Origin of the sequence: Chromobacterium sp. LK1, from assembly GCF_001043555.1 — a bacterium.
Taxonomy (GTDB): domain Bacteria; phylum Pseudomonadota; class Gammaproteobacteria; order Burkholderiales; family Chromobacteriaceae; genus Chromobacterium; species Chromobacterium aquaticum.
The window spans coordinates 57,672-167,344 of sequence record NZ_LDUI01000035.1; the positions used below are offsets into that span (position 1 = coordinate 57,672).

Genomic DNA, 109,673 nt, shown 5'->3' on the forward strand with positions numbered 1-109,673 from the left:
AGCAACTGACCCGCGCCCAGTTGGAACACGCCATCGCCGCCGCGCTGGGGCAGACGCCGGCCAGCTTCAGCCTGGCCGCAGCCGACGCCGAACCGCGCCTGCCCAATATCCCCGCCGGCCTGCCCTCGCAACTGCTGGAACGCCGCCCCGACATCGCCGCCGCCGAACGCGCGGTGGCGCAAGCCAATGCCGAAATCGGCATCGCCCAGGCCGCCTTCTTCCCCACCCTCACCCTGTCCGCCAGCGGCGGCTACCGCGGCGCCAGCTTCGCCGACTGGGTCAGCCTGCCCAACCGCGTCTGGTCGCTGGGCCCAGCGCTCGCGCTCAGCCTGTTCGACGGCGGCCTGCGCAGCGCCCAGAAAGAACAAGCCATCGCCAGCTATGACGCCAGCGTCGCCGGCTACCGCCTGGCGGTGTTGTCCGCCTTCCAGGGCGTGGAAGACAACCTGGCCGCGCAAAAGCTGCTGGCGGAAGAAGCCGCCTCGCAACAGGCCGCGGTGGACGCCGCGCTGCGCGCCGAAACCATCACCCTCAACCAATACCGCGCCGGCACCGTCAGCTACCTCAACCTGCTGACCGCGCAAAGCAGCCGCATCAATGCGGAAACCACCCTGTGGAATGTGAAAAACCGGCAATACGCCGGCAGCGTGGCGCTGATCGCCGCGCTGGGCGGCGGCTGGCAGGGACTGGACCCCGCCTCAAGACAAGACCATGCGCTGAACCAAGAAGCCGCACCGCCGCAAACAAAGCCCGGCAACTGACAGCGCAGCGGCAAGATCATGCCAATGGAAACCTGGGGAGGGAACGAACCCAGCCCGACAAGCTGACGCTCGAACCAGGCCAAGACCTACGATCTCGCGAGACAAGGCGTTGCAACTAAGAACCTGTTCAAAGAAACAGGCCGCGCCATAGCACAGGGGCGGCGCCCGCCGCCCCCTTGCTGTCACACTGGCGTCAAGCGTCGCGCAGGCTGCGCGCAGGCTGCGCGCCGCCTCCTCGCGGATCACATCCAGCGCATTGTGGTACTCATCCAGCGCCCAACGCGCCAGCCGGCACAGCCCGGCGGCCTGGGCGCCTTCCTCCACCTCGGCCTGGGTGCCCAATCGCGTTGCCACCTCCAAGGCTGGGCGCAGCAACTCCAAGGCTTCCAGCCCCAATTGGCTGGCCTCCAGCACGTGGCCCAGCAACTGCTGGCGCGTCGTCGTTTCGCACGCGTCAGTCATCGCCAAGCCTCCTGTGACAAGGACTCGAAATGAAAAGAAAGGGAAAGGGGAAAAGAGAAGAATCGCATCGCGGCCTCCAAATCGTTGCCTGAGAGAAGACCTGCCCGTACAGCAGGTACGGGGCAGGCGCGTGACGAGGAAGTGCCAAAGCGGACACATCCTGTCTGCGGTCGAACGATTCTGGGCTTCCAAACCCGGCGCGCTTTATTCGGCGTAGCGCAAACCACAGCCTACTGAGCCGGGCAGCGAGCGTCAAGGCGCGCACGTCGCGTGTAGAAGGCAAGCAAAACGGCGTACTCCCCGCACGGGAACACGCCGTTGTCGACACCATGAGTCATGGCGGGCAGGCCCTTATTGAACCATCCCACCAACCGTCTTCGCCAAGTAGAACCACCCACCCCTCAGGTGGGCATATTCATGATCGCACCCGTCGGCTGAGCGCCATTTCAAGACTGAAAACAGCCCAAAGGTTACAGACGTTACAGTTTGCGCGATTTACAGCCCAAGCCTCTGCCATCAGGATAGCGCCACACTTTTCAACCAGGCAGAAGGACCAAAACCATGTTCAAGCATCTGATTTTATTCGCATCGCTGGCCACGCCGCTGAGCCAGGCCCTGGCCGCCGACCCGCTCGCCGTCGCCGCCGACAAGCTGGCCAAACTGGAGCGGGACTTTGGCGGCAGCATCGGCGTTTACGCCATCGACACCGGTTCCGGCGCCACCGTGGCCAATCGCCCCAACGAGCGCTTTCCCATGTGCAGCTCCTTCAAAGGCTTTCTGGCGGCGGGGGTGCTGGCGCAAAGCCAAGCAAAACCCGGCCTGCTGGACAAACGCATCCGCTACAGCAAAACGACTCTGCCTAATTGGTCCCCGCTCACAACCCAACACCAGGCAAACGGCATGACCGTGGCCGAGCTCAGCGCCGCCACCGTGCAATACAGCGACAACGGCGCGGCCAATCTGCTGCTCAAGGAAATCAACGGCCCCGCCGCGCTGACCGCCTTCATGCGCTCCATCGGCGACACCACCTTCCGCCTGGACCGCCTGGAACCGGAGCTGAACTCCGCCATCCCCGGCGACCCGCGCGACACCTCCACCCCCAAGGCGGTGGCGGAAAGCATGCAAAAGCTGGCGCTGGGCAAGGCGCTGGCCGCGCCGCAGCGCCAGCAACTGGCGGACTGGCTGAAGGGCAACACCACCGGCAAGGCCAGAATCCGCGCCGCGGTGCCGGACGGCTGGGAAGTAGGCGACAAAACCGGCACCTGCGGCGTCTACGGCACCGCCAACGACTACGCGGTGATCTGGCCGCCCAAGCGCGCGCCCATCGTGCTGGCGGTCTACACCAAGCACGCCAAGAAAGAAGCCAAGCACAGCGACGAAGTGATCGCCGCCGCGGCGCGGGCGGCGCTGGAAGCGTTGAACGTCAAGTCATAGGCGACAAGCCATTGAGCCCGGAATGACCGACTGGCGCCGTGGCGCCGGCACACAGCAAATCGTAAACAGGCTCTTACAAACAACAAGCCGCTGTCGGTATCTCCCCGGCAGCGGCTATGGGTTTTTAGAGTCCATCGGATTTACTTTTTCCTATTACGGAAGATGAGATCGGTTTGATCGGCCAGTACCCCTCCTATCAACGCCTTGGGCCGATAAAACTCTCTTGCCCTTTCCGCCACCTCAACCGCGGGAATATCAATTTGTCCGATGCCCGCATTCCGAATAGCTTGAATTGAACTAGCCCAAACCACCCTGCTGATGCCAGTCCATACGATGGCAGCCATGCACATGGCGCAAGGCTCCCCCGTTGAGTAAAGCGTGACATTCGACCATCCGGTATTGCCGTGCTTATCAATGTACGCATTGATTGCATCGATTTCGCCATGCCATGTGGGATTTTTAGAGTCTGTATTCACCCCTTCCGCCAGCACCTCGCCAGTGCTGGTATTCACGATCACGGCGCCAAAGGGATAAGCCGGATTCTTCGCAGAAACCTTGATGGCGCGCCGCATGAAGCGCTCATGGAAACGTTGCACCGCGATGGGCAAAGACCGGCCAGACTGCACGGAAATAGGTGAAGACTCTAATGTGCTTGCCGGCACCCAGTGGGACAAAGACATACCACCAAGCATTAAGGCGAAATTTCTACGGGAGTACGAGAGCATGATCTTTCTCCGGTGGATTTTCACGTTCAGGCGGCTGGCCGCCTCATGCCAGGAAACACCAAGCGCTGCACGGTTAGCATTACCCGGCGCTCAACTCATAAAGTTAAATTATTAATTAAATCAGGCACAGCCTAGCATCCGCTAGCACATCGCCCAAGTCAGCATAGTCTGGCAATGCTGATCTTTTTAACAGCGCGGCTTACCCGCGCAGCCGACCACTGACGCCGCCGGCCGGATTCAAGCTCCACTCGCTGATCAGCACCATGCCGTCGGCGGCGGCCACCAGCAGGCTCAGCGCATTGGACAGGATCAGCGCACCGGGTTGATGGCCGTGCATTTCGCGCCAGGCCTGCGCGCGGTGCACATGCACGATGACACCGTTGACCATGGCCATGCATTCGAAATCGCCGAAGGCCCGCACCCGGCGCATGATGTCGGCCACCGGCTGATTGAAATTCAGCATCCGGTCTTCATCGCGCCACAGCGGCCAGTAGCTGCCGCCCTCGCCTTGCGGCTGCGCCTGCTCCCACAGCGCGGCGAAATCGCCGGCCACCCGCCCCGCCAGCCGATACAGCGCCAATTGCAGCTTCACGTCCAGCGATTCGTGGCTCTCGTCCGGCTGCAACGCGAAGCGCTCCTGCGCCAGCACCTCGCCGGCATCGAACTCCCGGCTCAGCCGGTGGCAGCTGCAACCCCATTGCCAATGCCCGTCCAGCAAGGCGCGCACCTGCGGATAAGGGCCGCGCCCCACCGGCAGCGGCGAGGGATGGAAGTTGACCGCGTAGCTCAGATAAGGCTCCCAATCCGGCACCCGCCAGTTGTAACTGGCCACCAGCAACGCTTCGCAGCCTTGCTCGGCCAGTTCCAACAGATCGCGCTCGCGCATCCGCGACAGTTGCACCGGCACGCCCAGCCGCTCCGCCGTCGCCAGCGATTCCTTGTGGTGATGCATGCGGTGGTCCACCGGCGTGCAGAACAGTTTGAGCGGCTGCCAGCCTGCGTGCAGAAACACATCCAGCACGGGCTTGAAACGGTCGGACAGAGTGATGGCGAAGCGCATGGTGGCATTCCGGCGGCGGTGGGCTGTCTTGTTTATACCAAGGCCATCCCGCCCCAACGGCAGTCCTAATGGAAATTAACAGAATCCCCCCGGCCCGCTGGCACGGCGCTTGCATCTAAGCATTGGCCAAACCCTTGTTTTGACGCAATAACTGGCCAAACTCGCCTCAGTGCGGCAATTCCCTCCGCCAAGGCGGCATGGATTGCCGCCAATACCGGCAAACGTCGAAACCAGGGCAGCGAATGGGAGTTGAGCTGCTCCGTGAAGCTCACGACCGACACTCCATCATGACTTTGCGGGAGATCATCCATGTCAGTCAGCAACACTAGCAGCATCGACGGCGGCAGCAATGCCTGGCAACAGCGCCGTGCCATTCACCAGCAGCGCCGCCAGGATTTCCAGACCATGATCAACGATGTGCAACAGGGCAACCTCAGCGGCGCCCAGCAAGCGTTGTCCAGCCTGCAGTCCAGCTCGCCCAACGCGGCCAGTAGCGCCGCCAGCACGGCGGGCACGGTCAGCGCCACCGGCGCGAGCAGCGGTGGCACCCAGGATTTCGCCAGCCTGATCAACTCCATGCAGACCGACGGCAGCGTCGCCAGCAGCTCCGGCGCCAGTTCAGCCAGCGCCGGCAACAATGTGACCCTGCTGTTCAATCAGATGCTAAGCCAGCTGCAGATGAGCAGCTTCGGCGGCTCCAGCGACAGCGATGCCGACGACGCGCTGAGCGCGCTGACCGGCAATAGCGCGGCCACATCGCCCGCCACGCTGTTCAACAACCTGGGCCAGGACCTGAGCAGCAGCAATCTGAGCCAGGCGCAGCAGGATTACCAGCAACTGCAGCAGGACTTGCAGACCAGCTCGCAACAGAGCCAGCCGGCCCACCACCATCATCACCATCATGGCGGCGGCCAGGTGCAGGCGGCGCTGATGAAGCGCGGCGCGAAAACTGAGCACCATTTTGCGCGATAAGTCGGGTTGAGATCATTTTCCAGCATTCGCAAAAGAATTTCACTTTTGACAGCAAAGGGGCCGCAAGGCCCCTCATCACTTTCTACAACTGATCACCAGTTACGAATGATCAGTTCCCCCTTCTTGTCCTTGCTGCGACCGGCACCACCAACGGAGTAGCTGATGTCCACCCGTTCGATAGTCAGCCCGTCGAACGCCTGGCGCATTTCCGGGATGTCGTTGACCGAGATGATCATGTGGCCCTTGATGGCCCTGGCCAGCTCGGCCATGCGCTGGTACTGGTGCAAGCCGAAGTCCACGCCATAGCCTTCTGTGCCCCAATACGGCGGATCGCAGTAGACCAGCGTGTGCTCACGATCATACTTCTTGATGCAATCCGCCCAGTCCAGGTTTTCGATGTAGGTACGACTGAGGCGAAGGTGGGCAGCGGACAGGTCTTCTTCCAGCCGCAGCAGATTGAGCCTGGGCGGGCTGGTGGTGGCGGTGCCGAAACTCTGGCCATCAACCTTGCCGCCGAAAGCCATTTTCTGCAGGTAGAAGAACCTGGCCGCGCGCTGGATGTCGGTCAGCGTTTCTTCCGGCGTGATTTGCAGCCACTTGAAAATTTGACGTGAGGTCAAAGACCACTTGAATTGCCGGACAAACTCTTCCATGTGGTGGCGCACTACACGGTAAAGGTTGACCAGTTCGCCGTTGACATCGTTGATCACTTCGACCTTGGCTGGCTCTTTCAGGAAGTAAAGCGCCGCCGCGCCGCAGAAGGGTTCGACGTAGCAGGTATGCTCAGGGAACAGCGGGAGAATGTGCTTAGCGAGACGGCGCTTGCCGCCGATCCAGGGAACAATGGGATTAGCTGTGATTTGTAACATCTGCAAGGTTCTTTCCACGGATGCAATTCCCGTTTAGGCTTGTTTCACCGTAGGCCTACGGTAGACAGCCTTGGGATGACTTGCAGGCTATGACTGCGGGTCAGCTGGCCGGGCAGGTGTTTGCAGCACCTTCCCGGCCGCTGTCTTCTACTTCTCTATGCCGGCGCTACCGGCCACTCCACCTTATCCAAATCCGCCACCGACGGCAGGTCACGCAGCATTTTACGGTATTTGGTCCAAGCGGCTTTCTGCTCAGTGGTCAGTGCAGCATCAGGCACTTGCGTCCAGTCGCAGGCGCGCAGCAGCGCATTGCGCTCATTGCGCAGCACTTCCAGCATGACTTCTCTGCGTGCGGCGGTGATGGCTTCATTGCTTGCGCCGAAAATCTCGCGCGCCTCGCGCTCGGGAACATTGACGATGACGCCACGTGGCGTTTCAACCGACTTCAAGATCATGGATATCTCCTAAAGGACTTTGGGCAGGGTGATGGGAGCATCCCATCCCGCATCGGGCACGGCCTTGGGGCTCACTTTGTAGCCGCCACCAGGACGCCCTGGGAGCAATGTGGTATCCGCTACCAGAATAGGTTTCAAGTTTTCAGTTCCATCAAGGTCAGTTTTGCTCAGCGGATAGTCCGCATCGATGTGATATTGCATGCCGCCGCCACGAAGCCACACGATGCGGCCCTCTGCGAACGTCACAAAGCCGCCAACAGATTGGTGGTAGGCAAATTGATAGTCCTCGATCCGCGTTAACGAGAAATCCCACCAGGCCATGCCCCGGACAGAAAACTCCAACAACAACCCGGCCACATGCGTCGCGCCGAGCGATTCAGGGTGCGGCTCTGCCCAATAGCGGCGGACGACCAGCCGCCCCAACTCTGCCGGCGCGCCAAAAATGGGAACTGGATAGAAGGTGTTTGCGTCGCCGTTCACAATAATCGTGTTACGGAACGGCAGCGCCATATCGATCTTCGCAGCCTCTCTCCACGCATCAAGCTCATTGGCTTTCGCTGTGACTTTAGCGTCAATTTCCCCCGCTTTACCGCGCACGGTTGCGGTTAATTCGGTCGATGCGCGGACAAGGTCGGCAATACCGGATTCCAGGCTCATTTCATTACTCCTTTTACTGCATGGGTCTGTAAGTCGAGGATGGCCGCCGCACTGGCGACCTGTATTTCCAGCAAGCGGTCATGCGCAGAGGACTGCTGGTTGGCCAACTGATCAAGGCGCAGCGCCGCTCGACGGTTGGTGTCGGCCAACGCTGTCAACTGGTTGGCGTGCTCAGTGGTTCTGCGCATTGTTCGTGCGGCCAGGTCTTCCAAGCCCGTATGTAGCGCGGCCAGTTGTGCATCCTGCTGCAGGTCGACCAGCTGACTAGCGATCTGGGCGCCGGCCAGGCTGGCAAGCTCTTCAGCAAGATGCAGGTTCAGGCCCGCGCCCGTGGATTGCACGATGACGCTGTCAGGCGGCACGCCGGACAGCGTCAAGTCATAGGCCAACAACAACTCCAGCCCACCTTGCTTGTATGCCAGCGCGCGGTTTGGATCACTCCACACCGCCAGGCACACACCGCTCTCCAGGATGAAGCCGACTTCACGCACCCAGAACTCTGCACTGTCGTCCGCTAGTGCCGTCAGGTGGAGTTGGCGCGGACCAACGATGCGACCGTCCGCGACTGGATAGCGGACAACCTCGTGGTGCAAGCCGCTCTGTCCGGCGTTGGGGGTATAGCCGGCGTCGCCCAAAGCGACATGGGTTATCCGCAACTGGATGCCATCTCCGCTAGCCAGCTGGATGGCGGACAAGCCCGCATCCAACAGTTGCGGGATGAGCGTAGTAGTCATCTCTAGCCCTCCATTGAAAGGCGCAGCACTGCCCTGGCGCGTCCAGCGCTGGCAAGCTGTGCGGGTTGAAAAATCGGCTTTGCAGGGACCGGCAGGCAGTGGCCACCTGTGCGACGTATCGCACGCGCCCGGCCCGCCGAGGCGAGATAAACCCTTTGATCAAAGCGTGCGCCGACATGCAGCGCATAAGAGCAGCGGACCGGCTTCGCTTCATCCACCATGCACTTCAGCCGGTGATATAGCTCAGCGCTCAATAAGGGGTTCTTGTCTTGCCAGTTGTCGTTGGCCCACAGCTTCAAACTGAAGGTGTAGGGGATACCCTCCGGCTGCTGCTGCCACCACTCCAGCAATTCGGCATCGATACCCAGCACGCGGAACACTTCCTGGACCGCCCACAAGGTGCCTTTGTATCGATGCAATTCGATCGCTCTTTTGATCAAGGCGCGCTGCTGGCGCTCATCGCTGGCCAGCAACCAGCCTTCATCGCCCATCACATGGAATTGCTCGGCAAGAACCGGCAACAACTCGGTGTCGACTTGATCCACCAGGTAAACCAGCAGCGGCGACAAGTCTTGCTGGCTGATACGGCCAGTCAGTTGGCCCAACGCGCGGAAGCGCGGGTCACTGGCCAGCACCGGAGGCAAAAGCATGGTCTCAGCCATTTGCCACTCCCGTCGGAGTGATGGAAATCTGGGTGCAGTGCGCCCATTCGCTGTCACTCAATACACGCAAGGCTGGGCTGTTCAGCGTGACCTGGTACACACCAGGCACCTGCAGCGCGGCAATCACCTGGCTTGGCACGATGTCGCGTCCCAAGCTGCCCGCCCGGCCATCGACATAGGCTTTGGCCTGTGCCATCGCCATGGCCTGCACCGAGCGCGAATCCGCCTGGGTATACAGCACCAGTTGAGCCTCAATCGCATAGTCAACGCGGCTGGGTGCCAATGCTCGCACCCGGTCAGTCAATGGCCGCACCTTCTCGGCGGAACAAGTGGCCTCAACCAAGGCCAGCAAATTGGAGTCCGGCAGCCCCGTTGCCGTCAGGGGGTAAAGGTGAACGACGCCAGGGGATGGCGACAGCACCGCAACGTCGACGATGCTTTGATGCGCCTTAAGGGCATGGAAACGGTAGGCCAGGCGGCTGCCGGCGTTGGTGAACGACTCCGGCGCCAGCTTGATGCGCTCGCGCAGGCGCTCGTCGTCCTCTTCGTCATAGCCGGTGCTGGTCACCGAGGTGTTGGCGGCCGCCACCTCCATATCACCCAACTCGTCGACCAGGCTATTGATCTGGCCAGGCTGCCAGCCATTGCCGGCAGTGCCAGCCTCTTCGCAAGTAGCGGCCACATCGACCGACAGTTGGCCAGTTGGCAAGGTGACATCCATATCGGTGGCAAATACCACCACGCCATCGCCACCCTCGACACGGGTGCCGGCCGGGATCAACAGCCCGGTGGCCTGCACGGTCTCCAGGGTAAAACGCAGCACGGTCTTGGCGGGCTGCGCCGGCAAGCGCGTCACGCCGACCAGTTCGCCCAGGTAGTCCAGCATCGGCGCGCGGGCGTAGGCCACCAAGTTCTGCTTGGCCGCCTCCTGAATGCCAATGCGCACCAGGTTTTCGCGGTAGGCGATCACGTCGATCAGCAGCCGCTCCACCTGGGCCGGGTACAAGGTCTTGCCCGATAATTGCTCGTACTGGGCAACGATCTCGGCGGTGATGGCGTCCGGGTTGCGGTCAATGAAGCTCGGCTCGGGCAGGCTCATAGCTGCACCTCGGTCTCGCGCAGCACGCCGTCCGCCAGCTTCCAGCACACGCGCAGGGTGACTTGTGAGCCCAGCACCGCCGGCGTGACCTTCACCAGTACGCAGCGCGGCTCCCACTTGCGAATGGCCTCTACCGCCTCGCGCACCAGGTGCGGAATCGCCTGGTTGATGGGCTTGTCGAGGTGAAGGTGTAGGCTGGAGGCGAAATCCGGGCGATGCGGGTCACAGCCCTTGGGCGAGCATAGGATGATGCGGATGGACTGGTCGATATCCGCCACGGTCTCGACGATGCCGAGGCCGCCGAGGGCGGGTTGCCAGTGAAGGGAGTCAGAAAGTCGATTCATGACGACATGGTGTAGTACCATCCCGTCAGAGAACTATTAAGCTCAATTAAAAAACCGAAATATGCGGGGACTTATGGAATATGTTGCACCAACTTTTAAGATGAATGGTTTTAATTGCCCGTTATGTAATGCCTACGCCCAAATTTCTTGGGTACGTATTAATAGTCAGGTGCATGGAATCAGTGATCCTAGGATATGGCAGGCAGAATGCACTCGTTGCAGAAAATCTTCTATCTGGAAACAGCGGGACACTGGTGAAGCGCTACATGCAGACATGATCTTTCCAGTGGAGAGCAATGCTCCTATACACCACAAGGACTTACCTGATGAATGCAAACCAGATTACATGGAGGCCCGCTCAATCGAAGCACAGTCCCCTCGTGCAGCAGCAGCATTGCTTCGCCTCGTTGTACAAAAGCTTTGTAAGCACTTTGGTCAGCCAGGCAAAGACATCAACAAAGACATTGGCAATCTAGTACAAGAGGGTTTGCCTAGAACACTCCAACAAGCACTTGACACTGTGCGTGTAGTTGGTAATGAGGCTGTTCATCCCGGTGAAATTGATCTCAATGATAACCCTGAGATTGTGTCCCGTCTGTTCCGTTTAGTGAATCGAATCGTCGAAAAAATGATTACGGAACCGAAAGAGGATGCTGACCTTTATGCTTCTCTGCCGGCCAGTAAGCTAGAGGGTATAGATCAAAGGGATAAGCCTAAACAAGACAATTAATGATTATGATGATTCGAATTCCCGCCGGCATCCATCACGGAACCGCTGGCGTGGATGTCTCCTTCCACCTCCACCTTGCCACTGATCACCGCTGCCGCGCCGCCCCCACCCGACACCGCCATCCCGCCTTGCCCCACCAGCCTGCCCTTCACCAGGACGTTGCCGGTGAACTCCGCCTCCGGCGTGCTCACCGTCACCTTGGCCCCAGCCTGCAGCAGAATCTCGGCGTCGGCCTGGACCACCACTTTCTGCACCCCGGTCACAGTCAGTACATGGGTGCCCCGGTCATACTCCAATAGCGCGCCGTCCTTGAAGCGAACGGCGAACTTGTTCGGGTCGGTCACCGGCGGCTTGTCCGCATCGGAATACACCGCCCCCAGGATCACGCCGTCCTCGCCGCGCGCATCCAGCAACACCGCGACATGCTCGCCGTTATCGTAGGTCCAGCAGCATTGATCCTGCAGGGTCTTCGGGTATGCGATCGGCAGCCACATGGTGCGCATATTGTCGAGGTCCGGCAGGCGCACGCGGGCGAAGCCGGGCTTGCTGGCGCTGACCGTGCCGAACTTGAGGCTGGCGCCGAACTCGTCGAAGGTATCGTTCATTTCTTCTTGCTCACTGTTGTTGTGCCGACCACATCCACCTTGCCGTCCTTCATGCCGTAGACCTTCAAGGACTTGCCGGACTTCTTCTTCGCCGCGCCGCCGCCCTTGCCCTTGGCGACCGAGATCGCCGCGCGCTTGACCTCCAGCTCGGTGGTGTAGCCGCCGCTGCGGTCGACGCGGTGGCGCGCCGACTCCACCAGGTAGCGGCCGTCGAGCTTGCCGCACCCGGTCAGGTCGAAGGTCACGCCGGCGACAAGCTTCGGATTGCCAGGCAGGGTCAGGTTGCCGGCGGTTTGTTCCTGGTTGCTCTTGTCCAGCGCCGCCTTCGCCTTGGCCTGCGCCGCCGCCTTGGAGCCAGAGCGTGTGGACAGCTTCAGGGTGTCGCCGCTGGCGGCCTGGCCGGCGCCTCGCTTCTTGGCGGACACGGTGGTTTGGCCCACGGCGCCCACCTGGCCGTCCGCCTTCATCCCGTACACCACCAGCTTCTTGGTCTTCGGGTTGTGGTACTTCACCTTGGCTTGCTGGTAGATGTCCTTGATCTTGTCGCGTAGCCGCAGCGAGATCAGATCGCCGGCCTGCAGCGTGGTCACCGCCTTGCCGCCACGCAGATCGGCCAACTCGGTGAAGACCAGCTTGCTGCCGACGATCTTGAAGGCATAGCCGTACTCGCGTGCCAGGCGGGTCAGGAAGGCCACATCGCGTTCCTGGTACTGGGTAACGCGGTCGATACGGATGTCGCGGATTTTGCCGGTCAGCGTCAGCTGATTGCGCTTGGCGATGCGCCGGGCGATCGCCGCCAGCGTGGTGTTCTCATAGGCGCGGCCGGAGCGGGTACGCACCGACTTCTTGATGCCGGTCGACAGCGCCCGGATCGTCACCGTTGAAGGCGGCGTCGCAATCTCGATCTCGTCGATCTCGAACGAGCCGCACGGCAACAGCGGCGCCGCGTCGTAGCCGATCTTGAGCGACAGCGCGTCGCCCTTGCCGGGGTACCAGGCGCGCAGCCAGCGGCCGTCGGCATCCTCCAGTTGCACCTCCAGTTCATCGGACTGGCCGGATAGGTAGTCGGTATAGGTCACCGACAACACATATGGGGACACGTCGTTGGTGATGTTCTTGTGCCCGTAGGACAGCATGAACACCGGGTGGGGCACGGCGGCCACCGCCGTCGGCTCTGGTACGGCCTGTGTCAACGCAGCCATGACGGCAGCTCCTCATCCTCGGATAGATCATCCTGCTCAATGATGGGGATGGACAGCACCAGGCCGCTCGGCAAGGCGGTGGCCAGCGGCACATGCGGGTTGGCCGCCACGATGCGTTCGTAAGCCAGCGCGTCGCCGTAATAGCGGGCAGCCAGTTGATCCCAGCGTTCGCCCTCGGTGGTGACATGAGTCAGGAACATGATCTAGATCGCCCTGGTGATGACCTTGCCGGCCAACTTGCTGATATTGGGCGCCATCGACTCCAACGCACTGCTGGCGGCCGCAAGCTGACCGGCCATGGAGTCGATGCGGCCGACGACATTGCCGGCGGTGACGGCGGACAACGCGCCCTGGGCATTGCGCACCGCATCGAGCGCAGTGTTGCCGGCGCGCAAGATGCTCGCCGCGTCGGGTAGTTGCCCGCTGAGCTTGCCCAATGCCGGCGACAGCTTCTCCAGCGGGCCGCCGACCTGCTTCAGCGCCCCCTGCAGGCCCGGCACCTGGCCCAGCGCCGCCAGCGGGTTGTCGCGCAGTCTCTGCGCCACCCGCGCGACATCCATCGCGGTCCGCATCGCCGACTGGGCCTGGTTTGCATAGGTCACCACCTGACGCACGCTGTCGCGTACCGATCCGATGGCGCTGCCCACGCCAGCCTGGAGGTCGGCGACCTTGGTGGCCACGCTGGCTGGCAGCGCGGTGGCGGCCGCCGGCGGCAACGTGGCCTGCACAGCCGGCGGCGCCAGCGGGCTTTTCTTGTCGCCGACGAACTCGCGCAAGGTGAGGCTGGCCTCCAGCGCAATCAGCGTGCCGGCCTGGTCGGTCTGCCTGCTGGTCGCCTGCAGCTCGGTCAACACGAACCAGCCCTTGTAATCGCCATTGCCCAGCACCAGCGCCATGGCCTGGTGCGCACGCAAGGCCGTCTGCAACTTGATCAGCTCCTGCTCCGGGTCGCAGAACTGGCTATGGAACGACAGCTGGATGCGGATTTCATCCAGCTTGTCGCCGACCCGCTGCAAGCGCGGCTTGCCGTCGATCAGCGCGTGCTCGGCATAGTCGACGCCAAATTGAGACTCGAAGCCGTCGAAGTAGGTGATCAGGTCGAATTGGACGTCGCCCAGGAGCGCAAACATCAGTAGGCCCTCCGCGCTTGCTGCGCGGTCACGCGCTTGATCAGTTGCTCCAACTCATGCAGCGACAGCTTCAACGCCTCGTTGATCTGGCCTTTTACACCCTCGGCCGTGCCGCCCTGGACCTGGATGGTTGGGCTGAAGTGGATGATGACGCCGCTCATGCCGCCCGCGCCGCCGGCGGCCGCACCGCCGCCCCTGGCGGCCTGAGCCGCGCCCAGGCGCTTTACCGCCGCAGCCGCGGCTGTTTGTGAGGCCATGCCGGCGGCGGCCTTGGAGGCCAGCCCCGACGAGCGCCCAATCCCGATTGCCGCGCCCTGAGCGATGTTGTCGCCAAAGCCCATGAACACGCGCGAAGGCGACTTGATGCCCAGAGTATTGGCGAACCAGCCCTTCACATCCTGACCAAAACCGACGATGGCATCCTTGGCCGCGCCGATCTTGGCCTTGATGCCATTGAGAAGGCCGCCGATCAACATGCCGCCAAAGTCGGTGAAGTTCTTGGGCAGGCTGACGCCGAACCACTTCATCACCCCGGCAAACGCCTTGTAGAACAGCCCCAGCGGCGACCAGTTCAGGATCAGCTTGGCCACGCCGCCGATGCCGCCGGCGAAGGCGGCTTTGACGCCGGCCCACAGCCCTTGAAACCATGGCTTGACCTTGTCCCAATGGCGGTAGATCAGGTAGGCGCCGATGGCGATGCCGGTAATCAGCAGGCCGATCGGGTTCATCAGCAAAGCGCGACCCAGCCACAGCACCGCCTGGCCGGCCAAGCGCAGGCCGCTGAACAACTGGCCGCCCAGTGCGCGGCCCAAGCGGCTGGCCAACCGACTGGCTGAGCCGATGCCTCGGCCCATGGAAGCAACTGCGGCTGCCAGCCGAACCGCATTGCTACGGCCGGCACCAAACAATCGGAACAACAGGGTCAGCCGGGAAGAGCCACCCAGTAGCATGGCGCGCAGCAGCGTCCATTTACTGGACAGGGTCAAGATTGATGTACCCAAGGCATTGAACGGAGACATCGCCAGATTGAGGCCGTACTTGAGTCCGATGAAGGCCATCTTGCCGGCCAATAGACCACCGACCAGGCCAATAATGCCTTTGATCAAGCCGGGGTTTTCCTTGGCCCATTCGCCGAATGCCTTCACTGCCGGCATGACCTCAACAATGATCTCGGAAATCGATGGCAACAGCGCGTCGCCAATGGTGAGCCCTAACTCAGCGGTGCCAATCTTGAATTTGTCGAGCTGCGACTTGGCGGTATCCATCCGCTTTAGCCAGTCCTGATCCAGCAAGCCCTTGTCGGCGGCGTCCATGCTGCCTTGCTGGATATCCTTCATTTCCCCCTGATTAGCGATTGCAGGTCGAATGAACGACATGGCCTGCATGTCCTGAAACAACTCACCCAGTTTGTAGGCTTCCGACAGCCGCTGCAGCGCCGCCTGGCGTTCCTTGTCATCCTTGATCGCCATCGCCTGTTTAAACTGGCCGGCCGCAGCAGGGCCTTTGGACTGCATGTATTGGGTAATGATGGCCAACATGGATTGCACAGGCGTCAGTCCCTGCGCGCGCAAATTCATCATGCTGCCCTTCAAGTCGATACCTGCGTTTGCAAAATCCTTTAGGGTGTCCGGAGCGGTGATCTTTTGCAGGAAATTCTTGAAATTGTTAGCGGCCTCATCGTTAGAACCCGCGCCTTTGCGAGCAATCTGCAGCGCGGCGCCGATCTCGGCGACGGCCTCCTTGCCGGTGACACCGAGCGCCTGGAAGGAAGGCGATAGAGCCGGCAGCCACTTGGCCATGTCGCGGATTTCGAACTGGCCGCGCTTGCCGGCATAGGCCAGCATATTGAGCGCGCTTTCGAAGCCGTCCTCTCCCACCTTGAGGTTATCCTTGAGCGCGATCGCCACGCTGCCCAGATCGTCCATGCTGGCGCGGGTCGCGGTCGCCGCCTTGGCCATCACCGGAGCGTACTTCTCCAAGGCCTTGGCGTCCTGGATGCCGCCTGCGACCAACACCGAGGTGCCGCGTGCGATTTCATCCTGGAACTGGTTCCACTTGAGCGCAGCATTACGGATAGTCGAGCCGAGCTTGGCCTCCTCAACCTTGGAAAACTCGCCCGTAATGGCGATGTCTCGCATCTGGTCCTGAAAGTTGACCGCTGCGCCCACCGATTTAACAACCGGAGCGCCCAGGGCGAGCGCGGTTCCTGCGGTCTCCATCGCCTGGCCGCGCAGATCGGCGCGGCCCGCCTTCAAGGTCTCGCCGCGCGCGATGCTGGCGGCTAGCTTTTCCTGTTTGATGCGCAACTGGTCCAGGGTCTGGCCCAGCCGCTCGTATTGGCGGCGCAGCTCGCCCACATTGCGGGTTGGATGCGCCATTGCCCGCGCCATCGCGTCGCCCAGCCGGTTGTGTTTGACGCGGAGTTCATCGGCCACCTGACCGAGCTTTTGGGTGATGCCTCGCGCCGAGGCGAACGCGGCTTGAAACGAGCCCGCCAACGCCGCGCCAATCTTCACCCCAACCAGCAGTTCATTGGCCATACCGTGCCGCCTTTTGCTATCCTGAAACCATGTTTGAAAAAACCGCCCTCATCGCCGCCAAAGTCCTATACGGACTCATCGTTTGTTGCGGCATCGCCTTCCTGGCCTGGCTGTGCTTTGCGTACCTGCCGTTCTGGGGGGCTTTGTTTGCCTTGCCCATCGCCCTGGTGTTGACGGCGTTGGCCGGCGCGCCATTGGCGGCCGGCGCTTCTCTGTTGGGCGGCTTGCTGATCGCGGTGCTGGTCGTCATCGGCCGTAAAGCGACTGCATCGTCTCGTTCCGCCGCTTGACCTCGCGTTCGGCCTCCTCGATCCAGCCCCAGTAATCCTCCATCTCCAGCCCGTCGATCTCCGACGGCTGCATCCGCAGCACCGTCAGCAAGTAGCCGTCAAGCCTCCGCAGCTCCGTCTCCGCCGCCCACCATGGCGCGAAAGCAATCGGCCAGCACCCGGCTGTCGGCAATGTCGAGTTGATCAATGTCTTCCAGCAGCAGGCCTGTCATGCGCGCGAACAGGAAATCCTCCTGGTCGGCGTCGTCTTTGCTGTGCTGGTGGGCGGCCTTCAGATCGCCGCGCTTCAGGCGCGTGATCGTTAGGGATTCGATGCGCTCGCCGGCGGCGTTGGTAAACGGGAATTGCAGCTTGAGTGCTTTCATGAGGACTCCTCCATGCGGGTGAACGTTGAACAATGTCAGTAGGTGCAGGGAGGATTGTCGGCCGATGCCGGGCGGGGAGCAGTTAAACGACTTTAATAAAAAGGGGCCACCGGAGTGGCCCCAACGGGGGGAACAAGTGATTAGATTCAGCCGCCGATATGGCTGCGGTAAGTGCCCAGCATGTCCTCGCCGCCCACGCGGAAGATGTTGGCCAGGTAGTCCAGCTCCAGCACCTCCTCGCCGTCGATCACCTGCTTGATGTAGGTGGCGGAGAAGGAAGACCCGAACTCGGCGTTGTCATGCTGCTTATAGGTGCCCAGTGGGTTTTTCTTGAACATCACGGTCAGGAAGGTGACCAGGCTGACCTCCTGCAGGCGGCCCTGGGCGCCGTAGGTCTCGATGCTGGAACGGCACTGCAGCTGCGCCGCCTTGAACGGGTTGGCCACGGTCTTGGCCACGTCCCGATACAGCGAATTCCACTTGATCTCGCCCTCCAGCTTGTCGAAGCCGGCCGGCAGCTCGATCTTGCCGATCATGCCCAGCGCCTTGTGCTCCTGCATGATGGCGGACACGTCCGGCAGCTTGACCTCGTCGGCCCGGCCCAGCAGCGAATTGCCGTTCACATAGATGTTGGCGTTGGTGATGCGGTTGATTTCGATTTTGCCGGCCATGATCAATTCCCTCCCTTCAGGGTCAGCAGGTATTCCGAGGTGATCTCGGTCTCAAAGGTCAGACGTTCCAGCGGCGGCGGCACCGTGTACTTGTAGCTGATCAGCAGATGGCCGGCGGCCAGCTCGGTCTCCGGATTGCGCGCCACATCGAACCAGGCCTTGAAGCCCAGCAGCGCGCCGTCGCCGATCAGCTTGCGGCCGTAGCCGTTCACCGATTCCACCAGCGCGTCGATGGTGGCCTGGTTCAGCGGCATGTCGATGAACTGCTGGCTGAAGTAGCGGATCGACTCATTGATCACGTCGCCGGTGCGGCGCACGTTCTCGAAGTTGCGCATATGGCTGACGGTGGGCCAGGCGGCGGTGCGGTTGCCCCACAGGCGGAAGCCGGAGCCAAAGCTGGAGAACACCGTGGTGATGCCTTGCTCGTTCAGCAAGTTCACCTCGGACTGCGGGTCGTCGATCATCGCCGACAACTGGCGTTCGACACCGGTCACCCCGGCGATCTCCTGGTTGGAGCTGGACCACCAGAAACCCTTGTCCAGGTCGACCTTGGCGCGCAGGCCGGCGGCGCGGGCGGACAGCGGCTCCAGGCGCTCGGCGTTCAGCACCGGGTCGTAGACCTTCACATGTGGGTAGCACAAGCGCACGCGGTCGCTGGAGGTGTTGAAGTTGATGCTGCCGGCTGGGCCGCGACCCGCCAACGCCTGGGCGTAGGTGGTGCCGATCGGCGCGTCGAGGTAGGTCACCGCGTCCAACTGGTCGGCCATCGCGATCAGCTCGACCGCCACCGAGTTCTGGGTGCAGAACGCCGGCGCGATCAGAATCTTGGCGAAGAAACCGAACTGGTTATAGGTATCCTTCAGCGCCTTCAGGCCGGTGCGCGCGCCGGCGGCGTTGACGGCGCCGATGATGTCGCCAGCGGTGACCTTGGTCGGGTCGGCATAGTCATAGCTGGCCTTGACGCTGGCGCCGGCGCTGATGGCGCCGCCCTTGATGCGCGCCAGTTCCCCGGTGACCAGGTTGGCGCTGTAGTCGGTGCCGGCCACGTAGGTGGTCGCGCTATCGCCGCTCTTCAACACCAGGCCGGCCACGGCGCCGTGGGCCAGCTTGACGCGGTCGGTCGCGGGGTCGAAGCCCAGGGCTTCGCTGGCCACCGCCGTCTTGTGGATGGCCGGGTCCAATACATTGATGACAATGACCGTGCCGGCGCCGTGATCGTAGATCGCGTCCAGCGCCTGCGGAATGGTGAAGCCGGGCAACTGGGGGCCAAACACGGCGGCGTCTTTTTCGGACAAGGTCAGGGTGACGGTATTGACCGCTCCGATCGGCGCGGTGCCGATCAGGCCGATCACCGCCGACTTGACGGTTCGCACCGGACGCGGGCCGCGCTCGACCTCAATGGTTTCCACGCCATGCAAGTAGTTTGCAGCCATCGCTTAGGCTCCTTTCGTTTGCAAGGTTTCATCGGCGCCGCTGCGCGCCGGTGGCTTGGCCTGCTTGCCCTTGTCGTCGACCGGGGTCAGGTACTGCAGGGCCAGCAAGGTCTTGGTGTATTCGTGCTCGACCGGCAATTCGACCTCGGCGCCGGTGTGCAGCATCACCTCGCGGACGTCTTCGCCCTCTTGCAGCGTCACGCCGCTGGTCGGGCCGCTGTAGCGGTATCTGGCGCTCGTTTTAGCTGACGCAGAAACTTCGCTATCGCTCGTTCTCATGGGGTTTCCTCGTAAGTGACTTGAGCCAGGGGGGACTCGGTATCGACGTCGGCGTCCTCGACCAGCATGCATTGCGACGTCAGCTCGACGGTGTACTGCCAGATGCCGGCCGTCTCGCCGAGGAAGGTCTCGGCCTTGGCCTGGACCTTGCGGCAATCCGGCGGCCGCCAGCCGACGAGCGCGCGGCGCACGTCGTCCACCACGTCGACCGCGCCCCCTTTGCCGTTGAGCTGGCGCAGCAGCACCGCCACCGACAAACGCACCACGCGCGGCTGGGCGACATAGCTGATATCCACGGTGCCGTCGAACTGGCTGCCGGGATAGCTGACCAGCAGCGCCCCCTTGGGGTGATTGAGCCGGTACTCGCTTGGCCGGTCGGGAAAGTACTCGACCGCCAGCTGCGGCAGCTTCGCCTTCAACCGCGCCACCGTCGCGTCGATGATCTGCAAGGTGGTGGCCATGTCAGCGGTACCGATCCAGCAACGCGGTGTCGAAGCGGCGCGACCGCGAGCGCACCTTCATCTCGCCCGGTTCCGGCGCGGCCTCGCCACTGGGCACGCCGATGGTCAGCTTGGCGTCGCGGATCGCCTCCAGCATCTGCAGCGCGGACTTGTAGGTGCGGGTGACCGCGTCGGGCAGTTCGCGGCCCTCCGGCCGCCTGGCGTACAGCCAGTGCCGCGTCAGATTGACCGTCATGTCCTTGACGACGGACGGTACCGGGTCGAGCGGCAGGTTGTAGCGCCCGCGTAGGTGGGCATCGACCAGCTCCTCGGCCTGGCGGACGCCTTCCTCGACCACCGCCGCGTTGATGGCGCCGGCCGACTCGTCGTCGTTGGACAGCCAGATCAGCGTCTGCAGCGGAACCGCCAGCTGCAGATCGGCCAGCGAGCAGTAACGCATCTCAGATGCCCCGCACGATGCGGATCAACTCGCCCGCCGCGCTGGCCGCATCCCAGGCGATGCCGTTGGCCACGCCCGCCGCCTTGGTGATCGCCTTGCCGCTGGCGTCGGACTGCACCTCGGCGCCGGCCGCGATGGCGGCGCCGGCCTCGACCAGGATCACGCCCAGCAGATTGGCCGGCGCCGGGCTATCGGCCACCGTGTCGGTTTCCACCACGCCCAAGGCCTTGGCGCCGGCGGCGCAGACGCCGCCATCGAAGCCGACAAAGCGGCGCGCGGTCAGATCGGAGATGGCCAGCACCGAGGCGACCAGGACTACGTTTTGCGTCTTCATTGCTTGGCTCCTTCACCGTCATTGGCCGCCTGGCCCTTGTCCTTGGCCGCGCCGGTGTCGCCCTCGGCCGGCTTCTTCTCGTCCGTCTTGGCGGCTTGATCGGACTTCGACGAGTCGCTCGTCTCCGGAGCGGACTTGGCAACGGCCACCCGCTCCAGCCAGCGACGTTTCTCCGCCGCGTCTTGATCGCCCAGCTCGATGGTGTCGCCGTCGTGATAACGTTTGCCGTCGTGGTCCAGGTCGATGCCGCGCACGCGGTAGGTTTGCTTGCTCATGGCGGGCCTCACGGATTGGCGTTGGTATCGGAGATCAGGTAGCCGGCGTCGGCGCCCACCACCACGATCTTGTAGGTGTCGGTGTGACGCACGTACTCCACCTTGTTGCCCTCGGCGTCGTACTTATCGGTTTCCGGCATGCCCTTCTTGCGCAGGGTGTAGCCGAACGACGGCACATCGTGGTCATGAGACTGGCCTTCGCCCGGCTTGGCCACGTAGGCCAGCACCAGGTTGTCGCCCCAGATATCGCCCATCGCGCCTTGACCGTTCGCCGCCAGCGCCTCGCCAACGTAGATGTTGTCGAGGTTCCAGATCGCTTTCAGGTGCTCCAGGGTGATCAGCTTGCGCTCTTGGGTACCCAGGGCGGCGGCCATCTTCGGATGGAACTTCAAGGAGGCGTAGGAGGACGCGCCGATGACCGCCGTGTTCGGGCGCATGCCGATACGCTGGCGCACCACTTCCTTGCCGTCCTCCACCGCCTTGATCGGGTCGCCGCCGCCGCCGCTCCATTGACTGGAGCCGGACAGCACAACCTTGGCGCCGGATAGATAAGTGCTCGGGTTTTGCGCCAGGTAGGCGGCGCGCACCTCGCGGCCCAGGTCGATCGCATCCTTGACCCGGCGCGCGGCCTTGGCTTCTTCGTTGAACATCGACTCGGCTTTTTCGCGGTAGTCCACCGGATAGGCCAGGTCGTGTTCGCGCAACACTACGTCCATGGTGTCGGCATCGTCCGCCGTCATCACATTGGACTTGGCGCGGATCGCGCGCTCGGTCTCCCACAGGCGGAAGGCCTCCTTGCCGAACAAGGGGATGATGCCGGCCTCCTTGTCCATGTCGGCCACCGGGAACAGCCCCTCGCCGATGTATTGCGCATTGTGGTAGCCGCGCGCCAGGTTGGTCAGTACCGGGTCGACGACCCGGAGTCTTTTCAAACGGTCAGCCATGAAAGTCTCCTAAGTGATGGCGGCATCTGCCGCCCAAGGGGTTACAACAGTTGGCGCACCGCCAGCTCGTAGGGAATGTTTTTCTCGGCCGCCAGCGCGGTGGCCTGCACATGCAAGCTGAGGCGAGCGGGGTCGGTCGCTTTCTCGGCGAACTCGGCAACCTCGACGGTGCCCAACTCGCCGGCCTTGCCCTTGGTGGCGGTCTCGCCGAACTCGACCACCTTCGGCATATCGCCCAGGAAGCCCTTGATGGCGTTCACCAGAGGCTGCTTGTCGTCGCCATCGCCGAACTCCACAGACTTGCCGTCTGCTGCGGGCGTGGTAGCCAGGTCGAGCACCGCCACCACCGCCTCCTTATGCTTGGGGGCGAGCACGCCCTTGCCCACCAGACTTTCGGCAAATGCCGCGTTGTCCTGGTGGCGCTTGTCCGCCTGGCTTGCCTTGTCGCGGGCCTCGTGCTGGGCAAGCTTCTGCTTGAGCTGGGCGTTCTCGGCCTCCAGCGCGGCTTTTTGTTCAGGGGTCACTGCATCACACTCCTTTTTGGAAACAGCGGTGGAAGCGACCGCAGGCGCATGGGAAACGGGGTCTGCAAAGGCAGGAGCTGGGGAGTCTTTGTCTGGCTCCGGCTGGGCGGCGGACTCCTGAAGGGAATCCACGCTCCAGCTCGGCAGGGCGCGGTCGGCTTCCTCCTGGCCGAACTTGGTCAGAAACCAATCGCGCAGGCTGCGAAACATGCTCGCGATGTTTCGATCATCCCAATCGCCGAACTCGACAGCTTCCTGGAAGGCCACGCAGTCATCATCGGCAGCGGCAAAGGATGGATCGTCCAGCCCCTTCACGCCTGGGGGATGTGCTCCCAGGAAGCCGACGTGGCGGAGATACCAGACGCCCGGCACCGGGTTGCTGGGAGAGTTTGGCGGATAAAATTTGGACGAAATTTTGCCGTAGCGGCGCTGCCCGACTTGCTCAGCAAACGCGGCCTCGACATCGCGTGGGGCAGCGAACAGGCCGCGTTCCGTGGATGAGAGCGACCCAACCCAGCCTTGGGCCGGATCGTCGGTTTTGGGGTGGCCGATCACCAAGGGGGCTTCGTGCAGTTTCGGGTTGTAGGCCCGCGCCGTCGCCGCAACATCTGCCTCGGAGAATTCAATGACATCGCCCGCCATCGTCACATGGCGGCCGGGCTTGAAGATGTGGATGAGTTTGGTCGTGTTCATGCCGTCATGGTGAACGGCGTCAGCGGGTGGGACTTTTAATCGACTTTACAATTTGACGCTCGATTGAAATTTGAGCGGGAGAAGGTAGGCGGCTTGCTGGGTGTAAAGCCTTTATAAAGCTTTACGGTGTGGCGATCGGGTCAGTGGACTACCGTTGCGCATCCCAAGCGCCGCCAAACCGCCTGGCAGGCTAAACGCCCGCTGCGGATTTCAGGTGGCGCAGCACCGTATCGAGCACTTCCTCTCGGGCCTCCGGCTGCAGCTCGCCGTCCGCCGTCATCGGGAAGTAAGGGCGTGCCGGCAACTCGACCGAGCCACCGCGCCCGGCCTCGCCGCCGAAATGCTGGATCGCGGCATAGACCTTGTTGCTGCCAAGCACGGCTTGGGTGCTGTCGTAGTCGGGCGTCACCGAGCTCGCCAACTGGCCGGAGTGCTGCAGGATGCGGAAATTGGACAACTGGCGTTGGGCCGAGGCCTTGAACTCGCCGTTCTTTTTGAAGGCCTTCTTGCCGCCCAGACGCGCCAGCTTGGTGGACTCGGCCAGTGGCGCCCATTTGGGCCGGCCCTCGGCCTCCAGGTTGTCCTCGGTGATCTTGAGCAAGGTCTGACTGATCTTGCGCATCGCCGGCGTCAGGTCGCCGCCGGCACGCTCCAGATTGCGCAACGTCGCCTGCAGCTGGCGGTCGTCGATGGTGATGCTGACGAAGTCGCTCATAACAACTCCTGCCGGGCCAAGCCGGCCAGCTCGCCGGTATAGCGCTTGAGGTCAGGCTGCCAGTCGGCCGCGCCGGGGTTGAAGCTCCAGCCCACATCCGGCGACACCGTGATCTCGCGGCGGGTGACCGGGTCAATCGCGCGGAATGTGGCCACCGGTCGCAGCTCGCCGGTTTTCTCGGAGACCAGCTTCTTGGCGCTGCCCAGCTTGCCTGTCGAGGTATCGGCCTGGATGCCGCTCTTGGCGAGGTCGTCTCCCGCCAAGGCCACCACACGGCAGCGGCAGCCCCAACCGTTGGGCGGGTAGTAGAACTGCCAGAACGGGTCGTCGTAGCGGAACACCTTGCCATTCATCGCGCGATGGCTCGGCCGCGTCTTGCCGTCCAGGATGGCGACGTATTGCCAGTACGGCCGGTCGTCGACGTTGGCCAACTGCTCGGTGTAGCGCCCGGCCATGTAGGCGGTCTGCAGGTTGGTCCGGTAGATGGTCTGCAAGCGCCAGGGGCTGCCCAGCTGCACCTGGCTGACTTCCTCGGTGTTCGGGTCGACCTGTTCCTGCTTGCCCCACCAGCCCTTGGCCTTGAGCACCGGTGTCAGCTCCTTCTTGAACCAGGCCAGCGTCTTGCCTTCCTTGATCGCGGTCTCCACCGCGTCGCGGATGTCCTGCAGGATATCCAGCCGCGTCGCCTTGGCCACGGTGAACGCCTGGGCCTGAGCATCCTGCCACAGCTCTTCCCAATCCCAGGTGACGGCGTAGCCCTTGCTGACCAGGTATTCGATCGCCTTCTTCGGCGGCAGCTTCATGCAGTAGGCGAGATCCACATTAGGCATGGAGGCGTCCCCACAAGTTAGACACAAAGAGTGCGCGAGCCAGCCGCTCCTGCAGCCCGCTGGTGTCCATCTCCGGGTAGAGCTCGGCCAAGGTGCCCAGCAACTCGTCAGGACGCGCGCCGTTTTCCACGCGCTTGAGCAGCGGCGCCAGCAGCGCCTGGGCATCGTCATCCAGATCACCGGCGGTCAGCGCGTCGAGGGCGGCGTCCAGTTCTCCCTGGTCGGCTGCATCGACTGCTTCGGCGAATTCAGCCGCCGGGGCCTCCGAGGTAGCCGTTTCGACCAGGTCGCCATCCTGCAGGCTATACGCCCGCTTGAAATATGCCGGGGTGAAGGTCGCGCCGGCCCGCGTCAGTTTCTCGTCGCGCTCGGCCATTGCCTGGTCCACCTCCTGCTGCTCCCAAAGCGAGAACACCGGCCGCGCGCCGTCGTTGAAGTTCAGTTCGCACACCCAGCGGATCAGCGTGTTGAGCGCTTCCTCGACAATGGCCTTATCGCCGTCGCGGATGTCGCGGGTAACCTCCAGCCCGGCCTGGGCCGAGGCGCGGTTGGCGGTGGCCTCGGTAGTCTGGTTCTGCCCCAGCAGCGCGATCGATACCTCGGAGCGGCAGAAATGCAGCAGCCTCTCGTACACCTCGGCGCTGCCGGTCTTGCCGGCCGCTTCCTTGATCTCGATGCTGGAGTCGTCCGGGATCACCGCCACCGCGTCCTGCACCATGCTTTCCAGCCGGTCCAGCAGCAGGTCGGTCTCCGCATCCGACGCGCTGCGCGGGTGCTTGCCTATCACCCAGGGCGCGCCGTATTTCTCGGTGAACTGCACCCAGAATTTGAGGCCGCCCTTCTTGAAGGTGGTCGGCCAGAAGCACATGGACAAGTCGGCGAAGCCATAGGGGTTTTGATAGCTGGGGTCTTGGCGCGGCACCAGGAACTTGCGCTGCGACAGTTCTTCGCCCTGGATCATGGCTTGGCGCGAGCGGAAGCGCAGCTCGTTGTCCGGGGAGTAGATGAACCAGTCCGCCGGTTTGCCGATCACATCGACCGGCACCAGGTAGCCGCCGACCTTGCCCCACATGACTTCCATCGGCTGATAGCCGTAGAGCACCGCGTCCAGCATCTCGGTGATGATCCTGGACAGGTCGAGATCGGCGAAGATGTCCTCTATCGACTTGGCGACACGGCTCTTCGCCTTGTCACGATCCAGCCCCCATTCCAGCGCCTTCACCGCCGCCTTGCGGCGACGAATGCAGCCGCCGACATGCGGATCGGCGCGCAGCTCGCGATACACCTTGATGTCCTTGCCCAGCGCCTTCAGCACGGTGTCCGGGTTGGGCAGATACATGCCCAGCCCGGCAAAGTCGATGCTGCGGCCGCGCGTGGCGATCTGGTCGGACAGGGACTGGCTCGGCTCGCCGAACTGGACGAAGTCGGTGGGCGTAACCCATAGGCCTTTGGTTTTCATTGGTACCCCTGTGTAATGCGGGCGGCGGCTCGGCGGCGGCGCGACTTCACCGTGACCAAGCCTTTGTTGAGTTCACGGCTGGCGTAGTACGCCAGGGCCACCGCGACGGCGACGTCGCCGTGGCGCTTGCCCTTGTCCTCGCCCGTGGTGCGGGTGTCAGGGATGCGCGGCACGCCCTTGATCACCTGGACGGCGCGCAGGTCGGCCAGCACGTCGGCGTCCTTGGGCAGGTCCACCAGTTCGCCGTCCTCGAGGGCGGCCTTCACCGGCGGCATATGCTCGCGGTACCAGCCTTCGGACAGCATCACCTGCTGGATGCGGCTGGCGCCGTAACGCTGCATGGCCACCTCGGCCAGGAATTGACCGTTGCCGCGCGCATCGAAGGCGCCGCCCATGAAACGCGGCAGGCGGTCCATCAGGTAAAAGGCGATCTGCTCTTGCTGGCGGAACGGCACATTGCGCAGCTCAATGATGAACGGCACCCGCCGCACCAGGTTCCGCGTCTGGATCAGCGGCACATGCACGGACAAGTCACCGCTGCGGCCGAAGTCCTCGCCGTTGAATGAGATGGCGTCCGCCGGCAACGCGGCCAGCAACGGCGCCAGGTTCGCCTCCAGCCAGTCGCGGCACTCGGCGGCGCGGATGTGATCGGGCAACAACTCGAAGCCCGGCTTGCACTCCCAGCGCAGCACCGGCGTGTCGGCCGACATGCGGGATTCGATCAGCGCCCTGGACAGCCAGGCGCCGCCGCTGTTCTTCGGAATGCAGCCATACTCTTCATCGGCGGACTCGGTATTGGGCGCGTTGCGGTACAGGTCGTCGCGCCATTTCTTTTCCGCCTCCGGCGACCAGGTTTGGCCGGTGACGTAGCAGATGCGCTTGTACAGGCCGTCGGCGATGGCGTCGTCCAGGGTGATGCGGTGGATGCTGTAGTCCTTGCGGCCGGTGCGGGCGTCCTCGATGTACTGGTTGAACAGGTTCTCGACGCCGTTGTGAGTGCTGATCAATCGCACCTTGTTGCCCCACATTGTCAGCGCCAGCGCCGCCTTGAGCAGTTCCTCCAGGTTGTCGTGGAAGGCCGCCTCGTCGATCACCACATCGCCCTGCAGGCCGCGCAGATTGGACGGCCGGCTGGACAGCGCCTGGATTTTGAAGCCGCTCTTGGGGAAGCGGATCATGTACGCGAGGATTTCTTCCTGCTTGCCTTCATCCCAGAAGGTTTGTTCGTAGACATCGGCCTGGGCCAGCTCGTTGAAGGCCTTGGCGAACAAAGCGCAGGCGGCGATGTACTCCAGCGCCATTTCCTTCTTGCTGCCGACGTAGAAGGTATTGCAGCCCATTCGCCGACGCGGCCGGGCGGCCTTCACCACGTTGCGGCCGGCTTCCGCCCAGGTGATGCCGGTGCGGCGCGACTTCTCTCCGAACATGATCGGGGACTCGTCTTCGAACCAGCGTTGCTGGTAGGGCAGGAATACCGGCTCCTCCGCCGGGATGGCGTCAGCCACGTCCAGCGGCACCACCACGCCGGCCAGCTCCATCTCCTCGGCCAGGTTGATCTTGCGCGGCGTGCCCAGCGGCTTGAGCGGTGGCGGCGCCATCATTCTTTACCCAACAGAATGCGGCGGATGCGGGCCTCCATCTGCTCGCTGATGCCATCGGCGCCGCGCAGCTCTTCCAGCTTCTCCTCCTGCTCGGCCCGCAGCGCCTCGCGCGCGGCCCGCTCAATGCGGGCTTGTTCGTCCAAGCGGAAGCGTTTCTGGTTGACGCTGGCGCGGGCCAGGGTGGCGATGTTCTTCGCGGCCTTGGAGAGCAGCGCGATGCGCTCCTCCGGCTTGGTGTCTTCCTCGTTGGCTTCCTGCAGGCTGACGATGGACTCGAACAACTCGGTCTGCACCAGGGCGATCACCGCCTCGGAGCGCGCGTCCTGGTCGTCGGCCGCGCCTTCGGTCAGCATGCGGGCGGCCTCGGTCGAAGCCTTGATCGCGGCGAAGCGGCGCTCGATCTTTTGGCCATAGCGGTGGATGGCGCTCTTGCTGATCGCAAAACCCTTGTCGCGCAGCGCTTCCTCCAGCAGCTGGTAACCGCTGAAATTGCCCTCGACCAGGGACTTGTCCAGCCATTCGCGCACCGACTGGGGCAACTGCCCGACACTATTGCGACGCGCCATCACTTGCCCCAGTACTTGTTGGGGCGGGCAATGCCCGGCTCGCAATCGATGGTGTACTCGACGATGTCCACGCCGCAGCGGGTCAGATCGCCCCACCAGCGCCCGGAGGGCTCTTTGCGCAGGCTGACCAGCACGCGGTCCGCCAGGTAGTCCAACTCCTTGCGGGCCTCCAATGCCGTCACGTCTGGGTAGATCGACTGCATCGTCATCAGCACCACGTCTTCGCAAACTTCCTCCGGCCGCGCGTTGTACAACGCCAGCAGCAGATACCAGCGCAGCAATTCACGACGCAATTTCGCTTGATCCAGATTCATCGTTGAGCCCCTTTCAATTGGATGTTTTCGATCTTGAGCGCCACCGCGTCGAGCTTGGCCTCGATCACCGTCTGATTGCGCATGTAATCTTCTCGGCGCACATAAGACAGGGGCAAGTCGCCCTGGAACTTTAGGAAGTCCAGCTCCAGCCTATGCACGCTCTCAGCTTGTTGGGCCAGTTGCTGATTCACGCTGTCGGCTTGCTGCCCCAGCTGTTTCAGCAAGGCCCTGGTTTGTTCTTCTTGCCGGTCGTCGCGCTCGCTCTGGCGGCGATCAATCTGGGCCAGCAACACTTTGCCGGCCCCGATCAATAGCCCCAGAAAGGCGGCCAGCCAAGACACCAACACGCCGAATTCCAGTTGTAGCGTCATGCATACCCCCGCAGCCGTTGTTCGTGGTGTTCCTGGCAATGAATGCAGCGCGTGCACCCCGGCGCCGCCAGGCGCCTGGCCTGCGGGATCTCGCAGCCGCAGTCGTCGCACTCGGCCAAGGACTCAGCGCCGCCACGGTTCAGCGCCGCCGCGATGGCCGTCTCGCGCTGGAAGGCTTCCAGTTCCTGGGCACGGTCAAAGTCGTCCATCAGTGACCTCCCTGCAGTGCGGCGTGGGCATCGAACTTGGCTTCCAGTTCATTGCACCAGCGGCCGTAGTCGACAGCGTGGGCGATCAGGTCGGCCGGTGGTATCCCGGTGCTGGGGGCGGCGGCTTGACCGGCTTTTGCAGCATCTCCGGCGTCGGCTGCGGGCAAACCCGGATCACGCTCGGGGTAGCCAAGCGCGGCGCGGTAGACGCGCAGGCTGTCAGGGCCAAGACCAGTCCAAGCCTGGCCATCATTGCGAGTTGCATCTGCGATCCTTTCGCGGAGTTGGGCCTGGCTCTGCGCCAGTTGGCCCTGGGTTTGCAGCAGCTTCCAGCCCAGCTTGTTGGCCTGCTCGGCGAGTTGCCGCTGGTCGGCCAGCGCGGCGGCCAGTTCGCCCGCCTTGGCCGTGGCGATGCGGGAGCGCTCCTGCTCATGCGCGAGCTGGACGCCTTGCAGTCGGACAGCGGCGGCGGTAGCGGACACCTGCTGGCCGGAGTAGAAGCCGCCGCCCCAGACCAGGACAACAGCGGCAGCGATGGCTAGCGGCTTGATGTAGGGGCGGATGTCAAACATGGCGCGCCCTCCGCCGGTTGCGGGCTTTGATGGCGGCGCGTCGGATGGCCGCGACGCCGGTTTTACCCAGGCGCGGCAGCGGCCAGCTGAGGCATGCGGGTATGACCAGGGGAATGGCGAGGGACGGAAGTGCAGCAGGTGCGGGCGCCAGCAAGCGTCGCCCCCAGCTCACCAGCCGCTGAATGAGCTTAAGCATCGGCACCTCCCTTGGCATCGCGGCGTGTAGCGATCCAGCTGCGGGCCGCAGAGTAGCCGCCCACGACACCGAGGTAGATCAGCCAGACGTCCGGCGTCAACGAACCGGAAACACCTTGGTAGATGAACATGCCGGTTGCGGCCGCGCAGGCGACATTCGCCCACAATTTGCTGTGGCTCAATCTGTTAGTAGCCGGGTTTTTAAACAGGTCGCCAAGGCTCATTACTGATACCCCTTGGCCAAGGCAAAATGAGGGAATTCGCGGAACGGCGCGCCAGGACGGCCATACCAATTCAGACCGAGCTCCATACCGATCTTGCCCATCACCTGCCAGTGAGGATGTTTGGCATCCCACATAGGTTTACCCGACACAAGCGGGACCACGTCGAACGCGCGAGCAGCCGGTCGGCCCTGAATCGTCGCGTTATGTTCGGACTGGCCGGCGCGGGCGTTGGTCACTCGTGGGCCAGGATTGCCATTACGGCCCTGTGCATAAAGCTGGTCCTGCTCGGCGCCGGAGCGCCAGGTGCAAGTGATCAACGGCTCAACTCCAGCCGCTTCACAGCGGCGCACGAACTCGCGGCAGAGGGTCTGCAAGTCGGGATGCAGGTCTTCAATACGACGGCTGGCCATGTTTTCCTCCTGTCAAAATGAAACATGCCACCTATTTTCAGGTGGCATGTTCGGAGGAACTTTTAATCTTCTTTAATGCTGCTCAGGAGGGGAGCGCTTTGGGTCGACTTTGTGGCCTAAAGCTTTATAGCTGCTCACAGTGCTATTGAAGCTATCTTGAGCATCTGCATGGTCTTTTACTCGATCTGCTGGGACCAGAGTAAGAATGACGGTCCATAACTGCCATAAGGTTAAAAATACGAGTAGCGTGTACGAGAGCCCCCTCATCTCTACGCTATAGACATGAAGCACGGCAATGCGCTTCAAGACAGGGGCAGTGACTCCTACGATCAAAACGATCGACAGAATCGCCGTAGAATGAACCGCAGGGGACAAGAGTTGGCCGATGCCACCATTAGCTAAGCTTGGGGTTGGGTCATCACGTCTAAAAGATAACTTCAATCGCTCAGGGTATACAATGGCAAGCCATGCTCCAACTACTGCAAAGATGATCGCTGCTGTAGTTCTAAGGGCCTCGAACAAAGGCCACTGCTCCACAAATGGTATAGCCCTTCCGAACTGATACGCGAGGGCAAGCAGTATCAGAACTAAGATGCTTACCATTAGGCGCATGCACCTTACTTTCATCTCAAAATGCTCAAGATGTGCTCCCTCTTTGCATGTAAAGCAGACAAGAGCGACTCACTGTTTACAACTTCAGGGTGATCCCGTACCACGTCTAGATCAAACTCACCTCTTGCTAGACTATGGCTAAGCCAATAAGTTTTATTAGCCTCACCCTTGAACTCAAAACCATAGTCATCCCACTCTCGCTCATGATGTTCTTCCCACTCAGCAATGATCGCATCCACATCTGAGACCTGCACAGTAGTAGCGACCTCATACTGCACTTTGACGTTTTCATTTCGAGTGGAGGGGGGGCTTATGTGCATCTTATGCAGAAAAGTTTGCCACAATGCAAAATCTGGGGTTCTCTGAAGTCTCAAGACACTCTTACGTATAACTTTTCGAATGCGTTGTGCTCTTTGACGAATGTAGTCTTTGCGCCCAGGCTTTTGTTCTAGTGCTGTTTTGAACCTTGGAAACAGGTTCATAGGAGGATCATTTTCATCATCCCTGTAGCCAATAACTTCAACATCGGCACCACTTGATGTGTTATCAAATACAACATACCGAGAGAACGAACCCAAAAAAGAGTCGAAGTAGTTCTGTAGTGACTTCTGACCTGTCCATAGGTGTTGAAATCGCACACTTGCAAAGATGTTTTGCCGAGGCAAAAACCAGAAATATGTAGCAAACCCAGGGATACTGCCTGGGTCAATTTCATTTATTACTACTTCAGCACTACCAACATTAGACTCTCCTTTTATCGAGGCGACACCTGCCTCATTGGCAGGGGTTTGATTCCAAGTTGTAACGACCCAACTATCACCACTGTTTTTGATATCCAAAAGGTAGGCGGGGTGTATGTCCTGCCCATCTCTGGGTTCAAATACCTTGGTTTGAACCAGGTTCTTGTTTGAACTCCAGCGTTGCAGATCACTCAAGAGTGCATCGATAGACCCGAAGGCAGGGGTACTTTCCCCCCGACGATAAAATCCACACTCTTTAATTTTGTAAAATGAAATTTTTGCTTTTTCAGTCATTTTTAGGCGTGCTTTTCAGGGAATGGGTAGTCATTTTTTACAAGTATAGGCAACTGTGCCCACGCTTCCATCAGGACGTATACCTAATACCTTCAAACATCCTAGCCGTGGAGGTGTCTCACTAGTAGAAGCGATTTGCTCTGTTGCGGGAGCCCCTCCACCAGTCTTGGCTATTTTTAAGCACTCGCCACGCTGCGTCTGGTATTCCTTCCAGGTTCCAGCTACAGATCCAAGCACAGATTCTTTGCCAGCTTGGGCCGTGCCAAGCTTGGCCAGCCACCAGCTTTGAGCATGAACCCCTGCGGCAAAGCAACGACCAAACGGACGGTCAAAAACAGAGGTGCCGAACTTTTTCCCATCCTCTTTGAGCCTACTCATACGCTTGCTCTGCTCATGAATAGCCTTCTGATCTCCTGACTTCAAGATGGGCTCCGCAGCCTTGGTCGCCACATCAAGATCACGAATGTAGTTGCTTGCATCCAGCGGACTGGCCGCAAATGTTTGACCTGCAATGAACAGTGCAGCTAAACCCAAAAATCGCATCTCAGCTTCCTTTTTAAAGGCTACTAGAACAGCTTCTCCATACCATCGGCCGGGGAGGTTTGCTCTAAATTCATCTCGGGAATCGGTTCAGGCTCTACTCGTTGTTGGCGCTTGGGCTTGGCTTGTTTTTTTGGCAAAGCTTTACTTTTGGTCTGTGGGCTCTTGGGAGAAATAGCCTGCCACTGTGGGGCGAAACCATCTTTGCCAGATACACACCGAAGGTCGGTGGCATTCTTATTGTCGATGATGCTGCCAACCGTGAATAGGCTGCCACCATACTCACAGCGCACCAGTTGCTGCTGGGCGAACTGCAATTGCCCAGCCAAAGAGTAACGCTGATATCCAAAGAAGACCGACACAGCAATTGCAACCACAGTGATTGCGATCAGAACAGCAAGGTTCTTCCTAGTCTGTCCAAGTATGTCCGTTGCTGATGCACACTGGGTGCAGTGAGATGGCGTGCGCTGGCTTCTCAGGTAGGCAACGCTGTTCTGTGCCTCGCTTAGCGCTCTCTCTTGTTGAAGAAGCCGCTGCTCAAGCTTGTGCTTGGCTTGCTGTGCAAATTTAAGCTGGTCTGAGAAGGAGGTATGCTTTTCCGTCAGTTGATGCAGCGCACTCGTTGTTTGTTTTAGCTGGTGCGCTAACTCCGCGCGTTCTAGCAGCAGATCAACGATGGCATGCGCGGCATCTCGATGCCCCAAGCACATTGCATCAACGTTTTCGACCCCAATCGTCTTGTGCAGAAACGTCCAAGTCCGCCCGCCATGCTCACCATACTTCTCATGCAGAATCTTGACTTTATTGTTTATCTCTACTCGCTCTTTGCCTGTGAGCGGTCGTCCTTGGTCGTGGTGGATATGGTTATTGATGTTGCCATTTGCCAGCTGCCCGTTGAAGTCGCCGTATATGATTTGTTTTTTGCTCGTCTCCATACAACCTCTTAGCTCTTCTTATGTCGATGCTTTCCACCAAAATTCATTGTGCCTGTATTGATTGCATCTCCTTCCACCATCTGGCCGTTGAAGTCTCCAGCGACCTGCACCGAAGCGCTGCTTTCGGTTGATGGAGCTGACTTCGTCACAAGTTTGACGACAGCCTTAGCCAACTGAACTGCATCCACTTTCTTCTCTAACGACAGCAAATCGACGGCATCAAGTACCGCTTGATGCACCGCAGACTCCCCGAATCCACTTCCCTTACGTTGCCCGGTCAGGACGTATTGAACGTCGACTCCCACTGCAGCCAATGCAGAAAGCTGTACTGCAGTCGGAGAGGAGACACCTTTCTCCCAGTCGACAAGCGTGCGGCGCTTGGCTCCTGCTGCATCAGCAAAGACCTCTTGGGTCAGCCCCAACCGGTCCCGCTCTTCTCTAAGCCTCACATCAATCAAGAGAAAATCTCCGCACATATATATATTTGACTTGTGCAGATTTCTGCACAATAATCAGATCACACCGTCCCACCACGAACGGCAACTTAACCGGCACCAAATTAAGCGCCATCAGCCCCTCTACAGGAGCCAACATGATACTGCGTACCGCTGCTGAAGCTCGTGCCGAGCTCCAGTCCAAAGGCATCTCGATCACCCAGTGGGCGATCGCCAACAAGTTCTCGCCCAACTTGGTATTCGAGGTTTTGGGTGGCCGCAAAAAATGCGTCCGCGGGCAAGCCCATGAGATTGCCATCAAGTTGGGAATGAAGGCCGGAGAAATCTGTACCGACCCTGCCAACGCTTTGTGTCAGACCCGCCGCCGTTCCGCTGCATGACTGGGCGCCTGATTTCCATATAGGTCAAACACCATGTCCGCCCACGCATCCACTTCGCCGGACAGCGCCTCCACCGCTCCGGGTTCTAAGCCGGAGGCCTTCGGTGCCGCCACATACTGCTCAAGCCGGTCGACCAATTGCTGGGCATCCAGCACGCCGGCCTTGATCGTGGCATCCAGCAGCATCTCGATCACTAGGTTCTGCGCGGTGATCTGTGCCTGCAGTCGTTGTTCCAGTGCTGACATCATTGGCTTCCTTGTGCGAATTATCCGCTTTTCATGCTACTTGGCGCAAACGTCTTGCGACAGATGCAAAACCGCACTTTGTTTGGAAGCCGCTTTACCGGAGGTATTCCAATGACCAAGCGCAATTGGAAGCGTGTCCAGCCAAGCTCGTTGCGCAATGCGCTTGAGCTATGCAAGGACTACGCCAAAGAGCGGCATAACCTGTCGGTCGAGCGCATCGCCGACCGCATGGGGCTGAGCGACCACTGGACGGTTTACAAGTGGATTCAGACCGGGCGCATTCCCGCCAACATGATCCGCGCCTACGAAACCGTGTGCGGCATCAACTACGCCACCCGGTGGCTGGCCGCCAGCGGCGGCAGCCTACTGATCGATATTCCATCTGGCCGCATCGCCTCCGCCGAAGACATGCAGACCTTGCAGAGCGTACTGAACGACGCCGCCGGCCGACTGTTGCAGTTCTACGCCGGCAAGGCCCAAGCCACAGATACCTTGGCGGCCATCCAGCAGGCGATGGAAGGCCTGGCCTGGCATCGCGGCAATGTCGAAAAACACATGCAACCCGAACTGGAACTGGGAGGCTATTGATGAGCGCGCCAAGCCAAACCACCAAGAGCGCCGAAAAGGTGCTGGAAGTCCTGACCGTGTTGCTAGGGCACTTCACCCACGGCCTGACGCCGGGCGAGCTGGCCAAAGCCACCGACCTGTCGCCGTCGAACATCACCCGCTACGTGGCCACGCTGGAGGAAAAAGGCTTTGTCGAGCGCATCCCCGAAACCGGACGCATCCGCCCCTCGGTGAAGCTGGCTCAGCACGCGGTGAGCATTTTGCGCGGGCTGGAAGTCTCCCGGCAGCGCCTGGATGAACTGACTTCCCGCATAACGATTGAACGATAAGGACACGATATGGCACGCACCCCAAACACCACTATCCCCGAAGCCTCCCCAGCCATTGAGCTGCGGCCAGATGCCGCTGAGGCGGCCAACGTTCTGGCGGCAGTCACTGCCGAGTATGGCGAAGGACGTGACCTAATGAATCAGCTGCTGGGTCAGGCTCAGATGGCAGAGGCATTTTCCAAGTTTTCCAAGACGGTCTTGGTTTCTAAATTGGCATTCGTCAAGGAAAACAAGCTGTATCAGCAACTTAGTGGCAAACGCACCCAAGACGGTCTTGAGTATTCGGGGACCTGGGCCGAGTTTTGCAATCTACTGGGCTGGACGCCTGAGCATGCGAATGAGGCGATCGCTAATCTACGTAATTTCGGCGAAGAAGCCCTGGAAAGCATGTCCCGCATGGGCATTGGCTACCGCGAGCTGCGTCAATTCCGCAAGCTGCCAGACGACCAGAAGTCCGCCCTGATCGAAGTGGCCAAAACCGGCGACAAGGAGTCCTTTGTCGAGCTGGCCGAGGAGATCATCGCCAAGCACGCCAAGGAGAAGGAGGCATTGGCTCAGCGAGTCGAAGACGCCGAGGCGGACCTGGAGGCACGGTCGCGGGTGTTGCAGGACAAGAGCAGCAAGATCGACCAACTGACTGAGGACGTTGCCAAGTTGGAGAAACGAATCTCGGTAATGCCTCCAATTGAGATCGGTGAACAGATTAGGGCCGAGGCAACCAGCATGGCCTCGAAAGCCGAGGTCAGCATTCTTGCCGTGCGTCATGCGTTGACTGCTTTACGCGAGCACACCGAGCAATACGGCGTCTCACATGAGGATGTGATGGCGGGCCTCCTAAGTCAGATGGAGTTAGGTATTCGTAAGTTGCGCAGCGAGTTCGGCGTCAAGGAACGCCCGGACGGGCAGGAAACTCCGGATTGGCTGCGCGATCCTGAGCCAGTGCTGCCGGCCAATGATGGTCAGCTCGACCTGCTGCGGGCGGAAGGGTAAGCCATGAGCGCCGTCATGAACGAACGTGTTGTGGCTGCGGCCCTGGCCGCCCGCACAGCCGGGCATGGCGACAAGGGTGCCATTTACGATGCGGCCTGCCGCGAGTTGGGCATCTCTCGCGCCACGCTGATGAAGAAGATCAAGGAACTGACGCTAACGTCGCCGCGCAAGCGCCGCTCGGACGCGGGTCAAAGCGCGCTGGAGCGCGACGAGGCGTTGCTGATCTCGGCGCTGTTGATGGAGTCCACCCGGAAGAACGGCAAGCGGTTGTACTCGGTGGCGGATGCCATCGAGACTCTGCGCGCCAATGGCATGATCCGGGCCGAGTTCCTGGACACCGCAACCGGCGAACTGCGGCCACTGTCGGAAAGCACGATCTCTCGCGCCTTGCGTACTTACGGCCTGCACCCGGATCAACTGCTGGCCCCAGCGCCAGTTACCGAGTTGGCCAGCTTGCACCCGAACCATGTATGGCAGATCGACGCCAGCTTGTGCGTGCTCTATTACCTGAAACCCTCGGCCGATACCCGCGCCAACGGCTTGCGGGTGATGGACCACGCTGAGTTCTACAAGAACAAGCCGAAGAACGTGGCGCGCATTGCCAGTGACCGGGTGTGGAGCTACGAAATTACCGACCACGCCAGCGACTGGATTTATGTCGAGTATGTGATGGGCGCGGAGTCCGGCGAGAACCTGTGTTCGGTGCTGATCAATGCGATGCAGGAACGCGGCGGCGCCGATCTGCTGCACGGCGTACCGCGCATGCTGATGTTGGACCCCGGCTCGGCCAACACCGCCGCGATGACCCGCAACCTATGCCGTGCGTTGGGCATCGAGCTGCTTGTCCATAAGGTGGGCAATGCCCGCGCCACCGGCCAGGTGGAGAACGCGCGCAACATCATCGAACGCAAGCTGGAGCCTGGCCTGAAGTTTCAGCCGGTCAACAGCCTGGACGAACTCAACGCGCTGGCCAAGCGGTGGCGCATGCATTTCAACGCCACCGCCATCCATAGCCGTCATGGCAAAGCCCGCAGCCAGGCCTGGATGGCCATCCAGGCCAGCCAGTTGATCAAGGCGCCCGCTGTGGAAGTATGCCGCGAGCTGGCGGTGGCTCAGCCGGAAAGCCGCAAGGTATCGCCCAAGCTGCGCGTGTCCTTCCAAGGACGGGAGTACGACGTGTCGACGGTGCCGGATGTGATGGTGGGCGAGAAGCTGATGGTCACCCGCAACCCGTGGCGCCAGGACGCCGCCCAAGTTGTCCTCGTGGGCGAAGACGGGCGTGAGGTTTTCCATGTCGTGAACGAAGTGCTGAAAAACGAGTTCGGGTTCGCCACGACAGCCGCCACCTTGGGCGAGTCGTACAAACAGCACGCCGAGACGCCGGCCCAGGTCGCGCTCAAGCAGATCGAGCAGATCGTCACTGGCACCGACAGTGCGGCGGCGGCCGAGGCCGCGCGCAAGGCCAAAGAGATTCCCTTTGGCGGGCGCCTTGACCCTTACAAGCATATCGAAGAGGCGGAACTGCCAGCCTACCTGCCGCGCCGTGGCACTGAACACGGGCTGGCCGCGCCCCAGGTCGAGTTCCCGCCGTTGACTCTGATCGAAGCCGCCAAGCAGCTGAAACAGCGCGTCATCGCCGCTGGCGGCGAATGGACTGCGGATCGTTTCCAGTGGCTGGCTCAACGCAACCCGGCCGGTGTTCCCGAAGACCAGCTCGACGCGATTGTGGCCGAGCTATGCAGCCCCACTGCGGGTATGAAGTCGCCGCTTCGCGTGGTGAAGACGGCATAAGGAGAGTGTCATGTTGAAGCTGAAAAGCGTACTGCAGGCGGTGGGCCGCAAGCAGTCCGACCTGGCCGAACACCTCGGCCTATCCCAAGCCTCGGTGGCCCAGATCGTCAATCACGGCGAATGGCCGAAGAGCCTGGATGAAACCGACCTGCAGGAAAGCATCATCCGCTATCTGCAGGCACACGGCGCGGCCGATGGCGACATCGACAGCGCCTTTGAAGAGGTGAGCGAGCCGCGCGCCAACGCGGCCCGCTCGGTCTCCCCGTCGAAAACCGCTACAGAGTCCAACCAGGAGGAATCCATGTTACTGCGTAAACAAGCGCTGTTTCCAGCGACCCGCAAGCATTTCAACTTATTCCGCGACCCGTTTGCCGATGACGCCATCCAGTCGCACGAGGATATGTATGTCAGCCCGGACATCCGCTATGTCCGCGAAGCGATGCTGCAGACGGCCAAACACGGTGGCCTGCTGGCGGTGGTGGCCGAATCCGGCGCCGGCAAAACCACGCTGATGCGCGACCTGGAGGATCGCATCCTGCGCGAGACCCAGCCGATCCTGCTGATCAAGCCCTATGTGCTGGGCATGGAGGATAACGACCAGAAGGGCAAGACTTTGAAAGCCACGCACATCGCCGAGGCAGTCATGGCTGCTGTGGCGCCGCTGGAGAAGCCGAAGAGTAGCCCCGAGGCTCGCTTCGCCCAGTTGCACAAGGCTCTCAAGGAAAGCCATGCCGCAGGTTACCGCCATTGTCTGGTGATCGACGAAGCCCATGCGCTGCCTATCCCCACCATCAAGCACCTGAAGCGTTTCTTCGAACTGGAGCTGGGCTTCAAAAAGCTGCTGTCGATCATCCTGATCGGCCAGCCCGAGTTGAAAACCAAGCTGAGCGAGCGCGACGCGGCCGTGCGCGAGGTGGTGCAGCGCTGCGAGATGGTGGAGCTGGCCCCATTGGAGGGCGGCCGCCTGGACGAATACCTGAAGTTCAAGTTCGAGCGCATGAGCAAGCCGGTCGGCGAAGTGATCGACGCCAGCGGCATCGACGCCTTGCGCGCCAAGCTGACGGTGGCCACACGCCGAGACCGCCCGGAGACGGTGTCGCTGTTGTATCCGCTGGCGGTGGGCAATCTGCTGACGGCGTGCATGAACTTGGCTGCTGACCTGGGGGTGCCGTTGGTCAACGCCGATGTGGTCAAGGGGGTGTGACATGGCGCTGCAAGCGGTTATCTCAAAAACACCCAACAGCAACCAGGTAATGCTGTCGGCCATCCGTGGTGTGGTCGAATCGGTGGAAGCACTGGCCCAAAACGGTTTTGTGGTGGTGGCGGTGGAACTGTCGTCCGTGCTGCGCCCCACGATTCGCATCCAAAGCTGCGGCAAGTGCCAGCGCCTGATCAACCAGGGCGAGGCGGTCTATTACAGCTACGGCCGGCGTGATCACTGCGGCCCGTACCGGGAAGGCCAGTTCATGCTGGGCCGCTGCCGTGTGGTGTGGACCGAGTTTGGAAACTGAGGAGATCAACATGCACAAACTGAATCAGGAAGTAGCGGCGCTGGTGCGCATCGCGGCGTACCAGTCTCCCAGGATCATGCGCGAGGCCTATGCCGGTCAGCAACACTTCGACATTCGCCGCTTCGGCAACCACACCTTGGAACTGGTGGCGGACATGTACTCGCTGCAGTTTGAGGACGAGGAGCGCATCGACCCGGCGATGCAGTTCAGCAGCACGGATTGGGACCAGGAAAAGATGGTGTTGCCATCGGCTTGCAGCCGTGAGGCCTTCTACCTGCTCTACCGCACCGGCCGGCAACTGGTGCGGAGCAAGCGCCGGCTGCTGCAGCTGGCGCCCAGGGCTGCATGAACACGGCGCAACCGGAACTGGACGCTGCCACGCGGCAGCGTCTGGCCGAAGAGGTGGAACGGCTGGTGGCGCAGGGGACTGACCGCCGCGAAGCCCGGCAAATCGTCTGGCTGGACTACCTCGACGAACTGAAGCCGTTCCAGGTTGCGCCGGCGAACTCAGCGCCGGCCCTGGAGGAGGACAAGGCCGAGCCTCCTGTTGAGCCCAAGGCCGAAGTACCGAACACCCGCCCTCGCCAGTTCTGGAGCGCATCGGCCGAACCGCAATTTACCGATGAGTGGCTGCGGAAGAACCGGAAAGAACTGGCGAAAGTGAAGCAAATGATGATGATGAGGATCAGCAAATGACTACCGAACAAAACGTACCGGCCGGCTACTGGCAAGACGCCAAGGGCTGCCTGGTTCCCGAAAGCATGATCAAGCCGATCGACAAGGAGCGCGACCGGCTGGTGAAGGAACTGGTCGACAAGGCCCGTGGCGTCACCAAGGTGTTGGCCGACTTCAAGGCACAAGCGTTTGGCGACATCTCCGCCTTCATCGATATGTCGGTGGAGCAATACGATGCCAAGCTGGGTGGCAAGAAGGGCAATTTGACCCTCTACAGCTTCGACGGCAAGTACCGCATCCAGAGGGCGATCCAGGACCGTATCGCTTTCGACGAGCGCCTACAAGCCGCCCGCGTGTTGATCGACGAATGCCTGGCGGACTGGACGGAAGGCGCGCGGCCAGAGCTGCAGGCCATCGTCAACCAGGCTTTCGACAGCGATAAAGAGGGCCAGATCAACACCGCCCGCGTATTGGCCCTACGCCGCTACGAGATCAAGGACGAACGCTGGCAGCGTGCGATGGTAGCGATCGGCGAAGCTGTCCAGGTGGTGGGCAGCAAGTCCTACATTCGTGTTTACGAACGAATCGGCGAGACGGATCAGTACCAGCCGATTGCTCTTGATATTGCGGGGGTGTGAGATGGCCAAGGGCGCTAATGGAAAGCTTCCTGTGACGCATGTCGACAACCGTCAGCGCCTGATCCGCTTGATCCACGTCGCCAAACGCGATCTTGCCCTGGATGACGATAGCTATCGCGCCATCCTGCTGCGGATTGGAAAGCAAGCGTCATCGTCAAAGCTGACCATTCCACAGCTCAGCCAGGTTTTGGAATACATGAAGCAGGCAGGCTTCAAGGTGCGTTCCAAAGCTGGCGGGCGGCCCCTGGCGAAAGACTGCCAGTCAAAGATGATTCGCGGCATATGGCTGGAACTGGCCGGCATGGAAGTGGTGCGTAACGCATCCGAGGAGGCCCTGGCGACATTCGTGAAGCGCATGGCCAAGGTCGATACTTTGCAGTGGCTGTCGACGGAGCAGGCCAGCCTGGTGATTGAGCATCTAAAAGAATGGCGCCAGCGAGTGATCAAGGCTCGCCGTGCCCAGCTGCACAAGGCCATGGGGTTGCCGGTACCGACAGGGATTGAAGCGCAAGCGGCGCAGGAAGAGAAAATGCGAGAGGCCGCCGGTGCGGTGCTTGGGCGCAAGGCCTGCGTCGCAGAGATGACCGAGACGGACTTCCAAGCGGTGCTGGGCCACTTCACCAAGGAGACCATGCAATGAGAGACCAATTTCGAAGCAAAGGCCCTGAGTTGCTCCTCGACCTGGCCGATCATGTAGCGGTGGCCCTGGTGGAGCTGGCCAGCATGGAGCAAGAGCGCGCCATTCAACTGGGCCGAGAGATCGCCAATCGTATGGCCATCCACTGGGGCGGCCAAAACGTCTACTTCCCAATGGGCCTTTCGATCAGACTATCGGAAAGGGACCGCCGTATCTTTGACGATTTCGATGGCGCCAACCATAGCGAACTCGCGCGCAAGTACGGCGTGTCGATTCAATGGGTCTACAAGATCGTGAAGGCTGTACGCCAAGAAGAAATGGCCCGTAGGCAAGGCGACATGTTTGGCCACTGATTGACCCAAGCAGCCAGCGATCACTGTTTCACTGGCTGCAACACATTTCCAAGTCCCATCCCACGAAGTCCATCATCATCCCGAGTCATCCCGGATTTATCTCGGTAAACTCCTACCAGTTATCTCACTTCCCCTCACGCTGAACGCCTACCAGGCCAATAGCGCCACCGGCAGCAGTGGCAGCAGCAGTAGCCAGACCACCACCGGCTGAACCCCTCCATGCCCCCAGGCCCGGCCTTGCGCCGGGCCTGTTTCATTTACTCTTGCAGGCGCCAACCGATATGAAAATTCACTCCGCCCCCTTCCCGCCGCCCGCGCGCGCGCAAACCGCCACATCGGCCGAAGAGGCGGCCTTCACCCCTGCTGCCGCGCCAGCCGCCCCCGAGCCGGAGCAGCAGCCGGCGCCAACCAGCCGGCCGCGGCTGGACATGGCAACCCTGGTCCGCCTGCTGCTGATGCAGATGCAGCTCAAGCTGAGCCAACCCGGCGACGCCGCCGAGGACACGCTCAAGCTGGCCACCGGGCAGGAGGCGGCGCCGGCCTCGTCCGGTTCGTTGATCGACGATGTCGGCCAGGCCGCCGCCAGCGGCGCGCAGGACGTGGCCCAGCAGGCGGCCACCGCCGAACAGCCGATGACGCCATCCGCCGCCGGCGCGGCGCTGCAGGCCTACGCCGCGCCCGCCTCGCCGTCCAGCAAGCCGCTGGCCAGCGTTTGAGCGCGGCGGCGCGCGCCGCCGGTACCTCTATCTACGCCACTGTGCTAACCTGCCCTATTATTGGCGGCCCGCCACGGGGCCGCCCATTCACGCAGGATCAGGCGCGCTCCGATGAAATTGCACTTCACCAAAATGCACGGCCTCGGCAACGACTTCATGGTTGTCGATGGCGTCCGTCAAACCGTCTCCCTTAGCGCCGAGCGCATCCGTCAGTTGGGCGACCGCCACTTCGGCATCGGCTTCGATCAATTGCTGCTGGTGGAGGCCGCGCAAGCCGCCGGCCATGATTTCCGCTACCGCATCTTCAACAACGACGGCGGCGAGGTGGAGCAATGCGGCAATGGCGCGCGCTGCTTCGCCAAGTTCGTGTCCGACCGCGGCCTGACTTCCAAATCCCGCATCCTGGTGGAAACCGCCAAGGGCGTGATCGCGCCCGAATACCTGGGTGACGGCCAAGCGCGAGTGGACATGGGTCGGCCGCGCTTCGCCCCGGCCGAAATTCCGTTTCAGGCCGAATCCGAGGCGATATGCGACGATTTACAAGTCGGCGACGCCATCTTGTCCATCAGTGTGGTGTCGATGGGGAACCCCCACGCGGTGCAGGTAGTCGCAGATGTAGCCCTGGCGCCGGTGACGCAGTTGGGCGCGGCGATTGAAAACCACCCGCGCTTTCCACAGCGGGTCAACGCCGGCTTCATGCAGGTAGTGGCGCGCGATGAGATTCGCTTGCGCGTGTTCGAGCGCGGCGCCGGCGAAACGCTGGCCTGCGGCACCGGCGCCTGCGCGGCGGTGGTGACCGGCATCCGTCGCGGTCTGCTGGAGCGGCGCGTGCGGGTGCATACCCGCGGCGGCGAGCTGACGGTGGAGTGGCCGGCCGACGACGCCGCCGTCACCATGACCGGACCCGCCGTCACCGTGTTTCAGGGCGAGATCGATATTTGAATGCCGCCGCCGGTTTGCCGCCGGCGCCGCGCGCGACAACAACAGCGTTGTATTAAGGGGTTATGAATCATGCAGACAGACGATGTGCTGGCGTTTTTGGACCAACATCCGGACTTTCTCGCCCACCATGCCGAGCGGCTAGGCCTGAAGCCCGGCGGCGCGCCGCAGGACCGCGTGGTGGTCTCGCTGGCCGAGCGCCAGTTGCTGGATCTGAAGGACCGCAATCGTCAGCTGGAGTCGCGTTTGCAGCAATTGGTGCGCCATAGCGAGGCCAACGACCGCATCATCGCCAATGCCCACCAACTGGCGCTGAGCCTGCAGGCCTGCCGCAGCCTGCAGGATGTGCTGAGCGCGCTGCCGGCCTGCTTTGCCGAGCATTTCAAGCTGGAGCGCATCGCGCTGCGGCTGTGGCACCCGGCGGCGGAGTCCGCCGGCGCGGTTTACGATGCCCGCAACGAGGTGGCCGCGCTGGCGCGCAATCTGTCCGCGCCCTATTGCGGCCCCTACGTCAACGATGATGTGCTGGCCTGGTTCCCCGCCACTCCGGTGCTGCAATCCTTCGCCCAGCTGGCGCTGCGCGACGCCACCGGGCAGACCATCGGCCTGCTGGCGCTGGCGTCCGATGACGCCCAGCGCTTCACTTTCGACATGCACACCCATTACCTGGCCCAAATCGGCGAGCAGGTGTCCGTGGCGCTGATCCGCGTCCTGGAGGCGCAATGACGGCGACGCCTACCGGTTGGTTTCTGCTGGCGCTGATCGCGCTGTTCTATCTGCACATCCTGTGGCGACTGATCGCCAGCCGTGATGGCATCGCCCAGGCCTGTTTCGCGGCGTCCTTCTTCATCCTGGCGCTGGCCTTCCGCAAGGATGTGTTCCTCACCGCGCTGTCGCCGGTGCTGCTGCCCTTCTGTTACGCCTATGCCTGGCTCGGCATCGCCGCCGTGCTGTGGTCGGCCAGCAGCCTGCGGGTCAGCCGGCTTGGCCTGGCCTTTCCCGAACGCCAGCCGCAGCTGGCGGCGCTGATGGCCAGCCAGCTCAGCCTGCACCTGGGCATCGTCGCCTTTTCCCGCGTGCTGGACTGGCGGCCGCTGCTGTCCTATCTGATGGCGCCGCCCTTGATCGTCGTGGTCAGCTATCTGGGCTACCGCACCCTGCTGTACGTGATGCGCCATCAGCCGGAGGCGCGTCTGCCGTGGCCGGTGTTCGCCGGCATGACGCTGATCAGTCCCCTGCTGGTGATGTGGCTGGCCGATTGGTTGGCGCCCATCGTGCTGGGCATGACCTGAGCCGCCGCGCCACGGCAGCGATGAAAAAAACCCGAGTCTTTCGACTCGGGTTTTTTGATGCCGGACAGCGCATCGGCGCGCTATCCATCGAGCTTAGCGCCTGTTCAAAGTCTCGCTGGCTAGAGCGAGACAAGGCGAAAGTCGCTGAGAAAGCGGAATGTACACGTGGTACATGAGCATTTCGAAGCGAGTTTCAACGCCGTATCGCCGACGCTCAGCAGACATTGAACAGGTTCTTAGGACAGCTTCTTACTTCTTGCCTGCCTCAATGGCGATGGTCAGCTGCAGGTCATCGCCCACCGCCGGCACATAGGCGCCCACGCCAAACTCGCTGCGCTTGATGGTGGCGGTGGCATCCGCGCCGCACCACGGCTTCTTGGCCATCGGGTGGGAGTCCACGCACTTGAAGTTGGTCACGGTCAGCGTCACCGGCTTGGTCACGCCATGCAAGCTCAGTTGGCCGTCCACCGCCGCCAGCTTGTCGCCATTGAAGGTGAACTTATCGGATTTGAACGTGATGGTCGGGTATTTTTCAACGTCCAGGAAGTCCGGGCTGGCAATGTGCTTGTCGCGCGCCGCCCAGCCGCTGTCATGGCTGGCGGTCTTGATCACGATGTCCACCGAGCCGGTTTTCTTGGCCTGGTCCAGCACCACGGTGCCCTTGGTGTCGTTGAAACGGCCGCTCAGCGTGGAGAAGCCCAGATGGCTCAGCGAGTAGCCGGCATGGGTATGCGAGCTATCCACTTCGTAAGTAACCGGGGCGGCTTGCGCGCTGCCCAGCACGCCCAACGTCATCACGGCGGCAAACAGGGTCTTGATCTTGGTCGTCACGTCGATTTTCTCCAGGGAAAGAATGGCAAGATCACTTGCCGGTCAGAACGAATTTATATTTGACGGTCACCAGGTCGGCAATCGCCTCGGTATCGTCCCAAGCGCCATCGCCCACCTTGAACTGCAGGCGCTGCACGGGGAAGCTGCCTTGCAGCGTGGTTTCACCGCCGGCGCTGCTGGCGGTGAACTGGGACACCACTTCGCGGCTGATGCCCTTCAGGCTGAGCGTGCCGCGGGTTTCGAATTTGCCGCCGCCCAGCGCCTTCACCGATTTGGCGGTGAAGCTGGCCTTGGGCAAGCTCGCGATATTGAAGAAGGACGCGCCGCGCACCGTGGTATTGCCGTCGGCGCTACCCACGTCCACGCTGCCCAAGTCCACGGTGAACACCGCCTTGGTGGCCTCAGGCTTGGCCGGGTCGAAACTGACGTTGGCGGCGAAGCTCTTGAAGCGGCCCTCGGTCGGCACATTCATTTGCTTGAAGCTGAAGCCCAGCGTGCTCTTGGCGGCGTTCAGCGTTTGCGCGGCCTGGGCCGGCGCCATCGTCAGCGCCACGGCGGCGCTCAATGCGAGTGAAGTCAGAAATTTCATGCTTGAGTATCTCCTTTGCGACAGGATGGCAGCATCCACGCCAGCGTGGCGTCGCGATCGATGAAATGATGCTTCAGAGCCGCCAGTGCGTGCAGACCGACGATGGCGACGATGGCGTAGGCCATCAGCGCATGGCTCCAGCCCAATACATGGCCCAGCGCCTCGTTCTTGTCCACCAGGTCCGGCAGTTGCACCAAGTTGAACCACACCACCGGATAGCCCTTGGCCGAGCTCATCAGCCAGCCCACCAGCGGCATGGCCAGCATCAGCGCGTATAGCAGCAGGTGAATCAGGCCGGCGGCCTTGAGCTGCCAGGCCGGCTGTCCCGGCAGCGGTGCCGGCGCGCCGCGGCGCGCGCGCCAGATCAGGCGCAGCACGGCCAGCGCGAGCACGCTGATGCCCACCCATTTGTGCCAGGCGATCATAGACGCTTTCAGCTTGAAGCTGGCCGGCGAGGTGATCTGCATGCTGTTGAAATACCAGCCCATGATCAGGGCGGCGACGATCAGCACGGCGATCAGCCAGTGCAAGGCGATTTGAGTGGGGCTGTATCGTTGCATCGAGTTCCTTATTCCGTATCGGCGGCAAAGCCGCACCTGTCATACCGTTGAATCATAAAAGAGCGCCCAATGCGCTGATAGCGAAATTATTAGCGCGATAAATTCAAATTTTTTGAACGAGTTTGCTTAGGCGCAACGACAGACGATATTAAGAATCATTATGAATGGAGAAGTCCCGCAAGGTTCCCTGCATGGGATATATAACAAAAAACCGCCAGGGGCAAAGCCCTCTGGCGGTTTTAACCTGACTGAAAAGCCGGTTTATCGTTGGTTTAACGGCTCTTGACGAAGGGAATGCCTATCGCCTTGGGCGCCACCGCGCGGCCGACGAAGCCCGCCAGCAGCAGCACGGTCAGCACATAGGGGATCACCGCGATGGCTTGCGACGGGATCTGACCGATGCCCGGCAGCGCCACGCCTTCCAGGCGGATCTGAATGGCGTCGGCAAACGCGAACACCAGGCAGCCCAGCACCGCCGGCAGCGGCTTCCATTTGCCGAAGATCAGCGCGGCCAGCGCCAGGAAGCCCTTGCCCGCCGTCATTTCCTTGATGAAGCTGCCGGTCTGGTACACCGACAGATAGGTGCCGGCGATGCCGCACAGCACGCCACCCCAGAACAAGGCGGTGTAGCGCACCTTGGCCACCGAGATGCCGGCGGTGTCCGCCGCGTGCGGGTTCTCGCCCACCGCGCGCAGACGCAGACCGAAGCGGCTCTTGTACAGCACCCAGGTCACCAGCGGCACGATCAGGAACAGGGTCAGATACACCAGGATGCTGTGGCCGGACAGCAGCTTGCTGTACAGCTGGCCCAGCAGCGGCACGTCGCGCAGCTCATGGGCGAACGGCAGCACGATCTCGTGGAAACGGCCCTCGTCCGGCAGCTGCGGGGTGTTGCCGCCCTGCTGGAACCAGGCCAGGCCCAGCACCGGGGTGATGCCGGAGGCGACGGTGTTGAGCGCCATGCCGGAAATCAGCTGGTTGCCGTTGTAGGTGACCGACACGAAAGCATGGATCATCGCCATCGCCACCGAGGCGGCGATGCCGCAGGCCATGCCTATCCACGGGTTCTGAGTGGTGAAGGCCGCGGCGGCGGCGGCGAAGGCCGCCACCAGCATCTTGCCTTCCAGGCTGATGTCGACCACGCCGGAGCGCTCGGAGAACATGCCGGCCATCGCGGCCAGGATCAGCGGCGTGGCCACGCGCAGCGTGGAATCGAGCAGGCTGAAGAAGATTTCCATTATTTGTCGTCCTTGCGCTTGAACAGGCCGGCGATGAACGGCTCGAACAGGTTTTCCAGCGCGCCGCAGAACAGGATGATCAGACCCTGGATGAAGATGATCATCTCGCGGGTGATCATCGGCTTCTCGAAGGACAGATCGGAGCCGCCCTGGGTCAGCGCGCCGAACAGCAGCGCGGACAGGATGATGCCCACCGGGTGGTTGCGGCCCATCAGCGCCACGGCGATGCCGACGAAGCCGACGCCGTTGGTGAACATCACGTTCATGCGGTGGGCGGAACCCATCAGTTCGTTGACCGCGGCCAGGCCGGACAGCGCGCCGGACACGCACATGGCGATGATGATGACGCGGCTGACGCTCATGCCGGCGTAGCGGGCGGCTGGTTCGCTGGTGCCCACGGTGCGCAGCTCGAAGCCCCAGCGGCTATGCCACACCACCAGATAGAACAGCGCGGCGGCCAGCAAGGACATCACGAAGGTCAGGTTCAACGGCGAGGTGGGAATTTCCACGCCGAAACGCGCCGCCACTTCGTGGATGGCGGGAATCCACGCCGCTTGGCCGAATTCGCGCGTGGTCGGGTTCTGCGAGCCGGCCTCGATCAAGTGATGGCTGATCAGGTACAACATCAAGGAGTAAGCGATGAAGTTGAACATGATGGTGGTCACCACGATGTGGCTGCCCCGCTTGGCCTGCAGCCAGCCCGGCACAAAGGCCCAGGCCGCGCCGAAGCCCATTGCCGCCAGAATGGCCAGCGGCACCAGCACCGCCGGCGGCAGGCTGTGGTCGAAGCCCAGCACCACCAGGGTGACGCCCAGGCCGGCCAGATAAGTCTGGCCTTCGCCGCCGATATTGAACAGGCCGGCGTGGAAGGCGGTGGCCACCGCCAGGCCGGTGAAGATGAAGCCGGTGGTGTAGAACAGGGTGTAGCCTATGCCCTCGCCGTAGCCGAAGGCGCCGTTGATCAGCAGCTTCAGGCATTCCCAAGGGTCTTCGCCTATCAGCCAAGTGACCAGGCCGGTCACCAGCAGCGCCGCCATCAGATTAAGCGCCGGCAGCACCGTCAGCTGCGCCCAGCGCGGCAAGGTGGAAGGTTGTCCGAATTTCAATGCTTGTGCCCCCCCATCAGCAGGCCCAGCGAAATGGTGTCGGCGTCCTTGGCCGCCACTTCGCCGGTGATCTGTCCGCCGGCCATGACCAGGATGCGGTCGGCCAGCGCCAGGATTTCTTCTAGTTCAACCGAGACCAGCAAAATGGCCTTGCCCTCGTCGCGCAGTTCCACCAGCCGCTTGTGAATGAATTCGATCGCGCCGATGTCGACGCCGCGCGTCGGCTGGCCGATCAGCAGCAGGTCCGGATTGGCGTGGATTTCCCGCGCCAGCACCACTTTCTGCTGGTTGCCGCCGGAAAGCAGGCCCACGCGCAGCAGCGGGTTGCCCGGACGGATGTCGAATTGCTGGATGAAGTCGCGGGTACGCGCCAGCAGCCGCTTGCGCGAATACCACGGGCCGCGGCCCAGGCCGGCTTCGCCGTGATAGCCGAGAATGGCGTTTTCATAGCTGGAGAAGGCCTTGACCAAGCCCTCGCGCGAGCGGTCTTCCGGCACGTGGGCGATGCCCAGCTTGCGGTAGAGCGCGGCGCGCGGCTGGCCGCCGCAACGGCGGCGCAGCAGGTCCTCGCCCTTGTAGACCATCTCGCCGGCATTGGGCTCGCGCATGCCGGCCAAGACTTCCAACAGCTCGGACTGGCCGTTGCCGGACACGCCGGCGATGCCGACGATCTCCCCGGCGCGCACTTCGAAATTCAGCTGGTCCAGCAGCTTGACCGCGCGCGCGTCGGTCAGGCACAGATTCTTGACGCTGAGCACCGCCGCGCCCGGTTCGCGCTCGGCCTTGTCCACTTTCAGGCTGACCTTGCGGCCCACCATCAGGTCGGCCAGCTTTTCCTTGTCCACGTCGCAGGTGGCGACATTGGCCACCACGGTGCCGGCGCGCATCACGCTGACGCCGTCGGTGATGTCCATCACCTCGCGCAGCTTGTGGGTGATCAGGATCACGGTCTTGCCCTGCGCCTTCAGCGAACGCAGGATGTGGAACAGGTGGTCGGCTTCCTGCGGCGTCAGCACCGCGGTGGGCTCGTCCAGGATCAGCACGTCGGCGCCGCGGTACAGCGCCTTGAGGATTTCCACCCTTTGCTGCAGGCCCACGCCCAGATCGCCCACCAGCGCGTCCGGATCCACCTCCAGCGAGTAATTGCGGTTGAGCTCTTTCAGATGCTCGCGGGCCTCGTCCAGCCCCTTCTTCAGCACTAGGCCGCCTTCGGCGCCCAGCACGATGTTTTCCAGCACGGTAAAGGTGTCCACCAGCATGAAATGCTGATGCACCATGCCTATCCCCAGCTCGATCGCTTCCTGGCTGTTGCGGATAGGCGCTTCCTTGCCGTTCACCCGGATGGAGCCGCTGTCGGCCTGGTAATAGCCGTACAGAATGCTCATCAACGTGGATTTACCGGCGCCGTTCTCGCCGATAACACCATGGACGGTGCCCTTGGCGATTTTCATCGTAACGTCACGGTTGGCTTTGACGGCACCAAAACTCTTGTTGATGCCCGCCAGCTCAATGGCAAACTCGGTCATGCTTGTTCTTGTTCCCTGGTTAGGGCCAGCCTGACTCCGTTCCGGCATGAACAAACAGGCACGATGGAATGCATCGTGCCTGCCACCCCGAAACGGATCAGGGAAAACTCCGCTCGGCTTATTGCACCGGGCAGCTGTTGTTGGTGCGGTAATCCACCACCTTGATCTTGCCGCCGATGATGTCAGCCTTGGCCGCGTTGATCTTCTTCTCCATCGCCGGAGTGATCACCTTGCGGTTGTTGGCGTCCAGCGCCCAATCCACACCGGCCTCCTTCAGGCCCAGCACCTTGACTTCCGGCTTCCAGGAGCCGTTCTTGGCGTCCTTGAAGGTGTTGAACACCGCCACGTCCACGCGCTTGACCATGGAGGTCAACACCGAGCCGGGGTACAGGTGGTTCTGGTTGCTGTCCACGCCGATGGAGTACTTGCCGGCGGCCTTGGCGGCTTGCAGCACGCCCAGGCCGGTGCCGCCGGCGGCGGCGAACACCACGTCCACGCCGCGGTCGAACTGGCTCTTGGCCAGCTCAGTGCCGCGCGCCGGGTCGTTAAAGGCCTGCGGGGTGGTGCCGGTCATGTTCTGGATCACGCTGGCGTTCTTGTTGGTGAACTTGACGCCCTGCACATAGCCACAGCCGAAGGCGCGGATCAGCGGCACGTCCATGCCGCCAACAAAGCCCACCTTGCCGCTCTTGGAAGCCATCGCGGCGGCCACGCCGGTCAGGAAGGCGCCTTCTTGTTCCTTGAACACAATGCTCTGCACATTGGAACCTTTGGCCACCGCGTCGATCAGAGTGAACTTGACCTTGGGGAACTCCTTGGCCACGGTTTCCACCGCCTGGGTGAAGGAGAAGCCGATCGCCACCACGATGTCGGCGTCACGGCGCGCCATATTGCGCAGCAGCTGTTCTTTTTGCGCTTCGGACGCGATCTGGCCGTCGCGGTAGTTGATCTTGAATTCCTTCTTGAAACGCTCGGCGCCGTTGTACGCGGACTCGTTGAAGCTCTTGTCAAACTTGCCGGCCATGTCGTAGACCACGGCGGGCGAGAATTCTTTGGCGAAGGCGGAAGTGGACAACACCGCGGCCGCTACGGCAAAGCTCATTCGTTTCAGCTGGATTTTCATCTCTATGACTCTATGGAGTTTGTTGGTCAACCCGCACGCCGATCACCCCCTGTGGTTCCCGTGCCGTGCAGCGAAGCAAGGCGCCTGCCAACCTCGCGTCATGTAGCGTCGCGACTACATATTCAGTTGCGCAGATGCGGTCCCGCCGCGCCCCGGTGCAAACGGGTCGATACCGGCATGGACGCCGCCCTGTCATTCTTGTTTGAGCGCGGCGAATTGTAATGACGCACCCATGGACTGTAAACAACTTCCTCTCTACTTTGAAATATCATGTCGCAACAAATGCCGACAAAGCCGCGAGCCCCGCGGAGAAACGCCAACAGCATGTCAAAATGCTGTGGTTTTTACGTAATCGAAGCGTAAGACATAAAATTACACCCCAAGAGCATTCCCCACTGCCGGGGCAGCCTTCCAAAGCCGGCCGGCAGCGCCTACAATGCCGGCCTTCCCCATCCGTTTCAAGCCGCCCCATGCTGCCGATTCTTTACCGCGACGACCGGCTGATCGCCATCCACAAGCCCTCCGGCCTGCTGGTGCACCGCACCGCGCTGGACCGCAACGAAACCCGCTTTGCCGTGCAGTTGCTGCGCGACCAGATCGGCCAGCGCGTCTACCCGGTGCACCGGCTGGACAAGGGCACTTCCGGCGTGCTGTTGTTCGCGCTGGACAAGGACATGTGCCGCGAAATGAGCTGGCAGTTCGAACGCCAGCAGGTGGACAAGCGCTATATCGCCGTGGTCCGCGGCCACAGCGACGACGCCGGCCGCATCGATTACCCACTGAGCCGCCGCCCGGACGACCTGGAATGGATAGGCGAAACCGTGGACACCACGCCGCAGGCCGCCGTCACCGACTACCGCACGCTGGCGCGCATCGAACTGCCAATCGCGGTCGACCGCTACCCCAGCAGCCGCTACAGCCTGCTGGAGCTGACGCCGCACACCGGCCGTCGCCACCAGCTGCGCCGCCACCTCAAGCACATCGCCCACCCCATCATCGGCGACGCCACCCACGGCAAGGGCCGCCACAATCGCATGTTCACCGAGCATTTCGGCAGCCAACGCCTGCTGCTGGCCTGCGTCGCGATGCGGCTGAGCCTGCCGGACAGCGGCCAGCCGCTCTTGCTGCAAGCGCCGCCGGCCGACGACTTCATGCGGCTGGTGGAACAACTGGGCTGGCGCGCCGCACTGGAGGACGCGCTGCGCGGCCACGCCGAATCCGGTACAATTCGCAGCTGACAAACGCCATACCCCGCAGCCATGCTCAGTTACCGCCATGCCTTCCACGCCGGCAACCACGCCGACGTGCTCAAGCATCTGATCCAGATCGAACTCCTGAACTACCTGGGCCAGAAAGCCAAGCCCTACTGGTATATCGACACCCATGCCGGCGCCGGCGCCTACTCGCTGGTGGAAGGTTACGCCACCAAGAACGCCGAATTCGAATCCGGCATCGCCCGCCTGTGGCGGCGCGACGACCTGCCGGAAGCCGTCGCCAACTACGTCGAGGTAGTGCGCAGCCTGAACGCCGACGGCGAACTCAAGCTCTACCCCGGCTCGCCCTGGTGCGCGGCGGAAGTGATGCCGGCCAGCGACAAGCTGCGCCTGTTCGAGCTGCACCCCACCGACCACCAATTGCTGGCCGACACCTTCGCCGACGCCGGCCGCCGCGTGCAAATCCAGCAGGCCAACGGCTTCGAGGCGATCAAGGCGATTCTGCCGCCACCGCCGCGTCGCGCGCTGGTGCTGATCGACCCGCCCTACGAGGACAAACGCGACTACCAGCACGTGATCACCGCTCTGAAAGAAAGCCTCAAGCGCTTCGCCACCGGGGTCTACGCCGTCTGGTATCCCTGCCTGCAGCGCGCGGAGATGAAGGAACTGCCCAAGGAAATGAAGAAGCTGGGCGCCAAGAACTGGCTGCGCGCCGAATTGCATGTGCAAAAGCCGTCCAGCGACGGCTTCGGCATGCACGGCAGCGGCATGTTCATCCTCAACGCGCCGTGGACGCTGCCGCAGACGCTGCGCGAAGTGCTGCCCTACCTCGCCCAGCATCTGGCGCAAGACGCCGGCGCCAGCTATGTGCTGGAAACCGGCGGCGACCTTTAAGCCCCACCGAGAATCCATCGATGGCAAAACTCTTTTTCCGCTACGCCGCGATGAACAGCGGCAAAAGCACCCAGTTGCTGCAAATCGCCAACAACTACGAATCCATGGGCAAGACCGTGGCGCTGTTCACCAGCGCCATGGACGACCGTTACGGCTTCGGCAAAATCACCTCGCGCCTTAATCTGCAGCGCGACGCCCGCACCTTCTCGCCGGAACTGAACTTCCTGGCCGAGGACTTCGGACAGACCGCCTGCATCTTGATAGACGAAGCCCAGTTCATAACGCCGGAACAAGTGCATCAGCTGCACGAGCTGGCTCACACCCGCAACATTCCGGTGATCTGCTTTGGCCTGCGCACCGACTTCCGCGGCGAACCCTTCCCCGGCTCCGGCATGCTGCTGGCCCTGGCCGACGAAATCGAAGAGATCAAGACCATTTGCGAATGTGGCAAAAAAGCCACCATGCACATCCGCATCGACGCCGACGGCCACCGCGTCAAGGAAGGCCCTCAGGTGGAAATAGGCGGCAACGCCCGCTACCGCGCGGTTTGCGCCCGTTGCTTCTACCGGCTCTGAAGGCGCCGTCCGCTCGCCGAAACCCGCCCGCGTCAGCGGGCTTTTTTTGCGCTCGCCGCCGCCACTCGCAAAAAAAACTTGCCCTGTCGTTTGATAATGTACACAATCAAATCTGCTTGCATTACAGAGGATTAGCCATGAGCCACGGGGGCAAACGCAGCGGCGCCGGCCGCAAGTCCAGTTACGGCGGCGACAAGACCGTAGCCATCCGCGTGCCGGAACCGCTAAAGCCGGTGCTGGAAGACTGGCTGCACGATTACCGCAGCTGGCGCACCGCCCACAACGCCCAAGCCGACGACGTGCGTACGCTGGCGCGTCAGCTCAGCGAGTTGTCGCTGCCGCTGTTCGCCAACAGCGTGCCGGCCGGCTCGCCGGTGGCGGCGGACGACCTCAAGGAAGACGACGTGGACCTCAACGCCAGGCTGGCGCCGCGGCCGGGCAGCACCTTCCTGGTCACGGTCAAGGGCGAATCCATGTTGGGCGCCGGCATCCATGACGGCGACCTGCTGGTGGTGGACCGCGCGGCGGAAGCGCGCAATGGCAAGGTCGTCGTGGCGGCGCTCAATGGCGAGCTGACGGTGAAGCGGCTGGAAAAAACCGCCAAGGGCATCCGCCTGTTGCCGGAAAACCCGGAATTCCAGCCGATTCCGGTGCCGGAAGACGCCGCCTTCCATATCTGGGGCGTCGTCACCAACGTCATCCACAAAGTGGACTGAACCTTCGGGAGAACACCATGGAACACACCCAAGCGCAGTACGACAGCATCAAGATGAAGTTCATGGACTGGCGCCGGCTGCCGCGCGCCTTCCGCGCGGTGATCCAGGGCCAGCCGCAAGTGCTGGTCAGCCGCCCGGGGCGAGACTTCTACGTGCCGGTGCAGTTTGTTTAGCCACCTTTATTAGCCACGGAAACACACGAAAGACACGGAAAAAGACAACTCCTTCGGCCAGGAAACCCACGAAACCTTCTACCGTCTTTGGTCCGTGTTTTTCCGTGTGTTTCCATGGCAAAAGAAACCACAGACCTTGCCTGCTCCCATGGCCTTCCGTGGCAAAAGACGTTTTCCGCTCCCCCCTTAAGAGCGGCTAACATTGTCAGTTTCACGGCTGAGGCAAGGCGCGCCGACGCAGGCAGTACTTTGAGTACGACAAGTCGGCTCAACGCAGCATCAGGGGTTTGTTAGCCGCTCTTAATTGGCCTCACCCACATCCGGCCCGCGCATCGCGTCCGCCGGCATGGTCAAACGCTCCACCTGGGCGCGCGCCGCAGCGAAGGCCGGACCGGCCAGCTCCGCCGCCCAATCCGCCGCCCGGCCGGCCATGCGCTCCAACCTCCGCGCCAGTTCCGGCTGCGCCGGCGGCCGCAGATGGGCCAGGATCAGATCGGTCTGCCGGGGATCATTGCAGACCAGCACCATATCGCAACCGGCGGCCAAGGCCGCGTCGGCGCGCTGTACAAAGCTGCCGGCGCCGGCCGCGCCCTCCATGTCCAAGGCATCGGAGAAGATCACGCCGTCAAAACCCAGCTGGCCGCGCAGCACCTGCTGCAGCCACACCTGCGAGAAGCCGGCCGGCTGTGCGTCCACCGCCGGATACAGCACATGCGCCGGCATCACCGAGCCCATGCCGGCCGCCGCCAGCCGGCCGAAGGGCACCAGATCGTCCGCCTCCAGCTCGGCCAGGCTGCGACCGTCTTCCGGCATCAGATGATGGCTGTCGCCCTCGACGAAGCCATGGCCGGGGAAGTGCTTGCCGCAAGTGGACATGCCTCCGCGCGCCAGGCCGCGCTGCAAAGCCTCGGCCAGTTCCGCCACAATGGCCGGGTCGCGGTGTAAGCTGCGGTTGCCTATCACCGCGCAGCGCCCCCAATCCAAGTCCAGCACCGGGGTGAAGGACAGATCGATGCCGCAGGCGGACAATTCGGCGGCCAGCACATAGCCGACGTTCTCCGCCTGCACCAAGGCCGCCGCGCGATTCTGCTCCCACATCCGGCCCAGCACCTGCATCGGCGGCAGGCGGGTGAAGCCGTCGAGGAAGCGCTGCACCCGGCCGCCCTCGTGATCCACCGCGATCAGCAGATGCGGGCTGCGCAGCGCGCGAATTTCCGCGGTCAGCGCCTTCAGTTGTTCGATGTCCTGGAAATTGCGGCGGAACAAAATCACCCCGCCCACCAGCGGATGCGCCAAGCGCCGCTTCTCTTCATCCGTCAGCCGCAGGCCGGCCACGCCCGCCATCACCGGCCCGCGCGGCAAGGCCGCGCTCTGTTGAGTCTGCTGCATCGGTTTGCTTTCTCTCTAGCCGGGCGCGGAGCGCTCCAGCACTACAAAAGCCAGCGCATGGCCGCGCTCGTCGCTGATGGACAGATGACGCGCGCCCACGCCGCGCTGGCTTAAAAATTCGTCCAATTCCGGGCTTAGCGCCAATAGCGGCTTGCCCCATTCATCATGCTCGACCCAGATCGCGGTCAGCAACACCGGCGCGCGCACACCGGTACCCAGCGCCTTGGCTAGGGCCTCCTTGACCGCGAAGCGCTTGGCCAGGAAACGCGCCGGATCAGCGCTGGCGGCAAAAGCCTGCTGCTCGGCCGGCGCCAGCATATGCCGACCCAACTTGAGGCCCCAGCGCTGGAACATCACCCGCATGCGCTCGATTTCCACCAGATCAGTACCTATGCCGTAAATCATCGTCCGCCCTCCCCGCTCCTGCGCAGCCACGCCGCGCGCACCAGCCACAGCAGCAGACAGGGCAGCCAGACGTACAGCAGCTCCGAGCTCAGCACCCGCAGACCCTTGGCGCCCAGCCAGCGATGCAGCCTCAGCGGCGAGCCCTCGATAGGCCGCCAGTCGAACAAGAAGCGGCCCTGGTGCCAAGGCATCGCCAGCGCCGGCCCATGGGTGGCGTCGGTCCACATATCCAGCAGCGCATGGGAAGCCACCACCAGGCTCAGCACGACAAAGGCGCGCAGCGGCCCCAAACCCAGCCGCGACCACCAGCGGCGCCCGAGCGCGGCCAGCACGCCGCCGGCGATCAAGGCCAGCGTCAGCGAATGGGAAATGCCGCGATGCCCCCAGGGGCTGGCATAGGGAATGCCCAGCTTGAAGGTGATCACGTCCAGATCCGGCAGCATCGCCGCCGCGCCGCACAGCAGCAGCCAGCCGGCCATGCCGGGGGCGCGCAGCGGACGCGGCGCGCACAGACCGGCTAGCGTCGCGCCGGCCAGGGCATGGGTGATGACGGTAGGCACAGCGCTCAGCCGCGCGCGGCCACCATCAGCGCCTTCATTTCCTTGACTGCCTCGGCGAAGCCGACGAACAGCGCCTGGGCGACGATGGCGTGGCCGATATTCAGTTCCGCGATCTGCGGAATCGCGGCGATCGGCTGCACATTGTGGTAGTTGAGGCCGTGACCGGCATTGACCACCATGCCCAGCTCGGCGGCGAAGGCTGCGGCGTCGCGGATGCGCGCCAGCTCGGCTTCGCGCGCCGCGGCGTCATGGGCGTCGGCATAAGCGCCGGTGTGCAGTTCCACCACGCGCGCGCCGGCGTCCCAGGCGCGCTGGATTTGCGCGCGCTCGGGGTCGATGAAGATGGACACGCGGATGCCGGCGTCCAGCAGGCTGCGGGTGTAGCGGCGGACATCATCGAAATGGCCGATGGCGTCCAGGCCGCCCTCGGTGGTGACTTCCTCGCGCTTTTCCGGCACCAGGCACACGTCTTCCGGCTTCACCGCCAGCGCATTGGCCAGCATCTCCTCGGTCATCGCCATTTCCAGGTTGACCCGGGTCTTGACCACCTGGCGCATCGCCACCACGTCGGCGTCCTGGATGTGACGGCGATCCTCGCGCAGATGCAGGGTGATCAGGTCGGCACCAGCGGTTTCCGCCACCAGCGCGGCCTCAACCGGACTGGGATAACGGGTGCCGCGCGCCTGACGCAAGGTGGCGACGTGATCGATGTTTACGCCCAACAGAATCATATTCTCTCCCGATTAGCTTCGCCTCAATCCGACAGGGAATTGACGGCTTGCAATAGTTCGCGCGAAGCCAGCGGCTCCTCGCCCAATAAAGCGCTCAACCATACTCGCATCAACGCCCGCGCTTCAAGCCGGGTGGCCGCCGCAGCGTAATCGTCGGCTTCTATCGCCAGCAGGCTGGCGCCGCTGAGCCGCAGCCCGCGCTCCAAGCTCTGGCCGGCATCCCGCTCCGGCGCGGCATTGCCCTGGCACCAGTAGCTGGCGTCGGCGTCCACTTCCGCGCCATCGCCGTCGTGCAGCAGGCTGGGCGCGTAGCCCAGCACCTGGGTCAGCCTCAATTCGTAGCGGCGCAGCACCGTCGCCAGGCCGCTCTGACGCGCCAGGCCGCGCACCGCCGCGTCGTAGACGGCGAAGGCGCGCGGCTCGGGATCGTCGCGCGCGGTCAGCTTCATCATCAGTTCGTTCAGATAGAAACCGCAGATCAGCGGCAGGCCGGACAGCTGCGGCACGCCGCCGTCCCAGTCCGCGCTGTGCAGGGTGCGCAGCTCGCCCTTGCCGAACCAGGCCAGGGTCAAGGGCTGGAAAGGCAGCAGCAGGCCGCGCAGATCGGCGCGCGGCCGCCGTGCGCCGCGCGCGACCACCGAGAAACGGCCATGATCGCGGCTGAGCACTTCCACCAGCAGGCTGGTTTCCCGGTAGGGCTGCGTATGCAGCACATAGGCCGGCTGACGATCCACCCTGCCCGGCTGGCTCATCCCGCGGCTCCGGCCGGCGACGCCGGCCGCGGACAGGCCGCGGCGGGACTGACGTTGAAGGCGAACACCCGGTACCAGGCCTCCGGCCCGTAGCGCTGCGCGATCAGACGCTCCGCGCATTGGCGCCAGGCGGCGATGGCTTCCACGCTGTCCCAGTAGGACACGGTGTCCCGGCCCGGCTCGCCGCGCTCCAGGCCGAGAAAACCGGTCTGGCAGGACGCCAGCCTGGCGACGCGCTCCAGCAAGTCGCGGCTGCCGGGCAAGTCCTGTCCTTGCTGCAGAGAAAAAATCACCGTCCAGCAGGACGGCGCCAAGTGATAGTGCATCGGGATGTCAGTCCAGGCCGAATTCCCGCAGGAAGCGCACGTCGTCGGCCCAGCCGGACTTGACCTTGACCCAGACTTGCAGGAAAACCTTGCCGTCGAACAGTTTTTCCATGTCCATCCGCGCCTCGGTGGAGATCTTCTTCAGCTTCTCGCCGCCGCGGCCGATGACGATGGGCTTCTGGTTTTCCTTGTCCACCAGCACGCCGATATGGATGCGGCGCAGTTCGCCGTCCATTTCGAACATTTCCACTTCCACATTCATTTCGTACGGCAGTTCTTCGCCCAGGTAACGGAACAGCTTTTCGCGCACGATCTCGGCGGCCAGGAAGCGCTCGCTCTTGTCGGTGACCATGTCTTCCGGATACAGCGGCATCGATTCCGGCAGATGCGGCCGCACCTGCTCCAGCAATTCGCTCAGACGCTGGCCGTGCTTGGCGCTCACCACTTCCACGCCGGCGAAGGCGAATTCCGCCTGCACCTCGGCGATGAAGGCCTGCAGCGCGTCGCGGTCCTTGGCCTTGTCCAGCTTGTTCACCACCAGGATCACCGGGGTGCGCTTGGGCAGCAAGGCCATCACTTCGCGGTCGGCGCCGGTGAAGCGCATCGCTTCCAGCACGAACAGCACGCAATCGACGCTGCCCAGCGAGTCCTTGACGCTCTTGTTCAGGGTTTCGTTGAGCGCGCCCTTGTGGAAGGTCTGAAACCCCGGGGTGTCGACGAAGACGAACTGAGCGTTGTTCTCGGTGTGAATGCCGGTGACGCGGTGGCGCGTGGTTTGCGCCTTCTTGGACGTGATGCTGATCTTCTGGCCGATCAGATGGTTCATCAGCGTGGATTTGCCGACATTGGGACGGCCGACGATGGCGACAAAGCCGCAGTGGTATTGGATATCAGTCATGTGCGTTTCTTGCTCGCAGCGAGTTTTTGTTCCAGCAGGACCAGCGCCGCTTCGGCGGCCTGCTGTTCGGCGGCGCGGCGGCTGCCGCCCTCGCCGGTGGAGCCTATCGCCAACTCGCCCAGGTCGCACTCGACGCGGAACCATTGTTCATGGGCTTCGCCGCTTTGCGACAGGATACGGTATTTGGGCAAGGCCAGCTTGCGCGCCTGCAGCGCTTCCTGCAAACGGGTCTTGGCGTCCTTGGCCTGGCGGGTGGTGTCGATGGACGACACGCGTTCGGCGTAGAGCCGGCGCACCACCTGCTCGGCGCGCAGGAAATCGGAATCGAAGCTGACCGCGGCGAACGTGGCTTCCAGCGCGTCGGCGAGGATGGACGGCCGGTTGAAGCCGCCGCTTTTCAATTCGCCCTCGCCCAGGTAGAGATAATCGCCCAGCTTGAGTTCGTGGGCGATCTCGGCCAGGGTGTTCTGGTTGACCAGATTGGCGCGCAAGCGCGACAGCTCGCCCTCGGTCAGCTTGGGGAATTGATCGAACAGCATGCGGGCGACGGTGTAATTGAGGATGCTGTCGCCGACGAATTCGAAACGTTCATTGTTGCTGGCGCCGTAACTGCGGTGCGTCAAGGCCTGACGCAGCAGTTCCGGCTTCTGAAATGCGTAATCCAGCGCCTGACTCAGGCGCCGGAATCTATTATCGGTTGGTATCACGTGGTTTATTGCGGAGGCTGGCCCGCTTGGGTATCGAATTTGAACAGCAGACTGACGTTGGAGAACAGCGGCACTTCGCGCTGATACACCGCGCGCACGAAAACGAAGTTGCTGCCGGTGACCACGGTCAGGTTCTCCCCCTTGATCGAGGTGATCCCGGCCACACTGGCGCGCTGATTGAAGTCGCGGCGCACCGAAGCCTCGCCGACATTGGACTGGGTGGACAAGGAGGTGATCGCGTGGCGCACCTCGGCGTACTCGGTGTACACCGGCGTCACCTTCATGCCCACCATGATGGCGCCGCCCAGTACTATCATCAGCAGCAGTACGGAAAACAGGGACAAACCTTGTTGACGGCTGAAATGCATCATGCTCTCCGGTTGCAGTCCTGGTGTTGTCAATGGATGGACTTGCCGATGCGCGACAGATCGCCAAAGTTCATCCAGATCATGAAGGCCTTGCCCACCATCAGCTTGTCATCGACAAAGCCCCAGTAGCGGCCGTCCAGGCTATTGTCGCGGTTATCGCCCAGCATGAAGTAATGACCGGCCGGCACCTTGCAGACAAAGCCATTGTCATCATAGCGGCAGTTGTCGCGGTACGGGAAGTCTTGTACCTGACTCAAGGACACCACCGGGGTGCCGGCATTGTTCAGCACCGAGTAAGTGCGCTGACCCATGGTTTCCTTGTAGCGCTGGGCATTGACCATCATCAGGCCCTGCTCCAGGTATTCGTAGCTGCCGTCGTCGGCGTCCGGCAGCGGCTTGCCGTTGACGCTCAGGCGCTTGTCGCGGTATTCGACCACATCACCCGGCAGACCGATGGCGCGCTTGATGTAATTGACCTTGGGGTTGGGCGGGAAGTTGAACACCACCACATCGCCACGCTCCACCTTGTTCACCGGCGCGAACACGGTGTTCAGCACCGGCACGCGCAGGCCATAGGTGAATTTGTTCACCAGGATGAAATCGCCCACCACCAGGCCCGGACGCATCGAGCTGCTGGGGATCTGGAACGGCTCGGCGATGAAGGAGCGCAGCAGGAACACCACCAGGATCACCGGGAAGAAGCCGCGCGAGTAATCGACGAAATGACCCGCCTGAGCACCGGCGGCGCGGCGCTTGGCCAACAGCAGCTTGTCGGCGCACCACACCGCGCCGGTGATCAGCACGAAGACCAGCATCACCGCGGTGAAGCTCATATAGTTGGACAGCAGACCGAAGCCGCCGATCAGCACCGCCAGGTAGCCCCACTGCACCGCCTGCGGCCAATCCTTGGCGCCTTCTTGCTTCTTGCCGCCAAAAGCGATCAGCATGCCGCCGATCGCCACCGCCACGACAAACACCCAGAACAGATTTCCGCCCACTTATTTGTCCCCTACTTGAAGAATTGCCAGGAAGGCTTCCTGCGGAATTTCCACATTGCCCACTTGCTTCATGCGCTTCTTGCCCGCCTTTTGCTTTTCCAGCAGCTTTTTCTTACGAGTGATGTCGCCGCCGTAGCACTTGGCCAACACGTTCTTGCGCAGTGCCTTGACCGTCTCGCGCGCGATGATGTGGCCGCCGATGGCCGCCTGCACCGCGATATCGAACATCTGGCGCGGAATCAGTTCACGCATCTTGGACACCAGTTCACGGCCGCGGTAGACGCTGGAGGCACGGTGCACGATCAGCGACAGCGCGTCGACCTTCTCGCCATTGACCAATACGTCCAGCTTGACCAGATCGGCGCTCTGGAATTCCTTGAACTCGTAATCCAGCGAGGCGTAGCCGCGGCTGGTGGACTTCAGCTTGTCGAAGAAGTCCATCACCACTTCGTTCATCGGCAGATCGTAGGTCAGCATCACCTGGCGGCCCATGTACTGCATATTGCGCTGCACGCCGCGCTTCTGGTTGCACAGCGTCATCACCGCGCCGACATAGTCTTGAGGCACCAGGATGGTGGAGGTGATGATGGGTTCGCGCAACTCGTCGTACTTGCCGGCATCCGGCATCCGCGACGGGTTGGACACCACTTCCACCACGCCGTCTCTCATCACTACTTCGTAGTTCACCGTGGGCGCGGTGGTGATCAGATCCATGTCGAACTCGCGCTCCAGGCGCTCCTGCACGATCTCCAGGTGCAAGAGGCCGAGGAAGCCGCAGCGGAAGCCGAAGCCCAGCGCCTGCGACACTTCCGGCTCGAACTTCAGCGAAGCGTCGTTCAGCTGCAGTTTTTCCAACGCGTCGCGCAGCGCTTCGTAGTCGTGGCTTTCCACCGGATACAGGCCGGCGAATACCTGGGATTGCACTTCCTTGAAGCCCGGCAGCGCCTCGGTGGCCGGCTTGGACACCAAGGTGATGGTGTCGCCGACCTTGGCCGATTTCAATTCCTTGATGCCAGCGATGACGAAACCCACCTCGCCCGCGTTCAGATTCGGACGCTGGACGGACTTGGGCGTGAACACGCCCACTTGTTCGCACAGATGCTCGGCGCCGGTGGCCATGAACTTGATCTTGTCCTTGGGCTTCAGCGAACCATCAATCACGCGCACCAACATCACCACGCCGACGTAGTTGTCGAACCAGGAGTCGATGATCAGCGCCTTGAGCGGGCCGTCGGCCTCGCCCACCGGCGGCGGCACCTTGGTGACAACTTCTTCCAGAATGTCCTCGATGCCGATGCCGGACTTGGCCGAGGCGCGCACCGCGTCCGCCGCCTCGATGCCGATAATATCTTCGATTTCCTGGCTGACGCGCTCCGGCTCGGCGGCCGGCAGGTCGATCTTGTTCAGCACCGGCACCACTTCCACGCCCAGCTCGATGGCGGTGTAGCAGTTGGCCACGGTCTGCGCTTCCACGCCTTGCGAGGCGTCCACCACCAGCAGCGCGCCTTCGCAGGCGGACAGCGAGCGCGACACTTCATAGGAAAAGTCCACGTGTCCGGGGGTGTCGATCAGGTTCAGGTTATAGACCTGGCCGTCGCGCGCCTTATAGCTCAAGGCCGCGGTCTGCGCCTTGATGGTGATGCCGCGCTCTTTCTCGATGTCCATCGAGTCCAGCACCTGGGCGCTCATTTCGCGCATTTCCAGGCCGCCACAGAATTGAATGAAGCGGTCGGCCAGGGTCGATTTGCCATGGTCGATATGGGCAATGATCGAGAAATTTCGAATGTTTTTCATGATATCCAGCAAAAGATAAGGGCACGCTAGCGTGCCCGGAACTGCCGATGGAAGCCGCGGGCCTGATGAAAGCGGCTCATCATCAGGATTGCGACCTCTTAAAGGCTGCTGACAGCCCATCCAGCAAGCGGGGGCACCCAGGTGCCCCCGATATAAACTCACACTGGCGCGGATTTTAGCCGATTTCGCCCAAATGTGCAGCCAATGCGGCTTGGTCCAGGTGCCAATGGCAGATTTCGCGCTCTCCGTCCATCAGGACCGGCACCAGTTCGTTGAAGCGGCGCTCCAGCTCCGGGTCGGCGTCGACATCGACGACGTCCAGCTCGAAGCCGTAGCGCTCGCGCCAGGGCTGCAGCTCGGCCAGCATCTGATGGCACAAGCTGCAGTATTCGCGGAAATACAGCGTCAGTCTCACTTGCCGTCGCCCACCGGCAACGGAATGAACTGAGTGATCCCCTGGCGCAGCACTTGCAAGGCGATGGACGAGCCTTTCTTGGCCGCGGACAAGGCCGACTTCAGCTGCTCGACATTGGCCAGCGGCTCGCTGCCGATGCCGACGATCACGTCGCCCGGTTGGATGCCAGCGCGCATCGCCACATTATTGGCGCCGCGTACCAGCAGGCCGTACTTGATGCCGGCGCGCTGCAGCTGAGCCGGGTTCAATACCTGCAGACGCAAACCGATCTGCGAGAAGCTCTGCTCGTTCGGGCGCTCCTGCTGCGAACCGCGGTATTCACGCTGCGCCAGCCGCGGGTCCTGATCCTGCTGCTCCACCGGCACTACCTTGGCCGAGGTCGCCGCGCGGTTGCGCCACAGGCCCAGCGTCACCGGCTTGCCGGGCGGGATGCTGCCGATCAAGCGCTGCAGATCGGAGCCGGACTCCACCGGCTTGCCGTCCACCTGCTGGATGATGTCGCCGGGCTTGACGCCAGCCTTGGCCGCCGGGCCGTTCGGCTCCACCGCGTTGATCAGCGCGCCGGCCGGCTTGGCCAGGCCGAAGGAGGCGGCCAGATCCTGGCTCAACTCCTGGATCACCACGCCGATCTTGCCGCGGCTGACATGGCCCCTGGCCTTCAACTGAGCCACCACGTCCATCGCCACATCGATCGGAATGGCGAAGGAAATACCCATGAAACCGCCGGAACGGCTGAAGATCTGGGAATTGATACCCACCACTTCGCCCCGGGTGTTGAACAGTGGGCCGCCGGAATTGCCGGGGTTGATCGCCGCGTCGGTCTGGATGAAGGGCACGAAGGTTTCATCCGGCAGCATGCGGTTCTTACCGGAGACGATGCCGGAAGTGGCGGTATTCTCGAAACCAAACGGCGAGCCGATGGCCAATACCCCTTCGCCCACTTTCAAGGCATTGGCGTCGCCGCGGCGCACCACCGGCAGCTTGTCGGCCTCTATCTTCAGCAGCGCCACATCGGTGCGGGCATCGGCGCCTATCACCTTGGCCTTGTACTCGCGCTTGTCGGTCAGCTTGACGGTGATTTCATCGGCGCGGGCCACCACATGAGCATTGGTCAGCACATAACCGTCGGCGGAAATGATGAAGCCAGAGCCCAGCGAGGACTCCTGCCGTTCCTGGGCGCGCGGCGGCGCGAAACGGCGGAAGAATTCAAAGAATGGGTCGCCGCTCATGCCCTCGGGCAAATCGTTGCTGACCTCGCGCACCGTGGACTTGGTGCTGATATTGACCACCGCCTTGCCCTCGTTAGAGACAATCTGGCTGAAGTCCGGCAGTTCCGCGGCCATTGCGGCGGGCACCGCGCCCGCCATAATAGAGGCCGCCAACATGGCGGAAACGATCAGTTTTTTGACCGGCATGAGCGCTCCATCTTGATATGTTGTGTTTAAGACGTGCCGACGAATGCCGGCTGAGGGATTACGGCGCCGGCAAGGCCGAGCGCCAAAAAACAGACGAGCCGGCACACTTGCGCCGGCTCCGATCCCGCCACGGCGCCCATCGGACCCAAACCCCGCCTTGCCGCCAAGGGCAAGAAACGGGGTTTGCGCGCCGAGACGCCAGCGGGACGCGCCATCATGGCTTGAGGCTGACCTTCAGGCCTTTCAGCAGCCCCATCATCGCCGGCTCGGGCATATCGCCCACCGCGGTCAATTGATAGCTGCCTTGCGGACCGGTAGCCATATTGATGGCGCCGTGCAGATTGCTGCTGCGTTCGAGTCGCGCGCCTTCCGGCTGGGTCTCGACAAACAGCGACAGCATCACCAGCCCGTCGGAATACACCATGTGGCGCACCGACTTGCCGGCCTGGCCCGGCAGGCTGCGCTGCACCGAGCGCAGCAAGTGGAAGCCGTTCGGCAATCCGGACACATCGTTATCGACCTGCGCGCTAACCTGCGGCTGCGAAGCCCCGCCCGGACGCAGCAGGAATTTCTGCGAGAACTTGGGCCGATAGGCGCGCTTGTCCTTGGGACCGGTCAAATCGATATCGGTGAAGGTGAATTGCTCCACCGCCTCGCCCTTGGGCGACAGGGTCACCATTTTCAAGGGCAGCGAGGTCAGCGGCTCCACGCACATGCGCAGGGTGTAACGCTGCCTGTCCTTGGGCCGCAATTCCAGCAGGCTGCAGTCACGCTGCGCCACCCGGTCGCTGCCGACATGCTTGAGCGAATACGACTGGTTGATCTCGCTCATGTCTTCCGGCAGCAGCGCGGGAAACAGGCGCATCGCGCTGATCTTGGCCGCGTTCAGCGCCTTCTTGTCCGGCGCGAAACAGGCCAGCTCATTGCCCTTGCGAATGATTTCCCGGGACGGGCCGTCCAGCGACGTCCGCTTTTCCCGCGTAGCGTCGCCCTGCCCCTCCCTGACGATGTGGAAGGTTTCCAGCGTGCCGTTCATTTGGTGCAGATAGGTGCCGTTCAGCGCCTGCTGGCGTCCGGCAGCCGCCACATTGCGCAGCAGCTGCCAGTCATCCTCTGCATGGGCGGCAGGCGCCGCCGCCACAACCATCAAACTAATCAGAGGAATTACACGCATTTAACGGCGAGCTCCGTTTCCGTAGGACACCTTCATATTGCCTTGATCGGAGGTCACTTCCTGGTGCGCCAGCAGATAAGGATCATCACGCTCCGGCTGGCTGGCCTGAGCCGGCTGCGCAACCTGCACCGGCACGCCCTTGTCCGCCACCAGCGAAGCCGGCTCGCCTCGATGCGAGAGCTGCTGCCAGCCCACCACGGCGGCAAAGCTCACGCTGGCGGCCAGCGCCACCGCGCCTGCGGTGCGCGCACGCGCCGGGCGCAGCCAGCGCCGCGGCGCCAGCACGGTCGGTTCCGCCGCCAGTCGGCTCGTCACGCGCTCGCGCACGTCGAAGCCGGCCATGCGGTTGGCCCGCATCGCGTCGCCGATCAAATGGTATGCGCCCCAGGCGTCATCCAGTTGCTTGTCGGATCCAATGGCGGCGATGGTTCTGGCTACGTCGCCGTCGTCCAGTTCGCCATCCATCATCGCGGATATCGTTTCTTTCATACCTACCACCTTCTGTTCTTGGCCGTATCCAGCAAAGGCCTGAGTTCGGCAGCAATCGCCTCGCGCGCTCGGAAAATCCGCGAACGCACGGTGCCTATCGGGCAATCCATCACCTTGGCGATTTCGTCGTAGGATAGACCGTCCATTTCCCTGAGCGAAATTGCGGTTCTTAGTTCCTCCGGCAAAGCCTCCACGGCAGCATTGACCGTTGCCAGGATTTCCTTGTTCATCAGCTCGGTTTCGGGCGTGTTCAGGTCGGGCAGCTGCGACGCCATGTCAAAGCTTTCGCCGTCCTCGTCCTCTATCTCGCTGTTGACCACCGGACGACGTCCGGAGGCGCTAAGGAAATTCTTGGCAGTATTGATGCCGATTCTGTACAGCCATGTGTAAAACGCGCTCTCGCCACGAAACGACGGCAAGGCACGATACGCTTTGACAAACGCTTCTTGCGTTACATCCTCGATGTCAGCGCCGTCGCGGATAAACCGCGACAACAACCTGGCGAGACGTCGCTGATACTTGGCAACAAGCAGATCGAAAGCTCTTTTTTCACCTCGCTGGGCACGCTCCACCAACTGTTGATCGAGATCCCGATCACTCATGTCGTTGTTATGCTCCCTGATTTGCCCACTGGTCGTGTTTGTGGTCGTTTATGTGGACTGTGACTAGACCACAGCGCTTGCAATGAGTTCCCCCACGCGATTCAGCAGCGAAACATAACAGACCTGGACTGAAACTTGAACATTTGTTTTAGCCGTATTGCCAGCGCGCAAAGCAGCCTTTAAACTCCTACCAAGCACTTGCTTGAATGACATTGGCGTTACATGTGTTCGGCAATGCGCCGACGCCGGCCTGAGCCCCGGCGTCCTTGTCTCAGATCACTACTTAGGAATCCATTGCAATGAGCACCCCCGGCCAACGCTTCCGCCAAGCAGTTGCAAGCGAACATCCCCTGCAAGTGGTGGGCGCGGTCAACGCCTATGCCGCCCGCCTGGCCGAACACTCCGGCTTCAAAGCGCTGTATCTGTCCGGCGGCGGCGTCGCCGCCTGCTCCTGCGGCATTCCAGACCTGGGCATCACCACGCTGGAAGACGTGCTGATCGATGTGCGCCGCATCACCGACGCCAGCGCGCTGCCGCTGCTGGTGGACATAGACACCGGCTGGGGCGGCGCTTTCAATATCGCCCGCGCGGTCCGCAGCCTGGAAAAGGCCGGCGCCGCCGCGGTGCACATCGAGGATCAGGTGCAACAGAAGCGCTGCGGCCATCGCCCCAACAAGGCCATCGTCAGCCAGAACGAAATGGTGGACCGCGTCAAGGCGGCGGTGGACGCGCGCCGCGACGACGGCTTCGTGATCATGGCGCGCACCGATGCGCTGGCGGTGGAGGGGCTGGATGCCGCCATCGAACGCGCCGTCGCCTGCGTCGAAGCCGGCGCCGACATGATTTTCCCGGAGGCGATGACCGAGCTGGCGATGTACCGCCGTTTCGCCGAGGCGGTGAAGGTGCCGGTATTGGCCAATATCACCGAGTTCGGCGCCACCCCGTTGTTCAATACCCGCGAGCTGGGCGAACACGGCGTCGGCCTGGTGCTCTATCCCTTGTCCGCCTTCCGCGCGATGAGCCAGGCCGCGCTCGGCGTCTACGGCGCGATCCGTCGCGACGGCGGCCAACAGGCGGTGCTGGACACGATGCAGACGCGCGCCGATCTTTATGCGCACCTGGACTACCACGCCTACGAACAGAAACTGGACGCGCTGTTCCGCCAGGAAGGCCACGGTGCCGAGTAATCTGTTCGGCGACATCCCGGAAGAATTGCCGGAAGAATGGCTGCAAACCTTGTTCAGCGGCGGCAAAGGCTTTCGCGTCGAGCGCATCGTTTCCCGCGGCCATTCTTCGCCGGATGGGTTCTGGTATGAACAGGATGAGGCGGAGTGGGTGCTGCTGCTATCCGGCGCGGCGGAACTGGAATACCAGGACCCGCCGCGGCGCCTCAAATTGGAGCCGGGCGATTGCGTGGCCATAGCTCCGCGCCAACGCCACCGCGTGGCCTGGACCACGCCGGAGCGGGACAGCGTCTGGCTGGCTGTTTTCTACGAAAAATAATTGTTCCACAGGTCTGCGATCAGGAGAAAACCATGAGCGAAACCGTTGTTGGCATCAAACCCAAGAAATCCGTAGCCCTGTCCGGCGTTGCCGCCGGCAATACCGCGCTGTGCACAGTTGGCCGCAGCGGCAATGATCTGCACTACCGCGGCTACGACATCCTCGATCTCGCCGGCCGTTGCGAGTTCGAGGAAGTGGCCTATCTGCTGGTGCACGGCAAGCTGCCGAACAAGGCCGAGCTGGTCGGCTACAAGAAAAAGCTGAAATCGCTGCGCGGCCTGCCGGCGGCGGTGAAGGCCGCGCTGGAAGCGCTGCCGGCCAGCGCCCACCCGATGGATGTGATGCGCAGCGGCGTGTCCGCGCTGGGCTGCGCCTTGCCGGAAAAGGACGATCACAATCTGGCCGGCGCGCGCGACATCGCCGATCGGCTGATGGCCAGTCTGGGTTCGATGCTGCTGTACTGGTACCATTTCAGCCACAACGGCAAGCGCATCGAGGTGGAAACCGACGACGACAGCATAGGCGGCCATTTCCTGCACCTGCTGCACGGCGAGAAGCCGTCGCCGGAATGGGTGCGCGCGATGCACACCTCGCTCAATCTATACGCTGAGCATGAATTCAACGCCTCCACCTTCGCCGCCCGCGTCATCGCCGGCACCGGCTCGGATCTCTATAGCGCCGTCACCGGCGCCATCGGCGCGCTGCGCGGCCCCAAGCACGGCGGCGCCAACGAAGTGGCCTTCGATATCCAGCAGCGCTACGAAACCCCGGCCGAAGCCGAGGCCGACATCCGCGAGCGCGTGGAACGCAAGGAGGTGGTGATCGGCTTCGGCCATCCGGTCTACACCATTTCCGATCCGCGCAACAAGGTGATCAAGGAAGTGGCGCGCGAGCTGTCCAAGTCCGCCGGCGACAGCAAGATGTTCAATATCGCCGAACGGCTGGAAACCGTGATGTGGGACATCAAGAAGATGTTCCCCAACCTGGACTGGTTTTCCGCGGTCAGCTATCACATGATGGGCGTACCCACCGCCATGTTCACCCCGCTGTTCGTCATCGCCCGCACCAGCGGCTGGAGCGCGCACGTGATCGAGCAGCGCCAGGACGGCAAGATCATCCGTCCCAGCGCCAATTACACCGGACCGGAAGACCAAGTGTTCGTGCCGCTGGACAAACGCTGAACCGCCATGGCGGGGCCGTCGGCCCCGCCGCTGAACTTCCTTTGGTTGAAACATGATGAATTCCGCTTACCGCATCCCCCTGCCCGGTACCGGGCTAGACTACTTCGACGCCCGCGCCGCCATCGACGCCATCCGCCCCGGCGCCTGGGAGCAACTGCCCTACACCGGCCGCGTGCACGCCGAAAACCTGGTGCGCCGCTGCGAGCCGGCGCTGCTGGACGAATGCCTGGAGCAGATCGCCTGCCGCAAGCGCGAACGCGACTTCCCCTGGTTCCCGGCGCGCGTGGTCTGCCACGACATCCTGGGCCAGACCGCGCTGGTGGACCTGGCCGGCCTGCGCGACGCCATCGCCGATCAGGGCGGCGATCCGGCCCAGGTCAATCCGGTGGTGCCGGTGCAATTGATCGTCGACCATTCGCTGGCGGTGGAATGCGGCGGCTTCGATCCGCAGGCTTTCGAAAAGAACCGCGCGATCGAAGACCGCCGCAATGAGGACCGCTTCCATTTCATCGAGTGGACCAAGAGCGCCTTCGACAATGTCGACGTGATCCCGGCCGGCAACGGCATCATGCACCAGATCAATCTGGAGAAGATGTCGCCGGTGATCCACGCCGACCACGGCGTGGCCTACCCTGACACCTGCGTCGGCACCGACAGCCACACCCCGCACGTGGACGCGCTGGGCGTGATCGCCGTCGGCGTCGGCGGTCTGGAAGCGGAAAACGTGATGCTGGGCCGCGCCTCCTGGATGCGGCTGCCGGACATCGTCGGCGTGGAGCTGTCCGGCAAGCCCGGCCCAGGCATCACCGCCACCGACGTGGTGCTGGCGCTGACCGAATTCCTGCGCCAGCAGAAAGTGGTTGGCGCTTATCTGGAATTCTACGGCCCGGGCGCGGCGGCGCTGACCCTGGGCGACCGCGCCACCATCTCCAATATGGCGCCGGAGTACGGCGCCACCGCGGCGCTGTTCTTCATCGACGAACAGACCATCGCCTACCTGAAGCTGACCGGCCGCAGCGATGAGCAGGTCCGGCTGGTGGAAAGCTATGCCAAGACCGCCGGCCTGTGGGCGGACACGCTGCAAAACGTAGTGTACGAGCGAGTACTGCGCTTCGACCTGTCCAGCGTCGGCCGCAACCTGGCCGGCCCGTCCAATCCGCACAAGCGGCTGCCGGTGTCGGTGCTGGCCGAGCGCGGCATCGCCGTCAACCTGGAGCAGGCGCGCGCGCAGGAAGCCCAGGGCCTGATGCCGGACGGCGCGGTGATCATCGCCGCCATCACCAGCTGCACCAATACCTCCAACCCGCGCAATGTGATCGCCGCCGGCCTGCTGGCGCGCAAGGCCAACCAGCTGGGCCTCGTCCGCAAACCCTGGGTCAAGTCCTCGCTGGCGCCGGGCTCCAAGGCGGTTGAGCTTTATTTGAAGGAGGCCGGCCTGCTGTCCGAGCTGGAACAACTGGGCTTCGGCATCGTCGCCTTCGCCTGCACCACCTGCAACGGCATGTCCGGCGCGCTGGAACCCAAGATCCAGCGGGAAATCGTGGAACGCGATCTGTACGCGACGGCGGTGCTGTCCGGCAACCGCAACTTCGACGGCCGCATCCACCCCTATGCCAAGCAGGCCTTCCTGGCCTCGCCGCCGTTGGTGATCGCCTACGCCATCGCCGGCACCATGCGCTTCGATATCGAGAAAGACGTGCTCGGCGTCGCCGACGGCAAGGAGATCCGGCTCAAGGACATCTGGCCGGACGACGCGGAAATAGACGCCGTGCTGCGCCAGGCGGTCAAGCCCGAACATTTCCGCCAGGTCTACGAGCCGATGTTCGCCATCCGGCGCGACACCGCCGCCAAGGCCAGCCCGCTGTACGCGTGGCGGCCGCAGTCCACCTATATCCGCCGCCCGCCATACTGGGAGGGCGCGCTGGCAGGCACACGCACGCTGCGCGGCATGCGCCCGCTGGCCATCTTGCCGGACAACATCACCACCGACCACCTGTCCCCGTCCAACGCCATCCTGCTGGATTCGGCGGCCGGCGAATACCTGGCGAAGATGGGCCTGCCGGAGGAGGACTTCAATTCCTACGCCACCCATCGCGGCGACCACCTGACCGCGCAGCGCGCCACCTTCGCCAACCCCAAGCTGTTCAATGAAATGGTGTTGAACGAGGATGGCTCGGTACGCCAGGGCTCGCTGGCGCGCGTGGAGCCGGAAGGCAAGACGATGCGGATGTGGGAGGCGATCGAAACCTATATGCGGCGCAAGCAGCCGCTGATCATCGTCGCCGGCGCCGACTACGGCCAGGGCAGCTCGCGCGACTGGGCGGCCAAGGGCGTGCGCCTGGCCGGCGTCGAGGCTATCGTCGCCGAAGGCTTCGAACGCATCCACCGCACCAATCTGATCGGCATGGGCGTGCTGCCGCTGGAGTTCAAACCCGGCGTCAACCGCAAGACGCTGGCGCTGGACGGCAGCGAGACTTACGATGTGATCGGCCAGCGCCAGCCGCGCACCGAGCTGACGCTGCTGATCCACCGCAAGGACGGCGGCACGGAGCAAGTGGCGGTGACCTGTAGGCTGGACACCGCGGAAGAAGTGTCGATCTACGAGGCCGGCGGCGTGCTGCAGCGCTTCGCGCAGGACTTTTTGGAGGGGGCGAGAGACTGAACCCCTCTCCCCCCGGCCCCTCTCCCGCAAGGGGAGAGGGGTGACTTTCAACTTCATTTTATTTATGGCATGAGCCGGCGACTCCATCGCTTGGCTTGCCAATAAGGCAAGGCACACAGGCTAACTGCCAGCAGCTCAACAAACCTCTTCTCCCTCGCGGGAGGGGAAGACTTTCAGCTTCATTTTATTTCTGGCATGAGCCAGCGATTCCATCGCTTGGTTTGCCAATAAGGTAAGACACGCAGACTAACTGCTAGCAACTCAGCAAGTCCCTCCTCCCTCGCGGGAGGGGAAGACTTTCAACTTCATTTTATTTCTGGCATGAGCCGGTGACTCCATCGCTTGGCTTGCCAACTAAGGTAAGGCACACAGGCTAACTGCTAGCAGCTCAACAAACCTCTCCTCCCTCGCGGGAGGGGAAGACTTTCAGCTTCATTTTATTTCTGGCATGAGCCAGCGATTCCATCGCTTGGTTTGCCAACAAGGTAAGGCACGCAGGTTAACTGTCAGCAGCTCAGCAAGCCCCTCTCCCCCCGCGGGAGAGGGGTTGGGGAGAGGGAGATGCGCCAGCTCGATTTCGCCAAGTCCTTACGGCGCAATATGACCGACGCCGAACAGCGACTCTGGAAGCAGCTCCGCGCCCACCGGCTGAATGGCGAGAAATTCCGCCGCCAACAGCCTATCGGCCCCTACATCGTTGATTTCGTCCACTTCGGCTCGCGGCTAATCATAGAGGCGGACGGCGGCCAGCATCATGAAAGCCACAGCGACGCCGCGCGCGACGCTTGGCTGCGGGCGCAGGGCTTCAGAATCATGCGCTTCTGGAACAACGATATTCTGCACAATCAGGACACGGTCCTAGAAGCGATCTGGCAAGCGCTAAACACCCGGACACAATGAACACAGCGGCGCCCCGACAACGGAACCGCCACAAGCACAGGAAAAACAGCATATGACTCAACCCGCCCAGATCCGCATCCCCGCTACTTATATGCGCGGCGGCACCAGCAAGGGGGTGTTCTTCCGACTGCAGGACCTGCCGGAAGCCGCGCAGCAGCCGGGCGCGGCGCGCGACGCGCTGCTGCTGCGCGTGATCGGCAGCCCGGACCCTTACGGCAAGCAGATCGACGGCATGGGCGGCGCCACGTCCAGCACCAGCAAGACCGTGATCGTGGCCAAGTCCTCGCGGCCGGATCACGACGTCGATTACCTGTTCGGCCAGGTCGGCATAGACAAGGCCTTCGTCGACTGGAGCGGCAACTGCGGCAATCTGTCGGCCGCGGTCGGCCCCTTCGCCATCGCCGGCGGCCTGCTCGATCCGGCGCGCATTCCCGCCGATGGTATCTGCACGGTGCGCATTTGGCAGGCCAATATCGGCAAGACCATCATCGCTCACGTGCCCATCACCGCGGGCCAGGTGCAGGAAACCGGGGATTTCGAGCTGGACGGCGTCACCTTTCCCGCCGCCGAGATCGCGCTGGAGTTCCTGGACCCGGCCGATGAGGGCGATGGCGACGGCGGCGCGATGTTCCCCACCGGCCAACTGGTGGACACGCTGGACGTGCCCGGCGTCGGCGTTTTCCCGGCCACGCTGATCAACGCCGGCATCCCCACCATCTTCGTCAAGGCCTCCGACATCGGCTACAGCGGCGCCGAGCTGCAGGACGCGATCAATGCCGACCCGACGGCGCTGACCCGCCTCGAGACCATACGCGCCCACGGTGCGCTGAAGATGGGCCTGATCAAGACGCTGGACGAAATCGCCAGCCGCCAGCACACGCCCAAGCTCGCCTTCGTCGCGCCGCCGGCCGACTACCTCGCGTCCAGCGGCAAGCCGGTGCGCGCCGCCGACATCGACCTCCTGGCGCGGGCCATGTCCATGGGCAAGCTGCACCACGCGATGATGGGCACCGCGGCGGTGGCCATAGGCACCGCCGCGGCGATTCCCGGCACCCTGGTCAACCAGGCCGCCGGTGGCGGTGAGCGCCAGGCGGTGCGCTTCGGCCATCCGTCCGGCACCTTGCGCGTCGGCGCCGAAGCACGCCAGGAAGGCGGCGCCTGGACCGTGACCAAGGCCGTAATGAGCCGCAGCGCGCGGGTGTTGATGGAAGGCTGGGTGCGGGTGCCGGACGCGGCGCGCTGACACGGCGGCATGGCGACTCGGTACAAGCCGGGAACGGGCGATGGCGGCACACTGTCGCCATTTCCTTGCCTCCTGGAGCCGCGCCATGCAAAACGCCCTCGCCTTTTCCGAACTCAAGACCGACGGCTATGTGTTGACCCGGGCCGATGAGCTATTCGCCCGCGTGCGCGGCGGCAGCCTGTGGTATCTATCCTTCGGCCTCGCCTGTTGCGCGGTGGAGATGATGCAGGCCGCCGCCGCGCGCTACGATATGGACCGTTTCGGCGCGATTCCGCGCGCCAGCCCGCGCCAGGCCGATCTGATGATCATCGCCGGCACTCTGAGCAACAAGATGGCGCCGGCGCTGCGCAAGATCTACGACCAGATGGCGGAACCACGCTATGTGATCTCCATGGGCTCCTGCGCCAACGGCGGCGGCTACTATCACTACAGCTATTCGGTGGTGCGCGGCTGCGACACTATCGTGCCGGTGGACATCTACATTCCCGGCTGCCCGCCCACCGCCGAAGCGCTGCTCTACGGCCTGATGCAGTTGCAGGCCAAGATGAGCCGCCGCGCGGCGCCGGAACTGGAACGCAGCTGACGATACCCACCCATCCCTGCCGGCGAGCCTGCCCCGTCTCAATCCGGCAAGGCGCGCTGCAGGATGGCCGCGATATCCAGCCGGCCCCCGTCCAGCGCGCCGGCCACCCGCCCCCATTGTCCATCATCCAAACGACTGGCGATGAAGCCCTGGGCCACCGCCTCCGGCGCATGGCGCGCCAGCAGGCAGGCCTGCGCCGTCAGCGCCAGCAATTGGGCGAAACGCCGTCCCAAAGGCTCCAGCTCGGCCGGCCTGGCGGCCAGCTGGCGCAATTGCGCCAGCGCCGCGATCAACACCGGCTCGCCGCCGGACAGGGCGGTCAAATCCGCCAGCAGCGCCTGCCAGGCCTCGGGCTCGCGCTGCAGCGCGCGGATCAGATCCAGGCACATCACATTGCCGGAGCCCTCCCAGATCGAATTCAACGGCGCTTCGCGGTATAGCCGCGCCATCGGCCCATCGACATAGCCGTTGCCGCCGAATACTTCCATCGCCTCGCCGCTGAGCTCCACCGCGCGCTTGCACACCCAGAACTTGGCCGCCGGCGTGATGATGCGCTTCCAAGCCAGCTGCGCCGGCTCGTCCTCTCGTTCAAAGGCTTCGGACAGCCGCGCCGCCAGCAGCAAGGCCGCCTCGCTCTCCAGCGCCAAGTCCGCCAACACCGCGCGCATCAGCGGCTGCTCGGCCAGCCGCCTGCCGAAGGCCATGCGCCGCCGCGCGTAGGCCAGCGCCTGCACCACGCCCTGGCGCAGCAGCGCGGCGCTGCCGATCACGCAGTTGAGCCGGGTGTAGCCGGCCATTTCAATGATGGTGGGAATGCCGCGACCCTCCTCGCCGATCAGCACGCCCCAGGCATCCTGGAACTCCACCTCGCAACCGGCGTTGCTGCGATTGCCCACCTTGTCCTTCAAACGCTGGATCCTCACCGCGTTGCGCTCGCCGTCCGGCCGCCAGCGCGGCAGATAAAAGCAGCACGGCGCGCCGTCGGCGGTCTTGGCCACCACCAGGTGGGCGTCGCACATCGGCGCCGACCAGAACCACTTATGGCCGCGCAGCAGGTACTCTCCGCCGCGGCCCCCGGCGCCCAAGGGCGTCGCCTGGGTGGTATTGGCGCGCACGTCGGAGCCGCCTTGCTTCTCGGTCATGCCCATGCCTATCCAGGCCGACGTCTTGCGTTCCAGCGGCAGATCGCGGCTGTCGTGAACGCGGCTGAACAGCTTGTCGCCCAACTGTGCCCACAGCGCCGGCTCGCGCTGCAACAAGGGAATCGCGGCCTGGGTCATCGTCGCCGGGCACAAGCTGCCTGCCTCCACCTGGCCATGCAGATAGAGGCCGGCCATCGCCGCGGTCCAGCGGCCCGGCCGCTGACTGTCGAAAGGCATGCTCACCAGGCCTTGCTCTCGATACAGCGCCAAGAACTGGTGCCAGGCCGGGTGGGAGTCCACCTGATCGATGCGACGGCCGCGGCGGTCGAAGGCCCGCAGCTCCGGCGCATGGCGGTTGGCTTGCTCGGCCAGTTCGAAGCTGTCCGCCCGCCCCAGGCGCTCGCCGTAGGCGCGGAGCCCGGCCTCGGCCCAGCCCGCGTCGGCGCGCCGCAGCGCCTCGCGCAAGGCCGGGTCGCTGTCGTACAGCGAGTAATCCGCCAGTTCTTCGTACTGGTTGCTCACTTCATGGGTTTGCCAGATCATCGTTCCGTCTCCTCGCGCCGCGTTCGCGGCCATGACGAAAGTATAAGGAAAGCGGCGATGCGACATGTTCGGGTTTCCCCCACCGCGGCGCAGCAAGCCGAACAGGCCACGCCGGCCACGCGCCGGCGTCCGCGCCAGTCGCGCTCGCGCGCCAGCCTGATCGCGCTGCAACAGGCCTTTGTTCAGGTTTTGCTCACGCGCGGCTACGCCAAGACCACGGTGCGCGAGGTGGCCGCCGTCGCCGGCGTGGCGGTCGGCACCTTTTATCAGTACGTGCGCAATATGGACGGCCTGGCCGCGCTGTGCATCCATCAGCATGTGCACGCGCTGGCCGGCGCGCTGCGCCAATGCGCCGCCGCCCGCCGCGGCGCGGATCGTCGCGATATCGCCATCGCGCTGCTGACCCTGCAACTGGACACGGTTCGGCGCCAGGCGCCGGCCTGGAGCGCGCTGTTCCAGCTGGAACGACGCGTGTCTTCGCTGGACGCCTACCGCCGCCACTACCAGCAATACGTGGACATCTGGCGTACCGCATTGGCCGCCGCCGCCGAGCCGCCGCCGCGGCTGGACGCCGCCGCGCGCATGGCCCACTGCCTGTGCTACGGAGCGATTTCCCAGGCTTTGCTGGCCCAAGGGCCGAGCGCGGATCTCGCGGCGCTGCGCCCGGAATTGGAGGCGGTGCTCAAGGCCTGCCTGGGCTGAAACCGCGGGAAAGGCTTCGCAATAAGGAGTAGAATCGGCCGCAGCCGCCGCCAAGGCGGCCAAGAAGAACAAAGGAAGCAAAATGACAGAACATTGGGGCAAGGTGCTGACCGCCATGGTCACGCCCTTCGACGAAGCCGGCCGGCTGAATCTGGACGCGGCGCGGCAACTGGCCAGACATCTGGCGGCCCACGGCAGCGACGGCCTGGTGGTGGCGGCCACCACCGGCGAGGCGCCGACGCTGAGCGACGACGAGCGCCGCGATCTGGTGCGCGCGGTCAGCGAGGCGGTGACCATCCCGGTGCTGGCCGGCACCGGCAGCAGCCACACCGAACACGCGATCGCGCTGACGCGCGAGGCCGCCGGCCTGGGCGCCGCCGGCGTCTTCGTGGTCGGCCCCTATTACAACCGCCCGCCGCAAGCCGGCATCGAAGCCCATTTCCGCGCGGTGGCCGCGGCCACCCGGCTGCCGCTGATGGTCTACGACGTGCCGGGCCGCACCGGCCGCCGCATCGCCGCCGACGTGCTGCTGCGGCTGTTCCGCGAGGTGGACAATATCGTCGCCTTCAAGGACGCCACCGGCGACCCGGCCGCGGCGGCCGCGCTGCTGGCCGCCGCCGGCGAGCACTTCTCGCTCTACTCCGGCGACGACGCGCTGACCCTGCCCTTGCTGGCGGTGGGCGCGGTGGGCGTGGTCGGCACCTCCACCCACTGGACCGGGCCGGAGTTCTCCCGCATGATCACCGCCTTCGAACAGGGCGACACGGCGCAGGCGCGGCGCGTCAACGCCGGCTTGCAGGAATCCTTCGCCTTCTCCAACACCGACGCTTCGGTGTTTTCGATGTCGGTGAAAGCCATGCTGCGGGTGCAGGGTCTGCCGGTGGGCCAATGCCGGCTGCCGCTGCCGCCCACCGGCGCCGCCGAGGAGGAACAGGCGCGGCTGGTATGGGAGCGGCTGCAGCTGCGCCGCGCCGCCGCCTATTAAAGCGGAACGGCAATGAAAAAAGGAGCCTATCGGCTCCTTTTTTCATTTCGCGCGTGTTCATATCACGCGGCGGCGTTCAATCGCGGAAGTTGTTGAACTGCAGCGGGAAGCCGTTTTCCTTGTCGTCGGCGATTTCCTTGCGCATCAGCGCAATGCATTCCTGCAGCACGTCGCGCTTGGCGCCGGACACGCGCACCGCTTCGCCCTGGATGCTGGCCTGCACCTTGAGCTTGGCGTCCTTGATCAGCTTGACGATTTTCTTGGCCAGATCGGATTCCAGCCCTTCCTTCACCGTCAGCACTTTCTTCACCTTGTTGCCGCTGACTTTTTCCAGTTTGCCGTACTCCATGCAGCGCACGTCCACGCCGCGCTTGGACAGCTTGTTCACCAGAATGTCGTTGACCTGGTCCAGTTGAAACTCGGCGTCGGCGTACAAGGTCAGTTCCTTGTCTCCGGTTTCGATGCGGGCATCGCTGCCCTTGAAGTCGTAACGGGTGGACACCTCTTTATTGGCTTGCTCCACGGCGTTGCGCACTTCCACCTTGTTCACTTCGGACACGATATCGAAAGACGGCATGAAATATTCCTAATAATGCTTGATGCCGACATTTTAGAGGCTGGCTCCGCCCTTGTCACTCGGCCGCCCGTTCGTTGCCCTCGCCGCCTTCGCCCAAACGCGCCCGCATCGCCTCCACCTCCTTGAGCCGGCCGCTGATGCGGTCCCAGTGCCGCGCGTTCAAGGCGGCGATCACCGCGTCCACCAGCATCATCAGCGGCGTGTTGCTGTCCCAGCCGGCCGGACCGGCGGTGTGCGCCGCCAAGGTGTAGCGCGCCACGCGCGCCACCGGCGACAGCCACTGATCAGTGAACAACAGCACGCTGGCCTTGCGCTGCGCCGCCATTTCCGCGATGCGCAGCGCGTCGTCCCAGTAGCGGCGGATGTCGAAGATCACCAGCACGTCCGGCCTGCCCATGTCCACCAGCGAATCCGCCCAGCTCGCCGGCACCCCGCGCAAATGCGCCACGTCCGGCCGCACCACCTTCAGATGGTGGCCGAGGTAGGCCGCCAGCGGATCGGTCAGCCGCCCGCCCAGCAACCAGATCCGGCTTTTGCGCTCGCCCAGCAGATCCACCACGCCGTCGAATTCGGCGCGCGGCACCTGGGCCACGGTCTGGCGCATCAAATCGGCGATGCGCTCGGCGTGGCTGACCAGGAAATCATGATCGCCCTGCAACTGCCCCGGGTCATGCCGCATCAGCGGCGACTGCAAGCGCAACTCCAGTTCTGCGCGCAAGGCGGACTGGAAGGCGGCGTAACTGTCGAAACCCAACTTGCCGATCAGGCGCAGCACCGTCGGGCCGCTGACGTCGGCGCGCTGCGCCCATTGCGCGATGGTTTCCAGGCCGGCCACCGGATAGTTGGCCAGCAGCGCCCGTCCCACCTTGCGTTCGGTGGGGGTCAGCGCTTCGAACAGCGCGCGGACTTGCTCCGCGATCGAGCGGCTTTGGCTCATTCTGTTGCCCCTTTGGCGATGCACGACTGCCGTCGTGCCGCGCAGCATAACAGCGCCGGTATAAAAACGGCATTGTGTCATTGCGCCCACACTGCCGCCCCTATTCTAATATTTATTACAAATTTGGCTTGATTCATTTTTTTTTAACGAATAATACTACCCCGACAACATAGCGACGACAAAAAGCAGCCCACAAGGCAGCGACAAAACGCCGTCAAAACATATAGTTGCAATCCAGACGATGAACGCTCGGCCGGTAGCGGGGAAGTCAGACCGCGGCAATCAGGGAGAGACAGCGATGGAAGCACGCGACGTAAAGACAATCGCGGATTTGAAGGTTTTGATCGAAGAACGCCGCCTGAGCCAGATCAAGGTCGGCCTGGTGGACATGGACGGGGTGATGTGCGGCAAATACATGTCGCGCGACAAATTCCTGTGCGCGCTGGAAGGCGGCTTCGGCTTCTGCGACGTGGTGTTCGGCTGGGACGTGGGCGACAAGCTGTACGACAACACCCTGCTCACCGGCTGGGGCCGCGGCTACGGCGACGCCGAGGTGCGGCTGATCCCCGAATCCTGCCGCGACCTGCCGCTGGAAGGCGATATGATCTTCGTCCAGGGCGAGGTGGCGGGCCGGCTGGAAAGCCTCTGTCCGCGCGGCCTGCTGCGCCGGGTGCTGGAGCGCGCGCGCGACATGGGCTTCGACGTGCTGGCCGGCTTCGAATACGAGTTTCTGGCGGTCGATGAAGAGCACGAAGCGTTGCGGCAGCGGCTGTACCAGGAACCCAAGCCACTGGGCAGCGGCGCCTTCGGCTACTCCATTCTGCGCAGCTCGGTGAACACCGACTTTTACCGCGCCTTGCTGGACCTGTGCGAGCGGATGCAGATGCCGATCGAGGGCCTGCACGAGGAGACCGGGCCCGGCGCGCTGGAAGCCGCGCTGTGCGTGGACAATGCCTTGCGCGCCGCCGACAACGCCGTCTGTTTCAAGACCTTCTCCAAGGTGCTGGCGGAGAAACAGGGGCGTATGCTCTGCTATATGGCCAAGTGGCACCAGGAGCAATCCGGCCAGGGCGGCCACATCCACATCTCGCTGCGCCGCCGCAACGGCGGCGACAGCGCCTTCCACCAACCGGGCCGCGAACACGCGATCAGCGACGCGATGCGCCACTTCATCGGCGGCATCCAGCGGCTGATGCCGGAATTCATGAGCCTGGCCGCGCCCACGGTCAACAGCTTCCGCCGGCTGGTGCCCGGCTATTGGGCGCCCACCAGCTCGCTATGGGGCGTGGACAACCGCACCGTCGCCATCCGCGCGATTCCCGGCAGCGCCAAGTCGCAACGCGTCGAATACCGGCTGCCCGGCGCCGACAGCAATCCCTATCTGGCGCTGGCCAGCGGCCTGGCCGCCGGCCTCTACGGCATCGAACACCGCATCGAGCCGGAAGAACCGGTCAGCGCCAACGGCTATCTGCTGGACGCGCCGCCCCACTTGAAACTGCACCGCACCTTGTGGGAGGCCGCCCAGGCGCTGCGCGGCTCCGCCGCCGCCCGCGACTGGTTCGGCGACGACTTCGTCGATCACTTCGCCGCCACCCGCGAATGGGAAGAACGCGAGTTCCAGCGCCATGTCACCGACTGGGAATTGAAACGCTACTTCGAGATCATCTAAATGAGCGAAAACTACTCCGTCATCACCCCGCTGGACGGTTCCACCCTGCTGCAACGCGGCTACACCAGCCCGGTCCAGACCCAGGCCGCGCTGGACGCCGCCCGCGTCGCCCAGGCCGGCTGGCGCGCCACGCCGCTGGCCGAACGCAAGGCCTTGATCGGCCGGGCGGTGGACTGGCTGATCGCCCACAAGAGCGACTGCGCCGACGCCATCACCCGCCAGATAGGCCGGCCCATCCGCCAGTCACCCGGCGAGATCGGCGGCCTGGCCGAGCGCGCGCGCCATATGCTGGACATCGCCGAGGAGGCGCTGGCCGACCTCCACCCCGCGCCCAAGCCCGGCTTCGAACGCTGGCTGCGCCGCGAACCGCTGGGCACGGTGCTGGTGCTGGCGCCGTGGAACTACCCCTTCCTCACCGCCATCAACACCATCGCGCCGGCGCTGGCCGCCGGCAACTGCGTGCTGCTCAAGCATTCCTCGCAAACCCCGCTGATCGCCGATCTGTTCCGCCAAGCCTGCGCCGCCGCCGGCCTGCCCATCGGCGTGTTCCAGACTCTGGAGCTGGACCATGCCGCCACCTTGAAACTGACGGCCGCGCCGGAGATCGACTTCGTCGCCTTCACGGGCTCGGTCAGCGGCGGCCGCGCGGTGCAAAGGGCGGCCGCCGAGCGCTTCATCGGCGTCGGCCTGGAACTGGGCGGCAAGGACCCGGCCTATGTGCGCGCCGACGCCGACCTGCCGGCGGCGATAGAAAACCTGGTGGACGGCGCTTTCTTCAATTCCGGCCAGTCCTGCTGCGGCATCGAGCGCATCTATGTGCAGCGCCAGCGCTACCGCGACTTCGTCGACGGCTTCGTCGAGCTGACCCGGACCTATCGCTTCGGCCATCCGCTGGACCCGGACACCAATCTGGGGCCCATGGTGCGCGCCGGCGCCGCCGACTTCGTCCGCGGCCAGATCCAGGCGGCGCTGGCCGTCGGCGCGCGCGCGTTGATTCCGGCCGGCCATTTCGCCGCCGACGCGCCCGGCAGCGCCTATCTGGCGCCGCAAGTGCTGGTGGACGTGAACCACGCCATGAGCGTGATGCGCGAGGAAAGCTTCGGCCCGGTCATCGGCATCATGGCCGTGGACTCCGACGAGGAGGCGCTGCGGCTGATGAACGACAGCGCCTACGGCCTGACCGCCTCGATCTGGACCGCGGACCGCGACGCCGCCGTCCATCTCGGTCAACAACTGGAAACCGGCACCGTGTTCATGAACCGCTGCGACTACCTGGACCCGGCGCTGGCCTGGACCGGGGTCAAAGACACCGGCCGCGGCATTTCCCTGTCCACGCTGGGCTACCAGCAGCTGACCCGGGTCAAATCCTTCCATCTCAAGGGGTAAGGCGATGCAACTGCAAGGCAACTGGAATTATCCGACCAGCATCCGCTTCGGCGCCGGCCGCGCCGTGGAACTGCCGGCGCTGTGCCGCGAACTGGGCATGCGCCGCCCGCTGCTGGTCACCGACCCCGGCCTGGCCCGGCTGCCGATGCTGGCCCGGTTGCGGAGCTTGCTGAGCGACTCCGGCCTGGAGACCGCCTTGTTCAGCGATATGCGCCCCAATCCGGTGGGCCGCGACGTCGACGCCGGGGTCGCCGCCTTCCGCGACGGCCGCCACGACGGGGTGGTCGCCGTCGGCGGCGGCAGCGCGCTGGACGTGGGCAAGGCCATCGCTTTGATGTCCGGACAAAAACGCCCGCTGTGGGACTTCGAGGACGTGGGCGACAACTGGCTGCGCGTCGATCCCGCCGGCGTCGCGCCCACACTGGCGGTGCCCACCACCGCCGGCACCGGCTCCGAGGTGGGACGAGCGTCCCTGATCATCGACGAAGCCGCGCACCGCAAGGTCATCATCTTCCATCCGGCCATGCTGCCCAAGCTGGTGCTGGCGGACCCGGAGCTGACCGTCGGCCTGCCGCCGGCGCTGACCGCCGCCACCGGCGTCGACGCGCTGGTGCACAATCTGGAAGCCTTCTGCTCCCCGTTCTATCACCCCATCGCCCAGGGCGTGGCGCTGGAAGGCATGCGGCTGGCGCACGACTGGCTGCCGGCGGCCCACGCCGACGGCGGCAATCTGGAAGCCCGCGCCCAGATGCTGTCCTGTTCCATCATGGGCGCCACCGCCTTCCAGAAAGGCCTGGGCGGCGTGCACGCGCTGGCGCATCCCATCGGCGCGGTGTTCGACACCCACCACGGCCTGGCCAACGCCGTGCTGCTGCCCTATGTACTGGTGCGCAACCGGCCGGCGATAGCCGAACGGCTGAGCGCCGCCGCCCGCTACCTGGGCCTGGCCGACGCCGGCTTTGACGGTTTCCTGGCCTGGGTGCTGCAATTGCGCGCCTGCCTGGGCATTCCGCACACCCTGGCGGAGATCGGCATCGGCGCGGACGCCGCCGCCGACATCGGCCGCATGGCCAAGGCCGACCCCAGCGACGGCGGCAACCCCTTGCCCCTGTCCGCCGACGACTACCGCGCGATCTTCCTCGCCGCGCAGCAAGGCAGGCTGTGATGAGGCGCCCGCTGATCGGCCTGACCACCTACCCGGCCACGCCCGAGCACGGCTACCACACGCCGCTTGAATACGTGGCGGCGGTGGTGCGCGCCGGCGGCGCGCCGGTGCAATTGCCGGCGCTGGGCCCGGAGATGGTGGACGACTGGCTGGACAAGCTGGACGGCGTGGTGCTGATCGGCGGCGGCGACATCGACCCGGCCCGCTTCGACCGCGACGGCCACCCGACCATTTACAACCTCAGCCCGGAGCGCGACGCCACCGAAATCGCGCTGGCGCGCGCGCTGCTGCAACGCAAGCTGCCGACGCTGGCGATCTGCCGCGGCCTGCAAATCCTCAACACCGTGCTGGGCGGCAGCCTGCACCTGCACCTGCCGGACGTGGTGGGCGAAGCCGTGCCCCATCGCGCGCCGCCACGCGTGCCGACGCCGCACCCGGTGCGCGTCGCCGCCGATTCCTGCCTGGCGGGCCTGATCGGCACCGAAGTCCTCACCCAGTCCTGGCACCACCAGGCGATAGACCGCCCCGGCCACGGCGTGGTGCCGGTGGCCTGGGCGCCGGACGGCGTGATCGAGGCGATAGAAATCGCCGACTTTCCCCAGTTGATCGCGGTGCAATGGCACCCCGAGCTCTCCGCCGAGCGCGACAGCGGCCAGCAAAGGCTGTTCGACGCGCTGGTCACCATGAGCGGAACGCCGCCGCCCGGCTGAGCGCCGCCGCGCCTCGCTTCCTAAATAGACACGAAGCCCGGATCACCGGGCCAGGGCCCGGCCGGCCTCCGCCGCCGTTCGGGCGCCGGCGCGTACGCGCGCCTAGGCGGAAAACCACAGACATGCACAATGAGAGAGGAACATCATGGAACCAGTTCGGCACGAGTCCGCGCCCGTGGGCGAGGACGAGAAACTGTTGCACAGCATGGGTTACGCTCAGGAGTTGTCCCGACGCATGAGCGGCTTTTCCAACTTCGCCATCTCCTTTTCCATCATCTGCGTGCTGGCCGGCGGCATCACCGCCTTCCCGGCCGGACTCAGCGCCGGCGGCGGCGCGGCCATCGGCATAGGCTGGCCGCTGGGCGCGCTGTTCGCCGCCATCGTCGCCGCGGCCATGGCCCAGATCGCCTCCGCCTACCCCACCGCCGGCGGGCTTTACCACTGGGCGTCCATTCTGGGCGGCAAGGGCCTGGGCTGGACCACCGCCTGGATCAATCTGCTGGGACTGATCTTCGTCACCGCCGCGGTCAATTTCGGCGTTTACGATCCCTTCTTCAAAACCCTGGTCGCGCCGCTGCTGGGCCTGAATCCGGAACAGCTGGGCTGGGGCCATCAGACCTTGTTCCTCGCCGTGGTGGCGCTGAGCCAGGCCTGGCTCAACCACCTGGGCATCAAGCTCACCACCCGGCTGACCGATCTGTCCGGCTATCTGATCTTCGTCGTCACCCTGGCCTTGGTGGTGTCGCTGCTGATCTACGCGCCTGGACCGCTGGACTTCTCCCGGCTGTGGACCTTCCACAATTACAGCGGCGCCGACGGCGGCGCCTGGCCGCGGATGGACAACACGGTGATGGTGTTCCTGGCCGGCCTGCTGCTCACCGTCTATACCCTGACCGGCTACGACGCCTCCGCCCACACCTCGGAGGAGACCCGCGAAGCGGCCCGCAATGTGCCCAAGGGCATCTTGCGCTCGGTGCTGTGGTCCGGCGTGTTCGGCTATTTGATGATCTGCGCCTTCGTGCTGGTGCTGCCGGACCTGAGCGCCGGGGTCAAGGCCGGCATGGGCTTTTTCGATCTGCTGCTGAGCGCGCTGCCGCCGGCCTTGAAGGCGGCGCTGGGCATAGGCATCTTTCTGGTCAACTATCTGTGCGGCCTGGCCTGCCTGACCTCCACCTCGCGCATGATGTACGCCTTCGCCCGCGACGGCGGCCTGCCGGCCTCGCGCTGGCTGCGCCAGGTGCATCCGCAACACCGCACCCCAGGCCCGGCGATCTGGGTCAGCGCCGCGCTCGCCATCGCCGCCACCTTGTACGGCGACGCCTTCCTGGTGCTGTCCACCGGCGCCGCGGTGTTCCTGTACATCTCCTACATCCTGCCGTCCGCCGCCGGCCTGTTCGCCGAGGGCCGCAGCTGGACCCACAAGGGGCCGTTCGATCTGGGCCGGGCGTCCAAGCCCATCGCCGCGCTGGCCACGCTGGGCGGCGCGGTGCTGGTCTTCGTCGGCATCCAGCCGCCGAATGAGAAGGTCTTGTACCTGACCATAGCACTGCTGCTGGTGCTGGCCTTGTTCTGGTTCGCGCTGGGCGTGCGCAAGCAATTCAAGGGACCGCCCACCGGCCAGCGCATTCAGGGCCATCAAGCGCATATCCGCGAAATCGAAAGCGCGCTGGACGAGGCCGGCTGAACGCGCAGTCCAAAGGGAGGCCGGCGCGGCCGGACAAAGCGCTTGTCTCCCGGCGGCAAATGCGGAATCATCCGGACACGAACCACCGCCAGAGAAGCCCATGCTCGTCACCCCGGAACAATTGCTCGCCTTCACCGCCGCCGCGATGCTGATCACCCTGTCGCCCGGCCCGGACAATCTGATGGTGCTGAGCCAGGGCATCGCCCGCGGCCGCCGCCAAGGCATGGCCTTCGGCCTGGGCTGCGCCTTGGGCTGCCTGAACCACACGGTGCTGGCCGCGCTCGGCGTCAGCGCGCTGATCGCCGCCTCCCCGCTGGCCTTCACGCTGCTGAAATTCGCCGGCGGCGGCTATCTGATCTATCTGGGCTGGCAGGCGCTACGCAGCCCCGGCGCCAGCTTCCAGGCCGCCGCCGCCGGGCGGGACGCCGCGCCGCTGGCCACCACCTTCCGCAAAGGCCTGATCGCCAATGCGATCAACCCCAAGGTGGTGCTGTTCTTCCTCGCCTTCCTGCCGCAATTCGTCAATCCGGCCCAGGGTCCGGCCGGGCTGCAGATCGCCGTGCTCGGCCTGGTCTTCACGCTGCAAGGCGCGCTGATCTTCGGCTGCCTCGGCTATTTCTCCGGCACCATCGGTCAATGGCTGTCCAAGAGCCACCGCGCCAGCCAGTGGCTGGACCGCATCGCCGGCAGCGTGTTCATCGCACTGGGCTTGAAGCTGATACTGGACCGCGGTCACTAGCGGCTAGCGAGTTTTCCAGGGGCCATAAAAAAGCCGGCAAGCAAGCTTGCCGGCTGTTCGCGCTATCGCGGGTCTTCACTTCTGGATCAGGAACTCCACCAGCACATTCTTGAACAGGAAGCCGGACACGCCGAAGCCCAGCACCAGGAACAGGATGAACATGCCCATCTTGCCGGCCTGAGCCTTCTTGCCTAGGTCCCAGATGATGAAGCCCATGAAAATGATCAGGCCGCCCAGGCACACGATCATGGAAATATTGGTGAATTGTTCTTCCGACACTTGTTGTCCTTTGAGTCCACAGCCAATCACGAGCCGGCGGGGTCTTTGAGCCTCAGCCCCGCCTGGCCGTAATAAGATACTCGCCATCGCCCTCCGGCTCAATGCCTCCTCAGAACTTGTACACGGCGGACAAGACCGCGGAGCGGCCGTCGCCGTACTCGATCAAGGAAGTCTGGGCGCCGCCCCCCGCCTGTTGGCGCACGCGCTCGACATAGGCCTTGTCGCCCAGATTCTCCAGATTGAGCTGGAAACTCAGCCGGCGGTTCAGCTTATATCCCAGCATCGCGCTGTGCACCCAATAAGCATCCAGGCTGCCGCCTCCGGCGGAAGTGACCTTGCGCTCGCCAATATAGCGCGCGCCGTAGGCTAGGCTCCAACCGGAGGGCAGCGCATACGTCGTCCATAGATTGAAGGCATGGCGCGGCGTATTGGCGAGCGCCTCGCCGGCCTGCCCGCTGGCCGCATCGGCCTGCAGCGTCTTGCCGTCCAGGTAGGCGTAGTTGGCGAACAAGCCCCAATTCCCGGTCAGCTTGCCGCTGGCGCCCAGTTCCAGCCCGCGCACCCGCTGCTTGCGCGTCATCGCATAGCTATTGTCGGCCAGCCGCTCGCGCGCATTGTCCTTGTCCACTTGGAACAACGCTCCGGTCAGCGCCAGTCCGCCATCCAGCACCTCCCATTTGCTACCCAGCTCCACCGTCTGGTTTTTTTCCGGCTCGAGATTGGCGGTCGCCCGGTCCAGGCCGCTGCCATTGGCAGCCAGAAACTCAGCCGAAGGATTGAAGGACGTACCGTAAGAGAGATAAACCCGGCCTGCTTCCGCCGGCTTGAACACCAGCCCTGCCCGGCCACTGAGCTTGCGGTCGGAACTGCTCGCCTCGCTCGCCGCGCCGGCGGCCGAAACCGTGTTGACCTTGCCGTCCATCCAGTCATAACGCAAACCCAGGCCGAGATCCCAGCGCGGGCTCAGCTCGATATGATCCAGCGCGTACAAGGCCTTGACCTCCAAACTAGCGTCCAAGCGGTCGGTGGACTCGCGCCGAACCGGGCCGCTCCAATAACCGGGAGGATTGCTCAACGGATAGCCATCGGCCGGGAACAGCGCGCTCAGCGCATAGCCATAGCCTTGGCGATCATATGTCTCGCGGGAGATCTCCACGCCGGACACCAGCGTGTGCCGCCAGCTGCCGCTGGCGAAACGCGTGGTGATATTGGTCTGGTTGATCCACATCCTATTATTGGTTTCTCGACCGTAACCCTGCGGCCCAGCCGGCAGATAGCGGCCTGGCGGCAGCTTGCCGCCCACGCTGACGCGAGCGCCGGAGAACACCGTATCGCGCTCCAAGCGGGCATGACGCATCAGGTTCTGCAGCTCGACCTCGTTGGCGAAACGATGTTCCAGTTTCACGGTCACGGCATCCGCCGTGGCTTGGTCCTTGTCCAGATTGCGCCAGCCGTAATAAGCGTTGCGCGATACCCCGGCCAAGCGCTTGCCGTTGAGCGCGGGCACGCCGTTGTCCGGCAACTTGTCGTCGTATTGGTGCAGATAGCTGAGCGTCAGCTTGGTGGGTCCATCAATGCCCAAGCTCAACGACGGCGCGACGCCCCAACGTTTGGCATCGATGAAGTCCCGGCCCGGCACATCGTTCCGGTGCGCCATCAGGTTCAGACGCAGGGCGGCGGCCTCGCTCAGCCGCTGATTGCTGTCCATGGTGAGCCGACGATACTGATCGGTTCCCAGGCCCGCGCTCAGTTCCGTGAAAGCATCCGGCTTGGGCTGCTTGCTGACCATATTGATGCTGCCGCCGGTGGTGCCGGCGCCGCCGAACACCGAGTTAGGCCCCTTGATCACCTCAACCGCTTCCAGATTGAACAAATCGGAGCGATAGGTTTGCGCGCTGTCGCGCAAACCATCCAGCTGCATATTGGCATTGGCGCTGAAGCCACGGATATTGATGCTATCGCCCGAACCGGCGCCGCCCTCCCCGGCGTTGAAGGTGATGCCGGGCACATTAGACAAAGCCTGGCGCAGGCTTTGCGCGTTCTGCTCCTGCAACAGGCGTTGTGGCAGCACGGTAATGGTCTGCGGCACGTCCAGCAGCGGCACCGGAATCTTGGCGGAACCGGAACGATCGACCTTGGGCCCTGCGTCTGGCGCGGCCGTTACCGTGACCGTGCCCAGCGTGAGCGGCGATGCCGCGGAACGCTCGGCTTCCGCCCAGGCTGGCGCGGCGAAGGATGTCGCCATGGCCAGGGCGGAATACAGGCTGGGCGGACGCAGATGGGCGCGGGAAACAATGCTGAGCTTCATGACGGACTCCATATGAGAATGAGAATTATTATTTTTCACATAGAGTAAGGACCCGTCCGAGTCCCAACAACGCGCCATGGTCCGGCGGCCAAGCCGCCGCGCTAAGCGCGTGGCGGAATTACCACGCCCTGCGCAGCCGCTGCAACACCAGGGCCACGCCCAGCGCGGCCAACAACATGCCGGCCACCGCCAGCAGGCTCAGCTGTTCGTCGAACAGCCACCAGGCCTGCACCGCGGCCAGGCCCGGCGTCAGGTAGAAATAGCTGGCCACCTTGCTGACATCGCCGTCCTTCAGCATGCGCATCAGCAGCAGGATGGCCAGCACCGACAGCGCCAGCACGCTCCAGCCCAGGGCCAGCGCCAGTTGCGCGTTCCAATGGATGGCGTCGCCGCGCTCCAGCCCCAGCGCCAACGCGCCGGTGATCAGGAAGGCCGCCAGGTATTGATGGAAGGCGCCGGTCAGCGGATGCACGCCCTGGCCGAAGCGTTTCTGGTACAAGGTGCCGGCGGTGATCGCGCACAAGGCCAGCGCGGTCAGCCACAGGCCGGGATTGGCGCCTAACTGCAAGCCCTTGCCACCCAGCACCACCAGCAGCGCGCCGCCAAAGCCTATCGCCAGGCCCAGCCATTGCATGCAGCTCAGCCGCTGCTCGCCCATCAGCCAGCTCAATATCGCGGTCAGTATCGGCTGCAGGCCGACGATCAGCGCGGTGATGCCGGCCGGCACCGCCAGCTTGATGCCGGCGAAGCTGGCGCCCAGATAGAGGCCGTGCAGCATCGCGCCGCAAGCCCATTGATGCTTGGCCGCCGCCAGCCCGGGCCAGGCGGGCCGGAAGCAGGCGATCAGCGCGCCGAAGCACAGCAGGGTCAGGCCCATACGTATCGCCAAAAAGGTGAACGGGCCGATGAAAGGCAGACCCAGCTTGGCGCCGATGAAGCCGGTGCTCCACAGCAGCACAAAGGCCCAGGGGATCCAGGCATTGGATCGATGACTATTGATTTCCATATCTTGTTTCATGAAAAAAGCCCCCAGCGGGGGCTTATTGGGCCAAGCGCGGGGCTTTAGCCGCGTTTCAGTTTGGCGTTGCCGGCAATCCGCATCCGCAGCGCGTTCAGGCGGATGAAACCGGCCGCGTCGGCGTGATTGTAGGCGCCGCCGTCTTCGTCGAAGGTGGCGATGGTGGGGTCGAACAGCGAATCGGTCTTGGATTCGCGGCCCACCACGATCACATTGCCCTTGTACAGCTTCAGCCGCACCCAGCCGTTGACCGTGGCCTGGGAGGCGTCGATCATGCCTTGCAACATCAGGCGCTCCGGGCTCCACCAGTAGCCGGTGTAGACCAGTTTGGCGTACTTAGGCATCAACTCGTCCTTCAGATGAGCCACTTCGCGGTCCAGGGTGATGGATTCTATCGCGCGGTGCGCCTTCAGCATGATGGAGCCGCCCGGGGTTTCGTAGCAACCGCGGGATTTCATGCCCACATAACGGTTTTCCACGATGTCCAGCCGGCCGATGCCGTGCTTGCCGCCAAGGCGGTTCAGCTCGGTCAGCACCTGGGCCGGGCTCATCGTCACGCCGTTGATGGCGGTGATGTCGCCCTTCTCATAGCTGAGCTCGATGTATTCGGCCTGGTCCGGCGCGTTCTCCGGGCTCACCGTCCACAGCCACATATCCTCTTCCGGCTCCGCCGCCGGGTCTTCCAGCACCGTGCCTTCGTAGGAGATGTGCAGCAGGTTGGCGTCCATCGAGTACGGGCTGCCGCCGTTCTTCTTCTTGCTGATGTCGATGCCGTGGGTTTCCGCGTAGTTCAGCAGTTTTTCCCGCGACAGCAGATCCCATTCCCGCCACGGCGCGATCACCTTGACGTCCGGCTTCAGCGCGTAATAGCCCAGCTCGAAACGCACCTGGTCGTTGCCCTTGCCGGTGGCGCCGTGCGACACCGCGTCGGCGCCCACCTGATTGGCGATCTCGATCTGACGCTTGGCGATCAGCGGCCGCGCGATCGAGGTGCCCAGCAGGTATTCGCCCTCATAGACGGCGTTGGCGCGGAACATCGGGAACACGAAATCGCGGACGAATTCCTCGCGCAGATCGTCGATGAAGATGTTTTCCGGCTTGATGCCCAGCGACACCGCCTTCTTGCGCGCCGGCTCCACCTCTTCGCCCTGGCCGATGTCGGCGGTGAAGGTCACCACCTCGCACTGATAGGTGTCCTGCAGCCACTTGAGAATCACCGAAGTATCCAGACCGCCGGAGTAAGCCAGTACCACTTTCTTGATGTCAGACATTTTGTATTCTTTCAAATCCATTGATTGCCGGATCCGGCCCGCGCCTGGCGCGGCCTTGCCGAATCGCGTAAACGGCGGGCGCTCGCCCGCGTCGTCAGTTCAGTCGTAACGCTGGCCCAGCAGCAGGAACTCGATCAGCGCCTTCTGCACGTGCATGCGGTTTTCCGCCTCGTCCCAGACCACGCTCTGCGGCCCGTCTATCACCGCGGCGGCCACTTCCTCGCCCCGGTGCGCCGGCAAACAGTGCATGAACAAGGCGTCCGGCTTGGCCAGCTTCATCAGCTCCGGCGTCACTTGGTAGTCGCGGAAGGCTTCCAGCCGCGCTTCCTTCTCCGCCTCGAAACCCATGCTGGTGAACACGTCGGTGGTCACCAGGTCCGCGCCGGCCGCCGCGTGACTGGCGCTGTGGCTGGGCTCGAAGTGCTCGGGGCCGTAATGCTGGCCGTCCAAGGCCTTCAGTTCGAAGCCCACCGGCGTCGCCACCTTGAGCTTGAAGCCCAGGATTTTGGCCGCCTGCAGCCAGGTGCGGCAGACATTGTTGCCATCGCCTATCCAGGCCACGGTCTTGCCCTTGATTGAGCCGCGCTGCTCGATAAAGGTGAAGATGTCCGCCAGGATCTGGCACGGGTGGTATTCATTGGTCAGGCCGTTGATCACCGGCACCTTGGAATGCGCGGCCAGCCGCTGCACCAACGCCTGCTCATAGGTGCGGATCATGATGATGTCGCTCATCCGGGACAGCACGCGCGCGGTGTCCTCGATGGGCTCGCCGCGGCCCATCTGCGAGCTTTGCGTGTCCAGGAACATCGCGTGGCCGCCCAGTTGCGCCATGCCCGCCTCGAAAGAGACGCGGGTGCGGGTGGAATTCTTCTCGAACACCATGGACATCACCTTGCCGACGAGCGGCTGGTACAGCTGGCCGTCGCTACGTCGTCGCTTCAGGACCTTGCTGCGCTCGAAGAGGTGGCGATATTCCTCGTGGGTCAGGTCGCTGAATTGCAGGTAATGCCTAGGGGACGTCATGGTGCTCCATTTCAAAAAAAAGGCCACCGCGCGTTCGACACCGTTTCGGTGTCCTTCATGCGCGATGGCACATTACTACACGCAGGTCTCAAGTCATTCACAGGCGTCGCAAGCATGCCTACGCAAAGCGCATGATTTACATAATTGCGACAAGAGTTATATTTATCGGAAATCAGCCTGTCTGACAAGCATTCATTTGAACAAGGCGCGTCCAGGCAGTTGCGCCAGCTCCCCTTCTTTGAGCACCCGCAGCAAAAACTCGCCGCCATCCTCGGCCAAACCGTGCATTTCTATGGATTTCTGGGTTTTTTGCAGTCGCGCCAAATAAGCGAGGATGGTGTCGTCTATCACCTGGCCGGGCACCAGCACCGGAATGCCGGGCGGATACGGCACGATCTGGTCGCAGCAGACGCGTCCGACCAGCGCCGCGTTGGGGCGGCCGTCGTCGTCCAGCAGCGGCAGCCGCTCGCCGGCCTCGTAAAAAGCGTCGCGCGGCAGACTGGCCAGCCGGGAAAAGCGCGGGATTTCCGGCATCCGCCCCAGCGGACGTGGCGGGCGCTTCTCCTTGGCCAGTCGCAGCATCGCGTCATACAGCCGCGACACCTTGCTGCGGGTGGTGCCCAGGGTCAGCAGCAGGGTGATGGTGCTGAAAGTGGATTTCTCCACCTGAACGTTGTAGCGCTCGAACAGCGCCTGCTGCAGCTCGTCGGCGGTGAAACCGGACTGGGTGATGTCCACGGTCAGCTTGGTCGGATCCAGCTGGATGCCATCTCCCCTCACCTCGTCCGGCAACAGGTCCGCCAGCCCCAGCACCCGGAAGGCGCCGGTGGAGTCGATCTTGTCGCGCAGCTCCTGCGCCAGCTTCAGCGTGCGGTCCAGCAGCCGGTAGCCCTCCATCACCGCCTGCTTGCGCGCCACGTCCAGGCTGGCGATCAGGTTGTATTGCGGGCTGGTCGACGCGTGCATATTGAAGTTCTCGCGGAACAGATGCGCGTCGAAGCCGGGGTCGTTGACGTGGATCATGCTGGCCTGCGAGAACGCCGACAGCACCTTGTGCGTGCTCTGGGTCACATAGTCGGCGCCGGACTCCAGCGCCGTCGGCCGGAACGCTGGGTGGAAACGGGCGAAACCGTACCAGGCCTCGTCGACGATGACCTTGATGCCCTGCTCGTGCGCGGCCTCGATGATGGGCTTCAGATCATAGCGCAGGCCGTCATAGGTGCAGGAAGTCAGGATCAGCACCCGCGCGTCGGGATTGGCGGCGATCGCGGCGAAGATGGTTTCCTTGGGCACCGGCCCGAAAATGCCGAACTGCTTGTTGATCGAGGAATCCAGATACACCGGCAGCGCGCCGGACAGGATCACGCCGTGATGCACCGATTTGTGACAGTTGCGATCCAGCAGCAGCTTGTCGCCGGGCGCCAATAGGGTCTGGAAAATCACCTTGTTGGAAGTGGAAGTGCCATTGGTGGCGAAGTAGGTGCGCTTGGCGCCGAAAGCCTTGGCCGCCAGCATCTGCGCCTCCTCTATCACCCCGGTGGGGTGCAGCAGCGAGTCCAGCATCGGCACCGACACCGACAGATCGGCGCGCAGCATGCTCTCGCCGACGAAGTCGTGAAAATCGCCGACCCAGGGGCTGCCCTTCAAGGAGTCCCCGCCGGAATGGCCGGGCGTGTGCCAGGAATCCTTGGCCATGCGCACATATTGCTTGAGCTTGTCGTAGAACGGCGTCGCCGACTTTTCCGCCAGCTCCGCCGACAGAATGCGGAACCAGCCGTGGAAATCCAGCTCGTCGCGGTAGAAATAGCCGTCCACCGCGTGGCTGGCCAGGTCTTCCACCAAGGCGCGCTCGTCATCGTCGAACAACAGCACGTACAGCGAAATTTCCGGACGGAAGGCGCTGATGCGGTTGGCCAATTGCGCCGCCGCCTGGCTGACGCCTTTCTCCTGCAACTGCTTGTCCACCAGCACCACCTGGACGTCGCCATCGCGGGCGATCAGATCCAGCGCGTCCTGGCTGCGCGCGACGCCGACGAAAGTCAGGCCATAGGGGTTTTCCAGCCGCACAGCGGCGGCGCCCAGTCCGGCCAGCACATCGGCCTGCCATTTGGCGTCGTCGCTGACCACCAGCACTCGGCTAACGGGTGTCATGATCGGGTTTCTCCTGTTGATATTGCTTTGCGCTGTTATCGATGGTTTTGTCTGTCTGATTCGCTCGCGCAATTTCGCTTGTTTTTATATTTGTCTATCCTATCCACATCGGCGCCTCGCCGTCATTTTGCAGTCGCACATCAGGGTTTCCCCATGTTCGGCGCGGCCAGACAATCCTGCCCCCATGCGGTACAATCGCCGCCATGTTGACCGATGCTGAAAAAGACGCGATCCGCGACCATTACCGGACCATAGCCGACAATCTGCCTGGCTTTCGCCCGCGCGCCGCGCAACGCCGCATGCTGGCGGAAATCGCCAATGCGCTGTCGCGCAGCAAAGACAAGGAAGGCGACGACTGGCCGGAGCGCGCCGGCGAAAGCATCGCCGTGATCGAAGGCCCCACCGGCGTCGGCAAAAGCCTGGCCTATCTGCTGGCCGGCGGCTTGATGGCCAAGTCGCGCGCCAAGAAGCTGGTGGTCACCAGCGCCACCATCGCGCTGCAGGAGCAACTGGTCAACCGCGACCTGCCCTTCGTCGTCGAGAACAGCGGCCTGCCGCTGACCTTCGCGCTGGCCAAGGGCCGCGGCCGCTATCTGTGTCCGCAACGCATCTTCGCGCTGACCGCCGAAACCGCCCAGGGCCAGCTGCTGGACCTGGATCCGACGCTGGCGCTATGGGACCGCAAGCCGGAAGCCGGCGAGATCGAGACCCTGCGCCAGTTGGCCGACGCCTTCTACTACCGCAAATGGAACGGCGACCGCGACACCTGGGACAGCGTGATCGACGACGGCCTGTGGTCGCGCGTCACCAACGACCGCCACGGCTGTTTGAAAGCCGCCTGCCCCAACCGGCCGGAATGCCCGTTCTACCTGGCGCGCGACGTGCTGGAAAACGTGGACGTGGTGGTGGCCAACCATGACCTGATGCTGGCCGACGTATCCATGGGTGGCGGCGTGATCCTGCCGGCGCCGGAAGAAAGTTACTACTGTATCGACGAGGCGCACCACCTGGCCAAAAAGGCGGTCAACCAGTTTTCCGCCGAGCATTCGCTGGCCCAGGCCATGTCCTGGCTGGATAAAGTGGCCGCCACCGCCATCCGCGTGGAAGCGCTGACCGACAAGGTGGAAATCGTCAGCCAGGCGATAGAAGCCGCCAGCGCCTGCTCCGAAACGCTGACCGAATGGCTGTGGCTGCTGGAGGGCGAAGACGCGCTGGCCGCTTCCAGCGACAATCTGGAGCCCACCTGGCTGATAGAGGACGGCGTGCTGCCGGAACGCTTCCAGGGCCCCACCGCCAATATGGCCACGTCGGCGCGCTCGCTGTTCAAACAGCTGAGCCTGCTGAGCGACGCGCTGGGCGAGGCGCGCAAGGACAAGGGCGGCGAAGCGGCGCAAGTCGACAAGACCGCCTCCGATCTGGGTTTTCTGACCGCGCGCGCCGAGCAACTGCTGGCGGTGTGGGAGTTGTTTGAAAAAGAAACCGAGCCCGCCAGCCCGCCCATCGCCAAATGGATCACCCGCCGCGCCGAGGGCAAGGGCGATTACCTGTTTTCCGCCTCGCCGGTCAGCGCCGCCGCCAGCCTGGCCGCCACGCTGTGGCGCCGCGCCGCCGGCGCCATCCTGACCTCGGCCACGCTGCGCTCGCTGGGCGAATTCGAGCTGCTGCTATCGCAGACCGGCCTGAAGTGGATGCCGGAAGTCAGCTGCGTGGCGTTGGACTCCCCTTTCAATTTCGACGAGCAGGGCGAGCTGTATCTGCCGCCTATGCTGGCCAGCCCCAAGGACGCCGGCGGCCATACCCGCGAAATCGTGGAATGGCTGCCCAAGCTGATCGATGTGAAAGAAGCGGTCGGCACCCTGGTGCTGTTTTCCTCGCGCAAACAGATGCAGGACGTCGCCGCCGGCCTGCCGTCCACGCTGCGCGAGCGGCTGCTGATCCAGGGCGAAATCCCCAAGAGCCTGCTGATAGAACAGCACCATCAACGGCTGAAACAGGGCGAGCCCAGCGTGATCTTCGGCCTGGACTCCTTCTCCGAAGGACTGGACCTGCCCGGCGAAAGCTGTGTGCACGTGATTATTGCCAAACTGCCGTTCGCGATGCCGGACGATCCGGTGGGCAAAACCCTGTCGCGCTGGATAGAGAAACGCGGCGGCAATCCCTTCATCGAACTGACCGTGCCCGAAGCCTCGATCAAGCTGGTGCAGGCCGTCGGCCGACTGATCCGCACCGAACGCGACTACGGCCGCGTCACCATCCTGGACAACCGGCTGCAAAAGCAAAGCTACGGCAAGCGGCTGCTCGCCTCGCTGCCGCCGTTCAAGCGCATCTGATTTTCGGGTAAAATACTAAATATTCAGCAACAAACAAAACGCCTGAATATAAAACGCCAAGCGCAAATCGCTTAGCAGACGATAAAAAACAGGCTAAACCAAAAGCAAACACTCCGGTCCACCGCCATGATCTGCAATCCATACGAAATAGTCATCCAGGGCGTCACTTCCGAAGGCCGCACTTTCCGTCCCAGCGACTGGGCCGAACGCCTGGCCGGCATCCTCGCCTCCTTCGACGACCAAAAACTGCACTACCACGCCCATGTCCGTCCGATGATGCTGGATGGCGTACGCTGCGTCGCGGTGGACAAGAAGCTGGAAAAAATCAGCCCGCAAGTGTTTTGCTTCCTGATGGACTTCGCCAAGGACAACGACTTGCGCATCGTTGACTGCCGCACCCTGCTGGACGAGGTCTACCCGAATCAATTCTTGGCGTAATTGCAACACCGCACCTGTCCGATTTATCTTTAAGCAACAGATTGGCAACATCCTCGTCATATTTTGTGGCTAAACTAAGACAAGTGTTGTGGCGACACCGCAGTCTGGTTTGTTAACAAACCTTGCGCTGCACGAAGCCGGCACCTGGATTAATTAAAGCAAAACAGACTTGGAGTATTCATGATGCAGAAGAAAAATCTGGCAGCCCTGGTTGCCGCGATGTTCGCCTTGCCCGTTGTCGCCCACGCTGACGTCACCATCTACGGTTTCATGAGCGGCGGCATCGAATCGACCAAAGCCACCGGCTCCGGCGGTTCCGAGTACAGCAGCCGCACCCGCATCGTCGACCACAATTCCCGCATCGGCTTCAAGGGTTTTGAAGACATCGGCGGCGGCACCAAGGCGATCTGGCAGGTGGAAAACAGCCTGCGCAACTTCGAGCAGGGCGGTACCAACGACAAGGGCCAAACCGCCTCCTTCGCCACTCGCAACACCTTCATCGGCATCGACAACAACGACTTCGGCCGCGTAGTGCTGGGCCAACACGACTCCGCCTACAAGATGTTCGCCGGCAGCGGCAACAGCGCGCTGGGCACCGACCTGATGGTCAACACCACCGCCGACAACTTCGGCAGCAGCTCGGTCAACAGCCGCGGCGAAGCGCGTCTACCCAACTCGGTGCACTACTTCTCCCCAAGCTGGGCCGGCTTCAAGCTGGGCGCGTCCTGGGGCGCGGATGAAAACCGCGTGTCCGGCAATGACTCCAAGCGCCTCTCCCTGGGCCTGGGCTACACCTGGCAGGGCCTGAACCTGGCCGCCGCCTGGGATCGTCAGTACGACATGGCGGTTACGCCCAACAGCAACTCCTACAACACCTCCAGCAGCAATAGCCCCGCGGTGCTGTCGCTGAACTCCGGCAAGAACGTCACCTTCTACAGCATTGCCGCCAGCTACAAATTCGACACCGGCACCTTCGTCGGCGGCAACTACGAATGGGGCACTTTCGACCAGGTGGGCGGCGGCCAGCTGAAGCAGGATGACTGGCTGATCGCTCTGGGTCAGGACTTCGGCGCGGCTTCGGTCAAGCTGTCCTACGGTCAACTGGGCACGCTGAAGAACACCTCCGCCGGCGTCAACGGCGACGACTTCAAGGCCAAGCAGTGGATTCTGGGCGGCACTTACAACCTGTCCAAGACCACCCAGTTGTTGGCTTACTACACCAAGATCAGCAACAACGCCAAGGCCAAGGCCAACTTCGCCAACAACCCGGTATACGACAGCATCAATGCTGATCCATCCAAGAACGCTCTGACCGCCGGCAACGACCCGCAAGCCTTCGGCGTCGGCTTCAAGATCGCTTTCTGATCCTGAACGACTGCCGCTCCAATCACGCCGCCGGCCCTGCCGGCGGCGTTTTTACATCCTCGCAGTTCTTCCTGCCTTCGCCCAGACCACGATCGCTGGTCATCCCGCAGCCAAGCTCCCTACATTGATCGACATGCGTCGATAGCCGCCAACGCGGGCATTCGCGCATCGCACCCTTCCCATCCGGCAAGGGCCTGTTCACGATCTGGCGAGTCAGCCGGCCCGGACGCAGACCGCCACGCCTACGCCAACCCATCTCAGCGGCGGACCTGCCCCGACGCCTTCCGCCACAGACCGCCCTCAAAGGAGCATCAAATGCAGAAGACAGGCTTGGCAACGCTGATAGGCTCGCTCTCCATCCTGCCCCTGGACGCGAAGTCCGACACCACTTTCTACGGTTTCATCAGCGGCGGCATCGAATCCAACAAGGCCAGCGGCGGGCAAGCTCCCGGCTACGCCAGCCGGACCCGCGTCGTCGACCATGTGTCGCGCCTGGGTTTCAAAGGCCGCGAAGACCTGGGCAACGGCAATAGCGCGCTATGGCAGTTGGAAAGCGGGCTGCGCCACTTCGAGCAAGGCGGCGTGGACGACCGCGGTCAAAACGCGGCGTTCGCCACCCGCAACAGTTTCATCGGACTGGAGCATGCCGCCATCGGCCGCATCTTGCTGGGCCACCACGATTCCGCTTACAAGATGTTCACCGGCAGCGGCAACCCGACGCTGGGCACCGCCTTGATGCCCAACGCCACGGCAAATCAGTTCGGCCCAAACGCGGTCAACAGCCGCGGCGAAGCCCGGCTCAACAACTCCCTCCATTACTACTCTCCCAATTGGAACGGCTTCAAACTCGGCGCCACCTGGGCCATGGATGAAACGCGCCAAGGCGGCGGCAACGCCAAGCGCTTGTCGCTGGGCCTAGGCTACGTCTGGCGCGGCCTGACGCTGGCGGCGGCCTGGGACCGCCGCTACGATACCGCGATCGCGCCGGCCGGCAACACCCCTCCAAGCGCCGTTGCCGGCAAAAGCCTTAGCTACCACAGCCTTGCCGCCAGCTATCGCTTCGACACTGGCACCTTGATAGGCGGCAATTACGAATGGGGGCGGCTGGACCCGCCTGGCGGTGAGAGACTGCGCCAGGACGATTGGCTGATCGCGCTGAGCCAGCCCTTCGGCGCGGCCGAGCTCAAGCTGTCCTACGGCCAGTTGGGCGCCTTGAAACAACTGGGCGCCGGCGCCGACGGCAAGGACTTCCGCGCCAGCCAATGGCTGCTGGGCGGCGGCTACCGGCTGTCCAAGACCACGCAGGCATTCGCCTACTACACCCGGATCCGCAACCACGCCAAGGCCAGCGCCAACTTTTCCGTCAACCCGCTCTACGACCAAGCCCTCGGCACGCCCAAGGCCTCGCTCAGCGCCGGTTCGGACCCGCAGGCCATGGGCCTGGGGCTCAGCATCGTGTTCTGAGAACCTGTCCCCGATCTGCTGCGCGCCGGCGGGATGGATAGAAATGGGCGTTGAAACCGAGCTCAGTGCTCATGTACCTCCTGTACATTCCGCTTCTTCAACCGTTTTCGCCTTGTCTCGCCTTAGCTCGCGAGATCGTAAACAGGTTCTGAGCCCCCTTGCGTCTTTGCTCGAACAGCGGAAGGCTCATCACTTGCCCAGGCTGGCGCGCAAGGCCTCGATCGCGTAGCGCACTTTCGCCGGCTGGATATCGCGACGCGGCGTCACCGCGTAGATCGCCAGCGGCGGCAAGTGCCATTCCGGCAGCAGCCGCAGCAGGCGGCCATCGGCCAGTTCCTGCCGGATCTCAGGCTCCGGCTGCACCGACACCCCCATGCCGGCCAGCACGAATTGACGCGCGGCGACGATATTATTGCTGATCAAGCGCGCGTCCGGCTCCATCGCGAAACGGCCGCCGTCGACATGCTCGAACTCCAGGCTGCCCAGCTTGCGATCGGACAAAGCCACCCATTGCAGGCCGGGCAACTGCTCCGGTCGCGTGATCCCAGGCTGGCGCGCCAGATAAGCCGGTGACGCGCACAGCACGTTCGGCCAGTCCGCCAAGTGGCGCGCCACCAAGCTGGAATCCTTTAGCACGCCAGCGCGCAGCGCCAGATCAATGCGGTTCTCCACCAGATCTATCATCTCATCGTGGAAGAACAGCCGTAGCTTGAGGCCGGAATGCGCGCTCAGCAGCGGCGCCAGCGCCTCACTCAGCAAGGCGCCGGCAAAACCCGTGGGCGCGGCGATGCGCAGCTCGCCTACCGGCGCGTCGCGCAGTTCCAACAGACGCTGTTCGGCCAATTGCGCCGCCGCCAACATATCGGCGCAGCCCTGGTAGAACAGGCTGCCGGCCTCGGTCAGCGTCAGCTTGCGCGTGGTCCGGTGCAGCAGACTGACGCCGTGCTGCTGCTCCAGCTTGCTGATGTGCTGACTGACCGCCGACGGCGTCATGCCCAGTTCGCGCGCCGCGCCGTTCATCGAGCCTTTGTCCACCACCATGGCGAAAACCGCCATCCGTCTCAATGCGTCCATTTGTTAAGTCCAACTAAACTATCAATCTTATTTTTGCTGGATTATCACCCTATAATCAAGCTGCTATTCTGAACGCCATCAAACTTCATTATGTTTATCGCGGAAAGGAATCCCCATGAAAATCGCTCTGATCGGCGCTAGCGGCTTTGTCGGCTCGGCCATCCTGCAAGAACTGCTGGCTCGCAAGCATCAAGTCAGCGCCATCGTCACCAATCTGTCCAAGCTGCCGCAACACCCGCAGCTGAGCGGCGTGGCCGCCGACGCCTACCAGGCCGGCCAGATCGCCGCGGCCGTCGCCGGCCACGACGCCGTGATCAGCGCCTTCAATCCCGGCTGGGACAAGGCAGACATCCAGGCGCTGGCGGTCAAGGGCCACGACGCCATCGTCGCCGGCGTCAAGCAGGCCGGCGTCAAGCGCTTCCTGGAAGTCGGCGGCGCCGGCAGCCTGGAAGTGGCGCCCGGCGTGCAACTGGTGGACACCCCGGAATTCCCGGCGGAATGGAAGGAAGGCGCGCTGGGCGTGCGCGAAGCGTTGCGCCGCCTGCGCGAAGAAAACGCGCTGGACTGGACCTTCGTTTCGCCGCCGGCCTTCCTCCACCCTGGCGAACGCAGCGGCCAATACCGGCTGGGCGGCGATCAATTGCTGTTCAACGGCGACAAGCCGGCCGACATCAGCGTGGAAGACCTGGCCGTGGCCATCGTCGACGAACTGGAAAAACCGCAACATCTGCGCCGCCGCTTCACCGCCGCCGCGATCTAAACCCCAAGCCCGGCGCGTCCGGGCTTTTTCACGTCCGCCCCCCTCTTCGCCTTGCCCAAAGGGCTTTCCGTCCTTCCGAATCATGCCATCCGGATGCCAGACAGCTTCCGCCCGTCGAATCCCTGACGCAACTTAGTCCTGACTCTATAATTCTAAATTGACAGCGGCCGCCGGCTTGTCTAGATTGCCCGGCTGCCGCAAGATGGCAACACGCAGGCCGGCCTCTAGCTCAGGCCATGCGAAACCATGACAACGGCGATAATAAGGACGGTCCAGGCCGTTCTCACAATAACCCGCCCGCCGGGACACACCCCTTAAGAGAAGCATTATGGCCATCAGTGTTTTTGATTTGTTCAAGATTGGCATCGGCCCGTCCAGCTCCCACACGGTCGGACCGATGCGCGCCGCGCGCCAATTCATCGCCCGGCTGGAAAAAGACGGCTTGCTGACGCAGACCGCCAGCGTGCGCGCCGAAATGTTCGGCTCGCTGGGCGCCACCGGCAAGGGCCACGGCACCGATGTCGCGGTCTTGCTGGGCTTGCAGGGCGAACAGCCCGACCTGGTCGATACCGATGCGGTGGACGGCATGCTGGCCGCCATCCGCGCCGACAAGGCCATCGCGCTGCTGGGCAAGCACACCGTGCCCTTCGTCGAAGGCGAGCACCTGGTGCTGCACAAGAAGAAAACCCTGCCCTACCACCCCAACGGCATGATTTTCGAAGCCTTCGACGCCGCTGGCGCCAGCTTGTCCAAGCGTGCTTATTACTCGGTGGGCGGCGGCTTTGTGGTTGACGAGGCCGCCATCGACGCCGGCTTCGTGCCGCCGGGCGTCACCGAACTCAAGCATCCGTTCAAGAGCGCGGCGGAATTGCTGGCCTTGTGTCAGCGCCACGGCAAATCCATCAGCCAGATCATGCTGGAGAACGAACTGGCCTGGCGTAGCGAAGAACAAGTGCGCTCCGAGCTGCTGAAGATCTGGCAAGTGATGCAGGACTGCGTCAAGCGCGGCTGCGAGCGCGAAGGCATCCTGCCCGGCGGCATGAAGGTGAAGCGCCGCGCCGCCGACATGCACCGCAAGCTGCTGGCCTCGCCCGAGGCGGCGCTGCGCGACCCGCTGACGGTGATGGACTGGGTCAATCTGTACGCCTTGGCGGTGAACGAGGAAAACGCCGGCGGCGGCCGCGTGGTCACCGCGCCCACCAACGGCGCGGCCGGCATCATCCCGGCGGTGATGCACTATTACGCCCGCTTCGTGCCCGGCGCCAGCGACGACGGCATCGTGCGCTTCCTGCTCACCGCCGGCGCCATCGGCGTGCTGTTCAAGCTCAACGCCTCCATCTCCGGCGCGGAAGTGGGCTGCCAGGGCGAAGTGGGCTCGGCCTGCTCGATGGCGGCCGGCGCCTTGGCCGAAGTGCTGGGCGGCACCCCGGAACAAGTTGAAAACGCCGCCGAGATCGGCATGGAGCACAATCTGGGCCTGACCTGCGATCCGGTGGGCGGCCTGGTGCAAGTGCCCTGCATCGAACGCAACGCCATGGCCTCGGTCAAGGCCATCAACGCGGCGCGCATGGCGCTGCGCGGCGACGGCCAGCACTTCGTGTCGCTGGACCGGGTGATCAAGACCATGCGCGACACCGGCATGGACATGAGCACCAAGTACAAGGAAACCGCGCGTGGCGGCCTGGCCATCAACGTCATCGAAGTGCCGGTGAATATTGTTGAGTGCTGAGCCCCCACCCTGTTAGCATCGAAGCCGATGGCGCTTGCGCCGTCGGCTTTTTTTACGACCACATCCCGCGAAATCCGAACCAGCCATGCATCACATCGCCACCGCCAGACTGCAACTGCGCCCGCTGCACGCCAGCGACGCCCCCTTCATGCTCAAGCTGCTGAACGAACCAGCCTTCATCGCCAATATCGGCGACAAGAACGCCCACGACCTGCTCGGCGCGCTGCGCTATATCGAGGAAGGCCCGCAGGCCAGCTACCGCAAGCACGGCCACGGCCTCTTGCTGGTGGAGCGGCTGGACGATGGCGCCCCGGTCGGCATCTGCGGCCTGGTCAAGCGCGATGGCCTGGCCTACCCGGACATAGGCTACGCCTTCCTGGAACAATACTGGGGCTGCGGCTACGCCAGCGAAGCCGCGCTGGCCGCCATTGAACATGGCCGCGAACAACTGGGCCACGCGGTGGTGGTGGGCATCACCGCGCCGCACAATCAGGCGTCCATCCGCGTGCTGGAGAAAATCGGCCTGTTTTATCAGGGCCGAATCGAGTTGCCCGGCATCGACGGCGACAGCTGTTATTTCGTGCCGCCGGCCCTGTTGAAAGATCAGCCCGCCTGAACAGGCGCCGCCGGCCGCAGCCAGCGCCAGCACAGCAACACGCCCAGCGCCGCGGCGGCCGTCGACATCGCGAACGTCGTCGCCATGCCGCCGTGCGGCCATACCAGCCCGCCGATCAGGCCGCCGGCGCTGCCGCCGACGCCAAAGGAGGCGATGATGTACAGACCCTGGGCGCGACCGTGGTGATGTTGGTCGAACATGCGGTGGATCAACCCCACCGAAGCGGCGTGGTGCAGACCAAAAGTCAGCGCGTGCAATAGCTGAGCGCCTATCGCCACCCAGGCCAGCTCGGCCGCGGCGGCAATCAGCGCGAAACGCAGCACCGCCGCCAATAGCGACAACAGCATCAGCGTTTCCAAACGCGCGCGCGCCATGATCTTGGGCATCAGCAGGAATACCGCCACCTCGCTGACCACGCCCAGCCCCCACAACATGCCGATGGCACCCTGCTCATAAGCCGCCTGTTTCAGGCCGATGGAGAAAAAGGTGTAGTAAGGGCCGTGGGCGAAGGCCATCAGGAAGCAGCAGCCGAACAAGGCCATCACCTCCGGCCGCCGCAGCGTGGCCGCTATCGGCGCCGACGGTCCGCCCTTGCGCTCGGCGGCCACTTCCGGCACCCGCCAGGCCGCCACGGCCACCAGGGCCAGCAGCGCGCACAGCGCCCACGGCAGATTGCCTATGCCTATTCCGTCCAGCAGCAGGCCGCCGCTCATCGCCAGACAGACGAAGCCTATCGAGCCCCAGACCCGCACCCGGCTGTAACGCCCCGGCTGAGCGCGCGTCAGGTGGGCGGTGCTGGCCTCCACCAGCGGCAGCGCCGCCGCCCAGAAGAAATGCGACACCGCCAGGCTGACGAACACCCACCAGAAAGCGCGGTCCATCCCCACCAGCAGGAAGGCCGCAGCCGACAGCAGCGAAGTCGTCAGAATGATGGCGCGCCGGCGGCCGCGCCGGTCCGCCAGCCAGCCCCAGAAGCCGGGCGCCACGATGCGCGCCAGCGTGGACAAGGCCATCAGCACCGAGATCTGCCAGGCGGAGAAGGACAGCGACTGCAGATACAGTCCCCAGAACGGGCTGAACAGGCCCTGGAAGGCGAAATAACTGAAATAGAACAGGCTGAACGGCAGCAGGGATACGGCGGGTGACGCGGAAGACGACATGATCTGAAGCTCGGCCCTAGACGGGCTCCTGGTTGAAAACGTGAATAGCGCGCGGGGCGCGGCGGGCTTTGAACCGCCTCTTAAAATTGCCCTTTGAACTTGCTGATCTCGCGGCGCGCCTTCTTGGTGGGGCGGCCATCGCCATGCGGAAAACTGGCGCGCTCCGCCTTCAATAGCAGCACCTGCTCTTCGCGCGCGCGCTGAGAGGCCTCTTCCTCGCGGTAGAGCAGCCGCGCCTCCTGCGCCGGCCGACGCTGGGTGCTCAGCGCCAGCACCTCGACGCGGTACTCCAGCTGATTGATGCGCATCGCCAGCTGGTCGCCCTCCTTGACCACCCGCGACGCCTTGACCCGGTCGCCGTTGACCAGCACCCGCCCCAGCTCCAACGCCTCATGCGCCAGCTGCCGGGTCTTGAAGAAACGGGCGGCCCACAGCCATTTGTCGAGACGGACCTTGCCGTCGTCCTCGGCGCCGACCGCCATCAGAGCACGCTCCATTCCGCGGCGGCCAGGCCCTCCAGCTTCAGGCTGAGCCGGTCGCCGGAACGCACCGCCGCCACGCCCTCCGGCGTGCCGGTATAAATCAAATCGCCAGCCTGCAGGCCATAGGTCCGCGACAGATAGGCGATGATGGCGGCCACCGGGAACAGCATCAAGCCGGTGTCGCCCTGTTGGCGCAGTTCGCCGTTGACGCGCAATTCAAAGCTCAGCCGCTGCGGATCGGCCACTCGTTCCGCAGGAACCAAGCGCGACAGGCTGGCGGCGGTGGGGAAACCCTTGGCCTTGGTCCACGGATGGCCCTTGCTCTTGGCCGCCGATTGCACATCGCGCGCGGTCATGTCCAGGCCGATGCCGTAGCCGGCCACATGGCCTAGTGCTTCCGCTTCCGCGATATCGCGGCCGTCCTTGCCTATCAGCAGCACCAGTTCGCATTCGTGGTGAACATCGCTGGAATAATTGGGCAACCTCAAGGGCTCGCCCTCGCCGACCAGCGCCGACGTCGGTTTCAGGAACACCAGCGGCTCGTCTTCCAGCGGGTTGTTCAACTCCGCCGCGTGCGCGGCGTAATTGCGCCCGATGCAGAAGACATTGCCCACCGCGACTTCCTGATCGCCCAAACGCGCCTTGAATGCCGGCATGACTATCCTTTCCCGTTCTGTTCAACCCCAATCGAATCTTCGCGATTATCCCATAAATTCCACCCCCTCGGCATGCCAGGCCAAAAGGACAGCTAGGCAGATTGTGCACCGCGGCAACAAGATGCGGCTTTCGACGCGCCTTATCGTCCTCCTCCCGGTGAAAATGTCATGCAACCCTGTTACAGTCATGGCGTACCTTGCGACCGCACATTTTGTTACACGGTCCAATGCAGGAAAGCTTCGATAACGCTTCGGCACGTTTCAGGAGACAGCTTTGACCCAAGAAAGTACAAATCCGCTGGATAGTTTCTTCTCCAGCCTATCCGAGGCCAACCAACAATGGATGCAGCAGTTCGTCAACAACCTGCCGCTGCCGCCGCAACCTGGAAATGCTGAACTGCCGCTGGCCAACGCCT

Annotated in this window: 125 protein-coding genes and 1 pseudogene (2 of these 126 cut by a window edge); 49 read left to right on the forward strand and 77 right to left on the reverse strand. The window is 63.3% G+C overall.

The annotated features are described in order from the left end of the window. Positions 1–761: the 3' portion of an efflux transporter outer membrane subunit gene (locus tag VI26_RS15820; RefSeq protein WP_231581033.1), read on the forward strand. The gene continues 688 nt to the left of window position 1, outside the view; only the last 761 of its 1,449 coding nucleotides appear in the window; its start codon lies beyond the left edge, outside the window; it ends in the stop codon at positions 759–761. On the opposite strand, the gene VI26_RS24620 is transcribed toward VI26_RS15820, so the two are convergent. Continuing rightward, the gene (locus VI26_RS24620) at positions 699–1,223 is read right to left on the reverse strand and encodes a hypothetical protein (RefSeq protein WP_156183907.1); all 525 of its coding nucleotides are present in this window, start codon (positions 1,221–1,223) and stop codon (positions 699–701) included. The two genes, VI26_RS15820 and VI26_RS24620, sit on opposite strands and share 63 nt — an antisense overlap. A 561-nt stretch (positions 1,224–1,784) precedes the next feature. On the opposite strand from VI26_RS24620, the gene bla reads away from it, so the two are divergent. Further along, positions 1,785–2,657 carry a carbapenem-hydrolyzing class A beta-lactamase gene (gene bla, locus VI26_RS15825; RefSeq protein ID WP_048410714.1) on the forward strand — a complete coding sequence of 291 codons (873 nt, stop codon included), beginning with the start codon at positions 1,785–1,787 and terminating at the stop codon, positions 2,655–2,657. Between the two features lie 140 nt (positions 2,658–2,797). Here bla and VI26_RS15830 read toward each other — a convergent pair whose 3' ends face one another. Both VI26_RS15830 and VI26_RS15840 read right to left on the reverse strand, forming a co-directional pair. Further along, the gene (locus VI26_RS15830) at positions 2,798–3,382 is read right to left on the reverse strand and encodes a nucleoside deaminase (RefSeq protein ID WP_197081496.1); all 585 of its coding nucleotides are present in this window, start codon (positions 3,380–3,382) and stop codon (positions 2,798–2,800) included. Positions 3,383–3,581: 199 nt separating this feature from the next. Continuing rightward, positions 3,582–4,442, reverse strand: coding sequence for a methionyl-tRNA formyltransferase (locus VI26_RS15840; protein WP_048410717.1), 861 nt, complete (start codon positions 4,440–4,442; stop codon positions 3,582–3,584). Between the two features lie 309 nt (positions 4,443–4,751). Here VI26_RS15840 and VI26_RS15845 point away from each other — a divergent pair, with 309 nt between their 5' ends. After that, positions 4,752–5,414, forward strand: coding sequence for a hypothetical protein (locus tag VI26_RS15845; RefSeq protein WP_048410718.1), 663 nt, complete (start codon positions 4,752–4,754; stop codon positions 5,412–5,414). 92 nt (positions 5,415–5,506) lie between these two features. Here the strand turns inward: VI26_RS15845 and VI26_RS15850 are convergent, their stop codons facing one another. The 7 genes from VI26_RS15850 to VI26_RS15880 form a co-directional block, all read right to left on the reverse strand. Then, positions 5,507–6,283, reverse strand: a complete 777-nt coding sequence (locus VI26_RS15850) for a DNA adenine methylase (RefSeq protein WP_048410833.1) — start codon at positions 6,281–6,283, stop codon at positions 5,507–5,509. Between the two features lie 155 nt (positions 6,284–6,438). Further along, the gene (locus VI26_RS15855) at positions 6,439–6,738 is read right to left on the reverse strand and encodes a tail fiber assembly protein (RefSeq protein ID WP_053074459.1); all 300 of its coding nucleotides are present in this window, start codon (positions 6,736–6,738) and stop codon (positions 6,439–6,441) included. 9 nt (positions 6,739–6,747) lie between these two features. Beyond that, entirely contained in the window at positions 6,748–7,395 is a 648-nt protein-coding gene (locus tag VI26_RS15860) for a hypothetical protein (RefSeq protein WP_048410719.1), read from the reverse strand. Continuing rightward, positions 7,392–8,129 (reverse strand): phage tail protein, encoded by a 738-nt coding sequence (locus tag VI26_RS15865; RefSeq protein WP_048410720.1) that lies wholly within the window; start codon positions 8,127–8,129, stop codon positions 7,392–7,394. Before VI26_RS15865 ends, VI26_RS15860 begins: the two co-directional genes overlap by 4 nt. A gap of 2 nt (positions 8,130–8,131) precedes the next feature. Continuing rightward, positions 8,132–8,791, reverse strand: coding sequence for a phage tail protein I (locus tag VI26_RS15870; RefSeq protein ID WP_053074460.1), 660 nt, complete (start codon positions 8,789–8,791; stop codon positions 8,132–8,134). Continuing rightward, positions 8,784–9,890, reverse strand: a complete 1,107-nt coding sequence (locus VI26_RS15875) for a baseplate J/gp47 family protein (protein WP_048410721.1) — start codon at positions 9,888–9,890, stop codon at positions 8,784–8,786. Before VI26_RS15875 ends, VI26_RS15870 begins: the two co-directional genes overlap by 8 nt. After that, positions 9,887–10,234 carry a GPW/gp25 family protein gene (locus VI26_RS15880; protein WP_048410836.1) on the reverse strand — a complete coding sequence of 116 codons (348 nt, stop codon included), beginning with the start codon at positions 10,232–10,234 and terminating at the stop codon, positions 9,887–9,889. Before VI26_RS15880 ends, VI26_RS15875 begins: the two co-directional genes overlap by 4 nt. A 73-nt stretch (positions 10,235–10,307) precedes the next feature. On the opposite strand from VI26_RS15880, the gene VI26_RS23945 reads away from it, so the two are divergent. Continuing rightward, the gene (locus tag VI26_RS23945; protein ID WP_197081497.1) at positions 10,308–10,964 is read left to right on the forward strand and encodes a DUF4145 domain-containing protein; all 657 of its coding nucleotides are present in this window, start codon (positions 10,308–10,310) and stop codon (positions 10,962–10,964) included. On the opposite strand, the gene VI26_RS15890 is transcribed toward VI26_RS23945, so the two are convergent. Genes VI26_RS15890 through VI26_RS15910 form a run of 5 tightly spaced genes read right to left on the reverse strand, consistent with a single transcriptional unit; the run spans position 10,961 to position 16,441 of the window. Then, on the reverse strand, positions 10,961–11,569 hold the full coding sequence (locus tag VI26_RS15890; RefSeq protein WP_048410723.1) for a phage baseplate assembly protein V: 609 nt from the start codon (positions 11,567–11,569) through the stop codon (positions 10,961–10,963). The genes VI26_RS23945 and VI26_RS15890 overlap by 4 nt on opposite strands. Further along, positions 11,566–12,771, reverse strand: coding sequence for a phage late control D family protein (locus VI26_RS15895; RefSeq protein ID WP_048410724.1), 1,206 nt, complete (start codon positions 12,769–12,771; stop codon positions 11,566–11,568). The genes VI26_RS15890 and VI26_RS15895 overlap by 4 nt, the downstream gene beginning before the upstream one ends. Then, positions 12,759–12,971, reverse strand: coding sequence for a tail protein X (locus VI26_RS15900; RefSeq protein WP_082151107.1), 213 nt, complete (start codon positions 12,969–12,971; stop codon positions 12,759–12,761). Before VI26_RS15900 ends, VI26_RS15895 begins: the two co-directional genes overlap by 13 nt. Before the next feature lie 3 nt (positions 12,972–12,974). After that, the gene (locus VI26_RS15905) at positions 12,975–13,901 is read right to left on the reverse strand and encodes a phage tail protein (RefSeq protein ID WP_048410726.1); all 927 of its coding nucleotides are present in this window, start codon (positions 13,899–13,901) and stop codon (positions 12,975–12,977) included. Then, positions 13,901–16,441: a phage tail tape measure protein gene (locus VI26_RS15910; RefSeq protein WP_048410727.1), complete on the reverse strand. Its 2,541-nt coding sequence runs from the start codon at positions 16,439–16,441 to the stop codon at positions 13,901–13,903. The genes VI26_RS15905 and VI26_RS15910 overlap by 1 nt, the downstream gene beginning before the upstream one ends. A gap of 29 nt (positions 16,442–16,470) precedes the next feature. Here VI26_RS15910 and VI26_RS23950 point away from each other — a divergent pair, with 29 nt between their 5' ends. Beyond that, positions 16,471–16,731: a hypothetical protein gene (locus tag VI26_RS23950; RefSeq protein WP_082151108.1), complete on the forward strand. Its 261-nt coding sequence runs from the start codon at positions 16,471–16,473 to the stop codon at positions 16,729–16,731. Between the two features lie 98 nt (positions 16,732–16,829). On the opposite strand, the gene VI26_RS15925 is transcribed toward VI26_RS23950, so the two are convergent. From VI26_RS15925 to VI26_RS16045, 25 genes are all read right to left on the reverse strand, one after another. Beyond that, positions 16,830–17,096 carry a phage tail assembly protein gene (locus VI26_RS15925; protein WP_048410729.1) on the reverse strand — a complete coding sequence of 89 codons (267 nt, stop codon included), beginning with the start codon at positions 17,094–17,096 and terminating at the stop codon, positions 16,830–16,832. Between the two features lie 146 nt (positions 17,097–17,242). Continuing rightward, positions 17,243–17,767 carry a phage major tail tube protein gene (locus VI26_RS15930; protein WP_048410730.1) on the reverse strand — a complete coding sequence of 175 codons (525 nt, stop codon included), beginning with the start codon at positions 17,765–17,767 and terminating at the stop codon, positions 17,243–17,245. A 2-nt stretch (positions 17,768–17,769) separates the two neighbouring features. Further along, on the reverse strand, positions 17,770–19,200 hold the full coding sequence (locus VI26_RS15935) for a phage tail sheath subtilisin-like domain-containing protein (protein ID WP_048410731.1): 1,431 nt from the start codon (positions 19,198–19,200) through the stop codon (positions 17,770–17,772). A gap of 3 nt (positions 19,201–19,203) precedes the next feature. Next, a complete protein-coding gene (locus VI26_RS15940) occupies positions 19,204–19,479 on the reverse strand; it encodes a hypothetical protein (RefSeq protein WP_048410732.1) in 276 nt (91 codons plus the stop codon). Beyond that, complete coding sequence (locus tag VI26_RS15945; protein ID WP_048410733.1) at positions 19,476–19,940, reverse strand: Gp37 family protein; 465 nt, start codon at positions 19,938–19,940, stop codon at positions 19,476–19,478. Before VI26_RS15945 ends, VI26_RS15940 begins: the two co-directional genes overlap by 4 nt. A 1-nt stretch (position 19,941) precedes the next feature. Further along, entirely contained in the window at positions 19,942–20,379 is a 438-nt protein-coding gene (locus tag VI26_RS15950) for a gp436 family protein (RefSeq protein WP_048410734.1), read from the reverse strand. Between the two features lies 1 nt (position 20,380). Next, positions 20,381–20,713, reverse strand: a complete 333-nt coding sequence (locus tag VI26_RS15955) for a capsid cement protein (protein WP_048410735.1) — start codon at positions 20,711–20,713, stop codon at positions 20,381–20,383. Next, on the reverse strand, positions 20,710–20,988 hold the full coding sequence (locus VI26_RS15960) for a hypothetical protein (protein ID WP_048410736.1): 279 nt from the start codon (positions 20,986–20,988) through the stop codon (positions 20,710–20,712). Before VI26_RS15960 ends, VI26_RS15955 begins: the two co-directional genes overlap by 4 nt. An 8-nt stretch (positions 20,989–20,996) precedes the next feature. Beyond that, positions 20,997–21,932, reverse strand: coding sequence for a hypothetical protein (locus VI26_RS15965; protein ID WP_048410737.1), 936 nt, complete (start codon positions 21,930–21,932; stop codon positions 20,997–20,999). A 41-nt stretch (positions 21,933–21,973) separates the two neighbouring features. Beyond that, the gene (locus VI26_RS15970) at positions 21,974–23,149 is read right to left on the reverse strand and encodes a peptidase (RefSeq protein ID WP_048410738.1); all 1,176 of its coding nucleotides are present in this window, start codon (positions 23,147–23,149) and stop codon (positions 21,974–21,976) included. A gap of 190 nt (positions 23,150–23,339) precedes the next feature. Beyond that, positions 23,340–23,864, reverse strand: a complete 525-nt coding sequence (locus VI26_RS15975) for a phage virion morphogenesis protein (RefSeq protein WP_048410739.1) — start codon at positions 23,862–23,864, stop codon at positions 23,340–23,342. Next, the gene (locus tag VI26_RS15980; protein ID WP_048410740.1) at positions 23,861–24,694 is read right to left on the reverse strand and encodes a phage minor head protein; all 834 of its coding nucleotides are present in this window, start codon (positions 24,692–24,694) and stop codon (positions 23,861–23,863) included. The genes VI26_RS15975 and VI26_RS15980 overlap by 4 nt, the downstream gene beginning before the upstream one ends. Beyond that, positions 24,687–26,153, reverse strand: a complete 1,467-nt coding sequence (locus VI26_RS15985) for a DUF935 domain-containing protein (RefSeq protein ID WP_048410741.1) — start codon at positions 26,151–26,153, stop codon at positions 24,687–24,689. Before VI26_RS15985 ends, VI26_RS15980 begins: the two co-directional genes overlap by 8 nt. After that, entirely contained in the window at positions 26,150–27,751 is a 1,602-nt protein-coding gene (locus tag VI26_RS15990) for a Mu-like prophage FluMu protein gp28 (protein WP_048410838.1), read from the reverse strand. Before VI26_RS15990 ends, VI26_RS15985 begins: the two co-directional genes overlap by 4 nt. After that, entirely contained in the window at positions 27,751–28,320 is a 570-nt protein-coding gene (locus tag VI26_RS15995) for a DUF3486 family protein (RefSeq protein ID WP_048410742.1), read from the reverse strand. The genes VI26_RS15990 and VI26_RS15995 overlap by 1 nt, the downstream gene beginning before the upstream one ends. Next, positions 28,320–28,634, reverse strand: coding sequence for a hypothetical protein (locus VI26_RS16000; RefSeq protein WP_048410743.1), 315 nt, complete (start codon positions 28,632–28,634; stop codon positions 28,320–28,322). The genes VI26_RS15995 and VI26_RS16000 overlap by 1 nt, the downstream gene beginning before the upstream one ends. Then, positions 28,631–29,005, reverse strand: a complete 375-nt coding sequence (locus VI26_RS16005; RefSeq protein ID WP_048410744.1) for a hypothetical protein — start codon at positions 29,003–29,005, stop codon at positions 28,631–28,633. Before VI26_RS16005 ends, VI26_RS16000 begins: the two co-directional genes overlap by 4 nt. Further along, on the reverse strand, positions 29,002–29,214 hold the full coding sequence (locus VI26_RS16010; RefSeq protein WP_053074461.1) for a TraR/DksA C4-type zinc finger protein: 213 nt from the start codon (positions 29,212–29,214) through the stop codon (positions 29,002–29,004). The genes VI26_RS16005 and VI26_RS16010 overlap by 4 nt, the downstream gene beginning before the upstream one ends. Beyond that, positions 29,214–29,786: a hypothetical protein gene (locus VI26_RS16015; protein ID WP_048410746.1), complete on the reverse strand. Its 573-nt coding sequence runs from the start codon at positions 29,784–29,786 to the stop codon at positions 29,214–29,216. The genes VI26_RS16010 and VI26_RS16015 overlap by 1 nt, the downstream gene beginning before the upstream one ends. A gap of 188 nt (positions 29,787–29,974) precedes the next feature. Beyond that, positions 29,975–30,205, reverse strand: a complete 231-nt coding sequence (locus VI26_RS16020; protein ID WP_048410747.1) for a hypothetical protein — start codon at positions 30,203–30,205, stop codon at positions 29,975–29,977. Then, positions 30,205–30,615, reverse strand: a complete 411-nt coding sequence (locus VI26_RS16025; RefSeq protein ID WP_048410748.1) for a M15 family metallopeptidase — start codon at positions 30,613–30,615, stop codon at positions 30,205–30,207. Before VI26_RS16025 ends, VI26_RS16020 begins: the two co-directional genes overlap by 1 nt. 623 nt (positions 30,616–31,238) lie before the next feature. After that, on the reverse strand, positions 31,239–32,261 hold the full coding sequence (locus tag VI26_RS24625) for a hypothetical protein (protein WP_156183908.1): 1,023 nt from the start codon (positions 32,259–32,261) through the stop codon (positions 31,239–31,241). Positions 32,262–32,291: 30 nt separating this feature from the next. Further along, on the reverse strand, positions 32,292–32,804 hold the full coding sequence (locus VI26_RS24630; RefSeq protein WP_156183909.1) for a hypothetical protein: 513 nt from the start codon (positions 32,802–32,804) through the stop codon (positions 32,292–32,294). Between the two features lie 23 nt (positions 32,805–32,827). Further along, entirely contained in the window at positions 32,828–33,736 is a 909-nt protein-coding gene (locus tag VI26_RS16040) for a hypothetical protein (protein WP_048410751.1), read from the reverse strand. An 8-nt stretch (positions 33,737–33,744) separates the two neighbouring features. Next, a complete protein-coding gene (locus VI26_RS16045; RefSeq protein WP_231581036.1) occupies positions 33,745–34,185 on the reverse strand; it encodes a helix-turn-helix domain-containing protein in 441 nt (146 codons plus the stop codon). Positions 34,186–34,328: 143 nt separating this feature from the next. On the opposite strand from VI26_RS16045, the gene VI26_RS23955 reads away from it, so the two are divergent. Next, positions 34,329–34,571: a DNA-binding protein gene (locus tag VI26_RS23955; RefSeq protein ID WP_081555693.1), complete on the forward strand. Its 243-nt coding sequence runs from the start codon at positions 34,329–34,331 to the stop codon at positions 34,569–34,571. Here the strand turns inward: VI26_RS23955 and VI26_RS16050 are convergent. Continuing rightward, complete coding sequence (locus VI26_RS16050; RefSeq protein WP_156183910.1) at positions 34,544–34,816, reverse strand: hypothetical protein; 273 nt, start codon at positions 34,814–34,816, stop codon at positions 34,544–34,546. The two genes, VI26_RS23955 and VI26_RS16050, sit on opposite strands and share 28 nt — an antisense overlap. A 111-nt stretch (positions 34,817–34,927) precedes the next feature. Here VI26_RS16050 and VI26_RS16055 point away from each other — a divergent pair, with 111 nt between their 5' ends. From VI26_RS16055 to VI26_RS16125, 15 genes are all read left to right on the forward strand, one after another. Continuing rightward, entirely contained in the window at positions 34,928–35,404 is a 477-nt protein-coding gene (locus VI26_RS16055) for a hypothetical protein (protein WP_048410753.1), read from the forward strand. Further along, on the forward strand, positions 35,404–35,712 hold the full coding sequence (locus VI26_RS16060) for a MarR family transcriptional regulator (RefSeq protein ID WP_048410754.1): 309 nt from the start codon (positions 35,404–35,406) through the stop codon (positions 35,710–35,712). Before VI26_RS16055 ends, VI26_RS16060 begins: the two co-directional genes overlap by 1 nt. Before the next feature lie 9 nt (positions 35,713–35,721). Next, positions 35,722–36,702, forward strand: coding sequence for a hypothetical protein (locus VI26_RS16065; protein ID WP_048410755.1), 981 nt, complete (start codon positions 35,722–35,724; stop codon positions 36,700–36,702). Between the two features lie 3 nt (positions 36,703–36,705). Next, on the forward strand, positions 36,706–38,493 hold the full coding sequence (locus VI26_RS16070; RefSeq protein WP_048410756.1) for a DDE-type integrase/transposase/recombinase: 1,788 nt from the start codon (positions 36,706–36,708) through the stop codon (positions 38,491–38,493). A gap of 10 nt (positions 38,494–38,503) precedes the next feature. Then, positions 38,504–39,697 carry an ExeA family protein gene (locus VI26_RS16075; RefSeq protein WP_048410757.1) on the forward strand — a complete coding sequence of 398 codons (1,194 nt, stop codon included), beginning with the start codon at positions 38,504–38,506 and terminating at the stop codon, positions 39,695–39,697. Position 39,698: 1 nt separating this feature from the next. Further along, a complete protein-coding gene (locus VI26_RS16080; protein WP_048410758.1) occupies positions 39,699–40,004 on the forward strand; it encodes a hypothetical protein in 306 nt (101 codons plus the stop codon). 10 nt (positions 40,005–40,014) lie between these two features. Continuing rightward, on the forward strand, positions 40,015–40,353 hold the full coding sequence (locus VI26_RS16085) for a hypothetical protein (protein WP_048410759.1): 339 nt from the start codon (positions 40,015–40,017) through the stop codon (positions 40,351–40,353). After that, the gene (locus VI26_RS16090) at positions 40,350–40,700 is read left to right on the forward strand and encodes a hypothetical protein (RefSeq protein WP_048410760.1); all 351 of its coding nucleotides are present in this window, start codon (positions 40,350–40,352) and stop codon (positions 40,698–40,700) included. The genes VI26_RS16085 and VI26_RS16090 overlap by 4 nt, the downstream gene beginning before the upstream one ends. Beyond that, positions 40,697–41,317 carry a DUF3164 family protein gene (locus VI26_RS16095; RefSeq protein WP_048410761.1) on the forward strand — a complete coding sequence of 207 codons (621 nt, stop codon included), beginning with the start codon at positions 40,697–40,699 and terminating at the stop codon, positions 41,315–41,317. Before VI26_RS16090 ends, VI26_RS16095 begins: the two co-directional genes overlap by 4 nt. Position 41,318: 1 nt before the next feature. Beyond that, positions 41,319–41,957, forward strand: a complete 639-nt coding sequence (locus VI26_RS16100; protein ID WP_082151109.1) for a gp16 family protein — start codon at positions 41,319–41,321, stop codon at positions 41,955–41,957. Continuing rightward, positions 41,954–42,307: a Mor transcription activator family protein gene (locus VI26_RS16105; protein ID WP_048410762.1), complete on the forward strand. Its 354-nt coding sequence runs from the start codon at positions 41,954–41,956 to the stop codon at positions 42,305–42,307. Before VI26_RS16100 ends, VI26_RS16105 begins: the two co-directional genes overlap by 4 nt. A 281-nt stretch (positions 42,308–42,588) precedes the next feature. Further along, positions 42,589–43,023, forward strand: coding sequence for a hypothetical protein (locus VI26_RS16110; protein WP_048410763.1), 435 nt, complete (start codon positions 42,589–42,591; stop codon positions 43,021–43,023). Between the two features lie 111 nt (positions 43,024–43,134). Then, positions 43,135–43,965 carry a diaminopimelate epimerase gene (dapF, locus tag VI26_RS16115; RefSeq protein ID WP_048410764.1) on the forward strand — a complete coding sequence of 277 codons (831 nt, stop codon included), beginning with the start codon at positions 43,135–43,137 and terminating at the stop codon, positions 43,963–43,965. Between the two features lie 69 nt (positions 43,966–44,034). Further along, a complete protein-coding gene (locus VI26_RS16120; RefSeq protein WP_048410765.1) occupies positions 44,035–44,688 on the forward strand; it encodes a DUF484 family protein in 654 nt (217 codons plus the stop codon). Further along, the gene (locus VI26_RS16125; protein WP_048410766.1) at positions 44,685–45,254 is read left to right on the forward strand and encodes a hypothetical protein; all 570 of its coding nucleotides are present in this window, start codon (positions 44,685–44,687) and stop codon (positions 45,252–45,254) included. Before VI26_RS16120 ends, VI26_RS16125 begins: the two co-directional genes overlap by 4 nt. A gap of 249 nt (positions 45,255–45,503) precedes the next feature. Here the strand turns inward: VI26_RS16125 and VI26_RS16130 are convergent, their stop codons facing one another. The 7 genes from VI26_RS16130 to VI26_RS16160 form a co-directional block, all read right to left on the reverse strand. After that, a complete protein-coding gene (locus tag VI26_RS16130) occupies positions 45,504–46,085 on the reverse strand; it encodes a YceI family protein (protein ID WP_231464140.1) in 582 nt (193 codons plus the stop codon). Positions 46,086–46,116: 31 nt separating this feature from the next. Further along, positions 46,117–46,674 carry a YceI family protein gene (locus VI26_RS16135; protein ID WP_048410767.1) on the reverse strand — a complete coding sequence of 186 codons (558 nt, stop codon included), beginning with the start codon at positions 46,672–46,674 and terminating at the stop codon, positions 46,117–46,119. Beyond that, entirely contained in the window at positions 46,671–47,234 is a 564-nt protein-coding gene (locus tag VI26_RS16140; protein ID WP_048410768.1) for a cytochrome b, read from the reverse strand. The genes VI26_RS16135 and VI26_RS16140 overlap by 4 nt, the downstream gene beginning before the upstream one ends. Positions 47,235–47,506: 272 nt before the next feature. After that, positions 47,507–48,472 carry an ABC transporter permease gene (locus VI26_RS16145; RefSeq protein WP_048410769.1) on the reverse strand — a complete coding sequence of 322 codons (966 nt, stop codon included), beginning with the start codon at positions 48,470–48,472 and terminating at the stop codon, positions 47,507–47,509. Next, positions 48,472–49,578 (reverse strand): ABC transporter permease, encoded by a 1,107-nt coding sequence (locus VI26_RS16150; protein WP_231464709.1) that lies wholly within the window; start codon positions 49,576–49,578, stop codon positions 48,472–48,474. The genes VI26_RS16145 and VI26_RS16150 overlap by 1 nt, the downstream gene beginning before the upstream one ends. Then, positions 49,575–51,104: an ABC transporter ATP-binding protein gene (locus VI26_RS16155; RefSeq protein ID WP_048410771.1), complete on the reverse strand. Its 1,530-nt coding sequence runs from the start codon at positions 51,102–51,104 to the stop codon at positions 49,575–49,577. Before VI26_RS16155 ends, VI26_RS16150 begins: the two co-directional genes overlap by 4 nt. A 118-nt stretch (positions 51,105–51,222) precedes the next feature. Continuing rightward, positions 51,223–52,227, reverse strand: a complete 1,005-nt coding sequence (locus VI26_RS16160) for a BMP family protein (RefSeq protein WP_156183911.1) — start codon at positions 52,225–52,227, stop codon at positions 51,223–51,225. 470 nt (positions 52,228–52,697) lie between these two features. On the opposite strand from VI26_RS16160, the gene VI26_RS16165 reads away from it, so the two are divergent. The 5 genes from VI26_RS16165 to VI26_RS24835 all read left to right on the forward strand — a co-directional run bounded on the left by VI26_RS16165 (position 52,698) and on the right by VI26_RS24835 (position 55,799). Beyond that, positions 52,698–53,465: a tRNA pseudouridine(65) synthase TruC gene (locus tag VI26_RS16165; RefSeq protein WP_048410772.1), complete on the forward strand. Its 768-nt coding sequence runs from the start codon at positions 52,698–52,700 to the stop codon at positions 53,463–53,465. A gap of 21 nt (positions 53,466–53,486) precedes the next feature. Continuing rightward, complete coding sequence (locus tag VI26_RS16170; protein ID WP_019102592.1) at positions 53,487–54,335, forward strand: 23S rRNA (adenine(2030)-N(6))-methyltransferase RlmJ; 849 nt, start codon at positions 53,487–53,489, stop codon at positions 54,333–54,335. A 20-nt stretch (positions 54,336–54,355) separates the two neighbouring features. Continuing rightward, positions 54,356–54,910: a thymidine kinase gene (locus tag VI26_RS16175; protein ID WP_048410773.1), complete on the forward strand. Its 555-nt coding sequence runs from the start codon at positions 54,356–54,358 to the stop codon at positions 54,908–54,910. Between the two features lie 137 nt (positions 54,911–55,047). After that, positions 55,048–55,626 carry a LexA family transcriptional regulator gene (locus VI26_RS16180; RefSeq protein WP_048410774.1) on the forward strand — a complete coding sequence of 193 codons (579 nt, stop codon included), beginning with the start codon at positions 55,048–55,050 and terminating at the stop codon, positions 55,624–55,626. Positions 55,627–55,643: 17 nt separating this feature from the next. After that, a complete protein-coding gene (locus VI26_RS24835) occupies positions 55,644–55,799 on the forward strand; it encodes a hypothetical protein (protein WP_167604380.1) in 156 nt (51 codons plus the stop codon). A gap of 300 nt (positions 55,800–56,099) precedes the next feature. Here the strand turns inward: VI26_RS24835 and nagZ are convergent, their stop codons facing one another. From nagZ to rpoE, 16 genes are all read right to left on the reverse strand, one after another. Then, positions 56,100–57,188: a beta-N-acetylhexosaminidase gene (nagZ, locus tag VI26_RS16185; RefSeq protein WP_048410775.1), complete on the reverse strand. Its 1,089-nt coding sequence runs from the start codon at positions 57,186–57,188 to the stop codon at positions 56,100–56,102. Between the two features lie 15 nt (positions 57,189–57,203). Beyond that, positions 57,204–57,593: a holo-ACP synthase gene (gene acpS / locus VI26_RS16190; RefSeq protein WP_048410776.1), complete on the reverse strand. Its 390-nt coding sequence runs from the start codon at positions 57,591–57,593 to the stop codon at positions 57,204–57,206. Beyond that, complete coding sequence (locus VI26_RS16195) at positions 57,590–58,153, reverse strand: metal-dependent hydrolase (protein ID WP_197081499.1); 564 nt, start codon at positions 58,151–58,153, stop codon at positions 57,590–57,592. Before VI26_RS16195 ends, acpS begins: the two co-directional genes overlap by 4 nt. 5 nt (positions 58,154–58,158) lie before the next feature. After that, on the reverse strand, positions 58,159–58,884 hold the full coding sequence (pdxJ, locus tag VI26_RS16200; RefSeq protein ID WP_048410777.1) for a pyridoxine 5'-phosphate synthase: 726 nt from the start codon (positions 58,882–58,884) through the stop codon (positions 58,159–58,161). Between the two features lie 23 nt (positions 58,885–58,907). Further along, positions 58,908–59,636, reverse strand: a complete 729-nt coding sequence (gene recO / locus VI26_RS16205; RefSeq protein ID WP_048410778.1) for a DNA repair protein RecO — start codon at positions 59,634–59,636, stop codon at positions 58,908–58,910. Beyond that, complete coding sequence (locus tag VI26_RS25040; protein ID WP_048410779.1) at positions 59,633–59,962, reverse strand: antibiotic biosynthesis monooxygenase; 330 nt, start codon at positions 59,960–59,962, stop codon at positions 59,633–59,635. Before VI26_RS25040 ends, recO begins: the two co-directional genes overlap by 4 nt. A gap of 7 nt (positions 59,963–59,969) precedes the next feature. Next, positions 59,970–60,860 carry a GTPase Era gene (era, locus tag VI26_RS16215; RefSeq protein WP_048410780.1) on the reverse strand — a complete coding sequence of 297 codons (891 nt, stop codon included), beginning with the start codon at positions 60,858–60,860 and terminating at the stop codon, positions 59,970–59,972. Continuing rightward, positions 60,857–61,567 (reverse strand): ribonuclease III, encoded by a 711-nt coding sequence (gene rnc, locus VI26_RS16220; RefSeq protein WP_048410781.1) that lies wholly within the window; start codon positions 61,565–61,567, stop codon positions 60,857–60,859. Before rnc ends, era begins: the two co-directional genes overlap by 4 nt. A gap of 5 nt (positions 61,568–61,572) precedes the next feature. Continuing rightward, on the reverse strand, positions 61,573–61,935 hold the full coding sequence (locus VI26_RS16225; protein WP_048410782.1) for a DUF4845 domain-containing protein: 363 nt from the start codon (positions 61,933–61,935) through the stop codon (positions 61,573–61,575). A gap of 29 nt (positions 61,936–61,964) precedes the next feature. Continuing rightward, on the reverse strand, positions 61,965–62,933 hold the full coding sequence (lepB, locus tag VI26_RS16230; RefSeq protein ID WP_048410783.1) for a signal peptidase I: 969 nt from the start codon (positions 62,931–62,933) through the stop codon (positions 61,965–61,967). Then, positions 62,934–64,727, reverse strand: coding sequence for a translation elongation factor 4 (gene lepA / locus VI26_RS16235; protein ID WP_048410784.1), 1,794 nt, complete (start codon positions 64,725–64,727; stop codon positions 62,934–62,936). Between the two features lie 175 nt (positions 64,728–64,902). Further along, complete coding sequence (locus VI26_RS16240) at positions 64,903–65,142, reverse strand: glutaredoxin family protein (protein WP_048410785.1); 240 nt, start codon at positions 65,140–65,142, stop codon at positions 64,903–64,905. Then, the gene (locus VI26_RS16245; RefSeq protein ID WP_048410786.1) at positions 65,139–66,557 is read right to left on the reverse strand and encodes a DegQ family serine endoprotease; all 1,419 of its coding nucleotides are present in this window, start codon (positions 66,555–66,557) and stop codon (positions 65,139–65,141) included. Before VI26_RS16245 ends, VI26_RS16240 begins: the two co-directional genes overlap by 4 nt. Positions 66,558–66,771: 214 nt before the next feature. After that, complete coding sequence (locus VI26_RS16250; RefSeq protein ID WP_048410787.1) at positions 66,772–67,731, reverse strand: MucB/RseB C-terminal domain-containing protein; 960 nt, start codon at positions 67,729–67,731, stop codon at positions 66,772–66,774. Then, positions 67,732–68,220: a sigma-E factor negative regulatory protein gene (locus VI26_RS16255; RefSeq protein ID WP_048410788.1), complete on the reverse strand. Its 489-nt coding sequence runs from the start codon at positions 68,218–68,220 to the stop codon at positions 67,732–67,734. It lies immediately after the preceding gene. Positions 68,221–68,222: 2 nt separating this feature from the next. Then, positions 68,223–68,822 carry an RNA polymerase sigma factor RpoE gene (rpoE, locus tag VI26_RS16260; protein WP_043641588.1) on the reverse strand — a complete coding sequence of 200 codons (600 nt, stop codon included), beginning with the start codon at positions 68,820–68,822 and terminating at the stop codon, positions 68,223–68,225. Positions 68,823–69,121: 299 nt separating this feature from the next. Between rpoE and prpB the strand changes: the two genes are divergently transcribed. The 7 genes from prpB (at position 69,122) to VI26_RS16295 (ending at position 76,894) form a co-directional block, all read left to right on the forward strand. After that, positions 69,122–70,009 (forward strand): methylisocitrate lyase, encoded by an 888-nt coding sequence (prpB, locus tag VI26_RS16265; protein ID WP_048410789.1) that lies wholly within the window; start codon positions 69,122–69,124, stop codon positions 70,007–70,009. Then, positions 69,999–70,325: a cupin domain-containing protein gene (locus VI26_RS16270; RefSeq protein WP_048410790.1), complete on the forward strand. Its 327-nt coding sequence runs from the start codon at positions 69,999–70,001 to the stop codon at positions 70,323–70,325. Before prpB ends, VI26_RS16270 begins: the two co-directional genes overlap by 11 nt. Before the next feature lie 32 nt (positions 70,326–70,357). Further along, a complete protein-coding gene (gene prpC / locus VI26_RS16275; protein ID WP_048410791.1) occupies positions 70,358–71,506 on the forward strand; it encodes a 2-methylcitrate synthase in 1,149 nt (382 codons plus the stop codon). Positions 71,507–71,558: 52 nt separating this feature from the next. After that, a complete protein-coding gene (gene acnD, locus VI26_RS16280; RefSeq protein WP_369799211.1) occupies positions 71,559–74,168 on the forward strand; it encodes a Fe/S-dependent 2-methylisocitrate dehydratase AcnD in 2,610 nt (869 codons plus the stop codon). A gap of 561 nt (positions 74,169–74,729) precedes the next feature. Beyond that, positions 74,730–75,068: an endonuclease domain-containing protein gene (locus VI26_RS16285; RefSeq protein ID WP_048410793.1), complete on the forward strand. Its 339-nt coding sequence runs from the start codon at positions 74,730–74,732 to the stop codon at positions 75,066–75,068. Positions 75,069–75,120: 52 nt separating this feature from the next. Further along, the gene (gene prpF, locus VI26_RS16290) at positions 75,121–76,311 is read left to right on the forward strand and encodes a 2-methylaconitate cis-trans isomerase PrpF (RefSeq protein ID WP_048410794.1); all 1,191 of its coding nucleotides are present in this window, start codon (positions 75,121–75,123) and stop codon (positions 76,309–76,311) included. Positions 76,312–76,396: 85 nt separating this feature from the next. Further along, entirely contained in the window at positions 76,397–76,894 is a 498-nt protein-coding gene (locus VI26_RS16295) for an NADH-quinone oxidoreductase subunit B family protein (RefSeq protein WP_048410795.1), read from the forward strand. A 38-nt stretch (positions 76,895–76,932) separates the two neighbouring features. On the opposite strand, the gene VI26_RS16300 is transcribed toward VI26_RS16295, so the two are convergent. Beyond that, the gene (locus tag VI26_RS16300; RefSeq protein ID WP_048410796.1) at positions 76,933–78,579 is read right to left on the reverse strand and encodes an acyl-CoA dehydrogenase family protein; all 1,647 of its coding nucleotides are present in this window, start codon (positions 78,577–78,579) and stop codon (positions 76,933–76,935) included. A 57-nt stretch (positions 78,580–78,636) separates the two neighbouring features. Between VI26_RS16300 and VI26_RS16305 the strand changes: the two genes are divergently transcribed. Beyond that, positions 78,637–79,281 (forward strand): TetR family transcriptional regulator, encoded by a 645-nt coding sequence (locus tag VI26_RS16305; RefSeq protein WP_048410797.1) that lies wholly within the window; start codon positions 78,637–78,639, stop codon positions 79,279–79,281. 82 nt (positions 79,282–79,363) lie between these two features. Continuing rightward, positions 79,364–80,266, forward strand: a complete 903-nt coding sequence (gene dapA / locus VI26_RS16310) for a 4-hydroxy-tetrahydrodipicolinate synthase (protein ID WP_048410798.1) — start codon at positions 79,364–79,366, stop codon at positions 80,264–80,266. A 76-nt stretch (positions 80,267–80,342) separates the two neighbouring features. Here the strand turns inward: dapA and VI26_RS16315 are convergent, their stop codons facing one another. Together VI26_RS16315 and VI26_RS16320 are read right to left on the reverse strand one after the other, a co-directional pair. Then, positions 80,343–80,843: a YajQ family cyclic di-GMP-binding protein gene (locus VI26_RS16315; RefSeq protein WP_019099884.1), complete on the reverse strand. Its 501-nt coding sequence runs from the start codon at positions 80,841–80,843 to the stop codon at positions 80,343–80,345. A gap of 55 nt (positions 80,844–80,898) precedes the next feature. Continuing rightward, positions 80,899–81,780, reverse strand: coding sequence for a MurR/RpiR family transcriptional regulator (locus VI26_RS16320; protein WP_048410799.1), 882 nt, complete (start codon positions 81,778–81,780; stop codon positions 80,899–80,901). Between the two features lie 331 nt (positions 81,781–82,111). On the opposite strand from VI26_RS16320, the gene VI26_RS16325 reads away from it, so the two are divergent. From VI26_RS16325 to VI26_RS16350, 6 genes are all read left to right on the forward strand, one after another. Next, a complete protein-coding gene (locus VI26_RS16325) occupies positions 82,112–83,449 on the forward strand; it encodes a glutamine synthetase family protein (RefSeq protein WP_231581034.1) in 1,338 nt (445 codons plus the stop codon). After that, positions 83,450–84,835, forward strand: a complete 1,386-nt coding sequence (locus VI26_RS16330) for an aldehyde dehydrogenase family protein (RefSeq protein WP_048410801.1) — start codon at positions 83,450–83,452, stop codon at positions 84,833–84,835. Between the two features lie 4 nt (positions 84,836–84,839). Beyond that, on the forward strand, positions 84,840–86,000 hold the full coding sequence (locus VI26_RS16335) for an iron-containing alcohol dehydrogenase (protein ID WP_048410802.1): 1,161 nt from the start codon (positions 84,840–84,842) through the stop codon (positions 85,998–86,000). Continuing rightward, positions 86,000–86,710, forward strand: coding sequence for a gamma-glutamyl-gamma-aminobutyrate hydrolase family protein (locus VI26_RS16340; RefSeq protein WP_048410803.1), 711 nt, complete (start codon positions 86,000–86,002; stop codon positions 86,708–86,710). The genes VI26_RS16335 and VI26_RS16340 overlap by 1 nt, the downstream gene beginning before the upstream one ends. 145 nt (positions 86,711–86,855) lie before the next feature. Then, the gene (locus tag VI26_RS16345; protein WP_048410804.1) at positions 86,856–88,394 is read left to right on the forward strand and encodes an amino acid permease; all 1,539 of its coding nucleotides are present in this window, start codon (positions 86,856–86,858) and stop codon (positions 88,392–88,394) included. A gap of 100 nt (positions 88,395–88,494) precedes the next feature. Beyond that, entirely contained in the window at positions 88,495–89,133 is a 639-nt protein-coding gene (locus tag VI26_RS16350; RefSeq protein WP_048410805.1) for a LysE family translocator, read from the forward strand. Positions 89,134–89,208: 75 nt separating this feature from the next. Here VI26_RS16350 and VI26_RS16355 read toward each other — a convergent pair whose 3' ends face one another. From VI26_RS16355 to VI26_RS16380, 6 genes are all read right to left on the reverse strand, one after another. Continuing rightward, positions 89,209–89,412, reverse strand: coding sequence for a DUF2788 domain-containing protein (locus tag VI26_RS16355; protein WP_019099892.1), 204 nt, complete (start codon positions 89,410–89,412; stop codon positions 89,209–89,211). A gap of 109 nt (positions 89,413–89,521) precedes the next feature. Continuing rightward, positions 89,522–91,720, reverse strand: coding sequence for a TonB-dependent siderophore receptor (locus tag VI26_RS16360; RefSeq protein WP_048410806.1), 2,199 nt, complete (start codon positions 91,718–91,720; stop codon positions 89,522–89,524). 118 nt (positions 91,721–91,838) lie between these two features. Then, a complete protein-coding gene (locus VI26_RS16365; protein WP_053074464.1) occupies positions 91,839–92,726 on the reverse strand; it encodes a DMT family transporter in 888 nt (295 codons plus the stop codon). Positions 92,727–92,782: 56 nt separating this feature from the next. Further along, positions 92,783–94,009 (reverse strand): argininosuccinate synthase, encoded by a 1,227-nt coding sequence (locus tag VI26_RS16370; protein ID WP_048410844.1) that lies wholly within the window; start codon positions 94,007–94,009, stop codon positions 92,783–92,785. Between the two features lie 99 nt (positions 94,010–94,108). Further along, positions 94,109–95,032 carry an ornithine carbamoyltransferase gene (gene argF / locus VI26_RS16375; RefSeq protein WP_048410808.1) on the reverse strand — a complete coding sequence of 308 codons (924 nt, stop codon included), beginning with the start codon at positions 95,030–95,032 and terminating at the stop codon, positions 94,109–94,111. A 192-nt stretch (positions 95,033–95,224) separates the two neighbouring features. Next, positions 95,225–97,183 carry an aminotransferase class I/II-fold pyridoxal phosphate-dependent enzyme gene (locus tag VI26_RS16380; protein WP_048410809.1) on the reverse strand — a complete coding sequence of 653 codons (1,959 nt, stop codon included), beginning with the start codon at positions 97,181–97,183 and terminating at the stop codon, positions 95,225–95,227. A gap of 203 nt (positions 97,184–97,386) precedes the next feature. Between VI26_RS16380 and dinG the strand changes: the two genes are divergently transcribed. From dinG to VI26_RS16400, 4 genes and pseudogenes are all read left to right on the forward strand, one after another. Continuing rightward, on the forward strand, positions 97,387–99,513 hold the full coding sequence (gene dinG, locus VI26_RS16385; RefSeq protein WP_048410810.1) for an ATP-dependent DNA helicase DinG: 2,127 nt from the start codon (positions 97,387–97,389) through the stop codon (positions 99,511–99,513). 126 nt (positions 99,514–99,639) lie between these two features. After that, a pseudogene (locus VI26_RS16390) lies at positions 99,640–99,924 on the forward strand (DUF3579 domain-containing protein); the annotation flags it as partial. A gap of 207 nt (positions 99,925–100,131) precedes the next feature. Continuing rightward, positions 100,132–101,316, forward strand: coding sequence for a porin (locus tag VI26_RS16395; RefSeq protein ID WP_231581035.1), 1,185 nt, complete (start codon positions 100,132–100,134; stop codon positions 101,314–101,316). Positions 101,317–101,631: 315 nt separating this feature from the next. Beyond that, positions 101,632–102,780, forward strand: coding sequence for a porin (locus VI26_RS16400; RefSeq protein ID WP_048410812.1), 1,149 nt, complete (start codon positions 101,632–101,634; stop codon positions 102,778–102,780). Positions 102,781–102,969: 189 nt separating this feature from the next. Here the strand turns inward: VI26_RS16400 and VI26_RS16405 are convergent, their stop codons facing one another. Continuing rightward, positions 102,970–103,854 (reverse strand): LysR family transcriptional regulator, encoded by an 885-nt coding sequence (locus VI26_RS16405; protein ID WP_048410813.1) that lies wholly within the window; start codon positions 103,852–103,854, stop codon positions 102,970–102,972. A gap of 115 nt (positions 103,855–103,969) precedes the next feature. Between VI26_RS16405 and VI26_RS16410 the strand changes: the two genes are divergently transcribed. The 3 genes from VI26_RS16410 to VI26_RS16420 all read left to right on the forward strand — a co-directional run bounded on the left by VI26_RS16410 (position 103,970) and on the right by VI26_RS16420 (position 106,959). Then, complete coding sequence (locus VI26_RS16410; protein WP_048410814.1) at positions 103,970–104,614, forward strand: NAD(P)-dependent oxidoreductase; 645 nt, start codon at positions 103,970–103,972, stop codon at positions 104,612–104,614. 328 nt (positions 104,615–104,942) lie between these two features. Next, positions 104,943–106,343 (forward strand): L-serine ammonia-lyase, encoded by a 1,401-nt coding sequence (locus VI26_RS16415; protein WP_048410815.1) that lies wholly within the window; start codon positions 104,943–104,945, stop codon positions 106,341–106,343. A gap of 85 nt (positions 106,344–106,428) precedes the next feature. Beyond that, on the forward strand, positions 106,429–106,959 hold the full coding sequence (locus VI26_RS16420; protein WP_048410816.1) for a GNAT family N-acetyltransferase: 531 nt from the start codon (positions 106,429–106,431) through the stop codon (positions 106,957–106,959). Here the strand turns inward: VI26_RS16420 and VI26_RS16425 are convergent. The 3 genes from VI26_RS16425 to VI26_RS16435 all read right to left on the reverse strand — a co-directional run bounded on the left by VI26_RS16425 (position 106,947) and on the right by VI26_RS16435 (position 109,257). Beyond that, positions 106,947–108,119, reverse strand: coding sequence for an MFS transporter (locus tag VI26_RS16425; protein ID WP_048410817.1), 1,173 nt, complete (start codon positions 108,117–108,119; stop codon positions 106,947–106,949). The two genes, VI26_RS16420 and VI26_RS16425, sit on opposite strands and share 13 nt — an antisense overlap. A gap of 80 nt (positions 108,120–108,199) precedes the next feature. Next, positions 108,200–108,601 carry an RNA-binding S4 domain-containing protein gene (locus VI26_RS16430; RefSeq protein ID WP_048410818.1) on the reverse strand — a complete coding sequence of 134 codons (402 nt, stop codon included), beginning with the start codon at positions 108,599–108,601 and terminating at the stop codon, positions 108,200–108,202. Further along, positions 108,601–109,257: a fumarylacetoacetate hydrolase family protein gene (locus tag VI26_RS16435; protein ID WP_048410819.1), complete on the reverse strand. Its 657-nt coding sequence runs from the start codon at positions 109,255–109,257 to the stop codon at positions 108,601–108,603. The genes VI26_RS16430 and VI26_RS16435 overlap by 1 nt, the downstream gene beginning before the upstream one ends. A 343-nt stretch (positions 109,258–109,600) precedes the next feature. Here VI26_RS16435 and VI26_RS16440 point away from each other — a divergent pair, with 343 nt between their 5' ends. After that, positions 109,601–109,673: the beginning of a PHA/PHB synthase family protein gene (locus VI26_RS16440; protein WP_369799212.1), read on the forward strand. Its footprint extends 1,628 nt past the window's final position; only the first 73 of its 1,701 coding nucleotides appear in the window; its start codon is at positions 109,601–109,603; its stop codon lies beyond the right edge, outside the window.

Bases quoted from the DNA above. Each gene is read 5' to 3' on its own strand.
- VI26_RS16050 (WP_156183910.1), bottom strand. From the start codon at position 34,816: ATGTCAGCACTGGAACAACGACTGCAGGCACAGATCACCGCGCAGAAC.
- VI26_RS15900 (WP_082151107.1), bottom strand. From the start codon at position 12,971: ATGTTCCTGACTCATGTCACCACCGAGGGCGAACGCTGGGATCAACTG.
- lepA (WP_048410784.1), bottom strand. From the start codon at position 64,727: ATGAAAAACATTCGAAATTTCTCGATCATTGCCCATATCGACCATGGC.
- VI26_RS15985 (WP_048410741.1), bottom strand. From the start codon at position 26,153: ATGAAAACCAAAGGCCTATGGGTTACGCCCACCGACTTCGTCCAGTTC.
- VI26_RS23955 (WP_081555693.1), top strand. From the start codon at position 34,329: ATGATACTGCGTACCGCTGCTGAAGCTCGTGCCGAGCTCCAGTCCAAA.
- VI26_RS25040 (WP_048410779.1), bottom strand. From the start codon at position 59,962: ATGCACTATCACTTGGCGCCGTCCTGCTGGACGGTGATTTTTTCTCTG.
- VI26_RS16135 (WP_048410767.1), bottom strand. From the start codon at position 46,674: ATGAAATTTCTGACTTCACTCGCATTGAGCGCCGCCGTGGCGCTGACG.
- VI26_RS16415 (WP_048410815.1), top strand. From the start codon at position 104,943: ATGGCCATCAGTGTTTTTGATTTGTTCAAGATTGGCATCGGCCCGTCC.
- VI26_RS16370 (WP_048410844.1), bottom strand. From the start codon at position 94,009: ATGTCTGACATCAAGAAAGTGGTACTGGCTTACTCCGGCGGTCTGGAT.
- VI26_RS16175 (WP_048410773.1), top strand. From the start codon at position 54,356: ATGGCAAAACTCTTTTTCCGCTACGCCGCGATGAACAGCGGCAAAAGC.
- VI26_RS15875 (WP_048410721.1), bottom strand. From the start codon at position 9,890: ATGAGCCTGCCCGAGCCGAGCTTCATTGACCGCAACCCGGACGCCATC.
- VI26_RS16105 (WP_048410762.1), top strand. From the start codon at position 41,954: ATGAGAGACCAATTTCGAAGCAAAGGCCCTGAGTTGCTCCTCGACCTG.
- VI26_RS16075 (WP_048410757.1), top strand. From the start codon at position 38,504: ATGTTGAAGCTGAAAAGCGTACTGCAGGCGGTGGGCCGCAAGCAGTCC.
- acpS (WP_048410776.1), bottom strand. From the start codon at position 57,593: ATGATTTACGGCATAGGTACTGATCTGGTGGAAATCGAGCGCATGCGG.
- VI26_RS16255 (WP_048410788.1), bottom strand. From the start codon at position 68,220: ATGAAAGAAACGATATCCGCGATGATGGATGGCGAACTGGACGACGGC.
- VI26_RS15930 (WP_048410730.1), bottom strand. From the start codon at position 17,767: ATGGCCGGCAAAATCGAAATCAACCGCATCACCAACGCCAACATCTAT.
- VI26_RS15895 (WP_048410724.1), bottom strand. From the start codon at position 12,771: ATGGCTGCGTTGACACAGGCCGTACCAGAGCCGACGGCGGTGGCCGCC.
- VI26_RS24630 (WP_156183909.1), bottom strand. From the start codon at position 32,804: ATGCGATTTTTGGGTTTAGCTGCACTGTTCATTGCAGGTCAAACATTT.
- VI26_RS16140 (WP_048410768.1), bottom strand. From the start codon at position 47,234: ATGCAACGATACAGCCCCACTCAAATCGCCTTGCACTGGCTGATCGCC.
- VI26_RS15855 (WP_053074459.1), bottom strand. From the start codon at position 6,738: ATGATCTTGAAGTCGGTTGAAACGCCACGTGGCGTCATCGTCAATGTT.
- VI26_RS16250 (WP_048410787.1), bottom strand. From the start codon at position 67,731: ATGCGTGTAATTCCTCTGATTAGTTTGATGGTTGTGGCGGCGGCGCCT.
- VI26_RS16245 (WP_048410786.1), bottom strand. From the start codon at position 66,557: ATGCCGGTCAAAAAACTGATCGTTTCCGCCATGTTGGCGGCCTCTATT.
- VI26_RS16345 (WP_048410804.1), top strand. From the start codon at position 86,856: ATGGAACCAGTTCGGCACGAGTCCGCGCCCGTGGGCGAGGACGAGAAA.
- VI26_RS16435 (WP_048410819.1), bottom strand. From the start codon at position 109,257: ATGCCGGCATTCAAGGCGCGTTTGGGCGATCAGGAAGTCGCGGTGGGC.
- VI26_RS16360 (WP_048410806.1), bottom strand. From the start codon at position 91,720: ATGAAGCTCAGCATTGTTTCCCGCGCCCATCTGCGTCCGCCCAGCCTG.
- VI26_RS16320 (WP_048410799.1), bottom strand. From the start codon at position 81,780: ATGAGCCAAAGCCGCTCGATCGCGGAGCAAGTCCGCGCGCTGTTCGAA.
- VI26_RS15960 (WP_048410736.1), bottom strand. From the start codon at position 20,988: ATGAGCAAGCAAACCTACCGCGTGCGCGGCATCGACCTGGACCACGAC.
- VI26_RS16145 (WP_048410769.1), bottom strand. From the start codon at position 48,472: ATGGAAATCTTCTTCAGCCTGCTCGATTCCACGCTGCGCGTGGCCACG.
- argF (WP_048410808.1), bottom strand. From the start codon at position 95,032: ATGACGTCCCCTAGGCATTACCTGCAATTCAGCGACCTGACCCACGAG.
- VI26_RS16420 (WP_048410816.1), top strand. From the start codon at position 106,429: ATGCATCACATCGCCACCGCCAGACTGCAACTGCGCCCGCTGCACGCC.
- VI26_RS16100 (WP_082151109.1), top strand. From the start codon at position 41,319: ATGGCCAAGGGCGCTAATGGAAAGCTTCCTGTGACGCATGTCGACAAC.
- VI26_RS16060 (WP_048410754.1), top strand. From the start codon at position 35,404: ATGAGCGCGCCAAGCCAAACCACCAAGAGCGCCGAAAAGGTGCTGGAA.
- VI26_RS15880 (WP_048410836.1), bottom strand. From the start codon at position 10,234: ATGAATCGACTTTCTGACTCCCTTCACTGGCAACCCGCCCTCGGCGGC.
- dapF (WP_048410764.1), top strand. From the start codon at position 43,135: ATGAAATTGCACTTCACCAAAATGCACGGCCTCGGCAACGACTTCATG.
- VI26_RS16395 (WP_231581035.1), top strand. From the start codon at position 100,132: ATGATGCAGAAGAAAAATCTGGCAGCCCTGGTTGCCGCGATGTTCGCC.
- VI26_RS16300 (WP_048410796.1), bottom strand. From the start codon at position 78,579: ATGATCTGGCAAACCCATGAAGTGAGCAACCAGTACGAAGAACTGGCG.
- VI26_RS16065 (WP_048410755.1), top strand. From the start codon at position 35,722: ATGGCACGCACCCCAAACACCACTATCCCCGAAGCCTCCCCAGCCATT.
- VI26_RS15910 (WP_048410727.1), bottom strand. From the start codon at position 16,441: ATGGCCAATGAACTGCTGGTTGGGGTGAAGATTGGCGCGGCGTTGGCG.
- VI26_RS16430 (WP_048410818.1), bottom strand. From the start codon at position 108,601: ATGGCGGTCGGCGCCGAGGACGACGGCAAGGTCCGTCTCGACAAATGG.
- VI26_RS16095 (WP_048410761.1), top strand. From the start codon at position 40,697: ATGACTACCGAACAAAACGTACCGGCCGGCTACTGGCAAGACGCCAAG.
- VI26_RS16285 (WP_048410793.1), top strand. From the start codon at position 74,730: ATGCGCCAGCTCGATTTCGCCAAGTCCTTACGGCGCAATATGACCGAC.
- VI26_RS16085 (WP_048410759.1), top strand. From the start codon at position 40,015: ATGCACAAACTGAATCAGGAAGTAGCGGCGCTGGTGCGCATCGCGGCG.
- VI26_RS16335 (WP_048410802.1), top strand. From the start codon at position 84,840: ATGCAACTGCAAGGCAACTGGAATTATCCGACCAGCATCCGCTTCGGC.
- VI26_RS16040 (WP_048410751.1), bottom strand. From the start codon at position 33,736: ATGGAGACGAGCAAAAAACAAATCATATACGGCGACTTCAACGGGCAG.
- VI26_RS15925 (WP_048410729.1), bottom strand. From the start codon at position 17,096: ATGAAAGCACTCAAGCTGCAATTCCCGTTTACCAACGCCGCCGGCGAG.
- VI26_RS16155 (WP_048410771.1), bottom strand. From the start codon at position 51,104: ATGACCGAGTTTGCCATTGAGCTGGCGGGCATCAACAAGAGTTTTGGT.
- VI26_RS15830 (WP_197081496.1), bottom strand. From the start codon at position 3,382: ATGCTCTCGTACTCCCGTAGAAATTTCGCCTTAATGCTTGGTGGTATG.
- prpC (WP_048410791.1), top strand. From the start codon at position 70,358: ATGAGCGAAACCGTTGTTGGCATCAAACCCAAGAAATCCGTAGCCCTG.
- VI26_RS16070 (WP_048410756.1), top strand. From the start codon at position 36,706: ATGAGCGCCGTCATGAACGAACGTGTTGTGGCTGCGGCCCTGGCCGCC.
- rpoE (WP_043641588.1), bottom strand. From the start codon at position 68,822: ATGAGTGATCGGGATCTCGATCAACAGTTGGTGGAGCGTGCCCAGCGA.
- VI26_RS16005 (WP_048410744.1), bottom strand. From the start codon at position 29,005: ATGACGCTACAACTGGAATTCGGCGTGTTGGTGTCTTGGCTGGCCGCC.
- VI26_RS15970 (WP_048410738.1), bottom strand. From the start codon at position 23,149: ATGAACACGACCAAACTCATCCACATCTTCAAGCCCGGCCGCCATGTG.
- VI26_RS16410 (WP_048410814.1), top strand. From the start codon at position 103,970: ATGAAAATCGCTCTGATCGGCGCTAGCGGCTTTGTCGGCTCGGCCATC.
- VI26_RS16110 (WP_048410763.1), top strand. From the start codon at position 42,589: ATGAAAATTCACTCCGCCCCCTTCCCGCCGCCCGCGCGCGCGCAAACC.
- VI26_RS16400 (WP_048410812.1), top strand. From the start codon at position 101,632: ATGCAGAAGACAGGCTTGGCAACGCTGATAGGCTCGCTCTCCATCCTG.
- VI26_RS23945 (WP_197081497.1), top strand. From the start codon at position 10,308: ATGGAATATGTTGCACCAACTTTTAAGATGAATGGTTTTAATTGCCCG.
- VI26_RS16380 (WP_048410809.1), bottom strand. From the start codon at position 97,183: ATGACACCCGTTAGCCGAGTGCTGGTGGTCAGCGACGACGCCAAATGG.
- VI26_RS15940 (WP_048410732.1), bottom strand. From the start codon at position 19,479: ATGAGAACGAGCGATAGCGAAGTTTCTGCGTCAGCTAAAACGAGCGCC.
- acnD (WP_369799211.1), top strand. From the start codon at position 71,559: ATGATGAATTCCGCTTACCGCATCCCCCTGCCCGGTACCGGGCTAGAC.
- VI26_RS15860 (WP_048410719.1), bottom strand. From the start codon at position 7,395: ATGAGCCTGGAATCCGGTATTGCCGACCTTGTCCGCGCATCGACCGAA.
- VI26_RS15990 (WP_048410838.1), bottom strand. From the start codon at position 27,751: ATGGCGCCGCCACCGCTCAAGCCGCTGGGCACGCCGCGCAAGATCAAC.
- VI26_RS16010 (WP_053074461.1), bottom strand. From the start codon at position 29,214: ATGGACGACTTTGACCGTGCCCAGGAACTGGAAGCCTTCCAGCGCGAG.
- VI26_RS16080 (WP_048410758.1), top strand. From the start codon at position 39,699: ATGGCGCTGCAAGCGGTTATCTCAAAAACACCCAACAGCAACCAGGTA.
- VI26_RS15995 (WP_048410742.1), bottom strand. From the start codon at position 28,320: ATGGCGCGTCGCAATAGTGTCGGGCAGTTGCCCCAGTCGGTGCGCGAA.
- VI26_RS16125 (WP_048410766.1), top strand. From the start codon at position 44,685: ATGACGGCGACGCCTACCGGTTGGTTTCTGCTGGCGCTGATCGCGCTG.
- VI26_RS16180 (WP_048410774.1), top strand. From the start codon at position 55,048: ATGAGCCACGGGGGCAAACGCAGCGGCGCCGGCCGCAAGTCCAGTTAC.
- VI26_RS16120 (WP_048410765.1), top strand. From the start codon at position 44,035: ATGCAGACAGACGATGTGCTGGCGTTTTTGGACCAACATCCGGACTTT.
- VI26_RS23950 (WP_082151108.1), top strand. From the start codon at position 16,471: ATGTTTGAAAAAACCGCCCTCATCGCCGCCAAAGTCCTATACGGACTC.
- VI26_RS15840 (WP_048410717.1), bottom strand. From the start codon at position 4,442: ATGCGCTTCGCCATCACTCTGTCCGACCGTTTCAAGCCCGTGCTGGAT.
- VI26_RS15975 (WP_048410739.1), bottom strand. From the start codon at position 23,864: ATGAGCGACTTCGTCAGCATCACCATCGACGACCGCCAGCTGCAGGCG.
- VI26_RS15845 (WP_048410718.1), top strand. From the start codon at position 4,752: ATGTCAGTCAGCAACACTAGCAGCATCGACGGCGGCAGCAATGCCTGG.
- VI26_RS16295 (WP_048410795.1), top strand. From the start codon at position 76,397: ATGCAAAACGCCCTCGCCTTTTCCGAACTCAAGACCGACGGCTATGTG.
- bla (WP_048410714.1), top strand. From the start codon at position 1,785: ATGTTCAAGCATCTGATTTTATTCGCATCGCTGGCCACGCCGCTGAGC.
- VI26_RS16425 (WP_048410817.1), bottom strand. From the start codon at position 108,119: ATGTCGTCTTCCGCGTCACCCGCCGTATCCCTGCTGCCGTTCAGCCTG.
- VI26_RS15905 (WP_048410726.1), bottom strand. From the start codon at position 13,901: ATGTTTGCGCTCCTGGGCGACGTCCAATTCGACCTGATCACCTACTTC.
- VI26_RS16020 (WP_048410747.1), bottom strand. From the start codon at position 30,205: ATGAGCCTTGGCGACCTGTTTAAAAACCCGGCTACTAACAGATTGAGC.
- era (WP_048410780.1), bottom strand. From the start codon at position 60,860: ATGACTGATATCCAATACCACTGCGGCTTTGTCGCCATCGTCGGCCGT.
- prpF (WP_048410794.1), top strand. From the start codon at position 75,121: ATGACTCAACCCGCCCAGATCCGCATCCCCGCTACTTATATGCGCGGC.
- VI26_RS16000 (WP_048410743.1), bottom strand. From the start codon at position 28,634: ATGAATCTGGATCAAGCGAAATTGCGTCGTGAATTGCTGCGCTGGTAT.
- VI26_RS16015 (WP_048410746.1), bottom strand. From the start codon at position 29,786: ATGTTTGACATCCGCCCCTACATCAAGCCGCTAGCCATCGCTGCCGCT.
- VI26_RS24835 (WP_167604380.1), top strand. From the start codon at position 55,644: ATGGAACACACCCAAGCGCAGTACGACAGCATCAAGATGAAGTTCATG.
- VI26_RS15870 (WP_053074460.1), bottom strand. From the start codon at position 8,791: ATGGCTGAGACCATGCTTTTGCCTCCGGTGCTGGCCAGTGACCCGCGC.
- VI26_RS16350 (WP_048410805.1), top strand. From the start codon at position 88,495: ATGCTCGTCACCCCGGAACAATTGCTCGCCTTCACCGCCGCCGCGATG.
- recO (WP_048410778.1), bottom strand. From the start codon at position 59,636: ATGAGCCAGCCGGGCAGGGTGGATCGTCAGCCGGCCTATGTGCTGCAT.
- VI26_RS15890 (WP_048410723.1), bottom strand. From the start codon at position 11,569: ATGAACGATACCTTCGACGAGTTCGGCGCCAGCCTCAAGTTCGGCACG.
- VI26_RS15850 (WP_048410833.1), bottom strand. From the start codon at position 6,283: ATGTTACAAATCACAGCTAATCCCATTGTTCCCTGGATCGGCGGCAAG.
- dapA (WP_048410798.1), top strand. From the start codon at position 79,364: ATGACAGAACATTGGGGCAAGGTGCTGACCGCCATGGTCACGCCCTTC.
- VI26_RS15865 (WP_048410720.1), bottom strand. From the start codon at position 8,129: ATGACTACTACGCTCATCCCGCAACTGTTGGATGCGGGCTTGTCCGCC.
- VI26_RS16405 (WP_048410813.1), bottom strand. From the start codon at position 103,854: ATGGACGCATTGAGACGGATGGCGGTTTTCGCCATGGTGGTGGACAAA.
- VI26_RS15955 (WP_048410735.1), bottom strand. From the start codon at position 20,713: ATGAAGACGCAAAACGTAGTCCTGGTCGCCTCGGTGCTGGCCATCTCC.
- dinG (WP_048410810.1), top strand. From the start codon at position 97,387: ATGTTGACCGATGCTGAAAAAGACGCGATCCGCGACCATTACCGGACC.
- VI26_RS16315 (WP_019099884.1), bottom strand. From the start codon at position 80,843: ATGCCGTCTTTCGATATCGTGTCCGAAGTGAACAAGGTGGAAGTGCGC.
- VI26_RS16090 (WP_048410760.1), top strand. From the start codon at position 40,350: ATGAACACGGCGCAACCGGAACTGGACGCTGCCACGCGGCAGCGTCTG.
- nagZ (WP_048410775.1), bottom strand. From the start codon at position 57,188: ATGCAGCAGACTCAACAGAGCGCGGCCTTGCCGCGCGGGCCGGTGATG.
- VI26_RS16330 (WP_048410801.1), top strand. From the start codon at position 83,450: ATGAGCGAAAACTACTCCGTCATCACCCCGCTGGACGGTTCCACCCTG.
- VI26_RS15965 (WP_048410737.1), bottom strand. From the start codon at position 21,932: ATGGCTGACCGTTTGAAAAGACTCCGGGTCGTCGACCCGGTACTGACC.
- VI26_RS16165 (WP_048410772.1), top strand. From the start codon at position 52,698: ATGCTGCCGATTCTTTACCGCGACGACCGGCTGATCGCCATCCACAAG.
- VI26_RS16160 (WP_156183911.1), bottom strand. From the start codon at position 52,227: ATGAAAATCCAGCTGAAACGAATGAGCTTTGCCGTAGCGGCCGCGGTG.
- VI26_RS16340 (WP_048410803.1), top strand. From the start codon at position 86,000: ATGAGGCGCCCGCTGATCGGCCTGACCACCTACCCGGCCACGCCCGAG.
- pdxJ (WP_048410777.1), bottom strand. From the start codon at position 58,884: ATGATTCTGTTGGGCGTAAACATCGATCACGTCGCCACCTTGCGTCAG.
- VI26_RS15945 (WP_048410733.1), bottom strand. From the start codon at position 19,940: ATGGCCACCACCTTGCAGATCATCGACGCGACGGTGGCGCGGTTGAAG.
- VI26_RS15950 (WP_048410734.1), bottom strand. From the start codon at position 20,379: ATGCGTTACTGCTCGCTGGCCGATCTGCAGCTGGCGGTTCCGCTGCAG.
- prpB (WP_048410789.1), top strand. From the start codon at position 69,122: ATGAGCACCCCCGGCCAACGCTTCCGCCAAGCAGTTGCAAGCGAACAT.
- VI26_RS16025 (WP_048410748.1), bottom strand. From the start codon at position 30,615: ATGGCCAGCCGTCGTATTGAAGACCTGCATCCCGACTTGCAGACCCTC.
- VI26_RS15980 (WP_048410740.1), bottom strand. From the start codon at position 24,694: ATGCCTAATGTGGATCTCGCCTACTGCATGAAGCTGCCGCCGAAGAAG.
- VI26_RS24620 (WP_156183907.1), bottom strand. From the start codon at position 1,223: ATGACTGACGCGTGCGAAACGACGACGCGCCAGCAGTTGCTGGGCCAC.
- VI26_RS16170 (WP_019102592.1), top strand. From the start codon at position 53,487: ATGCTCAGTTACCGCCATGCCTTCCACGCCGGCAACCACGCCGACGTG.
- VI26_RS16055 (WP_048410753.1), top strand. From the start codon at position 34,928: ATGACCAAGCGCAATTGGAAGCGTGTCCAGCCAAGCTCGTTGCGCAAT.
- VI26_RS16305 (WP_048410797.1), top strand. From the start codon at position 78,637: ATGCGACATGTTCGGGTTTCCCCCACCGCGGCGCAGCAAGCCGAACAG.
- VI26_RS16225 (WP_048410782.1), bottom strand. From the start codon at position 61,935: ATGCATTTCAGCCGTCAACAAGGTTTGTCCCTGTTTTCCGTACTGCTG.
- VI26_RS16365 (WP_053074464.1), bottom strand. From the start codon at position 92,726: ATGGAAATCAATAGTCATCGATCCAATGCCTGGATCCCCTGGGCCTTT.
- VI26_RS24625 (WP_156183908.1), bottom strand. From the start codon at position 32,261: ATGACTGAAAAAGCAAAAATTTCATTTTACAAAATTAAAGAGTGTGGA.
- VI26_RS15935 (WP_048410731.1), bottom strand. From the start codon at position 19,200: ATGGCTGCAAACTACTTGCATGGCGTGGAAACCATTGAGGTCGAGCGC.